The sequence below is a fragment of the Terasakiella pusilla DSM 6293 genome, assembly GCF_000688235.1.
Lineage (GTDB): Bacteria > Pseudomonadota > Alphaproteobacteria > Rhodospirillales > Terasakiellaceae > Terasakiella > Terasakiella pusilla.
The window spans coordinates 1-115,343 of record NZ_JHYO01000009.1; the positions used below are offsets into that span (position 1 = coordinate 1).

A 115,343-nucleotide genomic window follows, 5' to 3' on the forward strand; every position below is an offset into this window, starting at 1 on the left:
AGGGTGAGGCACACGTTTAACAGGAATGATGGACCAAAAAAACAAACGGGCCATCAAAACTCAATAGGGAGGCATAATGCCAAAAGTTCATTCTATTCGCATGGCGACGGTTTTAATGGCGGGGGGCGTATCCCTCGCAGCAATGCAGCAGGCACAGGCGGCGGGCTTTCAGTTGAAGGAACAAAGCGCGCAAAGTCAGGGCAATGCGTTTGCCGGGGCAACCGCGACAGCGTCAGGCCTTAGCACCATCTACTTTAACCCAGCCGGAATGACCCGTCTGAAACATTCAGGCATGGATACAAACATCAGTTATATCGTCCCGTCTTCGACACTGTCATTGGAGAATTCCTCCAATCCGACATCTGGTCTGGGGACGCCTTTGGGAAATGGCAATGGCGGGGATGCGGGGGGCGGCGTGTTCGTCCCGGCATTTTACGGCATGTACAGTTATGATGAAGACTTAAAGTTTGGTCTGTCCATCAACACGCCCTTTGGTCTGGCAACCGAATATGATGCAGGCTGGGCAGGACGTTATCATGGTCTGAAAAGTGAGATCCAGAGCATCAACGTGACGCCAAGTGTGGCTTATCGTATCAATCGCAATCTGTCCATCGGTGCGGGCATCTCGATGCAGTATGTGGAAGCCGAACTGACAAAAGCGGTGACGGATGTTGGTTCTGCCAATATTGCGAACGATGGGAAATCAAGTCTGCAAGGCGATGATATCGGTTTCGGTGGGCGCATTGGTTTGCTCTATGAATTTAATGATGCAACTCGTGTGGGCGCGTCCTATCAATCGCGCGTTCGTCACAACCTGAAGGGTGAGGTGGAGTATACCGGTTTATCCGTAAACACTATCGGTGCCCTAAATGCTGCTGGCAAGCAGTCGGTGACACATGATGCCTCAGCAAAGCTGGTGACGCCTGATATTTTCTCCATCGGTGTCAGCCATGATTTGAACGAAAAATGGACAGTCTTGGGGGAAGCCTCGCGCACACAATGGTCCACGTTTAAACACCTGCAAGTGTTGGACAATAATGGTGTTGAAGACGAGAATATCTATCAAAACTATCAAGCCTCCCATTTTGTGGCGTTGGGGGCGACCTACCGTCACGACAAACACAATACCTTCCGCTTCGGGATGGCCTTTGATGAAGGCGCGGTCGAAACAGAACACCGCACTGTGCGCATCCCTGATGCAGACCGCTATTGGTTGTCGGTTGGGTATGGCTATACGGCAGATAATTTTGATGTAAACATTGGCTACAGTTATATCAAAGCTGCGGATGCCAGCCTGTATGAATCGAATACGGGGACCGATGGGATGATTTCAGGAACGTATGACTCTGACGTCAATATCCTGGCTGTGAATGCGACTTGGAAATTCTAAATCAGGGACCATGTAGAGAGGATGGGCCGTTAAAAGCTGTATCCTCTCTCGCTTCGCATTTTTTTTACTATCAAAGTAACCTATAGGTCATTATAATGACCAAAAAGATAAACAGGAGGCTCGTCTGATGGATAAAACCGTCGTCGATTACTTTGACAACGCGGTCAAGCGTTTCCCTGAGCGTCCATGCGTGGATTTTCTGGATAAGAAATACACGTATGGCGAAATTAGCGTACTTGTTGACCGTGCCGCCAAGGGATTTCAACAGCTCGGTGTCAAACCGGGCGTGAAAGTAGGCTTATGTCTACCCAATACACCGTACTTTGTTGTGTGTTACTATGCACTACTTAAAATTGGTGCGACTGTTGTAAACTATAATCCGCTGTATGCCGAACGTGAGCTGATCTATCAGATCAATGACTCTCAGACGGAAATTATGGTGACGCTGGATTTGAAGCAGATTTATCCCAAGGTGGAAGCTTGTCTGGATGAGACTTGTTTACAGCGCATCGTCGTTTGTTCCATGTCCGAGATTTTGCCGGGGGTTAAAAGTGTTCTGTTTAACGTGCTCAAGCGTTCGGAGCTGATCGAGTTTAAGAAAGATCCGGCGCATCTCTCTTTCACCCGACTGACCAACACGGACGGTAACTATAAACCCGTGATGATCAAGCGGGAAGATTTGGCGATCCTGCAATATACCGGGGGCACAACGGGCCGTCCGAAAGGGGCGATGCTGACCCACGGCAATATTGCGTCCAACACCCGCCAATTGCGCCACGGCATGCCGCCTGTCAATGAAGGGTATGAGAGCATGATGGCGGTTTTACCGTTTTTCCATGTGTTTGCCATGACCGTGGTGATGAACGTTGGTGTCTCTATCGGGGCGGAATTGGTTTTGTTGCCGCGCTTTGATTTACAGCAATTGCTCAAAACCGCGCAGAAAAAACGGGTTAGCCTATTTCCCGGCGTGCCGACCATCTATACGGCGATCAATGGGGCGAGCAACATTTCCCAAATCGATCTGTCGTCCATGAAGTTTTGTATTTCCGGCGGCGCCCCCTTGCCTGTGGAAGTAAAGCATGAGTTTGAACGGTTGACCGAATGCGTGCTGGTGGAAGGCTACGGTCTGACGGAATCGTCCCCTGTGGCGACCGTGAACCCGCATGACGGGGTCATTAAGGCCGGGTCGATCGGTTTGCCCTTGGAGGATACCAAGGTCTTGATCTGTGATCCTGAAAATCCGCGCATTGAAATGCCCCAAGGCGAAAAGGGCGAGATTGTCATTGAAGGCCCGCAGGTGATGGCAGGCTATTGGCAGCGACCGGAAGCAACTGAAGAAACCATCGTCAACGGGCGACTGCGTACCGGGGATATCGGTTACAAGGATGAAGAAGGCTATATCTTCCTTGTGGACCGGATCAAGGATCTGATCCTGTGCTCAGGCTATAACGTCTATCCGCGCAATATTGAAGAAGCCCTTTATCTGCATGAAGGGGTGGCGGAATGTATTGTCATCGGCGTGGAAGATGCCTATCGCGGTCAAGCGCCAAAAGCGTTTGTCAAACTGGCGCAAGGCTATCAACGTTTGACGGAAAACGATCTGAAACTCTTTTTGAAAGACAAGGTCTCGCGCATCGAAATGCCAAGAGATATTGAGATCCGCGAGGAATTGCCCAAGACAATGGTGGGGAAATTGTCCAAGAAAGAATTGGTGGAAGAAGAACAGCTAAAGGCCGCTGAAAAGAAGGCCGTTGGGTAAGGGGGAGAGAAAGGAAAAATTATAATAATTAGAAACTTTGCCTTGCAAGTGACGTATAGGTAATTTAGATTACTAACTATACAGATCAACTAGGGATGTCATATGTCACAGGAATTCTACACGGTGCCGGAATTGGCCAAAGAATTGGGGATCACACCCCGCGCCATTCGGTTCTATGAAACTAAAGAATTGCTCAAGCCGCAACGTGCTGGAAGTACCCGTGTCTATACCCGCAAGGACCGTGCCCGTCTGATCTTGATTTTACGGGGCAAGCGATTGGGGTTTTCACTGGCGGAGATCCGCGAGTTTCTTGACCTCTATCAGACCCGAACGGATCAGGTCGAACAAATTCAAATGCTGGCAGGCAAAGTAAGATACCGTATCGATGATCTGGAAGAACAACGTCTTGAACTTGAGAAAGTTTTGATCGAACTGAAAGATATCGAGCAGGAATGTTTTGACGCCCTTGCGCAAAAAGGTGTCAAAACCGCATAAACGAACACTGAGGCTTTACGAAAAACGGCCATGTCCAATGGCCATTTTTTAAAACACAAATGTTACGTATAGGTAACTTGAAATACGGAGACGTTAGTATGAAGAACGTAGTGATTGCGGGATACACCCGTTCCCCTTTCCATTTTGCCAATAAAGGGGCTTTGACGAAAGTAAGACCTGATGACTTGGCGGCAACCGTCATACGTGGCTTGATTGAAAAGACGGGCGTTAAAGGCGAAGATATCGAAGATCTGATCTGTGGCTGTTCTTTCCCGGAAGGGGAGCAGGGCTTTAACATTGGTCGTTTGCTGGTGTTTATGAGTGGCCTGCCAAACTCCGTTGGCGGTGGCACCATTAACCGCTGGTGTGGCTCCAGCATGAACGCCATTCACATGGCAGCAGGCTCGATCACGATGGGGGCAGGGGAAGCCTTTATTTGTGCGGGTGTGGAAAGCATGACGCGTGTGCCGATCATGGGCTTTAACCCGTTGCCAAACCCGCAGCTTTATAAAGAAAATGCAAATGCGTTTATGGGCATGGGCGATACGGCAGAAGTTGTCGCCCAACGCTATGAGATTTCGCGCGCTGAACAAGAAGAATTTGCCGTGAAGTCCCATGCGAAAGCAGCCGCTGCCCAAGCTGATGGTCGCTTTAAGGACGAGATTATCGCAATCAACGGCGTGGACCAGGATGGTTGTATCCGCGCGGGCACCACTGTTGAAGATTTGGCCGGCCTAAAGCCCGCATTTGATGCAAACGGCAGCGTAACCGCGGGCACCAGTTCGCCCCTGACAGATGGCGCATCGGCTGTGCTTGTATGTTCAGAAGATTATGCGAACGCAAACGGTATTGAGCCGCTGGCGCGGATTAAATCGGTTGCGATTTCCGGCTGTGATCCAGAGATCATGGGCATGGGGCCTGTCGGTTCTACCCGCAAAGCGCTGGAACGCGCTGGCCTCACCATTGATGATATTGATGTGATTGAGATTAATGAGGCGTTTGCGTCCCAATCCATCGCGTGTTTGAACGAACTGGGCATTGATCCGGCGAAGGTCAACCTTGATGGTGGTGCCATCGCCCTGGGCCACCCGTTGGGTGCAACCGGCGCGCGGATCGTGGGGAAAGTTGCCTCTGTCCTAAAACGTGAAGGTGGCAAATACGGTTTGGCAACACAATGTATCGGTGGCGGTCAGGGTATCGCAACGATTGTGGAGGCGATCTAATGACAACAATCAACAAAGTATGTGTCATCGGCGCAGGTGTGATGGGCGCAGGCATTGCCGCGCACGCCGCCAACGCCGGACACGATGTGCTCTTACTGGATATTGTGCCGGACGGGGCGGATAACCGTAATGTGATTGCCGAGACAGCCATTCAAAAGCTGATCAAATCCAATCCGGCGGCCCTGACCCATAAACGAAATGCAAAACGCATCACACCGGGCAATATAGAAGATCATCTGGACGCCATAGCCGAGTGCGACTGGATTGTCGAAGCGGTCATTGAACGTTTGGACATCAAACAAGACCTTTATAAAAAGCTCGATGGCGTGCGCAAAAGCGGCTCTATTGTGTCATCCAACACCTCGACCATTCCGTTGGATAAGTTGGTGGAAGGTCTGTCGGATAGCTTTGCTCAAGATTTTTGTATCACGCACTTTTTCAACCCGCCGCGCTACATGCGCTTGCTGGAGATCGTGAAGGGGGAGAAAACCCGCCAAAGCGCCATTGATACGGTGGCTGACTTTGCTGATCGTAAGCTCGGTAAATCAGTTGTGCATTGTAAAGATCGTCCGGGCTTTATTGCAAACCGTCTGGGAGTGTACTGGATCCATATGTCTCTGTTGGAAGCCATGGATCAAGGGTTGTCGATCGAGGAAGCTGACTCCATCATCGGCAAGCCGTGTGGTATCCCGAAAACCGGTGTGTTTGGTTTGATGGACTTGGTTGGTCTGGATTTGATGCCGCATGTGGTCACCAGCATGGTGAGCTTATTGCCCTCTGACGATCCTTTTGTCAAAGCCAAGCGTGACCTGCCGATGATCGATAAGATGATCGCGGATGGCTACACAGGCCGCAAAGGTAAAGGCGGCTTTTACCGCATCAACCGTGACGGTGGCGGCAAGGTCAAGGAAGGGGTCGACCTGCAAACGGGGGAATACCGCCCGACGGTTAAATCTCGTCTGTCTTCTGCGCGCACCTCGGTACGTGACTTGCAAAAACTACTGACCCATAAAGATAAGGGTGGCACGTATGCCTGGCGGGTTTTGGCCCAGACCTTATGCTATGCGGCGATGTTGGTCGGGGAAGCGGTAGACGATATTGCCTCCATCGATGAAGCCATGCGCCTTGGTTATAACTGGAAATTTGGCCCATTTGAACTGATCGACAAAATGGGTGTAGACTGGTTTATCGCCAAGCTGGAAGAAGATGGCATGGATGTCCCGGCTATGTTGAAAACGGCGGCAGGCAAAAGCTTCTATCGTGTTGAAGGGGGCAAGCTGCAATATCTGGCGGCCAGTGGGGACTATACAGATTTGGTCCGCCCAGACGGTGTGATCATGCTGTCGGATATCAAGCTGCACAGTACGCCTGTCTTAAAAAATGGTGCAGCGTCCCTGTGGGATATCGGTGATGGTGTGGCTTGCTTTGAATTTACCACCAAGATGAATTCCTTGGATGGTGACGTCATGGCGATGCTGAACAAATCCATCCGCGAAGTGCGCAAAAACTTTAAAGCGATGGTGGTTTACAACGAAGGCAGCAATTTCTCGGTTGGTGCGAACCTTGGTCTGGCAATCTTTGCCGCCAATATCGCGGCGTGGGGGGAGATTGAAAATCTGGTGGAAACCGGACAGGATACCTATACAGCCCTAAAATATGCGCCGTTCCCAGTGGTGTCTGCCCCCAGTGGCATGGCGTTGGGGGGCGGATGTGAAATCCTGCTTCATTCCGATGCGGTACAGGCCCATGTGGAAACCTATACGGGGTTGGTGGAAGTTGGCGTTGGATTGGTCCCTGCATGGGGCGGCTGCAAAGAAATGTTGCACCGTTGGTCCACAAACCCGAAACATCCACGTGGCACCATGCCCGGTGCAGGTAAAGCGTTTGAGCTGATCTCAACCGCCGCTGTCGCTAAATCGGCGGAAGAGGCAAAAGCCAACCTGATCCTGCGCGAAACCGATGGCATTACCATGAACCGCTATCGCTTGCTGACAGATGCCAAAGCCAAAGCCTTGTCGTTGGTTGAGGGGTACGAAGCACCGGAAAAACCAACTTTCCGTCTGCCCGGCGAAAGTGCCCGCGTGGCCTTTGAAATGGCTGTCGATGGTTTTGTGCGTCAAGGTAAAGCAACCAAACATGACCGCGTGGTCTCCATGGCAGTGGCAGATATTTTAACCGGCGGGGAAGAAGGTGATCCCACCGTTGAAATGACTGAGGCCGACATCCTTGAGCTGGAACGTGAAAGCTTCATGAAAATGGCGCGTCACCCAGACTCACAAGATCGTGTCGAACATATGCTGCTAACTGGTAAACCGTTGAGGAATTAAGAAAATGGCGACTTATAAAGCACCCATTCGTGACATGCAGTTTGTGATGTACGAACTGATGAACGCCGATAAGCTCAGCGACATGCCGGGCTTTGAAGAGGCAACCCGCGACCTGATTGATCCGGTTATGGAGGAAGCCAGCAAAATTACACAAGATGTCCTGTTCCCGCTCAACCGCAGTGGTGATGAGGAAGAATGCCAGTGGGTTGACGGTAAAGTCACCACCCCGTCTGGTTTCAAGGAAGCTTACAAGCTGTTTCGTGAAGGTGGCTGGACGGCAATTTCCTGTGATCCGAATTATGGCGGCATGGGCATGCCCAAGACTGTCAATACGATGATCGAGGAAATGATCTGTTCGGCAAACCTGTCCTTCGGCATGTATCCGGGCCTGTCTTACGGCGCTTACACTGCCATGCACGGCTTTGCCAGTGACGAGCTGAAAGACACCTATTTGCCCAAACTGGTGGACGGCACATGGTCCGGCACCATGTGTTTGACCGAACCTCATTGCGGCACGGACTTGGGGCTTTGTCGCACCAAGGCGGACCCGCAAGATGATGGTTCCTACCTTGTGACGGGGACAAAAATCTTTATCTCGGCGGGGGAACATGACCTGACCGACAATATCATCCATTTGGTTCTTGCTCGTACCCCCGATGCCCCCAAAGGCATTAGAGGCATCAGCTTGTTTGTGGTCCCGAAATATCTGCCCGATGCGGAAGGGGAAGCAGGGGAATTTAACAACGTTTCCTGCGGGTCCATTGAACATAAGATGGGGATCAAGGCCTCTGCCACTTGCGTGATGAACTTTGATAACGCCAAAGGCTGGTTGGTCGGCACGTTGAATAAAGGCATGCAAGGCATGTTTGCCATGATGAACCAGGAACGTTTGGCAGTGGGCGTGCAAGGTCTTGGCCTTGCCGAAGCGTCCTATCAGGGCGCGGTTGAATATGCCAAGGAACGGTTGCAAGGTCGTTCAATCTCGGGGGTGAAACATCCTGATAAAGCAGCGGACCCGATCATTGTTCACCCGGACGTGCGCCGCATGTTGATGACCCAACGGGCTTACATTGAAGGCTGCCGCGCCCTTGGTGGCTGGGTTGCTGAAGAGTTGGATATCTCGCGCAAGCACCCGGATGAAAAACGCCGTGGGGAAGCCGACGAGTTTGTCCAGTTGATGACACCGATCGTCAAAGCGTTGTTCACTGATCTGGGCTTTGAATGTGCAAACCACGGCATGCAAGTCTTTGGTGGGCATGGCTTTATCCGTGAACATGGCATGGAACAATATGTGCGTGATTGCCGGATCGCCCAGATTTATGAAGGCACAAACGGTATTCAGGCACTGGACTTGATCGGTCGTAAAATGCCGGATAAAGCGGGCCGCTTGTTACGTCGTTTTTTCCATCCGGTGCAGGCTTATATTGAACAGAATGTGATGGATGATGAGTTGGGCGAATTTGTCCAGCCCCTTGCCAAAGCCTTTGGACGGTTGCAGCAGGTCACGGGCTACCTCGCCCAAGTGGGCATGAGCAAACCGGAAGAAGCCGCAGCAGGGGCAACCGAATATCTGCGCCTGTTTGGTCTGGTCGGTTTGGCTTACATGTGGTGTCGCAGTGTCGAGATCGCGAAAGATAATCTTGAGGGAAGCGAAGCGGACTTCTACAAAGCAAAAATGACAACAGCGCGTTTCTATATGCAAAAGCTGTTGCCGCAAGCCAGTTCATTGGCAACATCCATCATGGCGGGTGGATCGTCTATGATGGAACTGGATGAAGACCTTTTCTAAGCGATAGGAGACTGAGGCTGTCATGAATATTCATTTGCGTATGTTAAAAGTATTCGTGGCAGCCTTCCTGCGCCAAAAGAAAAGTGAAAATCTGTTAAAGCCCTTTGTGATGACCATGCGGGTCTGGCCTATGGACCTTGATTTCAACCTGCATAAAAACAATGGGCGCTATCTCACCACCATGGACATTGGGCGCATGGATTTGGCCTTTCGGGCCGGATTGCACAAGCCCATGTTTAAATACAAATGGATGCCGTTACTGGGCAGTTCGACCATTCGGTATTTCAAGTCCCTGCGCCCGTTTCAAAAATTTAATCTGGAAACCCGCATTGTGGGATGGGATGACAAATGGGTCTTTATGGAACAGAAATTTATTTCTAAAGGGCATTTGTATGCGGTCGGGACGGTCAAAGTCCTCTTTCGGGGGAAAGAGGGGAATATCCCGACGGATAAACTGCTGAAATATGCAGGTATTGACGATCAAAGCCCCGACATCCCCGACTGGGTGCTGCAATGGCACCATGCGGATCGAAAGTTGGGCGAAACTTATATAAAATATTAAATTCAGTGAGGATTATTGTGGGAACGTTGAAGAATAAGACCCTGTTTATCTCTGGGGCCAGCCGTGGCATTGGTTTAGCTATTGCCAAGCGGGCGGCCCAAGACGGTGCGAACATTGTGATTGCGGCAAAAACGGCAGAAGCGCACCCGAAATTGCCGGGCACCATTTATTCAGCCGCAAAAGAGATTGAGGCGCTGGGAGGTCAAGCCTTGCCGCTGGTGGTGGATATTCGCGAAGAAGATCAGGTCGCCGAAGCGGTTGAGAAAACGGTGGAACGGTTTGGTGGCATTGATATCTGCATCAACAATGCCTCTGCCATCAGCTTAACAGGTACGTTGGAAACCACCATGAAGCGCTATGATTTGATGAACCAAGTCAACGCACGTGGCACCTTTGTTGTGTCTCAAGCTTGCCTCCCGCACCTGTTGAAAGCGGAAAACCCCCATATCCTTAACCTGTCTCCCCCGTTGGATTTAAACCCCAAATGGTTTGCCGGACACACGGCCTATACGATTGCGAAATACGGCATGAGCATGTGTGTCTTGGGTATGTCCGCGGAATTTGCCGATCAGGGTGTGGGTGTGAATGCCCTTTGGCCCAAAACCGTGGTCTATACCGCAGCACTTGCCATGTTAGGCGATGCGGTGCAGCCGGATTATTGCCGTAAACCCGAGATCGTGGCGGACAGCGCTTATTATATCCTGACCCGTAAAGCGTCTGAATGCACAGGCAACTTCTTCATTGATGAAGAGGTGCTGGCGGAAGAAGGCATCACCGATCTGGACCAATATGCGGTTAAGCCGGGTAATCCGTTGTTGCCTGACCTGTTTTTATAAGGGGGCAGGGATGTCATTTAAAACACTGAGCTATCAGGTGGAAGGCGGGGTGGCAGAGATTATGCTGACCCGCCCGGAAGAAGCCAATACACTAAACGCCCAAATGGTGCTTGATCTAAAGGCTGTGGTTGAGAAAATCGAACAGGATGACAGCGTGCGCGCGATTTTATTGTGTGCCGCGCCGGGTCCGTTTTTTTGTGCGGGCGGGGATTTGGTCTCCTTTGCGAAAGCCGGTGATCAACTGCCTGACTTTGCCAGACACATGCTGGTGGATTTTCATCCCACCATGCAAAAACTCTTTTGCATGAACGCGCCGTTGATTACGGCTGTAAACGGGGCCGTTGCGGGGATTGGTTGTTCATTCGTGATGGGGTCTAGCCTCAGTTTGTTTGCCGAGGACGCGAACTTTACTATGGCCTATACGGGCGCGGGCCTCAGTCCCGATGGTGGGGCAACTTACTTCTTACCCCGTATCGTGGGCTTGCGTGCTGCTGAAGAATTGATCCTGACCAATCGCACCTTGTCAGCCCAAGAAGCGGTGGAATGGGGCATCGCCAATCAAATGGTCCCCGCCGATCAATTGTTGGCAGCCGCACGCGCAACCGCGCACAAAATTGCAAACGGTCCGACGCGCGCATTTGGCAATGTGCGCCAGTTGCTCCTGAATAGTCTAAGCAGCGATCTTGCCACCCAATTGGATCGCGAAGCCGAGTCCTTTGCCGAGATGGCAGGCACACAGGACTGTAGAGAGGGCATCACCGCCTTTTTGCAAAAACGAAAATCAGATTTTATCGGTCGATAATCAAAGATATCCCCTGTTGTAAAGGGGAGAACAGCTCCTTTTGACCGCTGCCTTATCGTGCGAGGTGGCGGTTCTTTTTTGTGGGAGGTGGTCCATTACTCTTAGTTATGTCCTTGTTCATCGTATGAATTTGTGTTATGATGAAGCTGTTGTTTTAATCGCGATAACTTGCAGACCGATCTGGGTCTGAAGCGGTGTAAATCCATTAAAACAGAAAGATAAGAACATGACAAAACTCGCTCCCTCCGAACTCGCAATGGTTCCGTTCGTCAGTGTTGAGAACATGATGCAGATCATCAAGAACATTGGTCTGGAAAAATTGTTGGGTGAACTCGCCGACTATGTTGAAGAAGATTTTAAGCGCTGGGAAAAATTTGACAAAACCCCGCGTGTTGCCGCGCACTCCGAAGAAGGCGTGATCGAACTGATGCCGACATCTGATGGCGACACCTACGGCTTTAAATATGTAAACGGTCACCCGAAAAACCAGGCTGAAGGTTTCCAGACCGTGACGGCTTTTGGTGTATTGTCCAATGTGTCGAACGGTTATCCGGTCCTGTTGACGGAAATGACGATCCTGACCGCGCTGCGTACAGCGGCGACATCGGCAGTTGTTGCCAAATACCTTGCCCCGAAAAATGCAAAATCCATGTGTTTGATCGGTAATGGTGCACAATGTGAGTTTCAGGCCTTCGCCTTTAAACAGGTGTGCGGCATCGAAGAATTTAAACTGTACGACATTGACCCGAAGGCGACGGAAAAAGCGGTTAAAAACCTGACGGCTGTTGGTTTGAACGTTAAAGCCTGCAAATCCGCGGAAGAAGCGATTGAAGGCGTGGACATCATCACGACTTGTACGGCTGACAAAAAATACGCAACCATCCTGAGCGACAATATGGTCGGCAGTGGCGTGCATATCAACGCGATTGGCGGCGATTGCCCGGGCAAGACCGAACTGCATAAAGACATCCTGCTGCGTTCTGACATTTTTGTGGAATATCCGCCGCAAACATGCATCGAAGGCGAAATCCAGCAATTGGATGACGACCATCCGGTCACAGAGATGTGGGAAGTGATGCTGGGTCAGAAAGAAGGCCGTAAAGATGATCGCCAGATCACGCTGTTTGATGGCGTTGGTTTTGCGACTGAAGATTTCTCCGCCCTGCGTTACATCAAGGATCAACTGGAACGGACAGGCGCATATGTCGAGCTGGATCTGCTGGCAGACCCGGACGATACACGCGATCTGTTTGGTATGGTTCAGCGCGGGATTGCAGACTAACATGAAACGGCTTCAGAAAAATTCGGTTCAGGCGCCGTCTTCCATTATCATGATCCGTCCGCATAAGTTTAAGGTGAACCCTGAAACATCTGTGGACAATGCGTTTCAGGCGAAGGTTTTGCCGGATGCGGATTATTCCAAGCAGGCCTTTGACGAAATCTCCATGGCGGCTGTAAAGCTGGAAGATCATGGGGTGACCGTCCATTTGTTTGATGATCCGCTGGAGCTGACGCCGGATTCCGTCTTTCCCAACAACTGGTTTTCCACCCACAAGGGCGGTCACGTGGCGATCTACCCCATGAAGGCGGAAAACCGTCGTCTGGAACGTCGCCAAGACATTCTGGAAATGTTGAAGAAAGAGTATCGTGTTCAGGACATGATCGATTATTCAGGTCTGGAACAGGATAAACTGTTTTTGGAAGGCACCGGCGCAATGGTGTTTGATCATATAGACCGGGTGGCCTATGCCGCCCAGTCTGATCGCACCAACCCGATTATTCTGGAGCGTTTCTGCACGCACTTTAACTATGAACCTATGGCGTTTTCCGCCAAGGATAGCAATGGCGTTGCGATTTATCACACCAACGTTTTGATGTGTATCGCAACCGACTATGCGCTGGTTGGCCTAAGCATGATCGAAGATGATGCCCGTCGTGCCGAAGTGGTGGAACGATTGGAAGAGTCCGGTCGCACGGTGATTGAGCTATCAGAAGAACAGATTACCAAATATGCCGGAAACGCCATTGAGCTTTACGGGTCTAACTATCGTATCCTCGCCTTGTCACAAACCGCGTTTGATGCTTTAACAGACGCACAAAAATCACTCATGTCGGAGAGTACAAAACTGGTTCCCCTCAATATTCCGACGATCGAAATGGCGGGCGGGTCCGTGCGATGCACAATCGCGGGCATCCATCTGTCAAAACGTGGTTAAGGGGAAGGGATGCTTCAATGAACATTTTTTTGAATAACAAATACGCCAAGCACAATGCCCAAGGGGAAATTCACCATGGCGAGATCGTGCCTGCCTTTGAAAATCCGTCACGGCTGAACAACATCATCGCCTGCTTTAAAGAAAATGGCGTGGAAGAATTTTTGCAGCCGACAGATCACGGGATAGAACCGATCCGCAAAATTCACCCCGACCATTATGTCACTTTTTTGCAGACAATCTGGGATGAATGGGCCGCCGGTGGCAACACCAAGGATATCGTGCCTTACGTCTGGCCTGTGCCGGGCCTTAATCGCATGCACCACGACGACTTGCCCGCAAAGGTGGGGAACTATGCATTCAGCAGTGATAGTTCCATTACCGCAGGCACGTGGGAAGCGGCTTATGAAGGGGTGCAGACGGTCTTAAGTGCACTTGATTTTGTCGATAATGGCAATCGCATGGCCTTTGCCCTGACGCGCCCGCCGGGCCACCATGCCCACGCGGCGGCCTATGGGGGCTATTGCTTCCTCAACAACGGGGCAATCGCGGCGCAATATGCGTTGGATAAAGGGTATAAGAAAGTCTGCATTCTGGATGTGGATTATCACCACGGCAATGGGGCGCAGGATATTTTTTACGAACGTTCTGACGTCTTGACCGTGTCTCTGCATGGGCATCCGGCGACCAACTTCCCGTTCTATCTCGGTTATGACCATGAAAAGGGCGAAGGGGATGGCAAAGGCTTTAACCTGAACCTTGGTCTGGCCGATGGCTCCACCTTTGCGGATTGGGAAAAAGCGTTTGTGACGGCGGCTGAAAAGGTCAAACAGGTCGGCGCTGACTTTATGATCGTGCCGTTGGGCGTGGATACTTACGAAGGTGATCCGATCTCCAAATTTAAGCTGAAGTCGGAAGACTTTTTACAGATGGGTCGCCTGCTGGCAGAGCTGGGCCTGCCCACAGTCTTCCAGATGGAAGGCGGCTATGACGTCGGCCCCATCGGGCAGAATGTCTACAACGTCTTGCAAGGATTTGAAGACGCTACGAAATAAGAAAAAAGCCCCGGAGAAGATGACCTTTTCCGGGGCTTTTTTTATGTCTACTCACAAACCAGTCGTGGGTTGCGTTGTCCCCAGTCGGTGTAGAGATCGGCGAGGATGGTGCCGGATTGTTCCTGGATCATGTCGCCCGTAATGGCCTCATGACCTTGCGGACCGAAGAGGACGGCTTCATCGCCTTCGCTGACATCCTCCAGACCGGTGATATCTGCAACCACCGTGTTCATGGAGATTTTGCCCAGCAACGGGACTTTATGACCTTGGATCAGGACAAAGCCTTTGCCAGAAAACTCCCGTCCATAGCCGTTGGAATACCCGATAGAGACATTGGCGAGAAGACTGTCACGCTCCAGTCGTTGAGCGCGATCATAGCCAATGGTGCTGCCTTGCGGGTAAGTTGTGATATTGGTGACGCGCGCCTTTAAGCTGATGGTCGGGCAGAAGTCCCGATCCGGCAGGGCAACCCCATACATAATGGCACCACAACGCATCATGTCGGTTTTGGTGTCGAACCCGGACAGTAAGGTCAGGGTGCTGCCGCCGTGGATCAGGATATCGTCACGGTTTAAATCACTATTGGTAAAGACCCAATCAAGGTCTTGATGGAAGCGCGAAATGCTGTCTTCCAGCTCATCCGGTTCGTTGGTGGGGAAGTGGGTGCAGATGCCGACAATCTGATCGCGACACAGGCGCAGGATTTCCAGACAATCGTCTTTTGCGCTTTGACTTGCCAGTTCCAGACCATCGCGCGACATGCCGCCGGCATTTAAGGACAGGTGCAGTTTAATCGGTTGTCCAAGTTGGGCTTGCAGGTCATGAATGGCCCGTGCCGCCTTTAAGGTGCTGACCTGTTCTTGCACGTCATCGTCGCGGGCATTTTCAATTTCTTGCAAGGTGGCGGTACGCAGACGCATCAGCGTGCCTGCGAAGCCCGCTTGACGTATCGAGCGTGCTTCACCGTTGGAGGTGATGCCCACATGGGTGATCCCGTGACGTAGCAGGATTGGCACGACATTTTCGATCCCATGACCATAGGCATCAGCCTTGAGAACCGCGCAGAAAGAAGTGCCTTTTGGAAGCAAGCCAAGGGCGTGCAGAAGGTTCTTGTCAATCTGGGCCGGATAGATTTCACACCATGAAGAATTAAGCGGGATGTGTTGCATTTTCAGGACCTTAAAGGGAATATTTAGATAGGCGTCAGGGAAAGGTAATTGGGGGGAGGCGCTGGACTGAAGGAAAGGGAGGCTCCTTCCTTGCAGTCCAACGCTTTCAGGGGTTAGCCGAAGATGGCATTCGGCAGCCACAGGGCGATCTGTGGCAAGAAGGTGGTCAGGATCAACGTCGGCTTAAGCATGATGTTGACCGGTGTTTCTGTCACACGTGCCCCAAGGTACAACAGCGGGGCTGTTGGTGGCGTAATGTTTGCCATACCCAGATTGACACCCAAGACAGCGGCAAAATGGATCGGGTCCATACCAACGCTTTGTACGATGGGTAAAAGCAAAGGCGCTGACAGCAGCAGACCGGAGATATCATCCATCAGCATCCCGATCAGGATCATCACCAGATTAACCATCAACAAAATAACAATCGGGTTATCGGAGACGGAATAGATCAGCTCTTTTGCCATTGACGGAATATCTTCAAAGATCAGGAACTGACTAACGATCAGCACCATCACGACCATCAACATGACAACGCCAATGGTTGCCCCAGCGTCCCGCAATGTTGGGAAGAAGTTTTCACGGTTCAGGCCTTTATAGACATAAAACCCGATGGGAATGGCATAGATGACGGCAACGCCCGCGGCTTCTGTCGGGGTCATGATCCCGCCGTAGATCCCGCCCAGGATAATGACGGGCATCATCAGGGCTGGCATGGCTTTTAAGCCACGTTGTTTAAGGGCAACGCTGAAATCTTCATCCTTTGAATTGACCTTGAGGTCCGTTACCTTGCGCAACAGGAAGAAGTTGACGCAACACAGAAGGACGATCAGGATCAGGCCCGGTACAACGGTTGCGAGGAAACACTTTAAGACGGATTGTTGTGTTGTCCAGGCATAGAGAATTTGCGAAGAACTGGGCGGGATCAGCAGGCCAAGGGGGCTTGCGCTTACGATGAGGGCAGCGGATAAGCCGTCAGGATAGTTGGCCTTGCGTAAATGCGGCATCATGATGGACCCGATACAGGTCAATGTCGCCGCTGCGGAGCCGGAAATTGCCCCGAAAATACCGCTGGCAACAACAGCCGCAGCACTGAGTCCACCACGAATGTGACCGACCAAGAGTTCCGCCAGTGAGACCAAGGGCGCAGCAATACGCCCGCGTTCCATGATTGACCCGGCAAGGATAAACAGCGGGATGGCAAGCAGGACGAGTGAGCTGACTTTCCAGTGTCCGGTAGGCATAAAGCCGCTGACATCGTGACCACCGAAAAAGGCGATGAACATCAACACAGCGCCAAAAGCCAAGGGAACGCTGACGCCAATGATCAACAAGACGCAGATGAGAATAAGGCTCCCGATGATAATCATGTGTCTTGTCCCTCAATTGATTTTTGGGCGCGGGGGCCGTTTTTAATCAGCACAATTAAATGAAGCAGGCTGTAGAAGGACATAAAGCCAAAGCCAAAAAGCATGGCAAGGCGCGGGACAAAGAAAGGAATGCCGAGCGCGATTGTTGTGCGCCAACGCGGGTAGCTTGCAATTTCGTCCACCAACATGAGGACGGACCAATAGGTCAGGGCAAGGGCGACAACCAGTTCAATGGTCCCAACGAGGCCAGTGCGTAACCACGCCCATTTGGGGTCCTTGATAACGTAGGACAACAGATCGGCATTCACGTGGGTTTTATCGTGGGTTCCAATGGCAGCGCCGATAAAATACATCCAGAAACAGATGATCAGCAGCCATTCTTCGTAGGCAAACAGGTCTTCGTTAAAACCGTATCGGAAAATAACAACAAGAAAAAATGTGCCTGCCATGATCAGACAGCCGATCGCCAACAGCCATTCTTTGGCGCGCACCATCTGGTCAATCAGGCGCCCGAAAAGGGGCGGCAGGTTTTGAGTAAGATCAGTCATAAAAAGGGTCCATTCAAAAAAGAAATGGCGGGTAAACCGGGTTTACCCGCGCATTATGTTTTGAACGCTTATTGATCGTTCATCAGTTGATCAAGGACGTCCTGACCAACGATTTCGGCAATTTGCGGCCAGACATCGGAACGAACTTTTTTAGAGATGCCTGCCAGTTCTGCATCAGACAGTTTGACGACCTCATAGCCTTTTTCGACCAGCTTATCCACATACTGGGCTTCGTTGTTGCGGCCCCAGGCTGCGTAATCTTTTGCCGCTTTGTCAAAGGCTGCCTGTACGACTTCTTTCTGTTTGTCGTTCAGTTTATCCCATGTCCGTTTGGACCCGTAGTACGTGGTGTTTTCAACAATCACGTTGTAGGGGATGAAGGCTTTACCCACATCAGAGGTGGCAAAAGTGCTGTAGGCCAGTTGCGCTGTACAACAGATCGCGCCATCAACCACACCGGACTGGATGGCGGGGAAGACTTCACCCCAGTTCATGGTTGTGCCTTTAAAGCCCATGGTTTCAACAGTCGCTTTGATGACTTGCGAGCTCCAGACACGGATGTTCATGTCTTTGTCACCGATGGCTTTTGCGTTGGCGGGCACGCCCTTGGCGACCACACCAACAAAACCTTCAGGGGCGTTGGACAGCAGCTTAAGACCCAGTGCATCCAACCGTTCGGAGAAGATTTTGTTGAAGGCAGAGTCTTTGTTCAGATAGACGTTTTCTGCTTCATCCCATGTGCTGACCAGATAGGGCAGGGAGTTAATTTCCAGAACCGGGTCATTGTGGGCGTAAATGACGGAGTGAACCAGATCGACGTTGCCGCGCGCAGCCGCTTCGAACAGTTCTTCCCCAGAACCAAGCTGACCGGCCGGGAAGATTTTGACCTTAAGACCAGCGTCTGCTGTTTCAATGTCGCTCTTGATTTGATCAAGAAGTTTGTTGCCGAAATGTTCAACCGGCACAACGCCAGCAAGTTTCAGGGTCATGTCTGCAGAAGCTGCGGTGACGAAGTTGACACTTAACGCCGCGGCAACGGCAAATTTGGAAAGATGTTTCAAAAGAATTCTCCACTGTTTCGTATATTGATTTTGCTGGTCGGGAGAAAAAAACAGCCTCTCGCAAGAGCCATCGCTTTATTGGTTTCTCCCAAGATCAGCATTTAACCTTTGGTATGAGAAACATTAAAACAAGGGTGGACCCATTACACAAATTCATATAATTAATATTTATATAAATTTGAGTAATGCACCATGAATCGAACTGAATTAGAGCGTTTTTGTCGAAATCTTGATTGGAATTTACTTTATACCTATCTGGTCGTTTGCGAAGAACGCGGTATCACTAAGGCCGCAAAACGTCTTTTGGTAACACAGCCAGCGATTACCAACGCTTTAAAAAGGCTGGAAACCCAGTTTGACTGTCAACTACTGGACCGTAATGAGCGAGAATTCACGCTGACCAATGCAGGCAATCTTTTATTTGAAGAATGTTTGGAACTGCACAGTGGCGTCACGCGCATGACGGAAGTTCTAAAAGGCGTGCGCGAAGAGGTAACGGGCCATGTCTCGGTGGCTACCGCGTCCCATGCAGAAAGCCCGATCATCGATAAGGCATTGGTCGAATTTCATCGTAAGTACCCCAAGGCAACATTGTCGATGAATGTGGTGACCAGTGGGGATGGGGTGACGTTGGTAAAACGTAAGTCGGCGTCGTGCAGTCTATCGATCGTCAATAATCCGCAGCCGGGCTTGAATTATGATGTGCTCTATCGTGAAAAGTTCGGGCTTTATTGTGGGAAGGATACGCCTTTATTTGGGCGCGATGATGTCACACCGGAAGAAATTTGGGCGCAACCCTATGTCACTTTTCCCACAGATGAGGTGACCGGGGAGATGAGCCGTTTTGCGGAAGCACGCAAACAGTTTGGGTATGGCAAAAACCCCATCGGGCGATCCTATCATGTGGAAGAATTACGCCGGATGATCGAGATTGGTGTCGGCATCGGTCCTATCCCCAAGCATGTGGGGCAACGATTTGTGGATGAAGGCCGATTGTGGGAGTTGAAATGCTTTGATGTTTCGCCTGTGTTTGAGATCGTGCTGGTGACCAATCCACGGACGCGAACCAATAAGGCGGAAAAAGCGTTTATCCGTATTTTGAAACATGCCATCAAAGATATCCCGATTGAAGAACGCACGTATTTTTAACAAAAAGAAAGCCCCTGACGTGCGCGCAGGGGCTTTCTTTTTTTGTTTAGGGGCGTGATGCCTTTTACATTTGTTCTGCGCGGATACGCAGTTCACTGAGGAAGTTTTCGACCTCTTGTTCCAATGCCGCACTCTCGCTGACCAATTCGTCTGCAGCAGATGTAACGGTGCCTGTCGAGGTCAGGGTTGCCCGTGCATTGTTGGACACTTCGGTAATATGTTGAGCAACCGTGCCAGTCCCTTCAGAGGCCTGATTAACGTTGCGGGCAATTTCGCGGATGGCGGCGTGTTGTTCTTCAACGGCTGCTGCAACAGCGGTGGAATTTTCTTCAACGCGACTGATGGTACCGCTGATGGCGTTGACCGCTGTCAGGGCCGCTTCACTTTCCACCTGCACAGATTTAATCTGGCTGCTGATTTCAGCGGTTGCCTGTGCCGTCTGGTTTGCAAGGTTGCGCACTTCGCTTGCGACGACGGCAAAGCCTTTACCGGCTTCACCGGCACGTGCGGCTTCGATGGTGGCGTTTAGGGCCAGTAGATTTGTCTGTTCTGTGATCGCGTCAATCAGGTTAACCACATCACCGATTTTATCAATGGCTTTAGCAAGGCCAGACACTTTGTCATTGGTTTCAGACGCTTGCAGGGCTGCGCGGCTGGCAACTTCGGAAGAACTGTTAACCTGTGCCGAAATTTCATCGGAGGAGGCAGTGAGTTCTTCTGTGGCGGCGGCAACCGTTTCGACGTTTGCAGACGTTTGTTCTGTTGCTGCGGCAACATCGTTGGAACGTTGTGAGCTTTCGTCCGCAATTCGGTTCATGTCAGAGGCGGCGTTATGCAGGTTGCTGATGGAGCCTGTAATCGCGTTGACAAGTTTTTTAACGCGATCTTCCAGATTATCTGCAAGGTCGAGTGTTTCTTTGCGGCGTTTTTCGCTGGCTTCACGCTCCAGACGTTCTTGACTTGCGCGCAGTTCCTCATTTTCTTTCACTTGTTCGCGGAAGGTGAGGACGGACTTGGCCATGTCGCCGAGTTCATCTTTTCGCTCGGAGCCCGTAACTTCAATGGTGTAATCGCCAGCAGAGATCTTTTGCATAACCCCTTGTAGAGCGGTCAGTGCCTTGGAAATATCTTTGCTGATTATGGTGCCGAGAATAAGCGCAACCACGATGGCAAGTACGGTGATGATGATGACCTGTGTCGCAATGTCCCAAAAGGTGGTTTCGATGTCATCCACATAAAGGCCGGTTCCAATGGCATCCCCCCACGGCAAAAGGGCGGAATAGGTGAACTTTTCATACTGCTTGTCGCCGCCGCCGGGTTTGGTCCATTTATAACTGGCGAAGCCGTCATTTTCACCTTTGGCAGCCGCAAGGAAGTCGCGGATCATGTATGTGCCGTCAGCATCCTGCGTGTTGTAGTGGTTGGAACCAAGGGCCCCGGGCTTTGCCCCGTTTAAAACGGTGACTGCTTTGTCGTTAAAACCGATCAGATATCCGGAACCATCGGCAAAGCGAAAGGAGGTCATCGTTCTATAATAATCTAATTTGGCGGCCCCCAATGACATCTCACCGTTATCGACGCGTTGCTGGTAGTCTTGTGCAATAGAGATCGCAGCGGCAACGGTTTCTTGAATAAGAATTTTACGATCCTCAAATAATGTGGTGCGAACCGTAGAAAGACCAATAAAGCCAACAAGTAATAGTGACAGCAACATCAATCCCAGCATCAAAGAGACTTTATATTGCATTCTCAAATTCTTAATCAAAACTATACCTTTCTTAGTTTTCATTGCATTTCATTTAAGTTGTATAAAATTTTATGTAAATTTATTGCTCTTTGGTTATACAGCTTAAGATTTTCAAAACCCTTACGGGATTAAAAAATGAAAGGCGAGTTTTTTAATTGATCAGGGTGACTTTTTTTAATTCTGAGTAGTTCCTTTAGAGAAATTCTAATTCTTTAGTATGTAGAATCATGATTTATATGTATGACCTTATTCTTTTTTTGAATGATTGGTCGGGGTAAGGTTTAGTGCTTAAGGGAATATACGCAGTAACCCGTATGGATTCGGCCTATGTATACAAATGAATGTGAACTTGTGAGTTTTCTGAGGGGGCGCGTTCGTGTCGAATTCTTAAATTATTGAATTTGTGTGAATTTTTCGGCTTGCTTGACTAATCTCAAGGTGCAATACTTTTGTAAAAGAACAGTCATAAAAGCAGCATTTAGAGGGCCTATCCTTATCTGCTGACTTTTACACAAATGAACCAAGATGATTTAACTTGTGTCAAAGAATGTCAAAACAGGCTGAATTAAGGATAGTGAAAACAATGTTCAAATTTAAGAATACCTTCTCGGGTGCGCTGGTGGCGGGCGCGGTTTTAGCAACCGGTGTGTCCGGTGCAAGTGCGGAAACGTTGCGTCTTTTGACATGGGGTGGCTATGCACCTGACGATGTCATCGAATTGTTCGAAAAAGAGACGGGCATCGAAGTTGAAGTCACTGTATCAAATAATGAAGACATGATTTCCAAGTTACGTGCAACGGGTGGATCTGGATTTGATTTAGCGCAACCAAGTCAGGACCGGATCGCAGGCGCACAGTATGAATATGAAATTTATAAACCGCTGGATCTTTCAAAGGTTGATTCTTCTCAGTTTATCTCTTCTATGCTGGAAGGGACGAAAAAGAATACATCAGTAGACGGTAAAGTTTATGGCTTGCCGCACATCTGGGGCAGCAGTGGACTTGTAATTGACAAGAGTAAAGCAGGTGACGTTAAAGATTACACGGACCTGTGTAATGAAGCGGTTTCCGGCAAGGTGTCTTACCGTCTGAAGCGCCCGACTTTGATTGGTTTTGCTTTCTCTATGGGGTTGGACCCTTATGAAGCCTATGGTGACCTTGCTGCTTATCAAAAGATTCTGGATGCAGTAGAGGAAAAATTGATTTCTTGTAAATCGAATGTCAAAGCCTATTGGACTGGAAGTGATGCACTAATCAATTTGGTCCGGTCTGGTGAAGTGACGGCAGCTATGGCCTGGGATAAAGGTGGCTGGAAGCTTAATGAAGAAATGCCGGATGTAACATTTGTCGCGCCGACATCTGGGGCACTGGGGTGGATCGACACATTTGCCCTGCCGCGTAAAACAAAAGCGGAAGACGCAGCTTACAAGTGGATCAACTTTGTGATGCAGCCGAAAATCGCTGCAATGATCACAGCATCTGCGGGTAACTTTACAGCGTCTAAAGGGGCTGATGAGTTTGCTGAAGCGGATTTGAAAGCCCGTTTCCAAGACAGTTTCCCGCCGGAAGCTATCGACAACATCAAATGGTACCCGCCGGTACCGGCTGGTATTGAAGATTTGGAAGGTAAGGTGCTGGACCGTGTGAAGGCTGCTTCCTCCAATTAACTTTGATGAGAAAGAGGTTATCTGTCCGACAGGGTGGATAGCCTCTTTTTCTTTATATTTTTCTTTATTTTCATTCATTTATTTAAGTTGTGCCATGACTGATACCCCCACACCTGCCATTGATCTTGAATGCGTAAACCTGACCAAAACGTTCGGTAAGTTTTGTGCGGTTGATAATATTTCCTTCTCCATTCCGGCGGGGTCGTTTTTCTCGATTCTCGGTCCGTCCGGCTGCGGTAAAACCACATTGTTGCGCATGCTCGCGGGCTTTTTGGAACCCACATCCGGGGAGTTGACGATCAAGGGGCGGTCCATGCTGGGGGTGCCGCCGAACAAACGCCCGGTGAATATGGTGTTTCAGCATCTAGCTTTGTTCCCCATGATGACCGTAGCGGAAAATATCGCCTATGGTCTGGAATGTCAGGGTGTGGATAAGAGCGAGATTGCGCCGAAGGTTAAGGCCGTGCTGGAACGTGTAGGTCTGCCGGATTCAGGTAATAAACGGCCCGATCAACTATCCGGTGGTCAAAAACAGCGGATCGCCATTGCGCGTTGTCTGGTGCTGGAACCTGATGTTTTGTTGTTGGATGAACCGCTGGGCGCGCTGGATTTAAAACTGCGCGAACATATGAAGGTCGAGCTTAAACATCTGCAAAACCAGTTCAATACCACCTTTATCTATATTACCCACGATCAGTCCGAAGCCTTGGTCATGTCCGATCAAGTGGCGGTGATGAATGCAGGCAAATTTGAACAGGTCGGCACCCCGCAAGAACTGTACTATACGCCGCAAACAGATTTTGTTGCGTCCTTCGTTGGGGAAAATAATCGCTGGCGCGCTAACGTTGCCAATGCCCATCAAGGGCGCCTTGATCTGGTGCTGGATAGCGGCATCAGTTTCCAAGGGATTGCTGCAAATGATGCACAGTTTAAAACGGGAGATGGGGTAGACGTGTTCGTTCGCCCCGAAGCCATTATGTTGTCCAAGACACCAATGCAGACAGGGGAGTTTGACAATATTCTGGAAGGCGAAGTGGATTGCCTGTTGTTTGACGGCGCAAAAAGCCGCGTGTTGGTCAAAGACCCGAGCAGTGATCATGAACTGAATGTCACCTTGCCACAAACCGGTGAGTTTAATGATCTTCAGGAAGGCCAGCCGATTTATCTCGGTTGGAAATTTGATCAGGCGAAATGTTTTGCCGCCCGCGATGGGCAAGCGGGGGCGTAATCGACGATGACACAGCAAAGCCCCTTTAGACTGGGATTGATCCTGTTGATGGCGCCGTTATTGATCTGGCTGCTGTCGCTGATTATTATCCCGCACATTGATATGTTTATCCTGTCCTTGCAGGAAAAAGTCGCCCCGCGCGTCTATGAAACCGGCTTTTCCAACTACGCGGAATTTTTTACTGAACCTTTATATTGGAACACCTTCGCCCGTACGGCCTTGATGTCCATTTTGGCAACGGCCTTGACCTTGCTGATCGGTTTTCCGGTGTCGTATTACATCGCAAAAATGGTCCGTGGGCGTGTGCGTATGGTGCTGTTTTTGCTCTGTATGATCCCGTTTTGGGTGAGCGAGCTGGTACGGACTTTCGGCTGGATGATCCTGTTGCGTGAGACGGGCGTGATTAGCAGTTTCCTGCAATATATCGGTTTGACCGATGGGCCGATCGAGTTTTTGTATAACGATGTCTCTATCATGGTGGGCTTGGTCTATACCTCCATGCTGTTTATGGTCGTGCCATTGGTGACGACGCTGGATAGTCTGGATAACAGCCTTGTGGAAGCTGGGTATGATCTGGGCGGCAGTGGCTTTCGGGTCTTGCGTAAGATCGTGATCCCGCATGCGATGCCGGGGATCGTGTCGGGTTGTATCGTGGTCTTTATGTTGTCGCTGGGCAACTATCTGACGCCTGTGTTGTTGGGCGGTAAGGACAGTCTGTGGTTTACCGAACAGATTTATACGCAGTTCATCACACGCTTTAACTGGGAACAGGGCTCCGCCTTTGGCTTTTTGCTCTTGATCCTGTCGTCCTTGATCGTCTGGGCGGGCTTGAAAATTAGCCGTCAGACCTTGTCGAACACAATGGGGTAATGACATTATGATACCTACAATTCCCCAAAGTCGGGCCTTTAAAACGATCTATGCCGGATATGTGACACTGTTTTTCATCTATCTGGCGGCACCCTTGGTGGTCGTATCTGTCTTTGCCTTTAACGACTCTTTGTTTCCGTCCCTGCCGTGGAATGGTTTTACGCTGGACTGGTTTATCGGTGATGGTCAGGGCGAGACGTATAAAGGCCTGTTCCACGAAGATGGCATTCTGGAAAGTATCGGCGTTTCGTTATTCGTGGCCTTGATGGTAACGATCCTGTGTGTCTTTGTCGGCACCTGTAATGCCTTTTTGTTTGAGCGTGAAAACTTCCCGTTTAAAAATGCGCTTTACGTGTTGATGCTGTTGCCGTTGGTGGTGCCGGGGATCATCTTGGGCATTTCCATCCTCGTCTTCTCCAACACGGTTGCCAATGGGGTGGAAGACCTGTTGGGCTGGGATTTGGAATTTCTGCGCCCCGGCCTGTTGCTGGTGGTGCTTGGTCAATTCTCCTTCATCACGACGATTGCAACGCTGGTGATTTCGGCACGTCTGCGTAAATTTGATCGCACCTTGGAAGAGGCGGCGATGAATTTGGGTGCAAGTAAATGGCGTGCGGTACGTACGATCACGTTGCCTTATCTGCGTCCTGCCATGATTGGGGCGGGTCTGATCGCCTTTTTGATGTCCTTTGAAAACTTTAACACCACGTTGATGCTGGTGGGTTCAGACTCCCCATTGACCATCACCATGTTTGATCGCCTGCGCGAAGGCTCCACGCCCGTCTTGAATGCGGTTTCCCTGTTCTTGATGCTGGTGTCCTGCGGCTTGGCGTTGATCAACATTATGTTACAGCGAGAAAAACATGATTGAGTCTAAAACAATCGCCCATCGCTTTGGGGCAGCTTTGGGGCCGGAAAATACCGCCGCCACCCTTAAACTCGCCGTTGAACTGGGGGTGCGTTGGGTTGAGTTTGATGCCTCCCTGTTAAAAGACGGCACGGTCATTGTCTTTCATGATGAGGAGTTTGATCGCTGCACCGATAAAACAGGTCTGTTGAAGGACGCCACATGGGACGATGTCAGCCAGATGGATGGTGGCAGCTGGTTCTCCCCCGATTTTAAGGGGGAGCCGATCCTTGAGTTGGGCGCGGCCTTGCGCTTACTGGATGAAGTGGGCATGAACATTAACCTTGAGATCAAGGTCAATGGCGCGGAACATGTCGAGCTGACAGAGCGCGTCCATCAAATCGTTGCTGAAAACTGGTCGGGCAAAAACAAGTTGCTCTATTCCAGCTTTAGTCACGAGGCCTTGGTGCATTTGCGCAAAATAGATCAGACGGCACAGATCGGGCATTTGTTTGAAGATCTACCGAGCGATTGGCAGGCCCAAGCCGAAGCGGTTAAGGCCATCACAATTCACGCGGATGTGGACGAACTGAGCCGCAACGATATTATGTCGGTGAAGGCTGCGGGCTATCCGCTATATCTCTATACGGTCAACGATGTGGCTCAAGGTCTAGGTTTGCTGGACCAAGGCGTGGATGCGGTGTTCACCGATTGCCCCGATGCGTTTAAAGATACGTCCTCTCCTGCAGGGGCGTTGCTTTAATGGTCTTGATGAAGTGATCGATTAAGGCTTTCTCTGCCGGATTTTTATTGCCTTTCAGTTTGTGGACAAAATGCACGTCCACTTCTGGCAGGTTTTTGTAAGGCGGTAATTGCCAGAGAAGGCCTGCCTCAACATCCTTGCGGGCAATGTGGATGGGCAGGGGACCAATGCCGAAGCCGGTAATGATCATGCGCCGGACTTCCTGCAAACTGGATGAGACACCGCGCAAATGCGGGGAAAGCCGTGCCTTGACCCGCAGTTCGCGCACGCTGCGCAAGACGTCTTGCTGATGATCTGTCTGGAAAGAGACGCTCGGCTCGCCTTCCAATTCCTGAAGTTTGATAGTGTTGCGTTGGAAAAAACGGTGGTCCGGCCCGCAATAAAGCGCGAAGGTTTCCCGGAACATGGGATGATAGTCCAAGCGACTGTCTTTTTGATCGACCAGACAAATCCCGAAGGAAAATTTCTTTTGCAGCAGGTTTTTTAAGACCTCCTTACTTTCCATAATCGAGATGGAAAGGGTGATCTTGGGGTGCTCGCGCGAAAAGGCGGCGAGAGTGTGATCAAAAAAGTCTGCAATCACATGGCTTGCCATGGCAATGGAAATATGGCCCGTCAGTTCGTTACCGGTATTTTCGATGAGTTCCGGCAACAAAGAGATAGCGCGGAAAACCTCGGCACATTCCTGATAGAGCAATTCGCCTTGTTGGGTCACTTTAAATGAACCGGGCGTGCGTTCGATGAGGCGCAAGTCCATACGGGTTTCAAGGCGTCGAAGCGCATTGCTGACGGTGGGTTGTTTCAGCCCCAGATGGTCGGCGGCGTTTGTGATCCCCTGTTGTTCAACGATAACCATGAAGGTACGAAGAAGATTCCAGTCCAACTCCCAAGGGAAGCGCTTGTTTAAAGCTTTCATCATTCACCAAATCTATAATGAATATTCTTATTATATATTTGACTAATGAGAGGGCGGGTGCAAGTTTTATGTCACAAAATATTCTTATTTTAAAAATCTGGGAGAGACTGATTTCTTCCGGAGTAATCAGTGAGGTCAATAATGTTTAAGAAAATCCTGTCTGCTTTTGTTGTCGCTGCGACGGCTGTTGGTGTCACTCTCCCGGCACAAGCGGGCGATCTGGCGCGCATCAAAGAAGAAGGCGTGATGAAGATTGCCATGAGTGGTGCTTACCCTCCGTTTAACTTTGTGAACGAACAAAACGAAGTTGTCGGCTTCGACCCGGCTTTGGGCATCGAGATCGGCAAACGTCTGGGCGTTAAGGTTGAAGTCGTGACCACAGCATGGGACGGGATCATCGGGGGCTTGTTGACCAACAAATATGACGCGATTGTTGGCTCCATGAGCATCACGGAAGACCGTGCCAAAGTTGTTGATTTTGTCGGTCCCTACTACAGCAGCCGCCGCGCTGTGTTCACCAAACCTGACTCAGATCTAAAAAGTGCGAGTCAGCTGAAAGATGCGAAGCTTGCCGTCACTTTGGGGGAAACGCACGAAAAATGGGCGTTGGATCGTGGTTATGAGATCCGCACCTACAAAGGCCTGCCGGAACTGCTTCTGGAACTGGAAAATGGTCGTGTTGACGGTCTGGTAAATGATTACATTGCAGCACACCTCGCCATTAAAGCCAAAGGCTACAACTTTGTTGTGCTGGAAGATCTGGAAGTTGAGCCGTCCGGTCACGGGATCGCCATCCGTAAGGGCAATGAAGACCTGCGCGATGCGATGCAAGCGGCCCTCGAAGAGATCATGAAAGACGGCACGTATATGGAAATTGCCAACAAATGGATCGGTTTTGATATTCGCTAAGTAAAGAACCCCACTTGCCCATCGGGGGGACCCGGTGGGCCTTTTTTAACCAGCGAATGAAAGTGATCTTGGTCTTATGGATGTAGATCTTATCCTCAAGGTATATCCGCATTTTATCAAAGCGGCATGGGTGACGGTGGAATTATCCGTTTTGACCATTCTGCTGGGGTTGGTGTGTGGTGCCTTGGCAGCGGCGGCCCGTCTGTCACGGTTTGCGATTTTACGGTTTATCGGCGCGGCCTATGTGAGTGTCCTGCGCGGTGTGCCGGCCCTGATTTTTTTGTTTCTTTTATATTTTGGCGGCCCGCAGATCGGGATTCAACTGAGCGCCTTTGAAGCCGGTGTTATCGGCTTGGGTGTCAATATCGGTGCCTATATGGCGGAAACCATGCGCGGTGCGATTATTTCGGTGGATAAAGGTCAGGCGGAAGCCGCGCGCACTTTGGGCCTGTCCCGGTTTCAGGCTTTTCGCAAAGTGATCTTGCCTCAGGCCATGCGTTTGATGATCCGTCCTTTGGGCGTCAATATCAACGCGCAGATCAAAGGCACGGCGCTTGTCGCGGCGATCTCGGTGGTGGAGCTAACCTACACGGCGCAGCGCTACATCGGATCCACCTACAAACCGTTTGAGATGTTTTTGCTGGCGGGCGCTTTATATCTGTTCATCATCACGTTGACAGGCAAGGGGATTGCCTACCTTGATCGAAAGGTACGCTTGCCATGATGAAGTTTTTTGATTTTATGCCAACCACGGGGAGCGTACGTCATGGGTCTTGATTTTTCTGTTGTGCCCGATTACCTCGACGTGATCTTTCTCGGGGCGCTCTGGACCATTGCAATTACAGTATGTGCCGGTCTGTTGAGCTTCTTTGGCGGTATCTTTTTTGCGGTCATCGCCCTTTATGGCAATGCTGCGGTTCGTCTGCCCTTTCGGTTTTTTGAATGGCTGTTTATGGGCACGCCGTTGTTGCTGCAACTGTTCCTGATTTATTTTGGTTTGGTGCAAATCGGTATTGATTTACCTGCCTTTGTTGCCGGGGCTATCGGTCTGGGTCTGCATTTTGCGGTCTATAATTCCGAACTGATCCAGACGGCGATTGTGTCGGTTGATAAGGGCCAGATGGAAGCGGCGCGTACGCTGGGTCTGTCACGTGGACAGGCGCTGCGCAAAGTGGTGATCCCGCAAGCTGTGAGGGATGTGATCCCACCGATTGGCAACAATATGATCGCGCTTTTGAAAGATTCCGCACTGGTATCCGTGATCGGGGTGGGGGAATTGACGCTGTCTTCCCAGCTTGCCATCGGACGCACGTACCGCCCGTTTGAATTTTATGCTGTTGCCGCAGCTTTCTATTATCTGATCAACGTGGTTATGGAAGCGGTTTTACGCCGTCTTGAGCGCAAAACCGCCCTGTCACGTTAAGCTTTAAGGACCCAACATGGCTAATTCTGAAAAATTTGTGGAAATCCGGCACGCGCGGAAATCCTATGGAAGCCTTGAAGTGCTCAAGGATATTTCCCTGTCGGTGGACCGTGGCGAGATCGTCGCCATCATCGGCCCGTCCGGTTCGGGCAAATCAACATTGCTGCGGGCGATCAATGATCTTGACTCACTCAGCGGCGGGGAAGTCTGGCTGGACGGTGTGCAGATCAACAAGACCTTGGGGCATCGAGAGTATGAAAAACACATCAATGCCATGCGCCAGCAGGTCGGCATGGTGTTTCAGCACTTCAATTTGTTTCCCCATATGAGCGTGCGTGACAATGTCACCATGGCGCCAAAATTGCTCAAGGGCATTTCGGACAAGGAAGCCGAAGCATTGGCGATCGAACAGTTAAACCACGTTGGGATGCTGGAACGGATTGATTATTATCCCTCTCAACTATCCGGTGGGCAAAAACAACGTGTCGCCATTGCGCGTGCCTTGGCGATGAAGCCCAAGGTCATGCTGTTTGATGAAGCAACCTCCGCCCTTGACCCAGAACTGGTTGAAGAAGTGAACCAGGTTATGAAAATGTTGGCGGAAGAACATATGACCATGGTGATCGTCACGCATGAAATGGATTTCGCAGCCTCCGTCTGTGATCGTGTGATCTTTATGGATGGCGGTGTCGTCGTCGAAGAAGGCGCGCCGGAACAGGTTTTCCGCAATCCAAAAGAAGAACGTACCCGCGCCTTTTTGCGCAAGCATCTTAGTGTCCATGGGAAAGGATAAAACCATGAGCCAAACGTCAAACCTGTTTTATCAATCCGGCACCACCCGTCCGTTTTTGGACCGTGGCGAAGGAATTTACCTGATCGACAAAAGCGGCAAACGCTATCTGGATGGCTGTAGTGGGGCGATGGTGTCCAACATCGGGCATTCCAATCCCACTGTGCTGGCCGCGATGCGTGAACAAATGGACAAAGCGACCTTCGGTTATCGCTTGCACTTTCAAACAGAAGCATCGGAACAACTGGCAAGCCTGACCGCCTCGTTAATGCCGGAAGGTCTGGACCGGGTGTTCTTTGTCTCCGGCGGGTCTGAAGCGGTGGAAAGCTGCATCAAGCTGGCGCGTCAGTATGCCATCGTAAACGGGCAGGAAAGTCGCTGGAAAGTGATTTCGCGCCATCCCTCCTATCATGGCTGTACCCTAGGGGCGTTGGCCTTGACGGGCTATGATCCGCTTGCCAAACCCTTTGCGCCCATGATGCAGGAGATGCCGAAGATTGCCGCACCGACCTGTTATCTGGATCGTGACGATCTGTCGGATCAGGAGCGTGGCTTAAAATACGCCAACCTGTTGCGTGATGAAATCATCGCCCAAGGGCCGGATACGGTGCTTGCGTTTATTATGGAACCTGTGGGCGGGGCCGCAACCGGGGCTTTGGTCGCGCCGGATAGTTATTACAAACGCATCCGCGAGATCTGCGACGAGTTTGGCATCCTGTTGATTTATGATGAGGTCATGACGGGCGCAGGCCGGACAGGCAAGTTTTTGGCCTGTGAACACTGGGGTATTAAACCGGATATCATCTCCCTGTCCAAAGGGTTTGCGGCGGGCTATGCGCCGTTGGGGGCGATGGTCGCGGATCGCAAAATTGTAGATGCGGTCTTAGGCAATGGCGGCTTTTTGCACGGCTTCACCTACGCAGGCAATCCATTGGCCTGTGCAACCGGTCTTGCGGTTGTCACAGAGCTATTGGAGAAAGATATCATCAGCAATGGCGCACGGATGGGGGATTTGATAAAGACCCGTCTTGAAAGCCTGATGGATCGCTTCCCATTTATCGGGGATGTGCGCGGCAAAGGGTTGTTGCTGGCCTTTGAACTGGTGAGTGATCGTGAGACTATGGAGCCGCTGGACCCCAGCTTTAACGCCTTCACCCGTTTGGTCGATCTGGCTTATGAGCGCGAATTGATCACCTATTCGCGCCGCACCCGTGGCGGCACCAAGGGCGATCACTTTATGGTCTGCCCGCCCTTGATTATTACCGAGCCGCAAGTGGATGAACTGATGAACAAGATGTCAGACAGCCTTGAGGCCTTGGCGCGTGAATTTGATCTGCCGGTAGAAAGGGCAGCCTAATGATTATCAAACAATCCGATGTGCGCGAGGCAATCGCGCGCATCCCAGACGGCGCGACCGTTTGCGTCGGCGGGTTCGGTGTGCCCGGAACACCGTTTTATCTGTTGCAGGAACTGGTGCGTCACGGTGCAAAAGACCTGACCATTGTGAAAAATGATGCCAACGAAAGGGGCATGGGCGTGGATCATCTGTTGAAGAACGGACAGGTGAAAAAACTGATCGTGACTCACATCGGCCTAAATGCAAACGCCATCCGCATGATGAATGAAGCCGAGATTGAGGTGGAGTTTAACCCCCAAGGTATTTTGGCGGAAAAACTGCGTGCAGCCGGGGCTGGCCTGCAAGGGATTTTGACCGATGTGGGCATCGATACCACCTTGGCAGAAGGCAAAACCATCATCACTTATGACGGTCGCCAATGTATCGTGGAGCCGCCGATCAAAGCAGATTTTGCCCTGATCCATGCGGCGATTGCGGACCAGACGGGCAATGTACGCTACAGCGCCACGGCGCAAAACTTTAACCCCCTGATGGCGATGGCGGCTGATTGCGTCATCTGTGAAGCCGAACAGGTGGTTGAAGCCGGTCGTCTGGACGCCGACCTGATCCATACCCCATCCCCCTTTGTCGATCATGTGGTGGAAATTGCCGAATTGTCGGAGGAATACAATGTCATTAGACGCTAAAACCCGCATGCTCCATCGTGCGGCCCATGAATTGAAGGACGGCATGTTCATCAATCTAGGGATTGGTTTGCCGACACAGCTGGTCAATTACGTGGATGAAGGGGCCAATGTGTGCCTGCATTCCGAAAACGGTATGTCCGGTGTGGGGCCGCTTGTGCCCTATGAGAAAGCGGATCGTAACCTGATCGATGCGGGCGGGGGCTATGTGTCACGCCTTGCCGGATCAGCCTTTTTTGACAGTGCTTTGTCCTTTGCGATGGTGCGTCGCGGGCGATTGGACCTGACGGTGTTAGGTGCCTTTGAAGTGGCCATGAACGGAGACCTTGCCAACTGGATGATCCCCGGCAAGTTCACGCCCGGTATTGGCGGCGCAATTGAATTGGCGCAGAAGACCCCGCGCGTGGTCATTTTAACGACCCATCAGGATAAAAAGGGACAGTCCAAAATCGTGCGCGAATGTTCCCTGCCACTGACGGCGAAAAAATGCGTCAACCGCATCTATACGGATATGGCGGTGATGGATGTCCTTGAGGATGGCTTGATCCTGAAAGAGATCGCGGACGGCTTGAGTATTGAGGATGTGGTCAAAGCCACGGCCGCGCCGTTGCAAATCGCCGATACCATTGTGCATTTTTAGATAAAGTAGAACGATTATGGCAAAGACAGAACAGATCATGGCGGCGATTGACGCCCGCTTTGATGACCAAATTGAGTTTTTGGACAAGCTCACCCGCTTTCCCTCCACCCGCGGGCAGGAAGAAGGCGCGCAGAAATTTTTAGCAGCCGAGTTGGAACAGCGCGGCTATCAAACGGACCTGTGGGAAGTGAAGGTCGAGGATATCGCGCATCTGCCCGGATTTTCGCCTGTGATTGGCAATTATGACAACGCCCTAAACGTGGTCGGCACCCATAAAAGCAAACAGAATAAGGGTAAATCCCTGATCCTGAACGGACATATTGATGTGGTGCCGGTTGGCCCCTTGGATATGTGGGATGTGGCGCCGTTTGATCCGTTTTGTAAAGACGGCTGGATGTACGGGCGCGGCGTTGGGGACATGAAGGCGGGCATCGTTGCCAACCTGTTTGCGCTGGATGCGTTGCGTGCCTGCGGTGTCCAGCCATCCGCAGATGTGCATTTTCAGTCGGTGGTTGAGGAAGAATGTACCGGCAACGGCGCACTGGCCTGTTTGCAACGTGGCTACACCGCAGATGCCGCCCTGATCCCGGAACCCTTTAGTGAAAAACTGATCAGCGCGCAAATCGGCGTGATCTGGTTTCAGGTCCATTTAAAAGGGATACCCGTGCATGTGTTGGAAGCGGGCAACGGGTCCAACGCGATTGAAGCATCCTATCCGGTGATTGCCGCCTTGAAAGAACTGGAGAAAGAATGGAACGCGCCTGAATGTCGTAACCCGCACTATCATAGCTGCGATCACCCCTTAAACCTGAACATTGGCAAGATTGAAGGCGGTGATTGGGCCTCTAGCGTGCCTTCGTGGTGTTGTCTGGATGTGCGCATGGCGATCTTCCCCGGTCAGGACTTAAAGGAAGCGCAAAAACGCATTGAAGATTGTATCGCCAAAGCGGCTCGACAAGATGCCTTCTTGACGAAAAATCCGCCCACAGTGGTCTATCACGGCTTTTTGGCAGAAGGCTACGCGTTGGCGGATCATAAAAAGGACGAAGCAATCCAAGCCATTGGTGCTCTTGAAACGGCCCATCAGACTGTGACGGGTAAAGGGCTGGAGCAATTTGCGGTGACAGCAACGACAGATGCGCGCTTCTTCGGGCTTTATGCCGATATTCCGGCGCTAGTCTATGGCCCGCATGCCGAAGCCATCCATGGCTTTAACGAACGGGTGGAGCTGGAGTCCGTGAAACGCGTCACCAAATCCATCGCGCTGTTTATCGCCAATTGGTGCGACCTCGAACCCTTGGAAGGAGCATCTTCATGAGCAAAGCTGTTATCGTATCCACAGCACGTACCCCCATCGGCAAAGCCTATCGCGGTGCTTTTAACAACCTTGCCGGCCCCTCGCTTGCTGCCCATGCCATGAAAGCGGCAGTGGAACGTGCAAAGATTGATCCGGCCCAGATTGAAGATGTGATCATGGGCTGTGCCTTGACCCAAGGCTCAACGGGGGTGAACGTGGCGCGCCATGCGGCACTTGCGGCAGGGTTTGGCGTTGGGGTGGCGGGCGCAACGGTGGATCGCCAATGTGCCTCCGGTCTGTCAGCCATTGCCATGGCGTCAACACAAGTGGCGTGTGGGGATGCGGATGTGGTACTGGCTGGCGGGATGGATAGCATCAGTCTGGTCCAGAACGAACATTTTGATATGTATCGCTACAAAGACCCGGCGGTGGAAAGAGACATGCCATCCTATTATGACAGTATGTTGGAAACGGCCCAAACGGTTGCGCGTGCATATAACGTGAGCCGTGATGAACAGGACATCTATGCCTTGTTAAGCCAACAACGAACGGCAAATGCGCAAGCTGCGGGCCTGTTTGCGAAGGAGATTATCCCCGTCACTGCCACAAAAATGAATGTGGATCGTGAAACGGGCGAAACATCTTATGAAGAGGTCGTGTTATCCGCTGATGAATGTAATCGCCCGCAAACCACCCTTGAACAACTGGGGAGCCTGAAACCGGTGATGGGGGAGGGAACCAGCATCACCGCAGGCAATGCCAGTCAGCTCTCAGATGGTGCTAGTGCTATGGTGGTGATGGACGCAAAAGTCGCAGAACAGCAAGGCCTGTCGCCCTTGGGGGCGATGATCGGCATGGTGAGTTGTGGCTGCGAGCCGGGGGAAATGGGGATCGGTCCGGTCTATGCCATTCCCAAGCTTTTGAAACGTCACGGTTTAAGTATGGATGACATTGGCTTGTGGGAGATCAACGAGGCCTTTGCCTCCCAGCTTGTTTATTGCCGCGACCATCTGAACATCCCACACGATCGTTTGAATGTGAACGGCGGGGCAATCTCCATCGGGCACCCTTATGGGATGACGGGGGCGCGCATGGCGGGGCATGTCTTGTTGGAAGGCAAGCGCCGGGGTGTCAAATATGGCGTCGTCAGCATGTGTGTTGGTGGCGGTCAGGGATCGGCTGGATTGTTTGAAATCTACTAAAAGAAAGACCCATGAAACTTGAGGACATCGTTTTCGGTGCCCTTTTTTTTGTGCCGAATCTATGTATGTAAAGGACGAGGCGAGGATGTTTTTAAACTCATGATAGATTTACATCTTGAACGCTAAGATCAAAAGATAAAGAAAAACCGCCGTTTCTTGGTAGAAAGCGCAATATTGATAATGATTATCATTAAATATTGACATGCTAATCTATTATTGATAATCACTCGCAATAAGTTGAGTCTATATGGACTTTCACACAGATGGAATACCGAAAAGGAAGCAACGTAATGAACGATGGCAAGCGTGAGGTCACCCTTTCAAATAATAAGATTGAAAGCCGTGAACTATTCTTGGAAATGCGAGAGCTCACAATCGTTCATAACAACGAAGAATATAAACTTCGTATCACTGGAAACAGTAAGCTTATTTTGACGAAATAACGGTCAGTAGCCAGCCACCCAAAGCGCCTCCCTTTAAAAATTCGCGCATATAGGCAGCAAGCCACAACCAGCAACCACACAATAAAGGATCAGTTATGCAGAAAAAACTGCAACTGGCGTTTGGTGCTGCCTTGTTGTCTACAACATGTCTTACCAATGCCTCTGCGCAAGAAGCGCAAACTCTTAAGGTGAATTCCTCATTGGATGAGGTAACGGTTTACGCAACCCGTTCCGAAGCCAACGTTTTTGATGTTCCGGCTATGGTGTCCACGGTCAATACAGAAGCAGCAGGCGTTGCTACATCCGGCACGATCTCTCAGGTGTTGGATCAGGTGCCGGGTGTTACCGTCGTGGGCGGCCCGCGTCGTGCTGCACAAATTGTGACGATCCGCGGGTTTGATAGCGATGCTATTTTGACCATGGTCGATGATCGTCGTCAAAACTTTGAATCGGGCCACGACGGGCGTATTTTTATTGATCCTGCGTTGTTGAAGTCGGTTGAAGTGGTTAAGGGCGGGGCGTCCGCGATTTATGGCGGTGGTGCCGTTGGTGGTGTTGTCGCGTTTAAGACCAAAGATGCCGCTGATTTGCTGGAACCGGGTGAAAAAATGGGGGCGTTGACCTCCCTTGGCTATCGCAGTGCAACGGGTGAGTTTAGTGCCACACAAGCAGCCTATGGCCGCACGGAAAATCTCGATCTGTTGGCAAGCTTGAACTACCGCAAGGCCGGTGACGTACAGATGGGCGCGGCCGTCCATAGTATTGGCAGCAATGATCTGCCCGCACGTGATCGTTTGAAATCGGGTCTGGTTAAAGCCGGGCTGACATTCGGTGATTATCATACTGTAAGTGCCAACATTCATCGTCTGGACCAAGATAGTGAAGAACCGTCCACGAACAGTGGGGTGACAACATCGTCTAACGCGACTGTCGATAAAGAAATTGATGACCTGCAACTGGGGCTGAAATACGCCTATGATAATCCAGACAACAATTGGCTGAAGCCAAGTGTGCATGTCTATCGGAACCGCAGCGAAGTTTTTGAAACAGATTTGACGGGCAGTCGTGCAGGCCGCGAGAAGATGCGCCGCATGACCACAGTTGGTTTTACCGCTGACAACCAGTCTATCTTGTCTGTATCTGATGCACATAGCCACACTTTATCGTACGGTGTGGAATATTATACCGACAAACAAGACGGTGAAAGTAACAGTACGGCCTTTGGTGGGGTGCCGAATGCAGAAGGTCAGGCTTATGGTGTCTATCTGCAGGATCAAATTGATGTGAATACAGGCGCGGGTGAGTTGTCTATCATTCCTGCGCTGCGTTATGACAAATATAAAAGTGATGATGAAGACGGCAATTCTTTGAATGAAGGGGCTGCTTCGCCAAAACTGTCTTTGAGCTATAAGCCGGTTGAACAACTGATGCTGTTCGGGAGCTGGTCCAAGGCATTTCGTGCACCAAACCTGACGGAAGTTTATGCCGATGGTCAGCACTGGTTTGGCAACAACTTCCAAGCAAACCCGGATTTGAAGCCGGAAACCGTGACAACCATTGAAGTGGGGGCGGGCGTTGATTTTAAGGAACTGTTGAGTAGCAATGACCGTCTGCAAGTCAAAGGAAGCATGTTTAGAGCCCGTGGCGAAGATTTTATTGATCAGGAAATCACGGCGACAACCACAAAATACATCAACATTGACAAGGCCGAGCTGAAAGGTTGGGAGTTGGAAGCCAAGTACGGTTTTGCCCCGTTTACTGCCAGTGCGGGCCTGAGCTATGTGCGTGCGCGCAACAAGGTGACGGATAAATATCTGGAAGCTAGCGAGCCGCTGACCCTGACCACGGGTCTGAGCTATGATGTGGCCTCGATCGATAGTACCTTTGGTTGGAACGCGAAATTTTCTGACCAGAACCATGAAACGGCAACAGCAAGCCTGCGCAAAGATGGCTATGCGGTTCATGACATCTATTATCGCTACCAGCCGACCAACAATCTGATTGTTGATCTGGGGATCGATAACGTCTTTGACGAAGCCTATAAAGCCAGCACAACCCTTTATGAAGAAGGGCGCAGCTTTGTCGGCAAGGTTACCTATAAATGGTAGCCGCAACCGTCATAGGTGAGGATAAAGCTGTCAGGTGGCTCGGCTACCTGACGGCTTCGTCCTGTCTGGTGTTTGCGCTGGCAACCTATATCGAATTGGCAAAACCACAGCCTGTCTTGTCTGTGCCTCAGGTCTTGAAGGTCAGTCTAAAAACCTTGGCAGCCCCTAAACAGGTGGTCGAGGTTGCTGCCGCTCCGGTCGCACCGGTGCAACCCGTACAGCCCAAAACCCCGCCTGTGGTCAGCCAAAAGCAAGCGGTGAAAAAGGTTGCACCAATCCAAAAACACGAACCTGTAAAACCGGCTCCTGTTGTTGCGAAGGTGCAGCCGAAGTTGGTTGAAAAAGTGGTGCCCCCTGCAAAACCAACCCCGCCTAAACCCGTTTTAAAAACCGACCCTAAGCCACAGCCCGTGGTGAAAAAGACGCCAGCCCCCAAGACAGTTTCACCTGTTGAAACAACGACTAATAATAAGGGTAAAGACAAGGCAACGGTTATTCAAAACGCAAGCTATCGCAAGCAAGTGCCGCCAGTCTATCCGCGTCGCGCGTTTGATTTGGGTCAGCAAGGTGTTGTGATGTTGCATGCCGAGGTCATGCCCAATGGCAAGCCCAAGACATTAAAGGTTTTTAAGTCCTCAGGTCATCGCCTGTTGGATAAAGCGGCCCTGTCTGCCGTCAAGAAATGGGAATTTGAGACAGACCCAACACAAGTGACATGGGTTAGTGTCCCGGTCCGTTTCGTCATCAACTAATTTTTTGAACAAGGAAACTTCACATGAATGCACAAGAAATTTTGGATAAAATGGCAGCCATCAAAGCTGATAATCCTAAAATGTACGCTCGTAATCTCGCACAGGAAATCGGTGTTTCTGAAGGAGAGCTGGTCGCCGCCCAAGTCGGTGACAAAATCATCCGCTTGAAGCCGGAGATGGAAGAGATCCTGCAAAGCCTGGAACCACTCGGTCGCCTGATGGCCCTGACCCGCAATGAGTCTTGTGTGATTGAACGCAAGGGCGTTTACAAAGGCGGGCGTTTTTACAAGCATGGCAAAATGTCCATGGGCCTGTTTGTGGATCAAAAAGGCATCGATCTGCGCTTGATCATGATGCATTGGAAATTTGCGTTTGCTGTCGAAGATGCTGCGAAAGGAAACTTCAGCCTGCAATTCTTCAACCAAGCGGGGGAAGCACTACACAAAATCTATCTGACAGATACGTCTGACAAAGCGGCCTATGAGGCCTTGGTTGAGACGTTTAAAGCCGAAGATCAATGTCCCGGTATCGCGGTCGAGCCGATGGGTGATGAGCCTGCCACCAAGGAAGATGGCGATGTCAACTGGCAAGGCCTGCGCGATCATTGGGAAAACCTAAAAGACGTGCACGACTTTCACCCCATGCTGCGTAAATACAAAGTCAGCCGCGAGCAGGCTTTTCGCAAAATTGGCGAAGACTTCGCCTATGCGGTTGAAAATGACTCTGCACGCCGTGTGCTGGAGCTGGCAAAAGAAAAACAGTGCGAGATTATGTCCTTTGTCGGCAACAAGGGCTGCATTGAGATCAACACCAGTATCCCTGACAAATTGATGGAGCGCGGCCCGTGGTTTAACGTGCTGGACCCGGACTTTAACCTGCACCTGAACGAAGACATGATCGCGCGCAGTTGGGTGACCAAAAAACCGACCAAAGACGGGATCGTCACGTCTTTGGAAGTTGTGGATCAAGACGGCAATATCATCATCACTTTCTACGGTCAGCGTCTGGAAGGTCAGCCGGAATTGCCGAAATGGCGCGAGATTGTTGAGGCGCTGACAAAGAAAGAAATGGTCAATGCTGCCGAGTAACCTTGAGCTACCTGCGTGGTTTGACTTGCTTGGTCTGATGGGAGGGCCGCTGGTGTTATGTGCACTGGCGGTCGTCGCCATCGCGCTGGAACGTTTTGTCTTTTACATCAAGTTGAGTGTCAGATGGTCATCCTATTATGACAATGTTGCACGTCATATCGAACGATTGAAAGACCACCCCAAAGACTTGCGTGATGAAGTTGCAAGCCAGATCGTGCAGGAAATTCGTAAAAGCTTTTTCTCCGGCATTAATCTGTTGCGCACCATTTCGGTGATTAGTCCCTTGTTGGGGCTGTTGGGGACGATCCTTGGGATCATTACGGCGTTTAAGGTGATTGCGATGCAGACCGGTCCAGTGTCCCCGAACATGATCGCGGACGGATTGTGGGAGGCCATGCTGACGACGGCGGTGGGGCTGGTGATTGCCTTACCTGCCATTATGACAGCGTATATTTTTAGGTATCTGGCAGATGCCAAGCTGCACAAAATCTGCCTGAAGCTGAACCGTCTGTCTATGTCCTATGAGCTGGAAAAATATAAGGACATCTGATGATCAAGCTGGATGAAACCGACGATACTGTGTTGAGCGACATTGCACCGGACTTAACGCCCATGCTGGATATTCTGTTTATCCTGCTGGTGTTTTTTATTTTGACGGCGGGTGCGGTGTTTCAATCATTGGAACTGACCCTGCCGGAAAATGTCAGCGAGGAATTGGAGCTGGCACATGAGCCGAAACACATCATGCTTGAAATCCGCCCGCAGAATTATGCGCTGGACGGGGAAGAATTTTTGACCCTTGAAGACCTGAAAGATCGGGTCAGCAAGGCTGTACGGGCCAAACCCGATTACGAATTGATCGTGGCAGGCGATAAACAGGCGTCGATTGAACGGTTGTTAAACGTTCTCACGTACCTGCAATCCCAAGGGATCGATGCCGCCAATATACTGATGCAAAAGGATATGTCGAAATGAGACTGCCGCTTTTTTTATTGCTTACTTTCATTTTTGTGGCCCCTGTTTCGGCAGATGAGGCAAACCGGATCGTCTCCATTGACGGGGCGAATACGGAAATTCTGTATGCTTTGGGCATGGGGGATAAAATCGTCGGCACGGATACCACCAGCACCTATCCAGAAGAAGCGACAAAGACCGAGAAAGTCGGCTATATGCGTGCTTTATCTGTGGAAGGGGTGTTGTCCTTAAAACCCGATATGGTGATTTTAAGTGACGAAGCCGGGCCACCACCCGTGTTGGCGCAGCTTAAACAGGTGGGCGTGAAACTGGTTTCGGTGAAAGCAGGGCGCACCATCGAAGATATCCGTAAAAATGTGATCCAGATTGCAAGCGAAGTTAACGCAGACGCCGCAGGTGTTGAGCTGGTCAAACGCATTGATGCGGACCTGATTGCGCTAAATACGGCCATTCGCGCACATGCAACCGTCCCGCGTTTGATGTTTATCCTGCAACATGGCGGCGGTGCGCCGATGGTGGCTGGCACAAAGACCGCCGCAGACAGTATCATCAAACTGGCGGGTGCTGAAAATGTGGTGGCAGATTATGAAGGCTATAAACCACTTACACCCGAAGCGGCTGTTAAAATGCAGCCGGATTATATTCTGGTGACAAATATGGGGCTGGATCAGGCGGGGGGATTGGATGCCTTTGCCGATATCCCCGGTGTCAACCTGACCGACGCAGCGAAAGAAAAACGCATCATCGCCATGGACTCTTTGTACCTGTTAGGGTTTGGTCCGCGCACCGCTGAGGCGGCCTTGAAATTGCGACAGCAGTTTGGCGCAGGCCAGTCATGAAAGAGGCCGTCATGTCCAACCGATTTATACAACAGGTGTTGAAGACCCAGACGAACGTTTTGTTTTTGATGGGATTGGTCTGTTCTGGCCTGATTGCGGTCAGTGTCGGGGCGATTGAAATTCCGGTCTTTGGCATTCTGGCAAATAGTCTCGATCAGATGCAGGAAACCGTCCTGACGCAAATCCGTTTACCGCGGGTGTTGTTGGCAGGGCTGGTCGGGGCTGGCCTTGCCGTTTCGGGTGCGGCCATGCAAGGCCTGTTTCGCAATCCACTGGCAGACCCCGGTTTGATCGGGGTCTCTAGCGGGGCCGCTTTGGCGGTTGCGGTTTTGATCGTGTTGGGCGGTAAATTTGCAGGCACTTTGGGATTGTACGGGATGAGTGTCGCTGCGTTTTCCGGTGGGTTAGTGGCGTCCTTGTTGATCTTTCGGATTGCCGCAACATCGGGGACATTTTCTGTCACCTATCTGTTGCTGGCGGGGATCGCGATCAATGCGTTGTCCGGTGCGGCGACGGGGTTTTTGACCTACCTCAGTGATGATCAGCAATTGCGCACCTTTACCTTTTGGACCATGGGCAGTCTGGGCGGGGCGCTTTGGCCATCGGTGATTGTGGCGGCCAGTATTATCCTGCCGACCATCTTTATCCTGATGCGCTATGCCCGCAGCCTGAACGTTTTGATGTTAGGTGAAGATGAGGCCAAGCATCTGGGGGTCAAGACCAAGGATTTAAAGCGTGTTGTGGTGATTTGCGCAGCCCTGTGTGTGGGGGCGAGTGTCGCGGTTAGCGGCATGATCGGCTTTATCGGCTTGTTGGTGCCGCATCTGATCCGCTTGATGATCTCGTCTGATCATCGCCAGCTTATCCCGTTGGCAGCAGTGCTGGGGGCGGTTTTGTTGATTTTGGCTGATACGTTGGCCCGTGTGGTTGTCGCCCCTTCTGAGATGCCGGTGGGCGTGTTGACCAGCATGATCGGCGGGCCGTTCTTCCTGTGGCTTTTGGTGAGACAGTTTTCAAATAGGTTTGGCATATGATTGAAGCACAGCATATTTCCTACAGTGTGGGGGAAAAGCACATCCTGCAGGACGTCAACCTGCGCCTGTCCCATGGCGAGATGTTGGCGATTTTGGGACCGAACGGGGCGGGCAAGTCCACCTTGTTAAAGGTTTTGACGGGAACGTTGACGCCGGATCAGGGGCGCGTGCAGATTGATGGGCAGGGGATTGACGAGTATTCCATCCTGCAATTGTCAAAAAAGCGCGCGGTCTTGTCGCAATCCGCCCAGATCACCTTTCCCTTTATCGCGCGTGAGATTGTGATGATGGGACGATCGCCCCATTTGGTGGATCGCGAAAGTCATGATGATCACCGCATTGTGGATGAGATTTTATATCGCTTGGATGCGGTTGATCTCTCAACCCGTATGTTTTCCACCCTATCGGGCGGGGAGCAACAGCGTATCCAGTTTGCCCGTGTGCTGGCCCAAATCTGGGATCAGCAGGGCGCCTATCTGTTTTTGGATGAACCGACGTCTGCGCTTGATCTCAAGCAGCAGCTTAACATTGTAGAGTTGGCACGCGAGCTTTCGCATGAGCGGGGCTATGCCGTTTGCATGATCGTCCATGACTTGAATCTTGCCAGACATTACGCCGATCATGTGATGTTTTTGAAAAACGGTCGCGCGGTTGCTTTTGGCACGCCCGAAGGTGTTTTACAAACCCGATCGATTGCGGATACATTTGATATCCCCGATGCCTACGCCATGAAGTTTGCCTATACGTGAGGAAAATATAATGAAAAAAGAACTCCCCCTTGTCCAGTCATCCGACGAAGTGGGCTTTGAGGCCCGCAAGGTGTTGCGCAACTGTGTGTCTGGCGTGATCGGCACTGTAGATCGCAACGAAGGTTATGCCTATACCTCTTTTGGCTCCATCGGCATTACATGGCGGGGGGAGCCGATCTTTCTCTGGTCCGATTTGTCGGATCATACCCAAAATGCCAAACAGGACCCGCGTGTGTCCTTGCTATGTGAACAGGCCTCCCATCGCAGCAACCCGCAAGCCGGTGCGCGGGTGACCTTGGTCGGAACCGTGCGTCCTTGCGACGATGACGTTTTAAAAGCGCAATATTTTGCCAAACATCCCAGTGCGCAAATGTATGCGGGGTTTGATGATTTTAATTTTTATGCCTTTACGCTGGAAAAGGCGCATTCCGTCGGGGGATTTGGCAAGGCGGTCTGGGTGGAGCGCGATCATTTTTTATGTGCGCCGGACAGTGCAGACTTGTTTGCCAAGGAACAGGATCAGCTGTTGGCAGGGTACGAGGCACTGGCAAGCCGATTGGCAGGTGCGCCAGAGGCGGAGCTCAGCCGGATTGACCCGGATGGGCTCGATCTGCGCTTAAAAGGGCGGAACCTGCGGCTCGATTTTAGCAAGGAAGTGGCAAGCCTTGACGAGGCAAGGGCGGAAATAGAACTCTTGTTGAGCAAAGTCTAGACCAAAAAAGAAGCCCTTTTCCGATTGCTGGAAAAGGGCCTCATTTTTTTAGGTGTAGTCTTGAAGGATGGCCTTCATCTCATCGGTGAGGGGGACGCTTTTGTTTGTTTCCAGGCTGGCGTAGACCAGCACGCTGTCTGCGGTGGAAAAACAGTCTGTCTCCGTAAAGAACCCTTGCTGCAAGACGATCGAGCTGTTGCCGATCTTTTTAACGCGGGTGCCGATGTTGATGTCGTTGGGATAATCCACCGGACGCAGGTAGGTAATGTTGATATTTGCCAGCATCCAGTTGAGCTTGGCCCCAAAATTATGACCGAGTGTTTGTACGAAAAAGTCTGCCCGTCCACTTTCACAATAGACCGCTGTTGCGATATTGTTCAAATGGTTCAACGCATCCAGATCGGCAAAACGGAACGTGTCCTTTGTCCAGTATTTGAAGCTGGCGCGGTCCGTCAGATCAATTTCATCACTCATGATTAGGCTCCAAGGGCTTTGTGCGTGTCAAGGAAGGCGCGGCGCAGATCGCGTTTGGCTTGTGCGTGCGCGGTCATGTCGATTTGGCTGAGCATGCCAGCCAGTTTCGCCGCTTCTTCCATCAAGGTGCCTTCTGCAACGACTTTGTCCAGATAGCCTGCGTTTACCGCCTCTTTCGGGCTATAAAGGACACTGCAGGCAAGGGCAGGGATTTGATGGGGCAGGGCGAGGCGATCGCGCACAAGGTCGATACCATAGGCAGGCATGGTGACGCCGATGGCGATTTCGTTCAGGCCCAGCTTGGCGTTGGTGTCTTCAGCGATGCGGTAATCACAAGACAGTAGCAAAATCGCGCCATAAGCAAGGGCGTGACCTGTACTGGCGAGCAAAACTGGCGTTGCCCAGTTCAGCAGGCGATAGGACAGGGCAAAGCCTTCTTTCATCAAGCGGTCTTTGCCTTCACCACCAGCTTTCATGGTGTCCAGATCAAAACCTGCACAGAATTTGCCGTCGCGCCCCGTAAGGACCAGCACAAGACCGTCTTTTTCGGCTTCGTCCAGTGCGTCATTGACTTGCTTGATCATCTCAAAGGAAAAGGCGTTGGCTTTGCCGTCGTCCAATGTAATCAGGCCAAAGTTTTCCTGACGGGTGTAGGTTGCGATTTTTGTCATCTTTGGAATACCTTATAAATAATTCTTGGATCTTTCTTGTTGGGATGAAACGGCCTGACAATATTCCTGATGCAGGTTCTGGATCAGTTGGCTGACAGGTGGGGTATCCGTGATGGAGCCGACCCCTTGCCCCGCAGACCAGATATGCTTCCAGGCGCCTTGTGCTTTTTCCTTTTCATCCACTTGCAGTTCTGCGCCGAAATCGATCTCGGTTTTTTCTGGTGTTTTGCTTAGATCAATCCCCGCCTGCGTCAAACTTGGTAGCAGGAAGTTGGCATTCACGCCAGAAATTTTAGCCGTGTAAACAATATCTTCGGCCTTTGCATTAAGGATCATCTCTTTATATTCAGCAGCAGCGGCGGCTTCTTTTGTCGCAATAAAGCGCGTGCCCATGTAGGCAAGGTCCGCGCCCATCATTTGGGCGGTTGCGATCTCATGACCTTTGGAGAGACATCCCGCCAGCAAAATGGTTTTATCAAAGAAGCTGCGGATTTCGGCAATCAGGGCAAAGGGGCTTAGGGTGCCCGCATGGCCGCCCGCGCCTGCGGTGACGCAGATCAGCCCATCGACCCCGGCAGCAGCGGCTTTCTTGGCAAACTTCAGGTTAATCACATCATGAAAGACCAGACCGCCATAGCTGTGAACGTCATCAACCAAGCTTGCCACCGCGCCAAGGGACGTGATGATCAGCGGGACTTCGTGTTTGACACAAACCGCAAGGTCCGGCGCAAGTCGTGGGTTACTGCGATGGGAAATCAAATTAACGCCAAAGGGGGCAGCCGTCTCACCCGTTTCGTTTTCATAGTCCGCCAAGGCTTGCTTGATCTGGATGACCCAGTCTTCAAACCCTTCTGTGGTGCGCACGTTTAGGGCGGGGAAGGTGCCGACAACGCCGGACTTGCAGGTTTCAATGACCAGATCGGGACCGGAAACCAAAAACATCGGCGCGGCAACGCAAGGGAGCTTTAATTTGCCTTCAAATTGTTGAGGGATAGACATGAGAACTCCTGTCGTAAAAGCGGGAGTGTCCGTAAAACAGAGCACTCCCGTTTATTTTTAGTTTTTAAGAGGTTTGCCGGTTTTTAACATATGTTGCATCCGGGCGATGGCTTGGGGTTGACCGCACAAGGAGAGAACGTTTTTCAGCTCCCGCGCCAGTAGGTCATCTTCCCATCCGTCATGGTCAGACGCAAGCATGGTGTCAAAGGTCGTGCGTTCTAATGTTGCTTGATAACCTTCCTCGCTAAAGGCCGGGTCTTGCGGTTTTGGCAAGGCGGGTAGGGTGGTGGGTTTAAACGGATTTTTGCGCAATTCCAGTGCGCGTTTTTTCGCATCCATCAGCAAACGATCGCGGTTCATGGTGATGCCGTCTGTGGGGCGCAGGTAGCACAGTTCTTGGGCGTGCAGCGCGGAGCCTGACACCATGGCCCCTTGGATCACTTTATAAGTATGGGCAATGGCATTGTCTTTGCCCAAAGCTTCCATACTGCGGATCAGCAATTCTTTGGTGCCACCCCATGCCGGGATGATGCCGACGTTATTTTCCACAAGGCCGATATAAAGCTCACTATGAGCTTGGACTGCATGGCAATGGAGCAAAATTTCCACCCCGCCGCCAAAGGCACGGCCCGCAGGTGCCCCGACGATGGGGACGGAGGCGTTTTTAAGGCGCATAAAGACTTGCTGACCATAGGCGATATAATCTTCCACAAAGGCGCGATCTTCGACCTTTTCAATCAGGTCGGCAAGGTTGGCCCCTGCCGCAAAGACCGGACCCTCGTTATAAAGGACGATGGCTTTGCCTGCTTGTTCGGCCTGTTTGACGGTGGCATCAATATCTTGCAACATATCTTTGGGCAGGGTGTTCATTTTGGTGCGGAATTCAAGGCACCAGACATCATCGCCCAAATCCCAGATGTTGAGGTTATCGGTTTTGCTAACAAGGGCGTTGGCGCGCTGTAAGTCCGCAAGAGTCATCACGCCGTCGGCCTGCGCAACCGTTTCGTACTCCCCATTCGCATTCAGGCATTTTTCAACGCCATTTTCGGTAATGTAAAGCGCGCGACCATCTGCCTTTTTTAAGAAGTCGGAAACGGGCAAGCCGTCTGCTTCAAGGCGGGCAACAAAGGTGTCTGTACCGATCAGGTCGATCATCTCAAACGGACCAAAGGCCCAGTTGTAGCCCAGCTTCATGGCTTTATCGACAGAGGTAATATCGCCTGCCACATCAGGCACCAAGGTTGTGGCGTAGCTTAAGACTTGGGACAGGACTTTCCATCCATAGACCCCACCTTTATCGGTGCTGTTGATCAGGTCTTTTAACTGACCTTTTTTAAGCTGGGTGCTGGCAAGGGTGGATTTTTCAAAGGGTTTATAATCCAATGTGTCCAGCTGGATGGTTTCTTTGAAGCGTTTGCCGTCATCGGTCTTGGTGACGCGGTAGAAGCCTTGATAGACGCGACCTTTTCGTCCGTGATAGCCTTTTTCCACCATCTCGATCACTTCGGGCATGACGTCTTGGTAGGGTTTAAAAGCGTCTGTTTCCGGCAGGTTGCTGGCAAGGCTGGCGGTCACGTCCGGCATCAGGTTGATCCCGCACAAATCCCACAGACCAAAAATGCCTGTGCTGGGATAGCCACAGGGGCCGGACATGATCGCATCTGCATCTTCAATGCTCAGGGCGTTGCGTTGGGCTTCATAGACAGCCGCCTGCATCCAGAAGACCCCCAGACGGTTGGCGATAAAGCCGGGGCGATCCGCGCAATGAATGACGGTTTTGCCCATATGCACATCATTAAATTCTGCCACACGATCCACGGCGGATTGCTGTGTGTCCTCGCCCTTGACGATTTCCAGCAAGCGCATGTGGCGCGGGGGATTGAAATAGTGCGTGACGATAAAGTCTTTGCGCAGACGTTCCGGCATGCCGCCCATCAGGTTTTTAAGCGGAATGGTCGAGGTGTTGGACGAAACGATTGAGCCATCCTTGCGCACAGCTTCGATGCGTTTAAACAGGTCTTGTTTAATGTCCAGACGTTCTACGATGACTTCGACAATCCAGTCGCAATCGTTTAACAGGTCCATATGGTCTTCGGTGTTGCCGACGCTGAGGCGATTTGCGGCTTCTGTGCCCATAAAACCGCCATTGGCACCGGCTTTTAAAAACCGTTCGCGCGCCCCTTTGGCAATGGCATCGCGGTCTTCAACCCCATCGGGGACGATATCCAGCAAGACGACGTCGGCCCCACCGTTTGCTGCCTGTGCGGCGATGCCGGCGCCCATGACGCCTGCACCGATCACACCGACTTTTTGAATGGAATGTGCCATTAAAGTTTCTCCACGATCATTGCGATACCCTGACCGCCACCGATGCACATGGTCATCAGGCCGTAACGCCCATTGATGCGTTCCAGTTCATAAAGGGTTTTTAGGGTGATGATGGACCCGGTTGCGCCCACCGGATGGCCCAAGCTGATGCCGCTGCCATTCGGGTTTACTTTTGCCGGATCAAACCCAAGGTCTTTGGAGACTGCCATGGCTTGCGCGGCAAAGGCTTCGTTGGACTCAATCACATCCATGTCATCCAGTTTCAGGCCGGCACGTTCCAGTGCCACAGGGACGGCACCAATGGGGCCAAGGCCCATGACTTCCGGCGCGACACCGCAGAAGCCGTAAGACACGATGCGTGCGCGTGGGTTCAGGCCGCGTTTTTCGGCTTCTTGTGCGGTTGTCATGACCATGGCACAGGCCGCATCGTTGATGCCGGAGGCATTGCCCGCCGTCACCACGCCGTCTTTTTTAAAGGCGGGGCGCAATTTTGCCATGCCGTCAAGGCTGGCGTCATGGCGCACATGTTCATCTTCTTCAAAGATAAAGGATTTGCGGCCCTGTTTGACTTCAACCGGGGTGATCTGGCTTTTGAAATAGCCTTCCTTAATCGCGTGAGCAGCGCGTTGGTGGCTCATGACCGCATATTCGTCCAGTTGTTCGCGGGTCAGGCCATAACGTTCAGCAACACGTTCGGCGGTCATGCCCATGTGACCGCTATCAAACGGGTCAGCCAGAATGCCTGTGGTCATATCGACCATGCGACCATCGCCCATACGTTGCCCGAAACGTGCATTTTCCAGATAATAAATACCACGGCTCATGACTTCTGCACCACCGGCAAGGGCGAGCTTGCAATCGCCAAGCGCCAGCATTTGTGCCGCAGAGATCAAAGACTGGATGGAAGACCCGCACAGACGGTTGAGGTGAAAGGCAACCGAACTTTGCTTCATGCCCACATTTAGGGAAATCTCTCGCGAGAGATAGGCATCGGCTGTGCCGGTGGAAATGATATGACCGAAGACGGCGTGCTCAATCTCTTCAGCATTGACGCCGGACTTTTCAATGGCGGCTTTGGATGCGTGTGTGCCCAGCTCGGCAGGGGTGCAGGTGCTTAAGCTGCCACCAAAAGTGCCGACGGCGGTACGGGCGCCATCCAGAATTACGATATCGGAAATATTGGACATTGGTGTCTCCACATTCTTTATTTGTTTACTTAAAATTGATCATCGCTTAAGCCCCAGACGGCATCGACGCCATTCATGACTATGCTAAGGTTTGCTTCTGCTTGGGGCAGAATGTGCGTAATGTAAAAATCTGCGCAGGCGATTTTGGCGGTCAGGAACGGCTTGTTCGCATCGGCTGCTGTCAGTTCTTGTTGGGCAATGGCGGCGCTTTTGACCATCAGGTACGCGCCGATGGTGTAGCCCCAGATATCCAGATAGGCGACGGCGGTGCTGGCGATCTGTGCCGGATTGGCAGCCGCGCGCTTTTTCAACAGATCAAGGGCGGTTGCGCAATATCCCAGCGACTTGAGCACCTTTTCCTTATTGACCTGTAACGCGGGGTCACTGATGGCTTTGACTTCACCTTCCCACTTGGACAGCAGACGCCGTGCGGTCGCACCTTCATCGCGCAAGGTTTTCCGAAACGCAAAGTCATTGGCTTGAATGGCCGTTGTGCCTTCATAAATGGTGGTGATGCGGGCGTCGCGGTAGTATTGCGCTGCGCCAGTTTCTTCAATAAAGCCAAGGCCACCGTGAATTTGTACGCCCAAGGACGTCATTTCCTGACCACGTTCCGTACACCATGCTTTGATGATGGGGGTGAGGAATTCTGCTTCGCCCTGATAATCTTTTTGGCGGGTCTCATTACTTTCAAGGTGTGCAAGGTCCAGCAAGGCGCCGCCCAGATAGGTCAATGCGCGCATGGCTTGGGTTTGGCTTTTCATGTGCATCAACAGGCGGCGCACATCGGGGTGTTTGATGATGGTGTCGCCCGGTTTGCCGTTAAAGGGGACGCCTTGCACGCGATCTTTGGCATACGCAAGGGCATGTTGATACGCCCGTTCGGAGAGGGAAACCCCTTGCATGCCGACTTCAAAGCGTGCGCGGTTCATCATCACGAACATATATTCCAGCCCGCGGTTTTCTTCCCCGACCAGATAGCCGATGGCCCCGTCGTTATCGCCATAGGCCATGACGCAGGTCGGGCTGGCGTGGATACCCATTTTATGTTCCAGCGAGACGGCGCGCAGATCGTTGGGCTGACCCAAGCTGCCATCCTCATTTACCAGAATTTTCGGCACGATAAATAGGGAGATACCGCGCACACCTTCCGGTGCATCGGGGGTACGGGCGAGCACCAGATGGACGATATTGTCCGCCATATCGTGATCGCCATAGGAGATAAAGATTTTAGAGCCGGAGATGAGATAGTGATCCCCGTTCGGTACAGCCTTTGTGCGCACAGCCGCCAAATCTGATCCTGCCTGTGGTTCGGTCAGGTTCATGGTGCCTGTCCATTCTCCGCTGAACATTTTGGGCAGGTAGAGATCTTTTAAGCCTTGGGAGGCATGGTTTTCAATGGCATTGCCGCCGCCTTGGTTCAACAACGGCCAGAGGGAGAACGCGAGGTTGGCGCTTTGGAACATTTCAGACACCGTACCCGCAATGGTTTCGGGGAAGCCCTGACCGCCAAATTCTTCTGAACAGCCAAGCCCGATCCAGCCCCCCTCGGTCACCGCCTTATAGGCTTCTTTCCAACCATCCGGGGTGATGACTTTACCGTCTTCGATGCGTGATCCTTGGGTATCGCCAACCATGTTCAGCGGGGCGAGGACATTTTTGGACAGTTTGGCGGCTTCTTCTAAAACCGCGTCCAGAACATCCCAATCCAGATTATCGTTGGCGGATTTTTCCTGAATTTTTGCAAAGTCTACCAGATGCTTGACGACAAATTTAATGTCGTCAAGCGGTGCGTTATACTCACTCATTGTACGTTCCTTGCTGTGTGCGGGCCGAGGGTCAGGCGTACATGGCCTCAATCTCGGTCGTGTATTTGTCGGTGATGCTGCTGCGTTTGATCTTCATGGTCGCGGTCACTTCCCCGTCATCATGATCCAGTTCTTTGGTCAGGATGTGGAACTTGCGGATATTGGCAACCGAGGCCATTTTTGCGTTCCCCTCATTGATCGCTTGCTGGATCAGCTCACGGATGGCGGGGTTTTCCGCCAGATTTTTGAAGTTGGTGTAAGGGATCTGCTGGGTTTCTGCCCATTGGCCCACGGTTTCCGCATCAATCTGAATGAGGGCAGAGACAAACTTGCGTTGTTCCCCGATGACAATACATTCTTTGATGTAGGGGCTTGCCTTCATGGTGTTTTCAATCTCTGTCGGGCTAAGGTTTTTACCGCCCGCAGTGATCATGATGTCTTTTAGGCGATCCACGATCTTGATTTGATTGTCCTTGATCTCGACCACGTCCCCCGTATGCAACCAGCCATCGACGATGGTTTTTTCGGTCGCTTCGGCGTTTTTATAGTAACCGGAAAAGACAAGGTCGGACTTGATCAACAATTCGCCGGTTGCCGGATCGGTCTTGGCTTCTGCGCCGTGGACCACTTCGCCCACCGTGCCAAGGACAAGATTATCCATGCGCTGGGCGGTGACCATGCCTGTGGTTTCCGTTTGTCCATAAACTTCCACCAAGGGCAGGCCGATGGTGCGGAAGAAGTTGAGGATAAACGGCGAGACAGGGGCCGCACCGCTGAGCACGATATGGGATTTGCGCAAGCCTACAAAATTTTGCAACGCGCGGAAGAACAGCCAGTAACAAATCTGGAACTTGATCTTATCGGACAGGCTGCGTTTTTCAGGGGGCGTGAGGCTGAACGGTTCGCACCATTTTAAGGCTTTTTCATATAGTGAATAGCGCAAGCCGCCCGCTTCGACCATTTTAATATGGATGGTGGCTTGTAGCTTTTCCCAAATCCGTGGCACGCCGAGGAAAAAGTCGGGGGCAACTTCGCGCACGTCTTCTTGGACAGTACGGATGGATTCCCCGAAGTTGACCTGATAGGCCCCGTAAAGTGCGCCATAAACGGTCAAGAGCTGTTCTGCAACGTGGCACAAGGGCAGATAAGATAGATAGGTCTGTCCGGGTTTGACATTCAGGCTGCGCACCACGGCTTCGCCTTGGGCGCGCATGTTTTTATAGGACAGCATGGCCCCTTTGGGACGACCTGTGGAGCCAGATGTGTAAACCATCAGGCCAATGTCATCCAAGGTTTGCTTGGCAAGATCGGCTTCCAGGGTGCCCGCGTGGGCCGCCATCAGTTCGGCCCCTTTTGCCAACACATCATCAAACAGGACGACTTTGTCGGCAGGGTAGGCGCGAAACCCTTTTTTCTCCATCACGATGATCTTGTGGATTTTGGGCAGGTGATCCCAGCTATCCAGAATTTTATCGGTTTGTTCCTGATCCTCACAGACCACGGCTTCAGCGTCCGCATGTTCCAGAACATAGGATACTTCTTCAGCGGGGCTGGTCGGGTAGACACCGACGGAGATTGCGCCCAGAATGTTGGCCCCCATTTGTGCGGTGACCCATTCCCAGCGGTTTTCCGACAGGATACCCAGATGGCCTTTTTTGGTTACGCCCAGTTCGCGCAGGCCCAAGGCAAAGCAGCAGCTGCGATAATAGTAATCGCGCCATGTAATCGGCTGCCAGATGCCATGGTCTTTTTGACGCAAAGCCACCCCGTTCGGGTTGGTGTCAGCATGGCTTTTCAACATCTGTGGGACGGTTAATTCGGGAATTGTCATCATCGCATTCATCTTAATACTGTTTCCGTTCTTGCTTTAAGAAAGCCAACGCTTACGGCGCTTGTAGTGTTTTACATCGCGGAAGGATTTGTTTTCTTCTTCCCCATGTCCGCCCATACCAAGGTAAAATTCCTGCACATCGGCATCATTGGTCAGCACGTCGGTCGGCCCGTCGAGCACGATCTTGCCGGTTTCCATGATGTAGCCGTAATCGGAGACGGCAAAGGCCATGGCGGCATTTTGTTCGACCAGCAACATGGAGGTGCCCTGTTCGTTATTGATGCGGGCAATGATGCTGAAAATCTCTTCGGTGAAAAGCGGGGACAGACCCAAGGAAGGTTCATCCAGCAAAATGATTTTCGGGTTGGCAATCAGGGCGCGCCCGATCGCGAGCATTTGTTGTTCCCCACCGGACAGATAGCCGGCAAGACCGTCGCGGCGTTCGTACAGCCGCGGGAAATATTCATAGACCAGCTCGAAACGTTTTTTGGCTTCGATCAGATCGTCGGCGTAGGTGGCGGCCGTGAGGTTTTCTTCAACTGTCAGGTCTTCAAAGACGCGGCGGCCTTCCATGACATGAAACAGGCCACGGCGTACCAGTTCGTGTGGTTTGTCGCCTTTGACGGATTGCCCGTCAAACAGGATTTCCCCTGAATTCAGCTCGCCTTTTTCCAGCTCCAGCAAGCGGGAGATGGCTTTGAGTGTGGTTGATTTCCCAGCCCCGTTGGAACCGAGGAGGGCGACAATCGCCCCCCTTGGCACGGACAGGGACAAGCCGCGCAATACCTGAATGGTGTTGTTATACACAACTTCGATATTACGAATGTCCAGAATTGGATCTGCGCTTGTCATTTAGTCTCTCCTTAGTCCAGACGGATCCAGTCAGATGACGGAACCATTTGTTTTTTGGACAGGTCATATTGGTAAACGCGACCGATCGGCACAGAGTTGCCTTTTACAGTGACCGGAATACCCATCAAGCCACCTGTATCGAAGTCTTTAATGGCTTCCAGACCTTCGTGCAGGTTCGGGCCGTTCAGTTCTTTACCGGCTTTGATGACGTTACGGGCTGCTTCTGCCATCATGATGGTGCTGAAGAAACCTTGCATGTAGGCGTTGCTCTGGTACGTGTCGCGCATGGAGCGAATTTTCTCCAGCATCGGTGCGTTTTCAGCTTCGGTGTAGTAGTAGTTGTAAGGCATCACACCCATAAAGCCGTCTGCGATCTCGCCCATTTTACCAACCATCTGGTTATCCATGGACCAGAATGTCCCCATGAACTTTGTGTCCAGCCCCATAGAACGGGCTTGACCGATAAATTCAGGGATCGGGGAGAGAACATAGCCATGGAAGATCACGTAATCAGGACGCGCACGACGCATTTTCAACACTTCAGTTGAGACATCCACACCACCCGGTGCGGTGGAGATCACCAGGTTCAGATCAAGGCCCAGCTCTTTGGCTGTAGCTTTTGCGCCTTCAACCGGATCGCGGCCAAATTCTGTTTCAGAATGCACCAGCCCCACTTTCGCGCCCGGCTTTTCGTTGGCGATGTGCTTCATCAAGATGCCGACCATATCCACATAGGTTGGCCCCGGGATGAAGATGTTCGGGTATTTTTCAGGGTCGTTGAGTTCTGATGCGAAAGATGCACCCGTCATCAACGTCTTGCCGGAGCGATCCAGTTCTGGGGAGATTGTCTTCGAAAAGGCGGTGGAGTCCCCGTAATAGAGGTTCACATCATGCTGGCTGGTGATTTTGTTGTAAGCCGCAACGGATGCATCCACTTTGTAGGCTGTATCTTCGGGAACGTAGACCAGTTTGTGACCTTCGATCCCACCGGCATCGTTGATGATCTTAACCGAGTCTGTGATCCCAGCGTGGATGCCGACACCGGCGAAGGCAAAGACGCCTGTCAACGGAATGGACCCACCCAGTACGATATCCTTTTTATCGGATGCCTGTGCGGCACCGGTGATCAGACCGGCTGCCAGAAGTGCCCCTGTGGCACGTTTTGCTACCTTTAGAATTGACATTTGATACTCCCTGTCAGGTTGCTTTTTAAATGATAGTTTTTGACATTTTTTGGTCTTGTTGATCTCAGGTCTTAAACGGCCAGAGATGGAAGAACCGTCTGATATTGCGCCATATTTCGGCTAATCCATCAGGTTCGAAAATAAGGAAGATGATAATCAGTCCGCCAAAGACGATGATCCGCACCGGCGACATAACCGCGACCGCATCCGGCCAGATGGGGGAGAGAACGCCGACCATCATTTTCAGCACTTCCGGCACCATAGTCATAAAGACCGCGCCCAAAACACTGCCAAGGATGGAACCCATCCCGCCAACGATAATGGCGGCAAGGAAGAAGATCGACATGGTCAGCGGGAAGCTTTCCGGTGTGACAACGCGGAAGAAGTATGCCCACAAGCCACCTGCAACCCCTGCGTAGAAGGAAGAGATCGCAAAGCTTAACAGCTTGTAGCGCAGCAGGCGGATGCCCAAAACTTCTGCGGAGATATCGCGATCACGGATGGCGATAAAGGCGCGTCCAATGCGGGTGCGAAACAGGTTTGCCGCCCCAAACAGCATGATCACAGTGATCGGCATGATGATCCAGTAGACTTGATCCGGTTGGATAAATTCAAAGCCGAACAAGGATGCCGGTGGCATGGAAAGACCGGAGACACCACCTGTGACCGATGTCCAGTTGGCAAAGACAAAGTGCAGGATGACGGATGCCGCAATGGTGGCAATGGCAAGATAAAGCCCTTTGACGCGCAGACTTGGCAGGCCAACGACAATCCCGATCACAGCAGCCAAGCCACCCGCAACCAATAGGTTGAGCAGGAATGGCGTGCCGAGCTTAATTTCCATCAGGGCAACGGTGTATGCGCCGACGCCCATAAAGGCGGCCTGACCCAGACTCACCAATCCGGTAAAGCCTGTCAGAATGTTCAGTCCCGCTGTGGAGACAATGTTGATCAGGACAAGGCAGACCAGATAGCTGGCATATTGTCCGGTGAAGAACGGCAGCAGAAGCAATCCTGCGAGAAGGGCAAACATCCAGCCCCGCTGCACTTTCGTGTCGAATAACGCCGCATCGGCGATATAACTTTCTTTTACTGTACCAATACGCATCTACTTATAACCGTTCAATTTCATGTGTACCGAAAAGCCCATACGGACGGATGACAAGGACAACGACCAGCAACATAAAGGTCGCGAGCATCTTAAATTCCCCCCCCAGATAAGCCCCGGCGTAAGTTTCAATCAGGCCGACCAGAATACCGGCGATGAGGGCCCCCAGCAGACTGTCCAGACCGCCCACAATGACGACCACAAGGACGGACAGGCCATAGACACCCATGTCAGGTGAAATCCCACCGATGGAACCGACCAGAATACCCGCACCAGCTGCGATCATGGAGGTCAGCACCCAAACGGAGGAAAAGACTTTGGGAACGTTGATCCCCATGGAATAGGCTGCGGCCTGATCGCCAGCCGTTGCCCGCAAGGCAACCCCACCGCGCCATGTTCTGAAGATGATCAGGAACAGGCCGACAACGATAGCGGCGATCAAGAAGGCATAGCCAACTTTGGGCGAGAGATAGGCATCAAGGATAAAGATCGGGTCTTTCGGCATAAATTCGATGAGACGCTGCGGGTTTGCCCCCCAGATGATCTCAACAACCCCAATGAGGACACTGCCAAGGCCAATGGTGATCATAAAGATGGAGATCGCGCTTTCGCCCAACATGGGACGAATGATCGCACGCTCCACCACACCGCCGACAAGGCCCGTGACAAGGATTGCCAAGATGATGCTGGCCCAGATCGGCAAGGCCAGACCGGCACTAAATCCCATAAAGACGTAGGCACCGAGCATCAGGATTTCGCCAATCGCCATGTTGACCACACGGGTGGCTTTGTAAATCAGGACGAGGGCAAGACCTGTCAGAGCGTATAAACCGCCACTGCCCAGACCCGCCAGACCGATTTCGGAGAAGAACAACCAATCCATAACCGTTATTTCCCCTCTTTGAATTTTTTACGCAAAGCGGCAACATCGCCGGACCCAAGATAAGCGGAGATCACATCGGGATGGCTTTGCACCTCATGGGGCAGGCCTTCGGTGATAACCTGACCGAAGTTGATACAGACCACATGATCGGATAGGTCCATGACCAGCCCCATATCGTGTTCCACCATTAAAACGGTCACGCCCCATTCTTCCTTCACATCGAGAATGAAGCGGGCCATATCTTCCGTTTCTTCACGGTTCATGCCTGCGACAGGTTCGTCCAGCAGAAGGATTTTTGGCTTCATGGCAAGGGCGCGGGCGAGTTCGACGCGTTTTTGCAAACCATAGGACAAGGCCGCGACGGACTGATTACGGATGTGATCAATCTCTAGAAAGTCGATGATCTTTTCTTCAACTTCCTTGCGCAGCTCGGCTTCTTCGCGGCGGGCGCGACCAAAATATAACAGGGCGTCCAGCGGATTTGTCTTCATATGGGCGTGACGGCCAAGCTTGATATTGTCCAGCACGGTCATCCCTTTAAACAGAGCGATGTTCTGGAAGGTACGGGCCATCCCCAACTCGGCACGATCCGGTGCCGGAACATTGTTCATCGTTTGCCCGAGGAATTTTACCGTTCCTTCATTGGGCGTATAAAAGCCGGAGATTGAGTTGAAAAGCGATGTCTTCCCCGCACCGTTCGGCCCGATTACCGAAGTAATGGAGCCTTCTTTCACACTAAAAGAAACATGGGACAGGGCTTTCACCCCGCCAAAGGCCAAGGAGAGGCCTTGGACACCCAATATTTCCCGACCTTCGGTGTGAAGGGTGGGGGAGACTTCCTGTTCTGATACTTGCGACATTTGCATTTTTGTATTCCAGATCGTTCCCTGTTTATTTTTCCATCCAGTATTTTGGATTTACTGGTGCGTCAAAATTGACACCGGCGCCTTCCAGACCTTTTTCAAAGTCCAGAATGTGCTTTTTCATCCAGTGAAAGGCTTTGTCCCTATCCTTGTTTTCCAGTGCGGACACGAGAATGGAATGGGCTTCCAGCAGGCGTTTGGCCCCGATTTCGGTGTTCTCGAAAATCTGCTGGGTAGAGGCGTAGATGAGTTGTCCGACTGGTTCGTAGGACATGATCATCACGTTATTGTTGGTGGCATGGGCCAGCATGGTATGAAATTCCATATCCAGCCGCGCCAGTATTTCCGGTGCGTCCAGATTGGCTTCGGTTTCAGCAAGGTTCTGATGCAGTTTTTCCAGCAGCTTTTCGGACCCGCGTTGCAAAGCGCTGTCGATGGAAGCCATCTCCACATAGCACAGATGTTCCACCAGTTCTCGGTAGGTCACGCGCTGCATAATGAGTGAACGGCTGATATGTTCATTGATAAAGCTGCTTTTGGGCTGACCCACACTGAGGCGACGCCCCTTTTCACGGGTCAGCAATCCCATATGTTCCAGAACCCGCACACCTTCGCGGATTGAATTACGGCTTAGGCCGAACTGTTCTTCCAGTTCTGCCTCTGTGCCGATCTGATCTCCAAGCGAGAGTTCCCCGCTTAAAATCTTAATTTCAATCGCTTCAATCACCTGATTATACGCAGGTTGAACTGATAACTTTTGAAACATACTCAGTCCTCCCTGTTTTTTTATCGGTTTTAAGTATGTTTGGTTCGTCCATTTGTCGGACAATTGGACTTTACGATAAAATGTTCGGCTGACAAGCGTTTTTTTGAACAAGTTTATGTGCAGCGCAGCGATGCCGCTGATTGCTTCGGGTTTTGAAATTATGAATTTGGAAAAGAGGACTAAACGGTTCGGTCCAATTGTCGGACAATTGAGCGATTCTATGCAAACTTTGAATGACATTTGCAAAAACCCTAACTATATTGCGACAAAGGGCCGCGCATTACCTGCTATAAAGGTCCAATGACAACCTCTAGGTTACCTATGAAACAGAACATATTTGAGAAGATCGAAATCCTACCGGCTTACCGTCAAGTTGCGGACGCAATCGAAGCGCAGATTATGAAGGGCGAGATTAAACCGGAAGAACCGATCGGGACCGAAGCCGACCTCGTCGCCCAGTTTGGGGTTAATCGATCGACGGTGCGCGAAGGAATACGACTTCTGGAACAAAGCGGGATGTTGCGTCGGGGGGAAAAGCGTCGCTTGTATGTGTCCTTGCCGGGGTATGATAAATTGGCAACCCGGATCAGCCGCTCACTTGTTCTGCATAAAGTCACATTTAGAGAACTGGTGGAAACGCTGGAAATTCTGGAACCTAACACCATTGCCATGGCGGCGAAAAATATCACCAACGAGCAGCTCGACCGGATGGCAAAGAATATCGAGCAAACAGAAGAATTGCTTGAGGATCGTGATATGTTGTCGAAACTGGATATGGAATACCATTCCCTGATCGCAGAAGCGGCGGACAATAAAGTCTTCCTGCTTGCGCGCGAGCCTGCGGGCCTGCTGATCTATCCGGCGACACAATATATCTTTGAAGCGGTGCCGGAAGCACCGTCGCGTCTGTTGGATGCCCATAAAAAAATGTTCGAAGCCTTAAAGACCAAGGATGTGGAACAGGCCCGCACATGGATGGATAAGCATGTGCGTGACTTCGTCAAAGGTCTGTTGAGAACGGGGGCAAACTTGGATGGTCCGATCGCAAAACCCCATCTGGATCATCTGCTCAGCCTAGATACCTACCTTTAAAAAGGGGTGCGCCGCCGACCAATGTTTGGGGAAACATCAATGGACGGCGCGGGGGGAACCGATAAATCGGGTAGGGAGTATGTCCCTTATTTCATGAGTTCCGGTAGCCACTGGGTGATCTGCGGGAACATGATCAAGATCGCGACCAACAGTAGTGAACATCCAATGTATGGAATAGCTGATTTATAAATCACCGACATGGATGTGTTGGGCGAGACGCCTTTCATCACGAACAGCAACAATCCCAAAGGTGGCGTGCTGAAGCTGATTTCCAGTGCCAGCAGAACGATGATCCCAAACCAGACCTGATCAAAGCCAAGTGTCGCCGCCAACGGGAAGAAGAACGGCACGGTCAGCATCATGATGGAAATCTGTTCCATGAACGTACCCAGCAGCAACAGCACACCAAACATGGCCAGCAAGGTCATCAAGGGGGCAAGTTCGAAGCTGGTTGCCCAATGGATCAACCCGCTGGACGCCCCAGAGAAGGCCAACAGTTGGCTGAATGTGGCAGAGCCAAAGACGATGATGTAGGCCATCAAAGTCACTTTCAGGGCACCGACAACGGACTCTTTCAAGGCTGTCCAGTTCATACGGCGGTAGATCAGGGCGAGAATGATCACGCCCAACGCCCCAAAAGCAGCAGATTCAGACGGGGTTGCAAGGCCTGTCAGCATCATCGTTACCAGAACGACCATAATACTGATCATCGGGATGATGTTGACGAACAACAGACGCATCTTTTCCTTAAACGGGACATAATCTACATCATAGGCAGGGGCTGCGTCTGGATCGACTTTGGTTTGTAGCCAGACCGTAAACATATACATGCCTGCCAAGATGAAGCCCGGTACGATCCCGGCAATCAACAGGCTGCCGATGTCGATCTTCGCCAATGTTGCCAAAAGAACGGCAAGCGCAGATGGCGGGATAATGATCGCCAGACCACCTGTGCCCAAGATCGGGCCGATGGACATATGTTTTTTGTACCCGCGTTTTTCCATTTCCGGCACCAAGAGGGAACCGAGAAGGGCGGTTGAGCCCATGGAAGATCCGCTGAGTGTGGAAAAGGCGGTGCCACCGAGGACGGTCACATAGGACAGACGACCCGGAATACGACCCATCAACCGGTCGATGGCGTTGAACATTTGCATGCCAAGCCCTGTTCTAAAGAACAGCTCACCCATCAACAGAAAGAGGGGGATCGGCACAAGGCTGAATTTGGATAAAGCCCCAAAGCCGTTGTCCAGCAATTGTGTAATACCGGCTTCACCGCCCATAAAGACCCAGGCACCGATAATGTTTGCGCCCAGAAAACCGAAGGCGATCGGGGTGCCGATTGCCATAAATAAGAGAACAAGGCCTAACAGAAAGCTAAGCGCCCAATACCATTCCATCATTCGTTAATCCCTGCTTCACCGCTATGAATAATATCTTTACCGAAAATAAAGCGGCTGAATTCGATTGCCATTGCGGTGAAACTGATTGGGAACACCACGGTCAGGACCCACTTGGGAACGAAGAAAGCGCGCACGTCATAGTCTTGACGTTCGATATTTACCATCATCAGGTCCAGACCTTTCCAGGCGAGAACGATACAGATGAGTGTGGCAAGAATCGCCACGGTACGGCTGACTATTTGTAAAAGGAGAGGGGACAGCAACGAGGTAAGAAGTTCAATATGAACCTGACCCTTCATACGGATCAGCCACGGCGTGCCCAAAAGCGTTAAATAATAAATCGAGTATTCCGTTGACAGGAAAAACCATGCTGACGGTTGAAATCCGATATTGCGGATGAGAACCGAAACAACAATTGCGACCATGAGCCAAACCAGCATCAAAGCGGCAATCAGCGCCATGAGGTTGATTAAACCGTCATAGCTACATTTTATATATCGAAAGAAAGTGTTCACTGTTTTTCCCGCTGTTTTATCCTAAAAGAGGTTTGAGGTATTGCACTCAAACCTCTTTATTAGGAAAGGAACTTTTTGAAACTTACAAGGGGTGACCCTTATTTATTGAATTTTTCAATAAGCGCATTGTAATGCGTCAGCTTCGTCGGGTGTTTTTCCATTTGTTCACGCATGCGGGCCCAAGTTGCTTCTTTGGCAGCTTTTTCAAACTCTGCATCACCATTACCCGGCAGGGACACGAATGTCATGCCATTGGCTTTCAGTTCAGCAGCTTGTTCTTCAGCCAGTTTCGCAAACTCGTTAGAGCTTTCGATTTCGTGCTGGATCGCTGTATCTTGCAAGACTTTTTTCGCAGCGTCGCTCAACTCGTTCCAAGCATCAAGGTTAACGATGACGCCCATGTCAGTTGAGAAGAAGTCAGGACCGACGCGGTATTTCAGGAACTTGTCCCAACCAAGGTCTTTCAGGCCGATTTGTGTCCAGCCTGTTGCGTTGGCAACAGAACGTTCCAGGGCAGAATAAACGTCAGTTGTCGGCAGGTTGATCGGCTGTGCTTTCAGGTAGTCTTTAAAGAAAGCATCATAAACCGGGTTGCTGCGCAGACGCATGTTCGTCACGTCGATTTTACCGTCTGTGAATTTCGGCTCGTTGACAGTGTAGAGGTTGTAGCTCACACCGCTGTCAAACCAACCGAGGTAGTAAACGCCCATTTTTTCTTGGTGGATCTGGTTCAACAGGTCCAGACCGCCGTTTTTACGGGCATATTCAGCATTGGCGTTGGAGGCAACAAGCGCATCACGTTCCGGGACTGTACCAGCATAGAAGCTAGCTGCAGTGTAGGCCATATCGACAACACCATTACGAACCGCTTCTGGTTGTTGGGCAAGGCCGATTGCTTCCGGTCCGCCACGTACGACGATTTCAACAACGCCTTTACCATTTTCGTTTACCTTGTCCACGAAGGACAGGAAGCTTTTGGTGTAAATCAAAGACGAAGGGAATGCGTGGACGGCTGTTACTCTGTCGACCGCCAAAGCCGCTTGTGAGGAGAAAGTCCCCACGGCGATGGCAAGACCTGCCGCAATACGAGTTAGTTTTTTCACGATTTATCTCCTGCTAAATTAAATGTCGGCTTTGTTATCAGGCCGACGTTTTAAAACTGGAAAGCCAATTAAAACGACTGAAATATCCCTCTTGGAAGCTTTGAATATGCTTGGCTTCCTGAAGGGTTAAGTCGATATCATCCCAGCCGTTCAATAGTTTCTTTTTCCAGACGGGTCGTATGTCAAAAGAAACGCTCACTTCACCTATCGACACAGTTTGTTCTGCTAAATCGACAGACATTTCCCTCACCTTCCCGTTCAGGGCCGCAAACAGGCGGTCGCAATCGTCTTCGCTGACGATGGCAGGAACCAGCCCGTTATTGACTGAATTGGAGGAAAAAATATCGCCAAAACTTGGGGCAACGACGCAGCGGATGCCATAGTCCACAAGGGCATAGACAGCCGCTTCACGCGAGGAACCCGCCCCGAAGTTTCGACGAGAGACAATCGTTTTGCAGCTCTGGTCCGTATCCGTGTTCAGCACAAAGTCTGAAATCGGATCGCCCTTTGCATCAAAACGAAGGTCGTAAAGTAAAAAGTTATCGTACCCCACACTGCGCGGCTCTTTCATAAAGCGCGCGGGGATCAGTTGGTCCGTATCTACGTTTGCAAGATCAAGCGGGCAGGCCGGGGCTTTGATTTTGGTAAAGGCTTCCATCACAGCTCTCCCGTTGTGTTGAAGTTGCGAATATCACTGAGTTTGCCGTTTACAGCCGCCCAAGCGACCATGGCAGGGGACATCAGATGGGTGCGTGACCCCGGCCCCTGACGGCCTTTAAAGTTCCGGTTGGAGGTCGAGGCACAGCGCTCGCCGGGTGCGACGATATCCCCATTCATGCCAACGCACATGGAACAGCCCGATTCAACCCACTCCAATCCAGCGTCGGTAAAAATTTTGTCCAGACCTTCGGCTTCGGCTTGTTTTTTAACGTCGGTGGAGCCGGGGGACACAATGCCGGGCACTTTGCTTTTTTGTCCTTTTAAGACAACAGCAGCGGCGCGCAGGTCTTCAATGCGGGAATTTGTGCAAGACCCGATGAAGATGCGATCAATGGCAATCTCTTCCAAAGCTTGCCCTGCTGTTAGCCCCATGTAGGCAAGGCTATCAGCGATTTGGCGGCCTTTACCTTGGTCTGTTTGGGTCTTCGGGTCGGGACAATGGGCCGTGATGGGCAAACCTTCTTCCGGGGAGACACCCCATGTGACCGTTGGGGCAATTTCGCCCGCGTCAATGACGATCTCTCGATCAAAGCTTGCGCCGTCATCAGTTTTAAGGCCTTGCCAGTACGCGCACGCTGCTGCCCAGGCTTCCCCTTTCGGGCTGCGTGGTTTGTCTTTTAGGAAGGCGATGGTTTTATCATCCGGTGCGATCATGCCGATGCGCCCGCCTGCCTCAATGGACAGGTTGCATAAAGTCATGCGTGCTTCGACGGATAGATTTTCGACGGCTTCGCCGGCATATTCAATGGCACAACCGCGTGCGGCATCTGCCCCATACTGAGAAATCCAGTGCAGTGCCATGTCTTTGGCCGTGACCCCGTGGGCCAGCTTGCCGTTAAAGGTAATGCGGATTTGTTTCGGTTTGGTTTGCCAAATGGTTTGCGTGGCAAGTACGTGCGCCACTTCAGAGGCACCGATGCCAAAGGCGATGGCGCCCATGGCCCCATGTGTAGCCGTGTGGCTATCACCGCAGACCATAATCAAGCCGGGTTGCGTCAGGCCCAGTTCCGGACCGACCACATGGACGATCCCTTGGTTGGGGCTTTCCAGACCAACCAGTTCAATGCCGTGCTTGGTCGTATTATTTTCCAGCGTTTTGATGACAGAGGCGATTTTGTCAGCAACACTATCTAATGTGCGGGCATGGGTCGGGACATAATGGTCCGCGATGCCTAATGTCTTTTGTGGGTAAGGGATCGTCAGTCCGCGCCCGTCAATTTGGGAGAAAGCATGAAACGAGCCTTCATGGACGAAATGCTGATCGACCCAAAGCAAACTTTGACCTGTCTCATCACGTTTAATCTCGTGAGCCTGCCAAACTTTATCGAACAAGGTTTGGGGGGTAGTCATTTGCAATCAACTCCACAATACATTCAAATGTTATATTGATGATACATTTAAATGTATTTCTTTAGCAAGCTGATTTATCAAAAAAATGTAACGTTTAAATAATCTCGGTTGTCCAACGGCGGGAATCCCCGTCACCTGTACGGTTTAGGTCGATGCGCAGTTGGTATTTGTCAGGGCGATAGTAAGCGTCGAGATATTCAACGCCGACCCCGTTCACGTCATAAACGACGCGATTGAGGTAGATAAGGGGGGAGCCAACCGGGACTTCAAGCGATTCTGCAATCTCCTGTGTCGCAAGGACGGCGGAAATATGTTGTTTGGCGCTATCGATCTTGATGCCGCCTTTTTCCAGCAGGCGGAACAGTGGTGTGGTGGCGAGATCAGCCTCATTATAATTGTCCGCGATAGATTCCGGGACATGTGTAATAAGATAAGAGAACGGAATACCATCAAGAAGACGGATACGCACGGAGCGCTGAACCCTTTGTTCTTCGCCAAGTTTTAGTTCTTCGCGCACAGCGCGCGATGGCATTTGATAGGCGAATTCCAGCAGGCGCACCTGAGAGTCGCGGCCCATACGCTCAAGGGAGGGGAAAAGGTCTGCAATACTCGCATGCATGACCGAACTTTTGACCACCGAGTCGTTTACGACTGTCCCAAGGCCCGGTTTGCGGTCCACAAGTCCGTCATCGGCAAGGGCTTTGATGGCGGCACGCACGGTCACGCGCGATACGCCATAAGTCTCGGCAAGCTTCAGTTCCCCCGGCAATTTGCAGCCCGCACGGTAGCGGCTGCTGACAATTTCATCCTTTAGGAGAAGGTAGAGCTGGTGATGTTTTGTACCTGTCTTGGAGTCACCGAGTGCTTTTAAGTGCGCCATGCTGTTAGCTTCCTTGCAGAATGAGACTGCCTTGAACATTAAAAAATAGAAATCCAATACAAATAAATGTATTGCCAAAGATACATTTCAATGTATCATAAAATAATGGAGCATTACATTTAAAAAAACAACTGCCTAATCCTGCTCGGATGTAAATAAGTCAGTGTTGATAAACTGGAGGCAAATCGGATGACCCAAAACGTAACTGTCGAGGATATGGGGCCGCAAAAGGCGCTGGTGCTCGATTTTTTAAAAACCATGGAAGCACGTGACCTTGAAAAGGCACGGACCATGATTTCATCCGATTTTGTAATGGAATTTCCTGGCAGCGGCAAAATGACCCGTTTTGAAGACCTGATTGCCTGGGCGAAAGACCGTTACCAGTTTGTCACCAAGACCATTGAAGATGTATCGACAGCGGCTAAAGAAGACGGCGGTGTCGTGGTCTATTGCCACGGTATGCTGGCAGGGCGTTGGAAGAATGATGTGCTTTTCGAGAATGTTCGCTTTATCGACCGTTTCGTTGTTCGTGACGGTTTGATCGTTCAACAGGATGTCTGGAACGATCTGGCACTCCACACACCAGATAATAATAAATAGGTATAGTATAGATGGTTACTTCTACAGTGAAACTTAAAGACAAGCTGCACGCAAAAGAGATTGTGGTGGCCCCCGGTGTCTATGATGCGCTTGGTGCGTCACTGGCGCAAAGTGCAGGGTTCGACACCGTTTATCTGTCTGGTGCCAGCCTTGCCTACACAAAACTGGGTCAGCCGGATATCGGCTTGCTGAGCTTTACAGAAATTGCGGACAGCCTATGGCGTATCCGTGACCGGACCGACCTGTCCATCGTGGCGGATTGTGATACCGGTTTTGGCAATGCCCTAAACGCCATGCGTTGCGTTAAGATGTTGGAACGCGCAGGCGCAAACGCTATCCAGCTGGAAGATCAGACCTACCCGAAACGTTGTGGTCACTTGGCAGGTAAAAACCTGATCCCGTTGAACGAGATGGTTGGTAAATTGAAAGCCGCCCTTGATGCCCGTCAAAGCGAAGATACATTGATTGTGGCGCGCACGGATGCTTTGGGCGTGATCGGCACTGACGAAGCTATTGAACGTGCCTTGGCCTTTAAAGAGTGCGGCGCGGATATGGTATTTGTTGAAGGGATTCGTAGTGATGACGATATCCAGAAAATCATGACAGCCCTGAACGGTGAAATTCCGATTATGGCGAATATGGTTGAAGGGGGTGATACACCGCTTAAAAATGCTGAAATTCTGCAAGAGCTGGGTTTCTCGCTGGTGATTTTCCCCGGTGCATTGGTGCGCGCGGTGACGGCTATGGCCTCTGAATTTTTCGCGACCCTTAAAAAGGACGGCACAACGGATAACTTCCGTGATCGTATGCTGAACTTCACACAGTTGAACGAATTCCTCGGCACCGCAGAGATGTTGGCGATGGGACAAAAATACGAAGGAGACAAGTAAATGATTACCAGCGATAAAACAGCCAGAGAAATTTTTGAAGATGTGATGGCAAACCCGCAGCGTGTGCCGTTTGGGTTTGGTGAAAAAGCGGTTCTTGTCAATGTTGACCCGCAAAAAGCCTACACACGCACGGACCTGTTTAAAACAGCTTACGAAACCGACCCGAAGCAGCTTGATTACACCAACGAGCTGGCAGAGCGTTTCCGGGAGTTGAACTGGCCGGTTGTCTGGACCCATGTTGCCTTTTTGGATAGCGCGGAAGATGCCGGCGTTTGGGGCACACGCACAGACACGCCTGATTCTTTGCAAAACATCAAGTATGGTTCCGAACGCAGCGAATTTGATGATCGCTTGAACATCGATAAATCCCGCGACGTGATTTACACCAAACGTATGCCGTCTGCTTTCTTTGAAACACCGCTGCAATCCCTGTTGGTCTGGCATAAGGTTGATACGGTCATCATCACGGGTGGTTCTACATCCGGCTGTATCCGTGCAACGGCAGTAGACAGCCTGTCCCGCGGTTATCGCACCATTGTCCCGATGGAATGTGTGTCTGATAAGCATGAAAGCTATCACTTTGCCAACCTGACGGACCTGCATCTTAAATATGCGGACGTTATGGAAGTTGCCGATGTGAAAGGCTGGCTTGACGGTAAAATCGACGGTTCAAAATAAAGATAAGACGGGGGTGATGCGATTGAAGCAGTCGCCCGTGGAGGAAAGATGAAAGAAGACCTGAATTTCTTCGACTACTGGGCCTATGAAGATCGCCCGAAAATCGAATGGCCCAATGGCGCGAAAGTCGCTTTCTGGGTGGCACCGAATATCGAGTTCTATGAGCTTGATCCCCCGCAAAATCCACAACGTAAACCGTGGCCACAGCCCCATCCGGCGCTGGCAGGCTATGGTATTCGTGATTATGGTAACCGCGTTGGCCATATGCGCCAGATGAAATTGCTGGAAAAATATGGCATCCGCGGTTCCATCTCTCTGTCCGTTGCTTTGTGTGAGCATCACCCGGAAATTATCGAACTGTGTAAAGAACGCGACTGGGAATTTTTCAGCCACGGGATTTACAACACACGCTATTCCTATGGGATGGATGAAGCCCAGGAACATGCGATGATCCTTGATAGTATCGAGACGATCTATAAGCACACGGGGCAAAAGTGCGCAGGCTACCTTGCTCCGGCCCTGTCCCACACGGAACATACATTGGACTTGTTTGCCGAAGTCGGGAGCGAGTTGTTCGGTGATGACGCTGGTATCTATACGTGCGATCTGTTCCATGACGATCAACCGACCCCGGTGCGGGTCAGAAATGGCAAACGCTTTATCTCCATGCCGTATTCCTTAGAAATGAACGACACCATCGTTTATGCGGTTAATAAAGTTGAGCCACGTCAGTATGGCACCATGCTGAAACGCCACTTTGATCGCCTGTATCAGGAAGGCGCGCAATCGGGCACGGTCATGTGTATTCCGACCCACAACTATCAGGTCAGCTGCCCGCATCGCATGAAAGCGTTTGAGGAAGCTTTGGAGTATATCACCGGACATCCTGACGTCTGGGTCGCCACAGGGCGTGAGATCGCGCAATATTATCTCGACAACTATTATGATGCAGCGCTGGCAGATATCGCGCGCAAACAGGAGGCATAGATCATGGCTCTGGACAAAAGTTATCTGGAATATCCGAAACGCGCCTATGGTCACGATCATGACTTTTATGAGTGGTCCATGCTGACGGATCGCCCAAAAGTCATATGGCCGGAAGGTAAAAAGCTGGCGGTGTGGATCAACACCACGCTGGAATTCTATCCGCTGAACCAACGCAACATTCCGTTTAAAACACCGAATGGAATGACCATGCCGTACCCTGATTTACGTCATTTTTCTTTGCGTGAATATGGCAATCGTGTTGGTATCTTCCGTCTGTTGGAAGCGTATAAAAAGTTTGGCATCACCTCGACCTTTGCGATCAACACTCATCTCGCGGAAAAGAACCCGTATCTGTTGAACCGTTTGCTCAAGGAAGAGGGCGAGATCCTCTGCCATGGTTGGAACATGGATCACCTGCATTATGGTGGGCAGGATCTGGAAGAAGAACGTGCGCTGGTGAAAAAATCCGTTGATCGCTTGCGGGAATTGTCCGGTCAGCCTGTGCGTGGTTGGTTAAGCCCTGCTAAAAACCAGAGCGAAAACACCATGATGTTGCTGGCGGAAAATGGCATTGACTATTGTTGTGACTGGATCAACGACGATATGCCTTATGAGTTTAAGACACCAGCGTCAAATCTGCACGTCATGCCGCTGTCAACCGAGATTGAAGATCAGTTTGTCTTGGGCAACAACCTTCATTCGGAAGATAGCTGGGCACAGCAGGTCATCGATGCCTTTGATTATCTGTTAGCTGAAGCCAACGAGCAAGGCGGGCGCCTGTTTGCGCTTAACCTGCATCCGTGGCTGGTCGGTCAGCCGCACCGTATTGGCTGTGTGGAAAAAGTGCTGGCCCATATCGCTGCCTCTGATGACATCTGGCAAGCCAATACCGGTGACATTCTGGATAGCTTTAAAGGGCAATCCTGATCCATGAATACGATTGAGTATGTGAAAGAAGGCGAGGGAGACTTCGCCTTCGACATGCCCTTAGTCATTATCGGTGGTGGGGCGTGTGGTCTGGTTGCGGCGTTGGCGGCGGCAGATCAGGGCGTTGAGTGTGTGGTGTTGGAACGTGATCCGTTCCCGCGCGGCAGTACCTTTATGTCGTCGGGTTTTATCCCTGCATCCAATACCCGATATCAACAGGCATGCGGCGTGGACGACACGCCCGCGATTATGGCCTCGGATATTATGGGGAAAAACCATCATGAGGCTGACCCCGCTATTGTTGATGCCTTAAGTCAGCACTCCGGCCCTGTGATCGAATGGTTGGCGGATCAGCACAACATCCCCTTTGAACTGGTGGAAGGGTTTTTGTACCCCGGACATACGCGCATGAGGATGCACTGCACGCCCCGGCGCACCGGGGAAGAATTGATGGCCTGTTTGATACAAGCCGTTGAAAATGCCGAAATCCCGCTGATTTGCGATGCGCAGGTGGAAACCCTATGCGTGGGTGAGGAAGATCGCATCAAAGGTGTTGTCTATACGCGCCCTGACGGACAGGTCGAACGCATCGGCTGTGAGGCTTTGCTGTTGGCCTGTAATGGTTTTGGCGGCAACCCTGAACTGGTGGAACGCTTTATCCCAGCTATGAAGGGCGGTCTTTATTACGGTCATGAAGGCAATCAGGGGGATGCGTTGTTGTGGGGCGAAAAACTGAAAGCTGCCACACAGGATTTGGGTGCGTATCAAGGCCACGGGTCGCTCGCGACACCGCATCAGATTTTGATCAGCTGGGCGGTGATGATGCAAGGCGGCATTCAGGTCAACCAGCTTGGGGAACGTTTCTCCAACGAAAATAACGGTTATTCTGAACAGGCGGCAAATGTGCTGCGTCAACCGGATGGTATTGCCTACAACCTGTTTGATGAGCGTATCCATCAAGAGCTGCTGAAGTTTGAAGATTACCGTAATGCCTTTGAAACGGGCGCGGTCAAGACGTTTGAGACTTTGGCAGACCTTGCAAAAGGGGTGGATATGCCCGTGGACGCCTTGCAAGCGACTTTTGCGGATATGGAAAAATGCCGAAGGGGGGAGCAAGTGGATGCCTTTGGGCGTCAGTTTGACACCAAGCTTGACCTTAACGCACCCTATTATCTGATCAAGGTCACGGGGGCGTTGTTCCATACCCAAGGTGGTCTGGACGTGGATGTACAGGCGCGGGTTAAAAAGCAGGACGGCTCCGTGTTTAGCAACCTGTTTGCCGCAGGGGGTGCCGCCCGCGGTGTCTCCGGTTCCAACGACAGTGGGTATCTGTCGGGCAACGGCTTGCTCAGCGCTGTGGTGATGGGGCAAATCGCCGGATCAAGTGCGGCAAAGCTGGTGACGGCCTAACCCTAAAAAAGCCCTTTTCCGGTGATGGAAAAGGGCTTTTCTTTTAGGCTTTCTGGATCACTGCAGAAGCGTTGAGACCGCCAAAGGCAAAGGAGTTGCTCAGGGCAATATTGATCTTTGCGGGTTGTGCGGTGTTTGCGATCACGTTGACCGGACACTCTGGGTCTGCTTGGGTGAAGTTGACGGTTGGCGGCATGGTTTCTCGCAAGATACCACCGATCGTCGCCAGCATTTCAAAGGCGCCAGAAGCTCCAAGGGCATGGCCTAGTTGGGATTTGGTGGAGGAAAGCGGGGTGGCGTCATTCTGCTTGCCTAAGAGCTTGCAGACAGCTTCACTTTCCGTTTGGTCGTTGGCTTTGGTGCCTGTACCGTGGGCGTTGATGTAATCAATGTCTGAGGGGCTTAGGTCGGCAATTCGAAGCGCATTGTTCATGGCGCCATACATACCTTGCGCATCGGGTGCCACAAGGTTGCCTGCATCACTGCTCATACCCACACCCAAAACTTTTGCCAAAGGTTTGGCTTTGCGTGCTAGGGCGTGATCCAGTCTTTCCAAGACGATGACACCTGCGCCTTCGCCCATACTTAACCCTTTGCGGTCGATGGAGAAGGGGCGGCAAGTGTCGGGAGAGACAGCGTGAAGCGCTTCCCAAGCTTTAAGGTTGCCATGGGCGAAGTTTGCGTCGGTCCCGCAGCAAATAACCACGTCGGCAGCCCCTTCTTTTAAGAGAGAAAGGGCGCTGTTAAGGGCGTGGTTGAAACTGGCACATGCGCTGGTCACACCAAAAACGGGACCACGTGCATTTGCAGCTTTGGCAATGTGGCTGGCCGGTCCGCTGCCCATGACCATCGGGACGGTCATCGGGGACACTTTGCGTGAGCCTTTCAGATATAGGCGGCTATATTGTGTTTCCAGTGTGGAGATCCCGCCGCAGGCAGATCCGGTGACAACGCCCAAGCGGCTGCGGTCCATCCCGTCGTCTGCATCTTCATCAAGCGATAGGCCGGCTTCCTTCAGTGCATCAAGTGCTCCGTGGACGGCAAACTGCGAGAAAGGGTCCATCATGCGACACTCACGTGGGTTGATGGATTGATTTGGGTCGAAATCTCGTACAGGCGCGCCTGTCTTGAAAAGCAACTGATCGTTTAAATCTTCGATGCTTGCGATGGCGCAGGCTGCACCAAAAATCTTTTCTTCGAATGCGCTGATGTTGTGCCCGAAAGCAGAAACGACACCACGGCCTGTGATGACAATGTCATGCTGAGGGGGAGTAGACGGTTGGACCATTCTTAACCTACTTGCTGGATTTTAGGATCTGCTTGAATGCGCAAGATGAGATCGATTACATTATTGAGCGTACTGATATTTTCTTCTCCATTGATATCGATATCAATTTCAAGTTCGTCTTCAAATTCGACAATGACATTCAACAGGTCCAGTGAGTCCAGACCGACTTCAGAAAATGTTTTGTCGAGCGAAGACTCATCAAGCGTTACGCCCGGCACCCATTCTTTGCTGAACAGAAACTCTGTCACTTCTTCGCGAGTCATTTGTTTAGTCATGTTGCATCAATTCCTTATAGTTTGGTAGCGCAGTCGCCCTGTCGGGTAACTTATGTTGGGTATTTTTCAGTTTTTTTACAATTTCATGACAGTGTCGTTGAGTTGTGACGTTACTATCGTAAAAGCTGAAGAGTGGGTGTGATAAATGTCACAGGATGAACAATGTTTTAAGACTACCATGAGGCGATTAAAGATCTATTATTGAGTTTAATTATTTTTATAAGTATAAATTAAAATTGTATAGGTTTAATTTTTGTAATACTGCTTTGCATTGATTATAAGTCTTATGTGTGTTTTCTAAAAAAATAACAACTTGATATATTGTAATGAGTTATAGCAGCTTGTCTCTCCAGATTGCCAGGACGCCTGCCGATTTGGAAGCTATTCAACGTTTGAGATTTGACGTTTTTTTCACGGAATTTGGTGCGGTTGTCACATCTGATATGCACGCATTAGGGCTAGACAGTGATCGGTTCGATCCTCATTGCCAGCACCTCATGGTTGTGGACGAGAGTGCTGGCAACAAAGTTGTTGCCACGACTCGTTTGATGTTGTCGGATCAGTGTCCAACGGATCTAGGGTACATCGCACAGGCCGAATTTGATATCGCGCTTTTACAGCAGTTTGATACAGGCTGTATGGAAGTCGGGCGGTCCTGTGTGCACAAGGACTATCGTGACGGGAATGCGATCCAGCTTATCTGGCAGGGCATTACAAAATTCATTCTTGATTACGATATCAAGTTTTTGTTCGGCTGCGCGAGTTTCCATGAAACAGAGCCGATGAATATATCCAACGAATTGGCCTATTTGCATCATAATCACCTCTTTGAGGGAGGACAGGGTGCGAGGTCTTTGGAATATATATCCATGAATTTACTGCCACCTGAAAAGGTGGAACCAAAAGCTGCAATGGCAAACCTGCCGCCATTGATTAAAGCGTATTTGCAGATTGGCGGGAAAATAGCTGACGGGGTTGCCCTAGATCCCGAATTTAAAACACTGGATATTTTGATCATGGTGGAGGTGGCGAAAGTGCCCGCCTCTTATCAGAAGTACTTTAGAAAAATGGCTGGTCGGATCAGCCTCTAGCTCAACGGGTGGGAGTAATTAAACATGTTTAAACAGGCGTTTATTGGTGCCTTAAGCCTTGTTATGGCGTTGTCTGCTGAGACAGCGGTGCAGGCACAAGAATTAACGGGCCGTCAGATCATGGACGAGTCGTCAAACCGACACGATTTGCCACGTGAGTTTGAAGAACTGGACATGACTTTGGCAGAAAACGGCAATGTCTTTGAAGAACGCCAGTTGCGTCGCTTCTCCTTAGAAGGGGACGGCGGTTTGTTTAAATATCTTACGGTCTTTGATGAGCCTGCCGGTGTAAAAGGCGTTGCACTGTTGAGCTGGCAAAACAAAGGGCGTTCTGATGATCAGTGGACCTACCTGCCGGCGGTTAGCCGCAAGCTGAAGCGTACGGCCGGGTCTTCCAAACGGAAGCCTTTCTTGGGGACCGACTTTACCTATGAAGATATGACCTCAGATGATCGCGACGATTTTAGCTACGAACGTCTGGCGGATTCAGAAGTGGATGGCGAAGCGACCTTCGTTGTGAAAGCTGTGCCGATCGGTGAAGATGTGAAAAAAGAAACCGGTTATGCGTGGCGGATTTTTAATCTGTCCAAAGAAACTTATTTCATCGTTCAGGTCGATTTCTTCGACCGTCGGGAAAAACATTCCAAAGTTCAGCGAAACTTTGACCCGGTTGTGGTGACAGAACAAGCAATGCGTCCAAAACGGACGTTGATGACGACATTGGATAAAAATACAAGTACGGAAATGATCGTTAAAGCTCGTAGTCTGGAAGAAGAAATGGTGGACGAAAAAATGTTCCAGCACCGTTGGATTACCACCGGCAAGTATATGCGCTAAGCCTTTTTCTTCTTTTATAAAAACAACCACGACTTTTGAAGGGTCGGTGAATGGATATTTATCGAATTTTTGGACCTATCCTTAGGCATCCACTGCTCTGCCTTATGGGATTGTTGATTGTAACAACGGCGTTTGCCGTTGGTGTGCCGCGTATGACCGTGGACACAAGTATTCAAAGCCTGATCAGCAATAACGATCCACATCGTGAAACCTACATCGACTTTATCGAGTTATTTGGGTCAGATCGTACAACCATCCTGCTTGTGGAAGATAAAGATCTTTGGACGACAGAAAAGCTGCAGGAGTTTGAAAACTTTCATTATGATCTGGGGGATATGGCGGACACGCTTAAAGTGGAAAGCCTGATTACCGCCAGTGATGTGCATGATGAAGGGGGTGATATTGCCTCCGGTGCCTTGCTTGACCCAATCCCGGAGACGCCTGAAGAAGTCCAGCAGGCCCGCGACTACGCTTTGAAGAACCCGTTCTTTAAGGGACAGTATATTGCACCGGATGGGCGTGGGCTTGTTGTTGTGTTGACCACGCCGTCCTATATTTTAGGGACGGTGGATGATATCGGCATCAACGATGAAGTCGAAAATATCGTCAAAGACTATCGCGAGAAATTTGATCGCATCACCGTAATTGGCGGGGCGCGTTTGAACTCTGAAACAACAGACGTTCTCATTGCGGAAATGCCGCCGATGTTCGGCTTCTTGATTGTTATGCTTATTTGTGGACTTTGGATTAGTACCAAGCGTCCGCAAGCCTTTATTCTGCCTATTATTACGGCGGTTTTATCGACTGTGGTGACTTTCGGTTTCCTTGGCTGGACAGGTATTCCGTTGAATATGCTGGGCAGCTTGGCACCCGTGATCCTGCTGGCGCTCGGCTCGACCGAAGATATGCACTTCTTCGCTTCCTACATGGAAGGTTTGCGTAAAGCCCATGGGGAGAAATCGGACCTGTCGCGCCGTGACTATATCAATGCTGCGCGTCGCTATATGATTAAGCATGTGGGGTTGCCAACGGTCTTGACCGCCGGGACATCCGCGTTAGGCTTTGCGGTCAGTGCGATCAGTGATGTGCCTGCGATCCGTGATTTTGGCATCATGGCGAGTTTTGCAATCTTTGCAAACGGTGTGATTACCATTTTGCTCGCGCCGTCCTTTTATCACTATTTTGGGGATAGCAAGCATCAGAAAAATCGTCGTCCGCACAAATACCTGCGCCTTGTGTCTTATAAAATGGCACGCGCATTTGACCGTATTTACAAGCGCCCGATTTTGTTTGTCGGACCGTTTGCGGTTGTCTGCGCCCTGGGGATTGGCGCGGCGACACAGGTTGAAGTGTCCAACAATCCGTTAGATGCGTTGACCGACAGCCATCCGTTTATCCAAGATTATCGTTTTAGTGAAGATCGCTTGGGGGGACTTGAAGGCCTCGCCGTCCTGATCGACAGCCAACGCGATCAGCATGTGCGTGACCCTGAAGCGCTGCGTATTATGTTTGAGATCAGCAAGGAAATTGATAAGTTGCCCGGCGTGACCATGGCAACCTCGCTTGCGGGGCAGTTGGCGCATATCAACCATGTGTGGGGCAACCCGGAAACCATCCCGCCGGAGACAGCGGATCAGGTGGATCAATTCCTCATGATGTTGCAGCGTAGTGATATTGAAAGCTATGTCACAAGGGATTTCCGTTACGCTACCATTAAAGTGAAGCATACGATTAGTGACACCAAAGAACTGCTGGCCCTCATTGGTCAAATTCAGGCGATTCTTGATGAAAAGTTGCCGCCTTGGTTGGTCGGGGATGTAACCGGGGAGTCCCCGCTGGCGGCTTATACGGCTACAAGCCTGATTTCGTCACAGATGTTTAGTCTGTTGTTCCTTGTCGGCTCTATTTACGTTGTGATGTCGATGATCTTCTCGTCCTTGAAAGCGGGGCTGGGCGCGACGTTGCCAAATATTTGCGTGCCAATCCTGACGCTGGGCTTGATGGGCGCGATTGGTCTGCCGATGAATCCGCCTTTGATTATCGTGATTGTGGTCTCAATCGGGATTGCGGTGGATGATACTATTCATATGTTGAGCAGCTATAAGGAAAGCTGCCGTCATATTGCGAACCCCCGTTTTGCGGCCCGCCACACCATTCGTTCCGAAGCGGCGGCGGTATTGACCACCACCTTTGCGTTGGCCCTTGCGTTCTATTCTCAGACAGTCTCAAGCCTTTACTATACCCAAGTGTTTGGTCTGTTGATGGGGACAGCCTTGTTGATGGCATTGGTGATTGACCTGTTTGTCACGCCTTTGTTGATGACCCGCTTGAACTTTGTGGGCATCTTTGATTTGGTGATCCAACGTATCCCTAAAAAAATGCTGAATTCGTTCCCGTTGTTTAAGGACATGGGGCAGCGTCAGGTTCGTGATTTGATCCTGAGTTCGGTGCAGCGCTATGCTGACCCGGGCGAACGGATTATCGTTGCGGGCAAGAGTGACAAAAGCATGATGCTGTTGCTGGAAGGTAAGGCCGGTGTCTATATCAAGACGGATACGGGCGAAGAAAAACGCATTTCTGAAATGGTGGAAGGCGATACGGTTGGGGAAATGTCGCTGTTGGCAGGGACACCACGTTCTGCTAGCGTGATTGCCGAAGAAAAATGCTGGCTGGTTGAAGTCGATCAGGACATCCTGAAACGGATGCAACTGACTAACCCCTTCCTGTCCAGTCGTGTCTATCACAATATTGGCCGTATTTTGTCCGATCGTCTGTTGCAAGCAAACGAGAGAAAAAAATGAAGCAAAGATTGAAGGCGGGTGTTTGCACCGTTTTTGGCGTGTTGAGCCTTGGCCTCTGTAGCGGGGCGCAAGCGGAAGGGCTGGATATCACTCATTCGGTGAAGGCCATCACAACCGCTTTTTCGCAGGAAGCGAAAGAGGGACAGCGCAACAATAACTTTGAAGCCTCGTTTTTGTATTCTGCAAAAACCAAGATGTATCTGAATGATCAGCTCAGTATGGTTGCGTCCGGCTATGCCCATGTGGGAACACCTTCTCACCTGTCGGGTGTGCTGGTCGGCCCGCATGAAGGTAAGGCGCGTTCGCCTTTTGTGGATTTGATCGAACTGGGCCTGCAATGGGATGGGGACAACTCCACGATTAAAGTCGGTAAGTGGAAGCAGAATTACGAATTTGCCGAACGAATGACTTTGCTCAATCGTTTTAATCTCGGGGATTACACGTTTCCGCTGAATAATGTGAGTACAGGGAACTGGTTGCTCCAGTGGCAGCGCTTTTTTGACAGCGGGAACCTGAATGTCACGGTGATGCCTTATCATCCATCGACCGGCCAGCCGCCGGAAAATACCCGCTGGAGCGGTGTCAACGGCAGTGGCGTAATTGAAGCGGATAAAGTCGCCGGGTTTGGGTTTGGCGGCGGTGGTGGTGGCAATGTCACAAGCGAGGGGAACACCATTTTCACGGATAAGCCCGATGTGTCGCTGATCTGGGAGGGGACTACGGATAGGTTTGACTACCTCCTTGGTGCCTCGCGCGCGCAGTCTTTATATTCAGTCTCCAAGTATGATGTTGATGCTCGCGTAAGCCAGACGGAATATCCCTATGCCAGCAACCTGTTTGGCGGTATTTCGTGGCCGCTGGACAGCAAGCGTTTTTATATGGAAGCGCTTTATCAAGACACGGATGACGGACGTGATGATGACTTTGTGCGGGTTACAACCGGTATGTCGTTTAATATGTTCAATCAGGCTGAAAAGCTGGGTCTTGCCGACTTTAACTTTTTTGTCGAGTTTTTGGCAGATCGGACAGTGAACCGTCAAAGCAATGACAACTATCGTATCCCCAGTTTTAATAGTCGAGCTTTCCAGAATGCGTTGTTTGTGGGGGCAACTGCCAAAATTAATGACGACTGGAGTTTTTCACAGGATATTGCCCGTGGCTTTAGTAAGCGTGATAGTATGCTATCCAGTAAGCTTGAATATTCGTTTGATGACTCAACGCGGCTTTCCATGCGCTATACCCGTTTTGACGGGATTGACGGCATGAGCCTGTTTGGCAACTGGAAGCAGAACGATAACTTAACATTGATGTTCACCAAGGATTTCTAGGACGTGTTTAAACCCGAAAACCCGGCACCACCCCCCGGTCCCTTAAGTATGGGGCAACATGTCAAAGCAGGGCTGAAATTCTCCCTGCTTTTGATTTGGCTCTTGATCTGGATCGGTCCTTTCTTGTTGTTGGAAGCCTTGAAGATCCGTGCAAGCACATGGATTGTGCAGTTTTGGCATAAGGGCGCGCGAAAAATATCGGGTATCCGCGTGATCCAGCATGGGGAGTTGAGTAAAGGGGAGCCACTTTTGTTGCTCTCTAACCATACGTCCTATCTGGATATCCCGGTCCTGAATTCCTTAGCACGCGTTAATTTTGTCGCGAAGTCCGAGGTGAAGGGCTGGCCGGGGATCGGCTTTTTGGCAAAATGTTGTCAGACGATTTTTGTTGAACGTCGTGCCATCAAATCACGAGAGCAGATCCAGCATTTACGCGATCGTATCTTACCGGATAAAAGATTGGTCTTATTTGGGGAAGGCACAAGCACGGACGGCAGTGTGATTTTGCCGTTTAAATCTTCCTTGATGGAATTTGTCTTTGATGAAGAGATTGCGGCAAAATGCCGTGTGCAGGCCGTGACGGTGATAGCTGTTGAAGCAGAAAAAGGCGAGAAAGGTTATCTGCCGGAGCGGGTGATTTATCCGTGGTTCGATGATACCCCACTGGTTGCCCATTTTTGGCGCTTTTTTGCAGGGTCAGGGGCGGATGTGCATGTGTGTTTCCATCCAGATCGCGCGGTGAGCGAGTTCACCAACCGTAAAGAGTTGACCCAGTGGGCGCATGCTTATGTGGATGCAGGGCATGAATGGCTGGTCGGGGAAGGGGAGTTTAAACCCTAACCCCGAACCAAAATAAACAGTCTTTTTAGACTTTCTCAGCGCGGGCGTGTGCCCATTTTTCTTTGATATCGTACCATTTGGCGCCACCGATCAGCTTGCTGAGGGACTGGTCGACCACTTTCAATTTAAAGATACTGTTGAGACCCGCTGCGCGTTGTGCCCAAGTTTCGGGCAGGGCGCGCAAGGTCAGGCTGATCCCTGCGGTGCTATATTCGATAAAGTGCCACCAGCAGCTTGGAATAAAGATCGTGTCACCGGGTTCCAGAATTGCCTCATACCCCTGAAGTTCCTTAAGCTTGGGGTAGCGGTTAAGGTCAGGGTTTCTAAAATCAATATTGCACGAGACGGTCAGCGGATGCTGATAGAGTTTACGGCTATCTTCGCGCGGGTACAGGACAACGCGTTTCGTTCCTGTCATTTGCGTCAAAAATACGTGGCTGTGGTCAAGGTCATAATGAATGTCCACATGGGCATCCTGCCCACCGACAAACAAAAACGGGTGTTTCTTCAGGAACTGCACCCCCAGATCGGGGTAGGAGAAGTCGTCGCGGAGTTCCGGCATCTCTTTAAAGATATTGAACAGGAACATGCGCAGCGGCGTTGGACCTTGTGCGATTAGGTCCAGATATTCCCCAAAAGGCATACGCTGACTGCTGGAGAGATAGTCCTGATCACTGCCAGCGAATGCTTCGCTATAAAGGGGAACCTCTACCTGCCCGCAGCCTTTTTTCAAATAGTCATAATCCCATTTTTCAAGCGCAGGCCAGTCTTTGGCAAAGCTACGCATCACAACGGGTTTCACGGGTTTAAGATAATCGTTGCGGAAGTCGGTTCGGGACAGGTCATCATAGCGGTCAACATCCACATAAGATAATTCATGCGTCATGGCTTACTTTCTCGATCTCTTAAACTGTGTTGCGAATAAAAAGCGGTTTATGACAGTTTTGCGTCATAAACCGCTGGGTAAAATACTGTTGAAACGTGGGGAATGCAACTTTAGTTTTTATCTTATTGAGGTGAAAAAGCTTATTTAAACCACGGGTTTAAAGGAGGGTAGGAGGGGGGAGGAACCCATCTTGAGAGGGGAGGGAGGAGACGGGCTAAAACATATTGATTTTTCAAATGATAAGCACCTTTTGGGAACAGTTTTAAATTTTAGCTCTTTGGCGGATTTTACAAAGCCGATCCCAAAAAAAAACGTCTCTCAACTTTTGAGGTTTTATCCAGCGCGGGAGTTCAATTGACCTGCACTGAAATTTGTGACGCCAATCGCTCGTAATCCCCCTTGAATGGCAGTCACGGCTTTGCGCATGATGGTATGGTCAAAATGCCCGATACAGCCGATGCGAAAGCTTTCCACTTCGGTCATTTTGCCCGGATAGATCAGGAAGCCACGTTCTTTGACCGCTTGATAAAACGCTTTGAATTCATAAGCATCCTCATCGGGGGCGAGAAAAGTGACGATGATGGGGGACAGGTCTTCATCGGGCAGCAGGGTCTGAAAACCAGCGGCGCGCATTTCTGCGACCAAGGTGTCTTTGTTTAAGGTGTAGCGGGCGAGCCGGGCTTTCGCACCGCCTTCTGCTTCATATTCATCGAGTGCCTGAATGAAAGCCGAGATCACATGGGTTGGGGGCGTAAAGCGCCATTGGCCGGTTTTTTCCATATATTCCCACTGATCCACGAGGTCGAGGCTCAGGGACGGGCAATTACCTTTGCTGGCTTTTAGCGCATCGGTTTTAACAACCACAAAGCCCGCACCCGGCACCCCTTCCAGACATTTGTTGGCAGATGCGATGATCGCGTCGTAAGGGACTTTAACGGGATCAAGTTGGAGCACACCAAAGGCACTCATGGCATCAATGATCAGGCGGCGATTGTGTGCCTTGACGGTCTGGGCGATCTCTTCGGTTTTATTCATGATCCCGATGGAGGTTTCGCACTGGACGATGGCGACATGGGTAATGTTTGGATCGTTGTGCAACATTTCATCCACCTGTTCTGCGCTGGCAGCCTGTGTCTCTGGGGTGGCGAGGGTGTCATAGGCAATGCCTGCGCAGGTACAGATTTTGACGATCCGTTCCCCATATGCGCCATTGACCAGAACAAGCAATTTCCCCGTACGCCCGACCAAGGTTGAGATCGCAGCTTCCACAGCAAAGGTTCCGCTGCCTTGTAAGGGCACACAAGTATAGCTGTCATCCACGCCTGCGGCTTTACAGACACCTGCGCGCATTTGCCGGGTCAGGGCTTGGAAGTCTTCATCCCACGACCCCCAATCGGTCAGCATGGCTTCTTTGACACGCATGGATGTCGTCAGCGGACCGGGGGTGAGAAGGTAATGTTCGGGGCGGTTTGTCATGTTGGCACCATTGCTTAAAAATCAGTCTGATCATGGTGGAAGGCGTCTAATTATAAGTCAACGCGGATAAAATCTGATTTTACATAGATATCATCTATGGGTTTATGGCCTACCGGGGCTTTTAGATAATCCTATGAATAACAACGCGTTATGGAGTGTCATAAAGAGTTCACGTGCTTTCGGGGCGTGGGCGCAGTAGGACAAAAGGCCCGAAATGGCTTCAAAAGAGTCACAGAAGTTTTAGCTGAATTCCACGAGACTGTAACGAAAGAAGGATTAGCTATCCCTAGAACGTTTGGCGAGGGTCGATGCCCGAAGGGAAGCGTTATGAAGTTCATCTTAACTGATCACAAATTGGGTATTTCAATGTTGCGTAAATCATTTAAATCCGTTTTTACAGCCGCGGCTGTGACTGCACTGTCTTTCGGCTTCACAATGGGCATGGCTGAAGCGAAAGATAAACTGACTGTTTATACGGCTGTCGAACCGGAAGAACTGGCTGGCTTTAAAGCTGCTTTTGAAAAAGAAAACCCGGATGTCAACATCCAGTGGGTCCGCGATTCAACCGGCATTATCACAGCCAAATTGCTGGCGGAAAAAGAAAATCCGAAGGCGGACATCATCTGGGGTCTGGCAGCAACCAGCCTGTTGGTGATGGACAATCAAGGTATGTTGCAAGGTTACGCACCGAAGGGCCTCGATAAGCTCGACAAAAAAATGTACGACACCAAAAACGCACAGCCGCATTGGGTGGGACAGCGCGCATGGATCGCCTCTATCTGTGTGAATACACGTGAAGCAGAAGCGAAAAATCTGCCGATGCCGTCCACGTGGGAAGATTTGACCAAGCCTGTTTATAAAGGCCATGTGGTTATGCCGAACCCGAACTCGTCCGGTACAGGTTTCCTTGACGTGTCTTCCTGGATGCAGATGTGGGGCGAGGAAAAAGCATGGAACTTCATGGATGGCCTGCATCAGAACATCGCTGTTTACACGCACTCTGGTTCCAAGCCGTGTAAAATGGCAGGTAGCGGCGAGTATCCGATCGGTATTTCCTTTGCGTATAAAGGCGCGCAGTTGAAAAACAAAGGTGCCCCTGTTGAAACCGTAGCCCCGACTGCGGGCGTGGGCTGGGATCTGGAATCTTTCGCCATCGTTAAAGGCACAAAAAACCTGGCAGCGGCACAAAAGCTGGCTGATTGGTCTGTCACACGTCAAGCCAACGAAATGTACAACGAAGCTTATGCGGTTGTGGCGATGCCGGGTGTTGCCAAAGAAGTTGAGAACTTCCCGGCAGGGATTGCGGACGCGATGATCGACAACGATTTCTCATGGGCTGCGGACAACCGGATGCGCATCTTGAAAGAGTGGCAGAAACGCTACGATGAAAAATCTCAGCCTAAAGGCTAATTCTCCCAAATTCACCACTTCACACCAGCAAGTCCGATGGGCTTGCTGGTGGCTTTTTATCCAAGACCTTTGGAGACATGACTCATGCACAAGGCACATAGAGAACCAACAGATCACTTTCCGCAACCGGACTATCTTCGCATTGAGAATGTGACGAAGATGTATGATGACTTTGCAGCGTTGGATGATGTTTCCCTGACTATTGAACGCGGTGAGTTTATCTGTTTTCTCGGTCCCAGTGGCTGCGGCAAGACGACTTTGTTGCGCATTATCGCAGGCCTTGAAGAACAGACGCAGGGGCTGATCATTCAAAATGGCGAAGATGTGTCAAACCAGCCGCCGAATATGCGTGATTTCGGGATCGTCTTTCAGTCTTACGCGCTGTTTCCCAACCTGAGTGTGGAAAAGAATATTGCCTATGGGCTGGAAAACCTGCCCCGTGTGCAGCGCCCGTCGCGCAAAGCCATGATGGCCCGCGTTACGGAACTGATTGAAACAGTGGGTTTGCAGGATCACACAAAAAAATATCCCGCCCAGCTTTCTGGGGGGCAGCAACAGCGTGTGGCTTTGGCGCGCGCCTTGGCGTGTGAGCCGGGCTTGTTGTTGTTGGATGAACCTTTAAGCGCGCTGGATGCGAAAGTGCGTCAGCATTTGCGAACCGAAATTCATAAGCTGCAACGCACGTTAGGGGTGACAACCATTATGGTGACCCATGATCAGGAAGAAGCCTTGGCAATGGCAGATCGCATCGTGGTCATGAGCAATGGCAAGATTGAACAAATCGGCACCCCAACCGAGATTTATCAACGTCCGGCAACGCCGTTTGTCGCAGAATTTGTTGGTAACATTAACCTGATTGATGCGGTGAAGGATCAGGATGGGGCACTTGGTTTGGATCAGATCAGCTATACGGGTGCACAAACCAAAGTCTGTTTGCGCCCCGAAGATATTATTTGTCGCCCTAAATCGCAGGCCGCGCCGGATATGTTTGAAGCCTATATTCAGGATGTGGAATTTTTAGGTGCCTTTTATCGCACGCATTTGTCTGTGCCGGGGATTGGGGCAAAAACCATCATGGCAGATATCGGTTGTCACGAATTTGTGAAGCTGGAGGCTAGTCTTGGCGATAAAATCTACGTGCGCCTGTTGCCAGAAAGATTGCGTACTTTTGACGCTGAAAAAGAAAAGGTCGAGGTATCCGCATAATGACAAGCGCTGTTCTTCGCCCCGCTGCCCCTCTTAGAAAGGCGGTGCAGAAAACCGGACCTGATGTCTGGATTATGCGCGCGATGTTGTATTTCGCGGCAGGCTTTCTGTTGCTTTTTGTTTTAATGCCACTTTGGGCGATGTTGAGCAAATCCTTCACCGATGGGGATGGTCTTTACATTGGGCTGGCGAACTATTTTGATTATTTCGCAACACCGGCTTTGTCCAATTCCATCTATAATTCCATCACCATTTCATTGCTGGTGACGGTGATTGTGGTGCCGATGGCGTTTTTATATGCTTATGGGCTGACCCGGACCTGCATGCGCTTTAAGGGGATTTATAAGGCTTTGGCGATGGCCCCCTTACTGGCACCGTCGCTTTTGCCTGCCATTTCTCTTGTGTACCTGTTTGGTAATCAGGGGATCTTTAAGGACGTGTTGATGGGGGAGAGTATTTACGGCCCCATCGGGATTGTCTTGGGGATGTGCTTTTATGTCTTCCCCCATGCGCTACTGATCTTGTTGACTGCCCTGTCTACGTCGGATGCTCGATTATATGAAGCCGCGCAGGCGTTGGGCGCAAAACCAACAAAGATGTTTTTATCCGTGACCTTGCCCGGTGTGCGCTATGGGTTAATCAGTGCCGTGTTTGTGGTGTTTACGCTGGTGATTACCGACTTTGGGGTGCCTAAGGTCATCGGTGGGCAATATAACGTGCTGGCGACCGATATCTATAAACAGGTAGTCGGCCAACAGAACTTTAATATGGGCGCGGTCGTCGGCATGATTTTGTTGGTGCCAGCCTGTCTTGCCTTTTTTGCTGATCAGATGGCGCAACGCCGCCAAGTCAGCCAACTGTCGTCGCGCGCAGTGCCCTATCAGCCGAAGATAGAGAGGGGACGTGACCGTTTGTTCTTGATCTATTGCAGCTTTGTTAGCCTGTTTATTCTGATGATTGTCGGGATTGCGGCCTGGGCGTCTTTAATCAAGTTTTGGCCCTATGACTTTACGTTGGTCCTTAAAAACTATGACTTTAATGCGATTGAACCAAATGGGTGGCAATCCTACACCAACAGTCTGGAATTTGCGGCCTTAACGGCCTTGTTTGGGTCCCTTTTTATCTTCACAACCGCGTATCTGGTGGAAAAAGGGCGCAAGCATAATTGGTTGCGCAATGGCTTGCATGCTTTGGCGATGGTGCCGCTGGCCGTGCCGGGCATGGTCTTGGGTTTGTCCTATATCTTTTTCTTTAATGCACCGGACAATCCGTTGAACTTTTTGTACTCCACCATGGCCATTTTGGTACTGAGTACGGTTGCGCATTTTTACACGGTTAGTCATTTAACCGCGATCACGGCCCTTAAACAAATTGATCCAGAGATCGAGGCCGTGTCCCAATCTTTGAAAGTACCGTTTTATAAGACCTTCTTTAAAGTGACTCTGCCGGTTTGTTTGCCAACGGTGTTGGATATTGCGATCTATTTGTTTGTGAACGCGATGACAACGGTATCGGCTGTGGTGTTTCTGTATGCACCGGACACGAAACTTGCGTCCATTGCAGTGTTGAATATGGATGATGTGGGTGATACCGCACCGGCAGCGGCGATGGCGATGATGATCTTTATGACGGCGCTGGCTGTCAGGTTGCTTTACAGCTTTATGACCCGCAAAATGTTGCGTCGAACGCAGGCGTGGCGGTTTAAATAACCAAGTTGAAAAAATGCCCCGTTTTGTTGCAGACGGGGCATTTTTTTATTTGGCGTGAATTTTCGAGAATTCTTTGGCGAGGTCCATAAAGGCCCGCACGACTCTGAGGCGCGCGCGTTCTTTCAGGCAGACCACATATTCTGTAACGTCCATTTTCACGTTATTAAACGGGATGGTGACGACGCGGGTATCAACGCCTGTTTCATTTTCCAGCACAATGCCGATGCCGATGCCATTGGCCACCGCTTCACGCACGGCTTCGCGTGATGAAATCTCCATGACCACATTTGGGGTGATAGACATACGGTCCATGGCCTCGTTAAAGACCCGGCGGGTGAGGGATCCTTTATGACGCAGGACCAAGGGCTGATTCTCCAACTCATAGACCGAGATATGCTTGCGTTTCGCCCATTCGTGGTTTTTGTGGACGAAGCAGACGAGGTTCATGCGCAATAAAGGCTGGGCAATCAGGCGGGGGTCACCTTTTACATTGCCCAAAACCGCCACATCTGTCTTGAAATCGTAAAGATCGTTCAGCGCCTCTTCCGCATTGCCGACGGACAGGGAAAGGCCAATATTTTCATAGCGTTCGCGAAAATGTCCGATGAGGGGCAGGGCAGAATGGGGGCTGTCGCCGCCCACAACCAGATGCCCGTTTTCAAGGGCGCGTGCCCCTTCCAACAGGTCTTCTGCATCATCTTGCAAGCCAAACAGGCGGCTGGTGATGATGTGTAATTCTTCCCCCAGGCTGGTCAGGTGGACGTTGCGGCCTTTGCGTTCAAACAGGCGTACGCCGTAGGTTTCTTCTAGCAAACGGACTTGTGCGGAGACGGTGGGTTGGGTGACATTCATGTGGCGAGACGCTTTGGTAAAGCTGCCTTCTGTGGCGACATAATGAAAAGATTTCAGTTGGGGGGAGGTTTATAGCCATGCTCTATATCTATGTGTGGATTCTGTGATTTGACTTATAGGTTAGGCAATGTTTCTTTCCCCCTCAAACGACAGTTTTTTGACAATGGAAGAAACAGTATGACTTTTACCTATCAGCGTTCGTATCGTGGCCCCCTTAAAGCAGCCGTCCTTGATTGGGCGGGGACGGTTATGGATCATGGGTGTCGCGCCCCGGCGGCTGTGTTTCAGGCGGTGTTTGAAGCCCGCGGGATCACGGTTAGCGAAGCACAGGCCCGCGAACCCATGGGGCGGCCCAAGTGGGACCACATTTATGCTGTCGGCACCAATCCAGACGTCAACGCCCTGTGGAAAGCCAAGTTCGGCAAGGACTTTGAGGCAACGGATGCAGATGAGGTCTATAAAGACTTTGTGCCGCATCAGATCAGCATTATCGCAGACTATTGCGATATGATCCCCGGCACCGTCGATGCGGTCCACGCGTTGCGCGCCATGGGCATGAAGATCGGGTCCTGCACAGGCTACACACCGGATATTATGGAAGCGTGTCGCAAAGCTGCCAAAACGGCAGGCTATGTGCCGGATGCCATCTTTTGCGCAGGCGACACCCCTAAGGGGCGACCCGGGCCGGCTTTGTTGTTGGCAAATATGATTGAACTGGATGTTTATCCGCCGCAAGCGGTGGTCAAGATCGGGGATACGGTTGCGGATGTGGAAGAAGGCTTAAATGCCGGGGCGTGGACAATTGCAGTGGCGGCGCGTGGCAACGAGGTTGGTCTTAGTCGAGAAGCGTTCGAGGCTATGGAGGCAACACAACGCCAAGCCCTGATTGATACAGCATCTGAAAAGTTATCCAAGGCAGGCGCGCACTATGTGGTCGATAGTATCGCAGATGTACCTGCTGTGGTTGAGGAGATTAACGCACGGCTTTCATATGGGGGTCACCCGTAGTGCTTTAACGTTGAAAAACGAGGGAATATCCCCATCTCCTTAAAAAACTGTGATAATTAGTGATGTAGATTACAGTTAAATTTTACATATGGCGTTATTGAACACACAATCTTTTCTTGTCCCTACGGTCCATGTGGGGTTTCAGGCGCAAAAAATAATGATGGAGATACTCCCGGTGTTTATTCGAGCATCCTTAAAATATGCCGGTATCGCGGCATTGGCTCTGATGGTCGCTTCGTGCGGTTCAGAAAGCGATACACAACAATCAGCCCAGGCCCAACAAAAACGGGCAACACCTGTCGATACGACCGTTTTGAAAATGGAAACGATTGAACTGATTGAAGAGATGCCGGGTCGTACCGTAGCTTTTCGTGAGGTTGATGTCCGACCGCAGGTAAACGGCATTATCCAGAAACGCCTGTTTGAAGAAGGTGCCTTGGTTGAAAAAGGCCAACCCCTTTATCAAATTGATGCGGCGGTCTATCAAGCAGCGCTGGACGCGGCAAAGGCAGAATTGGCGCGTGAGCAAGCGAACCTGAATTATGCGGCGAAAACGCGCGATCGTTACAAAAAGCTGATCAAGACTCAAGCGTCCAGCCAGCAGAAATATGATAACGCCGTTGCCGATTTTGCGCAGGCTTCTGCGGCGGTTGCTGCTGCTAAAGCCCAGGTGGATCAGGCTGAAATCAACATGAATTACACCACGGTCATCGCCAAAATTTCAGGCAAGATCGGCGCGTCTGAATTTAACGAAGGTTCTTTGGTGACATCCAGTCAGACCCAAACACTGACCACCGTGACCCAGCTTGATCCCATCTATGTGGATGTGACCCAAGCCGGTGGGCGTCTGATCAAGATTAAACAGGCGCTGGACTCCGGTCGCTTGCAGGGGTCTGACGATGGCAGCATCGAAGTGTCCTTGATCATGGATGCCACAGGCGAAAAGTATAAGCATGAAGGCGTGGTCAAATTTTCTGATGTGACGGTGAATGAAACAACCGGGTCTGTGCGTTTGCGCGCCATGTTCCCGAACCCGGATCATGATCTGTTGCCGGGTATGTTTGTGCGTGGTCTGGTGAAGCAGGGCACATTGGCACAAGCCATTGCCGTTCCGCAGAAAGCAACCATGCGCCGTCCTGACGGCTCGGCTTTTGTGTATGTGGTTGAAGACGGCAAAGCCGTTGCTAAATCCGTCACGATTGAACAGTCTCAAGGCAACAACTGGATTGTGACCGAAGGTCTTAAGGATGGGGCAGAACTGATCGTAGATGGTCTGCAACGTATCGGACCGGGCAGCGATGTTGCTCCACAACCACTGCAAACAGCAGAAGCTGAGAAGTAAAAGGACGCAGTATGGCTAAGTTTTTTATCGACCGTCCGGTCTTTGCATGGGGTGTGTCCATCGTCATTATGTTGGCGGGTGGCTTATCAATTCTGCAATTACCTGTCGAACAGTATCCCTCCATTGCCCCACCCGCGGTGACTATTCAGGCGACCTATCCCGGTGCCTCTGCAAAAACGGTTGAAAATACTGTTACGCAGGTCATCGAAGAAACCATGAACGGGCTGGATCATTTACGCTACATTTCATCAAACAGTCAGTCGAACGGCTCTGTTGAGATTAAATTGACGTTTGAACCAGAAGCCGATGCAGATATTGCGCAAGTTCAGGTGCAGAACAAGATGCAGTCAGCCCTGTCCCTGTTGCCAAATGAAGTGCAGCAGCAAGGGGTTGTGGTTTCTAAATCCAGTGGGTCTTTCTTGATGGTTGTCGGCTTTGTGTCCAAAGACGGCAGCTTGGATCAAAAAGATATTTCTGACTTTATCTACACGACAGTTCGTGATCCGCTTGCGCGGACAAACGGTGTGGGCAACGTCCGTGTGTTTGGTGCCAAGCACGCTATGCGGATCTGGCTCGATCCTCACAAACTCATCAGTTATAACCTGACTGTTGCGGATGTGACGTCGGCGATTACCGCACAGAATACCGAAATTACCGCCGGTCAGATTGGTGGTGCACCGTCCCTGCCGGGGCAACAGATTAACGCGACAATTACGGCGCAAAGTAAACTGCAAACCGAAGAAGAGTTCGCCAACATTCTGTTGCGTGTAAATACTGATGGTTCCCAAGTCCGCTTGGGCGATATCTCGCGCATTGAAATCGGGGCGGAAAGCTATAGCGTTGTTGCCCGTTATAACGGGAATGAAGCTTCCGGTGTGGGGATTAACCTTGCAACGGGTGCCAACGCGTTGGATACAGCCGATGCGGTCCGTGCGCGTTTGGCAGATTTGCAGGCTGTTTTCCCTAAAGGGTTGGAAGTTGTCTACCCCTACGATACAACACCGTTTGTTAAAGTCTCGATCAAGGAAGTGATTAAGACACTCTTTGAAGCGATCGTTCTGGTGTTCCTCGTGATGTTCCTGTTTTTGCAGAACTGGCGCGCGACCCTTATTCCGACGATTGCGGTTCCGGTTGTTTTGCTGGGGACGTTCGGGATTTTGTCCCTGTTCGGCTATTCCATCAACACCCTGACCATGTTCGGGATGGTGTTGGCGATTGGTCTGTTGGTTGATGATGCTATCGTTGTTGTGGAGAACGTGGAACGGGTCATGCATGAGGATAAATTATCCCCACGTGATGCCACCCGTAAATCCATGGAACAGATCACGGGTGCCTTGGTGGGTATCGCGCTTGTGCTGTCTGCGGTCTTTGTGCCGATGGCCTTCTTTGCGGGTTCTACCGGGTCGATTTATCGTCAATTCTCTATTACCATCGTGTCATCCATGGCGTTGTCTGTGGTGGTTGCGATTGTTCTGACACCGGCTTTGTGTGCGACCATGCTGAAGCCGACCACAAAGGATCCCCATAGTAAAAGCGGGTTCTTTGGTTGGTTTAACCGTGGTTTTGATAAGACAAACAACTTTTACCAAAAAAGTGTGAGCTATGTAACGCGCCGTCGCGTGCGTTTCCTTGGTCTGTATGTGGCCTTGGTTGCTGTGTTGGCGCTGTTGTTTGTCCGTTTGCCGGGGTCTTTCCTGCCGGAAGAAGATCAGGGGATTTTGTTCTCCATGGTTCAGCTTCCCGCCGGGGCGTCCCAAGAACGGACCGTTGAAGTCTTGAAAAAGATCGAACATCACTTCCTTGAAGGCGAGAAAGAAAACGTCAACGGCCTGTTTACGGTTGCGGGCTTCTCCTTCGCCGGGAGTGGGCAAAACGCGGGTATCGCCTTCATCAACTTGAAAGACTGGTCGGAGCGGGAACGCCCAGATCAATCGGTCAAAGCGGTGATTGGTCGGGCCTATGGTGCCTTCTCTCAAATCAAAGAAGCCATGATCTTCGCCTTCGCACCGCCTGCGATTATCGAATTGGGTCAGGCCAACGGGTTTGACTTGCAATTGGTGGATCGCACAGGCGTTGGTCATGATGCCTTGGTTGCCGCGCGTAACCAACTGTTGGGCATGGCAGCACAAGACCCGCGTGTGGTCGGCGTGCGTCCAAACGGCCTGAACGATATGCCGCAGTTTGACATTCATATTGATCAGGAAAAGGCGGCCGCCCTTGGCGTCAACCTGTCTGAGATCAACCGGACGTTGGCAACAGCGTGGGGGTCAAGCTACGTGAACGACTTTATCGAAAAAGGTCGCACGAAGAAGGTTTACGTACAGGCAGATGCGCCGTTCCGTATGATGCCGGAAGACTTGAACTATTGGTATGTGCGCAACAATCAGGGTGAAATGGTGCCGATTTCGGCCTTCACATCAACGAAATGGAGCTTCGGTTCACCCCGTCTGGAACGCTTTAACAGTTTATCCTCTGTCAACATTCAGGGCCAAGCGGCACCGGGTGTTGCGTCTGGTGATGCGATGCTGGCGATGGAAGAACTGGTGTCTCAGTTGCCGGGCGGGATCGGTCTGGAATGGCAGGGCGTTTCTTACGAAGAACGTGAAGCCGGGGAACAGGGGCCGATGTTGTACCTGTTGTCCATGATTGTGATCTTCCTGTGTTTGGCGGCGCTTTATGAAAGCTGGACCATTCCGGTCTCGGTCATGATGGTTGTACCGCTTGGCGTCTTGGGGGCTGTCATTGCCGTCATGCTGCGCGGGCTGCCTAGTGACGTTTACTTCCAGGTGGCGATCTTGACGACCATCGGTCTGTCGGCCAAAAACGCGATTTTGATCGTTGAATTTGCCCGTGACCTTTATGATCAAGGCATGGATATGGTCGATGCGACCGTCGAAGCCGCCCGTCAACGTCTGCGTCCGATTGTGATGACGTCTATGGCCTTTACCCTTGGGGTTTTGCCATTGGCCGTCAGTAGTGGCGCTGGTGCTGCTGCCCGTGTGGCGGTGGGGACTGGTGTGATGGGCGGGATGATTGCCGCGACTGTGTTGGCGATCTTCTTCGTACCGTTGTTCTTTGTTCTGATCGTGGGCTTGTTTAAACGCAAGAAACCCGCTGCGGAATAAGACAAAGCCTTAAACTAAAAAAAGCCGAAGCATTCAGTTGCTTCGGCCTCTTTTTTGTCTAATTTGCTATCAGTGAACGTGTTAGTGATCAATTAGTGGCGATGCTTTTTAATAATTAATCCAATTAGATATAAGTTTAGAAAGGTAATTTGGACCTTTCTCGTAAATGCTATGAAGTTTTTTTAATAAGTCTGAAGTGGTGTTTACTCGTTCAACAGGTTTCCATATTTTATCAGAGGTGGTAATTTTTACTGTACGTGAGTTGGAAAACTCAAATTTAAGGTTACTGATTTGATCGTATATTAGGTGTAATTTTTTGTATTCAACCTCTAGGCGTTCTGACGCATCTTTGGGGTTGTTAAGTGTTATAATGTCGTTTTGTAAAGACAATAATTGATCTACTTTTTTTTGTAGTGATGCAATTTTTTGCCATCTATTGTCAGTTTCGGACTTAGGGTATTTGAGAATAAAGTTTTGAATATATTCTGCTTTTTCTTTACTTTTTTGTCTTTGAGATGTTAGGACTGAGATCATAGGTAGGGCGTCATCGACTGGAACTTGATATTTTCCCGAGATACCTATTGCGGCTTTCTTAATTTTTTGAAGTTTGGCGCGTAATTCGTTCTCGTATTCAAAGTTTTTGTTTATTAGTTCCGAAACCTCGGTGATATAAAAATCGGGAGACAGTAAATGGCGATCTACGTTATCCACCAAATCTCTGATTTGTGAGAGCCATTGTATGAAGTGATCGGAAGTGAACCTAGCGGGGAATGGGGTTACTATGGTTTTGTCAATTCCTTTTATTAGTGTTATCATGCAGGGAAGTTCTTTTTGGCTGACGCCGTATAAGTCAATAAAGTCTGGTACTAGCCTAGCACTACTGTTTGCAATAAAGCTGGCTATTTCTTCTTTTCGATAATTATCTTTTCTTTTCGACAATTGAGCATCAATTCTTGATAGATAATCTCGTACTGGAACGGCTTTATTGGATATTTTCTTGTATTCTGCGGCAATGAAGTTTTGTTGATTCCGACAAGTAAAAGAAGATTGGGCTGAAATATTATTTCCACAAAGTAAAAAGCCAATGAGATTGCCAATTATACTATCAATTTCAATGCAGTTGTCTATTAAAGAAGATAGAATGGATATCTCTTGTTTGGCGGCCCCTAAAAAAATACATAAAGCCACCTCAGGCGTTTTTTCAGAAACAAACCAATTGTGTACATCTTGAGCACTTCCTTCTTTAAAAATCATATAATTAGCCTTCGTGAAACGCTGTGAAATATTGAGAATGTTTTATTCCATAGCATATTGCGTTTCTATTTTAAATTATTTAATAGGCTTCTTTTATAGCTATAGGGTGTTTTTGTAAATACATTGTCAAGGAGTAGTGAAATGAGTGAGTAGCTTTATTTTATGTGTTAGCGTTGCGAGAGTTTAAAAATGCTAAAGGACAGAACAGCACAGGCCAATATGGTATAGGCCATGGGCATCGCCGTCCCGTCATTGAGCAGGGAGACAGTAAAGCCTGCGACACTGCCCAACCCAAATTGAAACAGGCCAAAGAGGGAGGAAGCTGTGCCCGCAAACTGCCCAAAGGGTTCGAGTGTACCTGAAATCCCGTTTGCCGCCATGGGGCTGAGGCAGCCGACAAAGAAAAACAGCGGGACCGCTAGCCCCCAGACGCCCCCAAATCCAAAGGTGACGTTGAGGAGGAGAATACTTGCACTAAGGATCAAGACCCAGATGATAAATGTCATCAGACGGGGCAGGGGGTATTTGTGGGCGACGCGTCGATTAAGTGCGGAAAAACCCGCCATGGACACGATGTTGGCGGCAAAAAACAAAGCATAGCCGCTGGGGCTGACGCCAAAAATAGTCATGTAAATGAAAGGTGTCGCGCTGATATAGGCAAACATCCCTGCAAACCCAAGGCTGGCGCTGAGTGTATAGCCCATGGCCTTGCGGTGGGTAAGGACTTGTTTAAAGGCACTAAATAGAAAGCTGGGATTTAGTGTCACGCGTTTGTCCGGTGACAGGGTTTCGGGCACAAAGACCAAGATCAGCACCGACCACAAACAGGCATAGGCGCTTAAGGTCCAAAAGATTGCGCGCCAGTCCCAGATGTCCAATACCAAAGCCCCGATCAAGGGCGCTGCCATCGGTGCGGCCGTGAGTACGAGCATAAGGAGAGAGAGGGCTTTGGTCAGGTCTGGCCCCTGATAGACATCCCGGATCACCGCCCGTCCCAGCACGGACCCGGAGGCACCGGCCAAGCCTTGGATCAGGCGATAGGTGGTCAGGTCGCTGATGTCGCCACTAAGGGCACAAAAGATGCTGACAAAGCCATAGAGGGTCAGTCCCAGCAAGATGACCCTGCGTCGCCCCAGACTATCGGATAGGGGGCCGTAAATCATTTGACCGATGGCAAACCCTAACAGAAAGGTTGCCATGGTCTGTTGCACAGCACTTTCCGCCACGCCAAGGTCACTGGCGATGGCGGGAAAGGCCGGCAGGTACATATCGAGGGACAAGGCCGCATTCCCCGTCATAACTGCAAGGATTGGGATTGCAAGAAAACTAAGACGGGGGGATGCGGACATAGTCTGTACCTTTATGCGTTATTAAGTTTGGACCACATTTCCTGGTCGCGCTCATCTGTCCAGATTTGCGGGCGTTCCATACCGCCAGCTTCATCATAGGCACGCGAGACATCAAACGGCATACAGTGTTCGTAGATCACCCAGTCGCCATATTTCGGGTCCATGCGTTCTTTACACAGATCAAACGCTTCTTTCAGGTCTTTGCCTGCTTCACGCGCTTCTTTTGCACTTTCATATAAATCGGTGATGAAGGTCTGTGTTTCCGCCATTGCTGTTTCGCACAGCTCCGGCGTATCCAACGCATCGCCGCGACCCGGGACCAGCTTTTGCGGTTTCAGGGTGCGCAGGGCATCCAATGTGGCAGGCCAGTCACGTAAGTGGGCATCACCGGTGTAAGGCGTAGCCCCAAATTCCACCAGATCACCGGCGTAAAGGATTTTTTGTTCCGGCAGCCATGCGACGGTGTCGCCTTGGGTGTGACCGCGACCCGGTGACCAGATTTCAACCGGACAGTTGCCCAGATCGATGGTGATCTTGCCATCAAACACGATGGACGGCCAGGTCAGACCGGGAATGGTTTCTGCCCCTTGGAACAAGCGCGGGAAGCGACCTAGCTCGCTGTCATAGTCAAACTGACCGCGCTCTACGATCATTTCATATGTGGCGCGTGAGGCAATGATGTTTTCCGCCTCATAGGCAGCCGCCCCTAGTACACGCACGGCGTGATAGTGGCTCATCAGGATGTATTTGATCGGCTTGTCGGTGATCTCGCGGATACGTTTGATAACGTCTTGCGCCATGAACGGGGTCGCTTGAGTATCAATTACCATTACGCCGTCATCGCCGATGATAACGCCTGTGTTTGGATCGCCCTCAGCGGTGTAGGCATAGGCGCCTTCCCCGAGTTTTGCAAAAGTGATGTTCTTGTCGCCGAGATCGCCTGTGGAGGCAAAGGTCTTGGTCATGTTGGTTGTGCTCCCGTGGTAGAGAATTTTTATAAAAGGATTAAGATTGCGGTGTGTATTGAACGACTTTCTGGTCAATCGCCCCAAAGATGGACTGTCCGTTTTCGTCATTCATTTCAATGCGGATGGTGTCACCAAACTTCATGAAGGATGTTTTTGGTGCGCCGGACTCGATGGTTTCGATCATGCGGATTTCGGCGATACAGGAATAGCCAACGCCGCCTTCAGAAATCGGTTTGCCCGGACCATCGTCCATTTTGTTAGAGATCGTGCCGGACCCAATGATCGCACCAGCCCCTAATGGGCGTGTCTTTGCCGCATGGGCCACGATGGTCGGGAAGTCAAACGTCATATCCACCGCACAATGAGCCTTGCCGAAAGCTTGCCCGTTCAGGGTTGCAAGCAAAGGCAGGTGCACCATGCCGTCTTTCCAGTTGTCGCCCAATTCATCCGGTGTAATGGCAACTGGTGAAAACGCGCTGGACGGTTTGGACTGGAAGAAGCCAAAGCCTTTCGCCAGTTCCGCCGGGATCAGACCGCGCAAAGACACATCATTGACCAACATGATCAGTTTAATATGGTCAGCCGCTTTTTCCGGTGTGACCGCCATCGGGGTATCATCGGTGATGACGGCGACTTCAGCTTCAAAATCAATGCCGTAGTCTTCGCTTGCCAGTTCAATATCTGCGCGTGGGCCGATAAAGCTGTCAGACCCGCCTTGATACATCAAGGGGTCGCTCCAGAAGCTCTCAGGCAGTTCCGCATTGCGTGCTTTGCGCACCAGCTCAACATGGTTGACGTAGGCAGAGCCATCTGCCCATTGATAGGCGCGCGGTAGCGGGGATTCACAGGTGGCTTCGTCAAACGGCAGGGCGTTGTCGATTTTACCCGCGCTCAAATCGTCATAGACGGCTTGTAGTTTAGGGGCGACTGCGTCCCAATTGTCGATCGCGCCTTGCAAGGTGTCGGCAATCGGGCTTGCCGCAACGCAAGTGGTAAGATCCCGTGAAACGATGACCAGTTGACCGTCGCGGGTGTTGTTTTTAAGTGTCGCAAGTTTCATTGTTACTTTGGCCTTTGCTTAGCTGAATTCTTTTTCGTGCATCCATTTGGCATGCTCGGGCGCGCGTTTTGTTTCGGCCCATTCGTTCAGCATGTCCCATTTAACTTCGTCCAGACGTTTGGACATATCGGCTGTGCCTGTGTTGGCAGCAAGTTCCAGACGGTGCCCGTTGGGATCGAAGAAATAGATGGATTTAAAGATGGTGTGGTCGGTCGGGCCGATGACTTCGATGCCGTCGGCTTCCAGCTTGGCTTTCGCTGCGAACAGGTCATCCATAGATCCGACCTGAAGGGCAAGGTGCTGGCACCATGTGGGGGTGTTTTCATCGCGGCCCATTTCCGGGGAATTTGGCAATTCAAAGAACGCCAGAATGTTGCCCGCGCCCGCATCTAAAAAGACATGCATATAAGGGTCGGGTGCTTTTGTGGAAGGGACTTCGTTTTCTGCAATGGCAAGGACAAAGTCCATATCCAGATACTTGCCGTACCATTCCACGGTTTCTTTGGCATCCTTGCATCGGTAGGCCACGTGGTGAATTTTTTGGATCGTCATTTTCAACTCATTTCGCAAAAGTGGGTATTTACGAAAACCAGACTGTGTGCAGATGATTCCCGTAGTCTGCAACTGTGCGCCTCTTTATAATAGTTACACTTGAAACTAAATCAAGTGAAAAATGAACTCTGTAAATTCAAAAAAATATTCATTTATTTTCAAATGATTATGTCAAAATAAATTCCCAATCTTAAAAAAGTCCTTGCCATTAGTTTCAGATGAAATTAATTTGATTTCAAATGAAACAGCATATAAGTTTCAGCTAAACTATGATCTAGAAAATTGGATTTCGTGCGCAAAATGATTTCCATCGAAATAACAGGTTTTTCTCAAAAATAGAGGTTTTACATGAGACGCCTTTTTGTTGCTGCTATGGCTGCCGCCGCTTTCTGTGGTGTGACAACCGCACAGGCCGAAGTGATTACATTGAAGCTTAGCCACTTCCTGCCGTCCTCCCACCCGTCACAAAAAGATTTTATCGAACCTTGGGTCGCGGAGTTGGAAAAACGCACCAATGGTAAAGTAAAGGTCGAGATTTATCCGGCGGGCTCTGCTTTTGGTCACGTCGCAAAGCAGTTTGATCAAGTGCGTGCTGGCGTCGTTGATATCGCCCACGGTCTAACAGGCTTCCCCCGTGGCCGTTTGCCGCGCACGCTGGTGACGGACTTGCCGTTTTTGGTAAAGACATCCGATGCGGCGTCTAAAACCTTGTGGGATCTGTACCCGACATATCTCGCACCAGAATATAAAGGCATGAAGATGCTGGCCATGCATGCCCATAACGGCGGCCTGATCCACACCCGTGATAAGAAGGTCGAGAAAATTGAAGATTTGAAAGGCCTGCGTCTGCGTACGCCCAGTCTTGCGATCTCTAACATGTTGAAATATCTGGGCGCGACACCGGTTGGTCTGCCGCCAACCCAAGTTTATGAAAACCTGCAAAAAGGTGTGATTGACGGCAACGTCTTTCCGTACGAAGCGGTAAATAGCTTCAAACTTTATGAAGTGTTAGGGTATCACTTGGATGCCAAGGCCTACACGACCTCTTTCTATTTTGCGATGAACGAGAAAAAATACAATTCCTTGCCAGAAGACGTGCGCAAGGTGATTGACGAAATCTCCGGTCAGACGCTGGTGAATAAGTTTGGCGCATGGTGGACCAAGTGGGACCAGCCGGGCATTCAGGCGATCAAAGATAAAGGCAACACGGTGACTGTACTGACAGACGCCCAGCGTGATGAATGGCGTGCACACCTTCAGCCGATGATCGACGCTTATCTGGATGACATGGAAAAACAGGGCGTTCCTAACGCGCGTGAAATTTACGCCAAAGCCCAAGAACTTGTCGCCAAGTACGAGAAGTAATCTTCTCTCTCGCATTTGGGGCGGACGGCACTTTTGTTGGTCTCCGCCCCAAAGCAAAAGGTTTATCTGAAATGATTAGTCTGTTTAACAACATCCTTTTCAGGACGACCCAGTATATTGCCTACGTCGGGATTTTGTTTTTATTTGCCGCCGTTGCGATTACCACCGCCGATGTGGTTTTGCGCAAACTGGACGGGCAGGGCATCTATGGTGCGATTGACCTGATCCAATTGACGGTCTTGTCTGCGGCCTATCTGTCGATCCCTTACACATTCATGAACCGTGCCCATGTTGCCGTGTCCATGATTACAGACAAAATGTCACGACGGGCACAGGCGGCAACGCAAGTGTTGGCGATGATGCTGGCCTGTCTGTTTATGTTTGCGATTGCCTATTACGGCTACGCCCGTGCGATGGAACAAGCTGAATATGGTGATGTGTCCATGATCTTTGGACTGCCCATGATCTATTACTGGGTTCCGCTGATTGTGGGTGCGTTTTTATCGACTGTTGTGACGCTTCATATCGCGGTTGAAAGCCTGTACGTCGTCTTCTCCGGCCATAGCGGTCACTACTACATCGAGGAATAATATGTCTGCTGGTGTTATTGGCATTATCGCCTTTGTTGCCCTGTTTGGCTTGATGGCATTGCGGGTGCCGATTGCGATTGCTATGGGGATGGTCGGGGCCGTGGGCGGCTGGGCCATCAATGGATTTGAAAGTGCGGCCTTTATCATGGGCTCGGTGCCCTTTGAATCGGTCTTTCCGTATTCGCTGTCGGTGATCCCGTTGTTTATTTTGATGGGTGTCTTTGCGGCGCGCGCGGGTTTATCACGGGCCTTGTTTGATGCGGTCCATGCCTTTATCGGGCATTATCGCGGCGGTTTGGCCATGGCATCCGTTGGGGCCTGTGCGGCTTTTGGCGCGATCTGCGGCTCTTCGCTTGCAACGGCGGCGACCATGTGCCGTGTTGCCATGCCGGAAATGCGCCGTCGCAATTATGATGACGGTCTGGCCAGCGCGACCATTGCGGCTGGCGGCACGCTGGGGGTCTTGATCCCGCCCAGTGTGATTATGGTGATTTACGCCTTGCTGACTGAACAGTCCATCGGGCGCATGTTTGCCGCCTCTCTCATACCGGGGATTTTGGCGACTGTCCTTTATATGTTGGCGATCCGCATCAGAACACAGATTAAGCCGGAACTTGGCCCGGCGGACGAAAAAGTGGACTGGTCAGGCCGTATCCGCGCGATGATGAACGTCTGGTCGGTTGTCCTGTTGTTTGGGGTTGTGATCGGCGGGATTTATCTCGGTTGGTTTTCCCCAACAGAAGCGGCAGCGATTGGGGCGGCGGGGGCTTTTTTCCTTGCCTTGGCGCGCAAACAGTTGAGCCCCAGAGTTATTCTGGACTGTATGGGGGAAACCGCGACCACCAGCGGCATGATCTTTATGATCCTGATCGGTACGGCTGTCTTTAACTATTTTGTGGAAACAACCGGCCTGCCGCAAGCCTTGGTGCAGTCGGTTGGGGAACTGGGCTGGAACCCTTATGTGATTTTGGTTCTGCTTGTTGTCTTCTACATCATCTTGGGCTGCTTTATGGACGCCTTGTCCATGATCCTGCTGACCTTGCCGTTTGTCTATCCGATGATTACCGCCCTTGGATTTGATCCCATCTGGTTTGGGGTGATCATGGTGTCGGTTGTGGAAGTGGGCTTGATCACACCGCCTGTGGGGATGAACCTGTTTGTCATCATGGCAAGCACGCCGGGATTGCGTCTACAGACCATCAGCCGAGGTGTTGTTGCCTTTTTGCTGGCGGATGTGATGCGTTTGGCGCTGTTGATCCTGTTCCCCGCTTTGTCGCTTTGGCTGCCCACTTTGATGATGGATTGATCCCATGGACCCTATCGTTTGGAAAGAGGAATATAACATCGGTATTCCCCAGATCGACAAGCAGCATCGCAAGCTCGTCAGTCTGATTAATCACCTGTCAGAAGCCGAGATGAACGGCGGCATGGTGTCTTACGTGTTTGATGATCTGGATCTTTATGTGAAGGAACATTTCCGCGCGGAAGAAGAATTGCTGCGGGCGTTTGAATATCCTGATTTCGACGCACATAAACAGGAACATCGCACCTTTGAAGGCTGGCTTTCTGCCGTGCGGCAATCCTTTAACCTTGGTGGATCGTCGGCTCATTTGATTGCGCAAAGCATGAATGCCTATCTGCGCAACTGGCTGATCAACCATATTCTGGAATCCGATATGGCCTACCGCGATACGTTAACCGTTTCAAAAAAGAAAGAATGAAAAGAGTAAGCGCATGAAATTATATACCTATTGGCGATCGTCTGCGGCCTATCGCGTGCGGATCGGCCTGAACCTGAAGGGGATGGCCTATGAGGATGTTTACGTTCATCTGGTGAAAGATGGCGGCGAGCAGTTGAAAGAGGCCTATCGCGCCATCAACCCGCAAGCCCTCATTCCGGCGCTGGAGCTGGATGACGGGCAATGTCTGACACAGTCCCTAGCGATCCTTGAATATCTAGATGAAATTGAGACTAAGGCTGCCTTTTTACCAGAGGATGCGCTGGATCGTGCCCATGTGCGCAGCCTTGCCTTGTCGATTGCCTGTGATATCCACCCGGTCAATAACTTGCGGGTCTTAAAATATTTGTCGGGTACCTTGAAGGTTAGTGAGGAGGAGAAAACAGAATGGTATCGTCACTGGGTTAAAACTGGGCTAGAGGCTTTGGAAGCAACCTTGGCGCAAAGCGATAAAACCGGGCGTTTTTGTTTTGGTGACCAACCGGGGCTGGCGGATATCTGCCTTGTGCCGCAGGTCTACAATGCCAAACGTTTTAATGTTGATTTAACGCCATATCCGAATATCATCCGTATCGAAGAAAATTGCCAATCTTTGAGCGTGTTTGCTAAAGCTGCCCCAGAGATGCAAGGCGATGCAGTTTAATAGTTAGCGAAACGGATAGAAAGCCATGATGTTGAACGGAAAAACGGCCCTTGTTACCGGGTCGACCAGCGGGATCGGTTTGGGCATTGCACATGCGTTTGCCAAAGCGGGATGCAATGTGGTCTTAAATGGCCTTGGCAATGCTGATGATATTGCCGCATTGGTTGACCAGTTTAATCAGGACTATGACGCCAAGACCGTTTTTCTGGGTGCTGATTTAATGAATGTCAGCGAGATTGAAAATCTGATGGCAGACGCAGCGGCAGAATTTGGGGGTGTTGATATTTTGGTCAATAACGCCGGTATCCAGCATGTGGCCCCGATGGAAGACTTTGCGCCCGAAAAGTGGGATCAGGTAATCGCCTTGAACCTAAGTGCCTGTTTCCACACCACCCGCTTAGCTTTGCCGTATATGAAAGAGAAAAACTGGGGCCGCATTATCAATGTGGCATCAGCTCATGGTTTAGTTGCTTCGGTCAACAAGGCGGCTTATGTGGCGGCAAAACACGGTGTCTTGGGTATGACGAAAGTCTGCGCGCTGGAAACAGCCGAGACGGGCATCACGGCAAACAGCATTTGTCCCGGTTGGGTGCGCACCGAACTGGTGGAAAGACAAATCGAAAAGCGCGCCGCTGAAAGTGGCCGCACAGTGGAAGAAGAAGCCCGCGACCTGTTGACTGAAAAACAACCGTCTAAAGAATTTGTGACACCTGCCCAGTTAGGCGAAGCGGCACTCTTTTTAGCAAGTGATGCAGCAAGCCAGATGACAGGCACGTCCCTGTCTATGGATGGCGGCTGGACAGCACAGTAATCAGGCTCCGTTTAAGGCAAAAAGGCACAGGGCGTATCCTTCATGGGTCATGAAGCGATGGCGCCCTTCTTTTTGTGCGGGGGACTGGATATGGCGTTGAATGGTTGCACAGTTGGTAAAATCGAGTCCACAGCCCTTAGCCTTGCCGTAGGCTTCTAAGAGCGTCCAAAAATGGTAGGCGGCTTGCTGGTCGCCACAAAAAGCAGGGTAGATATTGTGGATCAGGGCACTCAGATTCCGATCCGGCGAGATTCTCTCAATATCAATACCGATGGGACCCGTATCGCAGATGACAGCGCAGGCCCTATCGGCACTATGAGAGACGGAGGCATAGAATTTTTGGTTCGCCCCATAAAGGACGGGGCCGTTTTCCATACAGATATCGATTTCTTTTAAGGACGTCTGATGGGCTGAGAGCATGCGAAGCAAGCAGCGCGCGGCAAGGGAGGCTTGCTGGCGGGGGGCGGACTTGTATTTTGTGACATAGGCAAAATCCGGCTCACTACACCATAAGTTGATTAATTTTTCTGTGTTGGAATTGTAGGGATTTATTTGTGCACATCTAATCATCTGATTTGATTAGCATGAGATAAAATATAAGGAAAGGATGTTCAACTCGGTCTTGACCGATGCATCCTAAACAGGTTTATTGCAAACGATTTTATTTTTATTGGGGAATAGATTAGATGACAAAATTTTTCACACGTGGCCTGTTTACAGTTTTCGCTTGTTTGCTGTTAAGCGGCTGTTTTGGTCGTGTTCAGCCTCTCTATAATGTCGTAAGCAAACCAATCCCGACAGCGTCTCAAGCGCTGAGCATGAAAGAGATTGGCAATGTGATCGAACTGGCAGCCATGGGCCGCGATTGGTTGATCAATAAAAAACAAGAAGGTGTGTATGAACTGACACAAACGAAAAAGACACACGTTGCGGTCGTTCAGGTCAATTATGATCAGAAGACATTTTCGATCAAATACAAAGACAGCTCCAATTTGTTTTACAACGGCGCAAACATTCACCGCAACTATAACCGTTGGGTGCAGTACCTAGAACGCGATATCCAAATGGGGCTGCAAAAAGCCGCTATGAACCGCTAAGGTCAATGACGCTTTTATTTTCTGTTCGGGACTGGGCCGCGTGGGGGCCCGGTCTTGAAACATTACAAGCTTGGGAAGAATCGGATAACTTGTTTGAAGACCTGAGGGCAGAGGACTTAGCGCCCCCGGTCAAGGACTTACCGATGATGTTGCGTCGCCGCCTCAGTCGTATGGGACGCATGATGATGCGGGTTTCCCATGATGTGGATCCGCAGGATCAGGCGGCGGTTGTGTTTTCATCACGCTATGGTGAAAGTGCACAGACAGTGACGTTGCTTCAATCCCTGTCGCTGAGCGAGCCATTGTCACCCGCTAATTTTAGCATGTCGGTCCATAACGGGCTGGCGGGTCTGTTGTCGATTGCAACGAAAAACACAAAACCCCATACAGCAATTTCCGCTGGGAAAGGGAGCTTTTGTGCCGGGTTATTGGAGGCTTGCGCGCTCTTATCCTCGGGGCAGGAAGGCCGAGTGCTCTTGGTTCATTGTGATGAACCGCTATCGGATTTTTATGAGGGATTTACTGATCCGTCTGTCAAACCGTTTGCACTTGCCTTGGTGTTAGAGGCAAAGGGCAAAGAGGCTTTATCGCTTTCTGTGACTTCAGGGCAAGGGCAGGGCCCTTCTTGCGAAGATGCGGCCCTTGGCTTTATTGAGCATGTCTTGAAGGCGCATAAAGCGTGGTCATGGTGTGATGGGCGCACCAGTTGGAACATAAACTATGTTAAATAAATTAAATTATTTTCAGCGCTTGATCTTTACGGGGTTGGCGTTTGCAACATTCAGTCTGGGGGGGCTGATGTTGAGCCTGACGGCGTTTCCGGCAATTGCCATCTTTTCAAAAGATGAAGACACCCGGATCAATCGCACACGATGGCTGATCCACAGATGTTTTGGCGCGTTTGTCTTTATGTTACGCATCACAGGCATTTTAAATTCAGAAGTTTATGATCGTGAACGTTTAAAAACAGGCAAGGGGCGTCTGGTCGTTGCCAATCATCCGACCTTGCTGGATGTGGTCTTTTTGATCTCTATGATGCCGAAGGCCCAATGTATCGTGAAGCACGAGCTATGGGACAGTAAGTATCTGGGCGGTGTGGTGCGTGCAGCGGGCTATATCCGTAATGATGGTGACCCTGAAAATTTGCTGAAACAATGTCAAAAAGCCATCGCACAGGGCCATGATATCGTGGTCTTCCCCGAAGGGACGCGCACTGTACCTGGTAAAGACCTAAAGTTTCAGCGCGGGTTTGCCAATATTGCCGCCCTTGTGCCCTGCGATATTCAGCCTGTGACAATTTCGTGCATTCCGCCCAGCCTTGCCAAGGGGCAGAAATGGTACGAGATCCCACCAAGCAAAATGGAATTCCGGTTTTGGGTTGAGGAAGAACTGGACATTGAGAAATATATAGGCCATCAACCACGATCAAAAGTCGTGCGCCAAATCACACGCGAACTTGAACAACACTATAGCGGAAAAGTCTCCCATGGATGAATTGGAACTGGAAATCAAAATACTTATTGTCGATGCTCTGGGGCTGGAAGATATTGAGCCGGAAGAGATCGACAGCAATGAACGCCTGTTCGTTGAGGGGCTGGGGCTAGACTCGATTGACGCCTTGGAACTGGGGATGGAAATCCAGAAGAAGTACGGTGTTAAAATCAATTCCGAGACAGAAAATGTGAAAGAACATTTTGCCTCTGTCGCCAATCTTGCCAAATTTATTTCTAGCGCGAAGGGAGCCTGAGATCATGCTGACGCGTGACGAAATTTCCGCCAAATTGAGCGAATATCTTCAAGACCTGTTTGAAGTGCCTGAAGAAGATATTACACCGGATGCCAAACTGTTTGAAGACCTTGATCTGGACAGCATTGATGCGGTGGATCTGGTCGTCAAACTACAGGATTTGACGGGCAAGAAAATCCCGCCGGAAGAATTTAAAACCGTGCGTACCGTCGATGATATCGTGGAGCGTGTCCACCAGCTTGTTTCTGAATAGGCTGTCATGGAATCGGCGCCGAAATTTAAACCGCTGATGATTGTTGTTGCCGTTGTCGGCGTGGCTTATCCATTTGCGGTTTATTTCGGTTTGCAGCTGTTTTCACCTTTGGTCATTGCCTTGGCCCTGATCAGTTTTTTGATCGTGCGTATTCTGTCGTCCTGGCGGGAAAAAAAGCAGGTGCGCGAGCTGGTGGCCTTAAGCCTGACGCTGAGCTGTGTCGTTCTGTTGTCTTTTGTTGATCAGCTTCTGGCAATCAAATCCTATCCGGTGGCGCTGAGCCTGAGCCTTGCGTCCCTTTTCACCTATTCTTTGTTAAACCCACCAAGCATGATTGAACGGTTCGCCCGTATGGTGGAACCAAATCTGAATGAACAGGGCGTGCGCTATACACGCAAAGTGACGATGGTGTGGATCGGGTTTTTCATCTGCAATGCGGTTGTGTCTTTTGGCACGGCTGTCTATGGGGATTTGGAAGTCTGGACCTTTTATAACGGGTTTTTGTCGTATGTATGTGTTGGTGGCCTAATGGGGGTAGAATTTATCGTGCGCCAGTTTGTTAAAAAACATCATCGTGGTGATCAAGCATGATCAAACTCTCTAACCTTCTCCAGCAGGAACGCGATTTTCAGGTAACACCGCAGAAGAGTTTTAGCGACCTTAAAGGCGATGTGGCGGCCACCCTCCGTGCGATCACGGCGGATCGGGTCGTTTTGTTTGAGAAAAGCGGCTATCGGTTTCTGGTCGGGTTGTTGGCGGCTCTGCATAAAGGCGTGCATCTGTCTTTGCCGCCCAACGATGCGCCAAAAACCTTGGAAAAAATCGAGGGTGCGCGCCTTCAGGTGAAAACAGGGGGCGACATTGAAACCACTTTTACGCCCCTAAACCCCCATGAAAGGGTGATTGATTTCTTCACCTCCGGTTCCACGGGGGAGGCAAAGTCGATCCGCAAAAAACTGATCCAGATCGAAAATGAAATCGAGGTTCTGGAAGCAACATGGGGAGAGGGCTTAAAGGATAAACTTGCCTTGGCTACTGTTTCCCATCAGCATATTTATGGCATGTTGTTTAAGGTGCTGTGGCCTGTATGTGCGGGCCGCCCATTTTATGATGAGACATTTGAATATTGGGAAAATCTGGTGGGGCAATTGTCAGAGGATACATTGGTTGTTTCTTCACCTGCCCATTTGTCGCGCTATCCTGAACTTGATGTCAAAGCGGCGCCGTCCATGGTCTTTTCCTCCGGTGGGCCGTTGAGCTTGGACGCCGCAGGTCAATCGCGTGACATCCTAGGCTTTACGCCGATGGAAGTATTTGGCAGTACAGAAACAGGCGGGATCGCCTATCGCCAACAGACAGGGCCAGAGGTGCCGTGGCAACCGTTTGAAGCGGTTGAGACGCGTCAAGATGCGATGGGTGTCCTGTCCATACGTTCGCCCTATCTGGATCAGGAGGGATGGTATGAGACATCGGATCGGGTCGAGTTTGTCAAAGACCGCAGCTTTGTGATGCGCGGACGCGTCGACCGGATCGTGAAAGTGGAAGGCAAACGCGTCTCCCTGCCAGAGGTCGAGGCGGTGTTGTCAGCACTGGACGATGTTGCGGAAGCCTGCGCCCTGATTACGAATGATGAGCGAAAATCTTTGTCGGCTGTGGTGGTCTTAAGTGAGCAAGGGCAGGGGAAACTGTCGGAGATTGGGGAGTTTCGTCTTGGTCGTGACCTGCGCCAGCAGATGAAACCCTATCTGGAACAAGCCGCGCTACCACGACGCTGGCGGTTTGTCTCAAAGATACCTGTAAACTCACAAGGGAAGCGCCTGTTAGCAGATTTGCTGGCGCTCTATGAGGCATCATGAGCCATTGGGAAGAAAGCAAGATTTTACCGGATGTGACGGCCGTGCGCGAAAGCGAGGGCGTGGTTGAAATTGACCTCGTGTGTCCGGCCGATTTGATGCAGTTTCAGGGGCATTTCCCAGAGCAGAAGATTATGCCCGGCGTGGGGCAATTGGATTGGGTCGCGCACTTTTCTGACAAACACTTTAGCCACGGTTTATCTGTGGTCGAAGTCAGTCAGCTTAAGTACCGTGACTTGATGTTGCCGGATGTCGCGGTGACCTTAAAAATGAGTTTTGAGGAGGCTAAACAGCGCGTGCGTTTTAGCTATGAAGGTGAAGACAAGGTCTATTCCTCCGGTATCGTGAAGTTGGGGACGTTTGATGTATAAACCCTGCGCCGTTGTTCCGACCCATAATCATTATCTTGTCATCGAAAAGGTGGTTGCGGGTTTGCGTGCTCAAAACCTGCCTGTCTTTATCGTCGATGATGGCAGTCCTGAGCCTGCACGCGGGGCCATTCAGGGCTTGCATGATCCTGACAATCAGGTGTTTGTCACCCGTTTACATATCAATCAAGGCAAGGGTGTTGCGGTCTTGACCGGTTTTAGACTGGCTGAGGAAGCGGGCTATACCCACGCTGTACAGGTGGATGCGGACGGGCAGCATGATGAAAGCGCTTTGCCCGTCTTGTTGGGACTGTCAGCCGATCATCCAGAAGCCTTGATCTCTGGTCAGCCGATCTATGATGACACGATCCCGAAATCACGAAAGATCGCGCGTTGGCTGACCCATGTGTGGGTGTGGGTGGAAACCCTTTCTTTGCAGATCAAGGATAGTATGTGCGGCTATCGGGTCTATCCCTTGCGTGAAAGTCTGGCCGTTGCGGATGAAGAAACCGTGGGCACACGTATGGACTTTGATACTGAAATCATGGTTCGCCTGTTTTGGCGCGGCACCCCAACGATCATGACGCCGGTTAAGGTGACTTATCCTGAAAATAACACGTCAAACTTTGATGTGGTCGGCGACAATATCCGTATCACCAAAATGCATACGCGTTTGGTGTGTAATATGTTGTTGCGCTTGCCTTCGGTATTGAAGAACCGCCCAGCACAGCCGAAAATCGCGTCCAAATGGGCAACGATTGATGAACGCGGCATGGCGTGGGGGTTGAACTTTTTGGCAAAGACCTATCAGTTACTGGGCTATCGGGCGTGCTGGTGGGTGATGCAACCGGTGTTGCTGTACTTCTTTGCGACAGGTCACGTACAACGTCAGGCCTCAAGACGATATTGGCAGAAAATTTACCGCCAGACCGGACAAGGTGGGGAGCCAAGCTTGTGGCGTTTATGGACGCATACGCGATCTTTTGGGCGTATGGCACTGGATAAATTTTCGGCATGGATGGGTAATGTGGGGCTGGAGGATTTGATTATCCCCAACGAAGCAATCATCGATCACATGATTGAAGAGAAAAAAGGCGCCCTGATCTTTGCCTCACATCTGGGGAATGTGGAGATTTGTCGCGCCCTGTCAAAACGGCGCAGTAACGTAAAGATCACGGTCTTTGCCCATACCAAACATGCCGTTAAGTTTAATGAACTGTTGTCAGCCTACAACCCTGATGCCTTGATGGATGTGGTGCAGGTGGATGACATGGGGCCAGCAACGGCTGTGGATTTGCAGGAACGGGTGGAACGCGGCGAATGGGTTATTATTGCGGCGGATCGCACCCCTGTTGAGGGGGAGAAACGCTTGTCCGATATCGTGTTTTTGGGCCAGAAAGCCCTGTTTTCTGAAGGGCCGGTGATTTTGGCGTCCCTATTGAAATGCCCTGTCTATTCCATGCTCTGTATGAAGGAAGGCGATAAATACAGGGTGTTGTTTGAGAAAATATCCGACCAGATAAAGTTACCCCGCAAAAACCGAAAAGAGGCTATCGCACAGGAAATTACAGCCTATGCGACGATACTGGAACGCACCTGCCTAGATTACCCGGACCAGTGGTACAACTTTTTTGACTTTTGGGCGGAAGACCAATAAAACCATTCGGCGAATTGATTTTTGAAAGATGAAGATGCTGCATTTACCCGCTATTTCCTTTGGTGAAAAACCGTTAACGATTGAAGATATCCACGCGCTGGCCTTGGGCCGCGCCCAAGCCGCTGTGTCTGATGATCCGGCCTTCGTCGCCAAGATTTCTGCCGGCGCGGATTTCTTGAGCGGAGTGTTGGAAAAAACGGGCGTGCTCTATGGGATCACCACCGGATATGGCGATAGTTGCACGCGCGGGGTGCCGGAAGAACTGGTGCACGAACTGCCGATCCACCTGTCGCGCTTTCATGGTGTTGGCCTTGGCAAGCTTTTCAGTGTGGAACAATCTCGTGCGGTTGTAGCTGTGCGTCTCGCGTCTTTAACCAAAGGCATGTCTGGCGTTAGCATGGATTTGATGCGTCAGTTGGAACTGCTGCTGGAACATGATATCGCCCCCGTCATCCCCGAAGAAGGATCGGTCGGTGCCAGTGGTGATTTGACGCCCTTGTCCTACGTCGCCGCTGTCCTGATTGGGGAGCGCGACGTGTTTTATAAGGGCGAGCGTCGCGCGACCAAGGATGTTTATGACGAATTGCAGATCAAACCGTTGGTGATGCGCCCGAAAGAAGCTTTGGCGATCATGAATGGGACTGCCGTAATGACGGCGTTGGCGGTCTTTGCCTTTAAACGGGCGGAATATCTGGCGCGCCTGTGTTCACGGCTGACCACGCTGACCTCTATCGGTTTGTTGGGCAACCCGGAACATTTTGACGAAGTCTTGTTTGCAGCCAAACCCCATCCCGGCCAATTTGAAATCGCAAAACGTATCCGTGAAGATTTGGATGGTGGCGTGAGTGACGCGCCGTTGCATCGCTTGCAGGATCGTTATTCTGTTAGATGTGCGCCGCACGTGATTGGCGTGTTGCAGGATATGCTGCCAACTTTCCGTCAGATCATTGAAACAGAGATCAATAGCGCAAATGACAATCCCATCATTGATGCGGAAAATGAGCGTGTCTTGCACGGCGGGCATTTTTATGGCGGGCACATCGGCTTTGTGATGGATAGCCTTAAAAACCTTGTCGCCAACTTGGCTGACTTGGTGGATCGTCAGATGGCAAGTCTGGTGGATGTGAAGTTTAACAATGGTTTGCCGTCCAACTTATCCGGTGCAGAAGGCGAGCGCGCCCCGATTAACCATGGGCTGAAAGCGTTGCAAATAGGCGTGTCGGCCTGGACGGCGGAAGCTTTGAAAAACACCATGCCCGCCAGCGTCTTTTCCCGATCTACGGAATGTCATAATCAGGATAAAGTCAGCATGGGCACGATTGCCGCGCGTGATTGTATCCGTGTGCTGGAACTGACCGAACAAGCGGTCGTCGGGCATATGTTGGCCTGTTGTCAGGCGATCCGTTTGCGCGCCCGCCAAGGTGACTTGAGCTATGATCGCCTAAGTCCGGCTGTGCGCGAATTTCAAGAACAGATGGAAAAGGATATTCCGTTTGTGGATGAAGATAAGCCGCTGGAAGGTGTGTTAAAAACATTGCTGGAGCGCATCGCTCAACAACATTGGTCCTTGTACGAGTAAGCTCATGATTTCCGCAACCGTTCAAATACAAGCGCAGTTTTACCATCTCGACCCGATGGAGGTTGTCTGGCACGGCAATTATGTGCGCTTTTTCGAACAGGCGCGTTGTGCCTTACTGGATAAGCTGGATTACAATTACCCGCAGATGCGCGACAGCGGCTATGCGTGGCCCATCGTGGATATGCGAGTCAAGTTTGTGCGCCCGGTGCGTTTTGCCCAAGTTATCGATGTATGCGCAACGCTGGTGGAATATGAAAACCGTCTCAAGATCAATTATTTGGTGAGCGATGCCAAGACGGGGGAGAAAATCACCAAAGGCTTTACCATTCAGGTCGCCGTGGATTTGGAGACACAGGAAATGGAATATGAAAGCCCCAAAATTCTGTTTGAGAAGGTGAAGGTGGCAACATGCGCCTCTTAACTTTATTGACCCTGCTGTTTTTATCCGTGTCTGTACAGGCGCAGGAACGACCGACCCAATTGCAGGACGGTGAGACGTTGCGCGGGGACTTTACCCAGCTGCGTTACCTGAACGGTTTTAACCACGCGATTAAATCGTCTGGGGTCTTTGAGTTTACAGAGGAAACGGGCCTTGATTGGCAAACCCAAACACCGTTTGCAACCCGCTTGATCGTGTCTGAAAAAGGCATGGTGCAATATGTGGATGGGGTTGAAACCCTGAAGGTTACCCCTGATAAGTTCCCCGCCCTAAGCACACTCCATGAGGTGCTGACCTTGTCCATGACGGGCGCGTGGGATCAGTTGGAAGCAAAATATCAAGCCAGCCTTGAAGCAATCGAGGGGGGCTGGCAATTGACATTTAAGCCGGATGGGGAGGCCCCGTTTGAAGCCGTCACCCTGACGGGGGCAGAGTATCTGGATCAGTTGGTCATCCGAAAACCCGAAGGGGATCGCGACGAAATTACCTTTAGCAATCAACATGTGACCAAGGCCCGCCCATGAAAAAAGCGGGGGCGTTGATCTGGGGGGCAGGTCTTCTGGTGTGTTTAGCTGTCATTCTGTTTCGGTTTCAGGGGGGCTTCCCTGTTGAGACGAACTTTTTGGCGTTGCTGCCCGATGAAGAACAAAGCCCGTGGATGGAACAAGCCAACGCGCGCATCAATGACGAAGTCGTCAACCGCATGGTCATTTTGCTGCGGGGGGAGGATTTTGACAGCCTCAAGACTGTCGCAGAAGACCTGAGCGAGCGCCTAAAGTCTGTGGCAAGCGTGCAGGATTTTGAAGATCAATATACCCAACTGGCAGAAAAGCTGTTTGACTATCGCGCGGCCTTGCTTAGTCCACAGGAACGACAGTGGTTGCAGGACGGACGGGCGGATAAAGTCAGTCAACGTGCCCTTGCGCAGATCATGTCCCCGCTGGGTTTTACCAATGCAGATATGATCCGTAACGACCCGTACCTGTTGTTCCCTGCTTATCTAAATGATCGTTTGACCAACCAATCCGCTACCAAAATGAAAGATGGCTGGCTAATGGTCGGGGAAGATCATTTGTTGCTGGTCTATCAACTGAAGGGAAGCCCGTTCAGCCGCGAGGTGCAGGAAAATATCAAAGGGGTTTTAGACGGATTTGTCGCACCAAATGGGGTGACGCTTTATAAAACCGGTGCGGTTTTTTATGCCCAGCAAGGTATAGAGCAGGGGATGGAAGAAGCCAGCCTGATAGGCGGCCTTTCTCTGATCGGGATTATTCTGCTTAATCTATTGGTCTTTCGCAGTGTGCAGCCGTTGCTGTTGAGCTTGCTTGCGATCACAAGCGGGGTTGTGGTTGGCGCAGGGGTCTGTCTGATCTTCTTTGAAAAACTGCATATGATGGCTTTTGTTTTCGGGGCCGGATTGATCGGGATTTCTGTGGATTATACCTTCCATTATTGCTGTGCCTCCACAGGACAAGATGGTGCAACAAACCGCATGAAGATCAATGAGATTATCCGGCCTTTAAGCTTTGGGGTGATCAGTTCTTCGTTGGGTTTTTTGATCTTGGCGATGACGCCTTTTCCCGGTCTTCGTCAAATCGCGATCTTTGCCTGTAGCGGTCTAATTGCGGCTTATCTGTGTGTGATCTGTATCTATCCGTTGATTGATCGAGGCACAGGCCTAAAGTCGGTTTGGGGCTGGGCGACGCTTGATCGCAACTGGTCTTTCATCATCGGTGGCTGTGCGGTCTTGCTGGCCTTGGCCGGGGCGGCTAAGTTTCATGTGGATGATGATGTTAGACGTTTGCAACATCTGCCTGCTGATCTAAGCGCAGAGGAATCTTATATCCGCAAGGTCACGCAGTTAGACAACAATACCCGCTTTTTAGTGGTGCGCGGGCAGTCGGTGGATGACGTCTTGGGGATGCAGGAGAAGCTGATCCCACTTTTGGATAAAGCACAGCATGAAGGGCATCTGTCTGGCTATCAATCCGTTGCCCAGTTTGTCCCGTCGCGCACCCGTCAGCTGGAAAATCATCGGCTTGTTTCAGACAATCTATTGGGGCCGACCTTGATGCAGCATTTGCAGACCTTGGGGCTTTCACCGGATGTGCAACCTTATCCACTAGATAAGCTGTTGAAACCTGCGGGTATTCTGGATGAATTACAATTGTCCGCCACCGTGCATCTGATGCGTCTGGACGGTGTGCAGTTGAGCTTGAATGTTGCAGACCTGCTGGCTGGTTTTGACGGGGT

Annotated in this window: 109 protein-coding genes and 1 pseudogene (1 of these 110 running past the window's edge); 74 read left to right on the top strand and 36 right to left on the bottom strand. The window is 50.9% G+C overall.

What is annotated here, in order from left to right:
- The first annotated feature begins 76 nt into the window (after positions 1–76).
- The 12 genes from Q397_RS0107455 (at position 77) to Q397_RS0107510 (ending at position 14,451) form a co-directional block, all read left to right on the top strand.
- Complete coding sequence (locus tag Q397_RS0107455) at positions 77–1,390, top strand: OmpP1/FadL family transporter (RefSeq protein WP_028878879.1); 1,314 nt, start codon at positions 77–79, stop codon at positions 1,388–1,390.
- Between the two features lie 127 nt (positions 1,391–1,517).
- The gene (locus Q397_RS21545; RefSeq protein WP_038013076.1) at positions 1,518–3,149 is read left to right on the top strand and encodes a long-chain-fatty-acid--CoA ligase; all 1,632 of its coding nucleotides are present in this window, start codon (positions 1,518–1,520) and stop codon (positions 3,147–3,149) included.
- Positions 3,150–3,251: 102 nt separating this feature from the next.
- Positions 3,252–3,644 (top strand): MerR family transcriptional regulator, encoded by a 393-nt coding sequence (locus Q397_RS0107465; protein ID WP_028878880.1) that lies wholly within the window; start codon positions 3,252–3,254, stop codon positions 3,642–3,644.
- Between the two features lie 98 nt (positions 3,645–3,742).
- Entirely contained in the window at positions 3,743–4,867 is a 1,125-nt protein-coding gene (locus Q397_RS0107470) for a thiolase family protein (RefSeq protein ID WP_028878881.1), read from the top strand.
- The gene (locus Q397_RS0107475) at positions 4,867–7,194 is read left to right on the top strand and encodes a 3-hydroxyacyl-CoA dehydrogenase/enoyl-CoA hydratase family protein (protein WP_028878882.1); all 2,328 of its coding nucleotides are present in this window, start codon (positions 4,867–4,869) and stop codon (positions 7,192–7,194) included. Before Q397_RS0107470 ends, Q397_RS0107475 begins: the two co-directional genes overlap by 1 nt.
- A gap of 4 nt (positions 7,195–7,198) precedes the next feature.
- On the top strand, positions 7,199–8,983 hold the full coding sequence (locus Q397_RS0107480; protein WP_028878883.1) for an acyl-CoA dehydrogenase C-terminal domain-containing protein: 1,785 nt from the start codon (positions 7,199–7,201) through the stop codon (positions 8,981–8,983).
- A gap of 22 nt (positions 8,984–9,005) precedes the next feature.
- Complete coding sequence (locus Q397_RS0107485) at positions 9,006–9,545, top strand: thioesterase family protein (RefSeq protein WP_028878884.1); 540 nt, start codon at positions 9,006–9,008, stop codon at positions 9,543–9,545.
- Between the two features lie 17 nt (positions 9,546–9,562).
- The gene (locus Q397_RS0107490) at positions 9,563–10,381 is read left to right on the top strand and encodes an SDR family oxidoreductase (RefSeq protein WP_028878885.1); all 819 of its coding nucleotides are present in this window, start codon (positions 9,563–9,565) and stop codon (positions 10,379–10,381) included.
- A 10-nt stretch (positions 10,382–10,391) separates the two neighbouring features.
- Positions 10,392–11,183 carry an enoyl-CoA hydratase/isomerase family protein gene (locus Q397_RS0107495; protein WP_028878886.1) on the top strand — a complete coding sequence of 264 codons (792 nt, stop codon included), beginning with the start codon at positions 10,392–10,394 and terminating at the stop codon, positions 11,181–11,183.
- Positions 11,184–11,409: 226 nt separating this feature from the next.
- Positions 11,410–12,465, top strand: coding sequence for an ornithine cyclodeaminase (locus Q397_RS0107500; RefSeq protein WP_028878887.1), 1,056 nt, complete (start codon positions 11,410–11,412; stop codon positions 12,463–12,465).
- 1 nt (position 12,466) lies between these two features.
- Complete coding sequence (gene ctlX, locus Q397_RS0107505; protein WP_028878888.1) at positions 12,467–13,399, top strand: citrulline utilization hydrolase CtlX; 933 nt, start codon at positions 12,467–12,469, stop codon at positions 13,397–13,399.
- 17 nt (positions 13,400–13,416) lie between these two features.
- Entirely contained in the window at positions 13,417–14,451 is a 1,035-nt protein-coding gene (locus Q397_RS0107510) for a histone deacetylase family protein (protein ID WP_028878889.1), read from the top strand.
- A gap of 47 nt (positions 14,452–14,498) precedes the next feature.
- On the opposite strand, the gene alr is transcribed toward Q397_RS0107510, so the two are convergent.
- From alr to dctP (Q397_RS0107530), 4 genes are all read right to left on the bottom strand, one after another.
- A complete protein-coding gene (gene alr, locus Q397_RS0107515) occupies positions 14,499–15,620 on the bottom strand; it encodes an alanine racemase (RefSeq protein ID WP_028878890.1) in 1,122 nt (373 codons plus the stop codon).
- 113 nt (positions 15,621–15,733) lie between these two features.
- Positions 15,734–16,990, bottom strand: a complete 1,257-nt coding sequence (locus tag Q397_RS0107520; protein WP_028878891.1) for a TRAP transporter large permease — start codon at positions 16,988–16,990, stop codon at positions 15,734–15,736.
- Complete coding sequence (locus Q397_RS0107525; RefSeq protein ID WP_028878892.1) at positions 16,987–17,538, bottom strand: TRAP transporter small permease; 552 nt, start codon at positions 17,536–17,538, stop codon at positions 16,987–16,989. Before Q397_RS0107525 ends, Q397_RS0107520 begins: the two co-directional genes overlap by 4 nt.
- Positions 17,539–17,606: 68 nt before the next feature.
- Positions 17,607–18,599, bottom strand: a complete 993-nt coding sequence (gene dctP, locus Q397_RS0107530) for a TRAP transporter substrate-binding protein DctP (RefSeq protein WP_028878893.1) — start codon at positions 18,597–18,599, stop codon at positions 17,607–17,609.
- A 192-nt stretch (positions 18,600–18,791) separates the two neighbouring features.
- Here dctP (Q397_RS0107530) and Q397_RS0107535 point away from each other — a divergent pair, with 192 nt between their 5' ends.
- A complete protein-coding gene (locus Q397_RS0107535) occupies positions 18,792–19,748 on the top strand; it encodes a LysR family transcriptional regulator (protein WP_028878894.1) in 957 nt (318 codons plus the stop codon).
- 64 nt (positions 19,749–19,812) lie between these two features.
- Here the strand turns inward: Q397_RS0107535 and Q397_RS0107540 are convergent.
- A pseudogene (locus tag Q397_RS0107540) lies at positions 19,813–21,399 on the bottom strand (methyl-accepting chemotaxis protein); the annotation flags it as partial.
- A gap of 679 nt (positions 21,400–22,078) precedes the next feature.
- Between Q397_RS0107540 and Q397_RS0107545 the strand changes: the two are divergent.
- The 5 genes from Q397_RS0107545 to Q397_RS21550 all read left to right on the top strand — a co-directional run bounded on the left by Q397_RS0107545 (position 22,079) and on the right by Q397_RS21550 (position 26,869).
- Entirely contained in the window at positions 22,079–23,161 is a 1,083-nt protein-coding gene (locus tag Q397_RS0107545; RefSeq protein ID WP_038013085.1) for an extracellular solute-binding protein, read from the top strand.
- Between the two features lie 94 nt (positions 23,162–23,255).
- Positions 23,256–24,389, top strand: a complete 1,134-nt coding sequence (locus Q397_RS0107550) for an ABC transporter ATP-binding protein (protein WP_038013087.1) — start codon at positions 23,256–23,258, stop codon at positions 24,387–24,389.
- 6 nt (positions 24,390–24,395) lie between these two features.
- Entirely contained in the window at positions 24,396–25,259 is an 864-nt protein-coding gene (locus Q397_RS0107555; RefSeq protein ID WP_028878898.1) for an ABC transporter permease, read from the top strand.
- A 7-nt stretch (positions 25,260–25,266) separates the two neighbouring features.
- Complete coding sequence (locus Q397_RS0107560) at positions 25,267–26,130, top strand: ABC transporter permease (RefSeq protein WP_028878899.1); 864 nt, start codon at positions 25,267–25,269, stop codon at positions 26,128–26,130.
- Positions 26,123–26,869 carry a glycerophosphodiester phosphodiesterase family protein gene (locus Q397_RS21550; RefSeq protein ID WP_051609807.1) on the top strand — a complete coding sequence of 249 codons (747 nt, stop codon included), beginning with the start codon at positions 26,123–26,125 and terminating at the stop codon, positions 26,867–26,869. The genes Q397_RS0107560 and Q397_RS21550 overlap by 8 nt, the downstream gene beginning before the upstream one ends.
- Here the strand turns inward: Q397_RS21550 and Q397_RS0107570 are convergent.
- The gene (locus Q397_RS0107570) at positions 26,832–27,788 is read right to left on the bottom strand and encodes a LysR family transcriptional regulator (protein WP_028878900.1); all 957 of its coding nucleotides are present in this window, start codon (positions 27,786–27,788) and stop codon (positions 26,832–26,834) included. The genes Q397_RS21550 and Q397_RS0107570 overlap by 38 nt on opposite strands.
- Before the next feature lie 138 nt (positions 27,789–27,926).
- Here Q397_RS0107570 and Q397_RS0107575 point away from each other — a divergent pair, with 138 nt between their 5' ends.
- From Q397_RS0107575 to Q397_RS23985, 19 genes are all read left to right on the top strand, one after another.
- The gene (locus Q397_RS0107575) at positions 27,927–28,694 is read left to right on the top strand and encodes a transporter substrate-binding domain-containing protein (protein ID WP_028878901.1); all 768 of its coding nucleotides are present in this window, start codon (positions 27,927–27,929) and stop codon (positions 28,692–28,694) included.
- 76 nt (positions 28,695–28,770) lie between these two features.
- A complete protein-coding gene (locus Q397_RS0107580; protein WP_028878902.1) occupies positions 28,771–29,418 on the top strand; it encodes an amino acid ABC transporter permease in 648 nt (215 codons plus the stop codon).
- A 42-nt stretch (positions 29,419–29,460) separates the two neighbouring features.
- Entirely contained in the window at positions 29,461–30,117 is a 657-nt protein-coding gene (locus tag Q397_RS0107585; protein WP_028878903.1) for an amino acid ABC transporter permease, read from the top strand.
- 16 nt (positions 30,118–30,133) lie between these two features.
- The gene (locus Q397_RS0107590; protein ID WP_028878904.1) at positions 30,134–30,910 is read left to right on the top strand and encodes an amino acid ABC transporter ATP-binding protein; all 777 of its coding nucleotides are present in this window, start codon (positions 30,134–30,136) and stop codon (positions 30,908–30,910) included.
- 4 nt (positions 30,911–30,914) lie between these two features.
- Entirely contained in the window at positions 30,915–32,264 is a 1,350-nt protein-coding gene (locus tag Q397_RS0107595; RefSeq protein WP_028878905.1) for an aminotransferase family protein, read from the top strand.
- A complete protein-coding gene (locus Q397_RS0107600; RefSeq protein ID WP_028878906.1) occupies positions 32,264–32,950 on the top strand; it encodes a CoA transferase subunit A in 687 nt (228 codons plus the stop codon). Before Q397_RS0107595 ends, Q397_RS0107600 begins: the two co-directional genes overlap by 1 nt.
- Complete coding sequence (locus Q397_RS0107605; RefSeq protein WP_028878907.1) at positions 32,934–33,587, top strand: 3-oxoacid CoA-transferase subunit B; 654 nt, start codon at positions 32,934–32,936, stop codon at positions 33,585–33,587. Before Q397_RS0107600 ends, Q397_RS0107605 begins: the two co-directional genes overlap by 17 nt.
- 16 nt (positions 33,588–33,603) lie before the next feature.
- Entirely contained in the window at positions 33,604–34,905 is a 1,302-nt protein-coding gene (locus tag Q397_RS0107610; RefSeq protein ID WP_028878908.1) for an ArgE/DapE family deacylase, read from the top strand.
- Positions 34,902–36,086 carry an acetyl-CoA C-acyltransferase gene (locus tag Q397_RS0107615; RefSeq protein ID WP_028878909.1) on the top strand — a complete coding sequence of 395 codons (1,185 nt, stop codon included), beginning with the start codon at positions 34,902–34,904 and terminating at the stop codon, positions 36,084–36,086. The genes Q397_RS0107610 and Q397_RS0107615 overlap by 4 nt, the downstream gene beginning before the upstream one ends.
- A 290-nt stretch (positions 36,087–36,376) precedes the next feature.
- Entirely contained in the window at positions 36,377–36,529 is a 153-nt protein-coding gene (hemP, locus tag Q397_RS23975) for a hemin uptake protein HemP (protein ID WP_205618805.1), read from the top strand.
- A 95-nt stretch (positions 36,530–36,624) separates the two neighbouring features.
- Positions 36,625–38,637: a TonB-dependent hemoglobin/transferrin/lactoferrin family receptor gene (locus Q397_RS0107625; RefSeq protein WP_028878910.1), complete on the top strand. Its 2,013-nt coding sequence runs from the start codon at positions 36,625–36,627 to the stop codon at positions 38,635–38,637.
- Positions 38,631–39,389, top strand: coding sequence for an energy transducer TonB (locus Q397_RS23980; RefSeq protein ID WP_051609809.1), 759 nt, complete (start codon positions 38,631–38,633; stop codon positions 39,387–39,389). Before Q397_RS0107625 ends, Q397_RS23980 begins: the two co-directional genes overlap by 7 nt.
- Before the next feature lie 23 nt (positions 39,390–39,412).
- Positions 39,413–40,477 (top strand): hemin-degrading factor, encoded by a 1,065-nt coding sequence (locus tag Q397_RS21560; protein ID WP_038013090.1) that lies wholly within the window; start codon positions 39,413–39,415, stop codon positions 40,475–40,477.
- Complete coding sequence (locus Q397_RS0107640; RefSeq protein ID WP_051609810.1) at positions 40,464–41,027, top strand: MotA/TolQ/ExbB proton channel family protein; 564 nt, start codon at positions 40,464–40,466, stop codon at positions 41,025–41,027. The genes Q397_RS21560 and Q397_RS0107640 overlap by 14 nt, the downstream gene beginning before the upstream one ends.
- Positions 41,027–41,452 carry an ExbD/TolR family protein gene (locus Q397_RS0107645; RefSeq protein WP_028878912.1) on the top strand — a complete coding sequence of 142 codons (426 nt, stop codon included), beginning with the start codon at positions 41,027–41,029 and terminating at the stop codon, positions 41,450–41,452. The genes Q397_RS0107640 and Q397_RS0107645 overlap by 1 nt, the downstream gene beginning before the upstream one ends.
- Positions 41,449–42,291 (top strand): heme/hemin ABC transporter substrate-binding protein, encoded by an 843-nt coding sequence (locus Q397_RS0107650; protein WP_028878913.1) that lies wholly within the window; start codon positions 41,449–41,451, stop codon positions 42,289–42,291. The genes Q397_RS0107645 and Q397_RS0107650 overlap by 4 nt, the downstream gene beginning before the upstream one ends.
- An 11-nt stretch (positions 42,292–42,302) precedes the next feature.
- Positions 42,303–43,325 (top strand): FecCD family ABC transporter permease, encoded by a 1,023-nt coding sequence (locus tag Q397_RS0107655; protein WP_028878914.1) that lies wholly within the window; start codon positions 42,303–42,305, stop codon positions 43,323–43,325.
- On the top strand, positions 43,322–44,074 hold the full coding sequence (locus Q397_RS21565; RefSeq protein ID WP_051609811.1) for a heme ABC transporter ATP-binding protein: 753 nt from the start codon (positions 43,322–43,324) through the stop codon (positions 44,072–44,074). The genes Q397_RS0107655 and Q397_RS21565 overlap by 4 nt, the downstream gene beginning before the upstream one ends.
- A gap of 10 nt (positions 44,075–44,084) precedes the next feature.
- Positions 44,085–44,786, top strand: a complete 702-nt coding sequence (locus tag Q397_RS23985) for a HugZ family pyridoxamine 5'-phosphate oxidase (RefSeq protein WP_051609812.1) — start codon at positions 44,085–44,087, stop codon at positions 44,784–44,786.
- A 48-nt stretch (positions 44,787–44,834) separates the two neighbouring features.
- Here the strand turns inward: Q397_RS23985 and Q397_RS23990 are convergent, their stop codons facing one another.
- The 13 genes from Q397_RS23990 to Q397_RS0107730 all read right to left on the bottom strand — a co-directional run bounded on the left by Q397_RS23990 (position 44,835) and on the right by Q397_RS0107730 (position 59,740).
- Positions 44,835–45,260 (bottom strand): acyl-CoA thioesterase, encoded by a 426-nt coding sequence (locus Q397_RS23990; protein WP_051609813.1) that lies wholly within the window; start codon positions 45,258–45,260, stop codon positions 44,835–44,837.
- Positions 45,261–45,262: 2 nt separating this feature from the next.
- Positions 45,263–45,931, bottom strand: a complete 669-nt coding sequence (locus tag Q397_RS0107675; RefSeq protein WP_028878915.1) for a crotonase/enoyl-CoA hydratase family protein — start codon at positions 45,929–45,931, stop codon at positions 45,263–45,265.
- 12 nt (positions 45,932–45,943) lie between these two features.
- Complete coding sequence (locus tag Q397_RS0107680) at positions 45,944–46,930, bottom strand: NAD(P)H-dependent flavin oxidoreductase (RefSeq protein ID WP_028878916.1); 987 nt, start codon at positions 46,928–46,930, stop codon at positions 45,944–45,946.
- A 57-nt stretch (positions 46,931–46,987) separates the two neighbouring features.
- The gene (locus Q397_RS0107685; protein ID WP_028878917.1) at positions 46,988–49,258 is read right to left on the bottom strand and encodes a 3-hydroxyacyl-CoA dehydrogenase/enoyl-CoA hydratase family protein; all 2,271 of its coding nucleotides are present in this window, start codon (positions 49,256–49,258) and stop codon (positions 46,988–46,990) included.
- Complete coding sequence (gene bktB, locus Q397_RS0107690) at positions 49,258–50,445, bottom strand: beta-ketothiolase BktB (protein ID WP_028878918.1); 1,188 nt, start codon at positions 50,443–50,445, stop codon at positions 49,258–49,260. The genes Q397_RS0107685 and bktB overlap by 1 nt, the downstream gene beginning before the upstream one ends.
- Before the next feature lie 29 nt (positions 50,446–50,474).
- Positions 50,475–52,253, bottom strand: a complete 1,779-nt coding sequence (locus tag Q397_RS0107695; RefSeq protein WP_028878919.1) for an acyl-CoA dehydrogenase family protein — start codon at positions 52,251–52,253, stop codon at positions 50,475–50,477.
- 31 nt (positions 52,254–52,284) lie between these two features.
- Positions 52,285–54,087 carry an AMP-dependent synthetase/ligase gene (locus Q397_RS0107700; RefSeq protein WP_038013094.1) on the bottom strand — a complete coding sequence of 601 codons (1,803 nt, stop codon included), beginning with the start codon at positions 54,085–54,087 and terminating at the stop codon, positions 52,285–52,287.
- Between the two features lie 33 nt (positions 54,088–54,120).
- A complete protein-coding gene (locus tag Q397_RS0107705) occupies positions 54,121–54,936 on the bottom strand; it encodes an ABC transporter ATP-binding protein (RefSeq protein WP_028878921.1) in 816 nt (271 codons plus the stop codon).
- Between the two features lie 11 nt (positions 54,937–54,947).
- Positions 54,948–56,120 (bottom strand): ABC transporter substrate-binding protein, encoded by a 1,173-nt coding sequence (locus tag Q397_RS0107710; RefSeq protein ID WP_028878922.1) that lies wholly within the window; start codon positions 56,118–56,120, stop codon positions 54,948–54,950.
- 64 nt (positions 56,121–56,184) lie between these two features.
- Positions 56,185–57,228 (bottom strand): branched-chain amino acid ABC transporter permease, encoded by a 1,044-nt coding sequence (locus tag Q397_RS0107715; RefSeq protein WP_028878923.1) that lies wholly within the window; start codon positions 57,226–57,228, stop codon positions 56,185–56,187.
- 4 nt (positions 57,229–57,232) lie between these two features.
- The gene (locus Q397_RS0107720) at positions 57,233–58,111 is read right to left on the bottom strand and encodes a branched-chain amino acid ABC transporter permease (protein ID WP_028878924.1); all 879 of its coding nucleotides are present in this window, start codon (positions 58,109–58,111) and stop codon (positions 57,233–57,235) included.
- Between the two features lie 5 nt (positions 58,112–58,116).
- A complete protein-coding gene (locus Q397_RS0107725; RefSeq protein ID WP_084148979.1) occupies positions 58,117–58,977 on the bottom strand; it encodes an ATP-binding cassette domain-containing protein in 861 nt (286 codons plus the stop codon).
- A gap of 25 nt (positions 58,978–59,002) precedes the next feature.
- Positions 59,003–59,740, bottom strand: coding sequence for a FadR/GntR family transcriptional regulator (locus tag Q397_RS0107730; protein WP_038013096.1), 738 nt, complete (start codon positions 59,738–59,740; stop codon positions 59,003–59,005).
- 321 nt (positions 59,741–60,061) lie between these two features.
- Between Q397_RS0107730 and Q397_RS0107735 the strand changes: the two genes are divergently transcribed.
- A complete protein-coding gene (locus Q397_RS0107735; protein WP_028878927.1) occupies positions 60,062–60,832 on the top strand; it encodes a FadR/GntR family transcriptional regulator in 771 nt (256 codons plus the stop codon).
- Between the two features lie 86 nt (positions 60,833–60,918).
- Here Q397_RS0107735 and Q397_RS0107740 read toward each other — a convergent pair whose 3' ends face one another.
- From Q397_RS0107740 to Q397_RS0107765, 6 genes are all read right to left on the bottom strand, one after another.
- Positions 60,919–62,232, bottom strand: coding sequence for a TRAP transporter large permease (locus Q397_RS0107740; protein ID WP_205618806.1), 1,314 nt, complete (start codon positions 62,230–62,232; stop codon positions 60,919–60,921).
- Positions 62,229–62,747, bottom strand: coding sequence for a TRAP transporter small permease (locus Q397_RS0107745; RefSeq protein ID WP_028878929.1), 519 nt, complete (start codon positions 62,745–62,747; stop codon positions 62,229–62,231). Before Q397_RS0107745 ends, Q397_RS0107740 begins: the two co-directional genes overlap by 4 nt.
- Before the next feature lie 98 nt (positions 62,748–62,845).
- Positions 62,846–63,850, bottom strand: a complete 1,005-nt coding sequence (dctP, locus tag Q397_RS0107750) for a TRAP transporter substrate-binding protein DctP (RefSeq protein ID WP_028878930.1) — start codon at positions 63,848–63,850, stop codon at positions 62,846–62,848.
- A gap of 37 nt (positions 63,851–63,887) precedes the next feature.
- Positions 63,888–64,508: a 3-isopropylmalate dehydratase small subunit gene (gene leuD / locus Q397_RS0107755; protein ID WP_028878931.1), complete on the bottom strand. Its 621-nt coding sequence runs from the start codon at positions 64,506–64,508 to the stop codon at positions 63,888–63,890.
- Positions 64,508–65,920, bottom strand: a complete 1,413-nt coding sequence (gene leuC, locus Q397_RS0107760) for a 3-isopropylmalate dehydratase large subunit (protein ID WP_028878932.1) — start codon at positions 65,918–65,920, stop codon at positions 64,508–64,510. The genes leuD and leuC overlap by 1 nt, the downstream gene beginning before the upstream one ends.
- Positions 65,921–66,014: 94 nt before the next feature.
- Positions 66,015–66,800: a GntR family transcriptional regulator gene (locus tag Q397_RS0107765; RefSeq protein WP_028878933.1), complete on the bottom strand. Its 786-nt coding sequence runs from the start codon at positions 66,798–66,800 to the stop codon at positions 66,015–66,017.
- 189 nt (positions 66,801–66,989) lie between these two features.
- Here Q397_RS0107765 and Q397_RS21580 point away from each other — a divergent pair, with 189 nt between their 5' ends.
- The 6 genes from Q397_RS21580 to Q397_RS0107795 are packed head-to-tail and all read left to right on the top strand — an operon-like array spanning position 66,990 to position 72,292.
- On the top strand, positions 66,990–67,400 hold the full coding sequence (locus Q397_RS21580) for a nuclear transport factor 2 family protein (RefSeq protein WP_051609815.1): 411 nt from the start codon (positions 66,990–66,992) through the stop codon (positions 67,398–67,400).
- A gap of 11 nt (positions 67,401–67,411) precedes the next feature.
- Positions 67,412–68,290, top strand: coding sequence for an isocitrate lyase/PEP mutase family protein (locus tag Q397_RS0107775; protein WP_038013098.1), 879 nt, complete (start codon positions 67,412–67,414; stop codon positions 68,288–68,290).
- Complete coding sequence (locus tag Q397_RS0107780) at positions 68,291–68,968, top strand: isochorismatase family protein (RefSeq protein WP_028878935.1); 678 nt, start codon at positions 68,291–68,293, stop codon at positions 68,966–68,968.
- Positions 68,969–69,016: 48 nt separating this feature from the next.
- Positions 69,017–69,955 carry a polysaccharide deacetylase family protein gene (locus Q397_RS0107785; RefSeq protein ID WP_028878936.1) on the top strand — a complete coding sequence of 313 codons (939 nt, stop codon included), beginning with the start codon at positions 69,017–69,019 and terminating at the stop codon, positions 69,953–69,955.
- Between the two features lie 3 nt (positions 69,956–69,958).
- Positions 69,959–70,882, top strand: a complete 924-nt coding sequence (locus Q397_RS0107790; protein ID WP_028878937.1) for a polysaccharide deacetylase family protein — start codon at positions 69,959–69,961, stop codon at positions 70,880–70,882.
- A gap of 3 nt (positions 70,883–70,885) precedes the next feature.
- Entirely contained in the window at positions 70,886–72,292 is a 1,407-nt protein-coding gene (locus Q397_RS0107795) for an FAD-dependent oxidoreductase (protein WP_028878938.1), read from the top strand.
- 43 nt (positions 72,293–72,335) lie between these two features.
- Here the strand turns inward: Q397_RS0107795 and Q397_RS0107800 are convergent, their stop codons facing one another.
- Together Q397_RS0107800 and Q397_RS0107805 are read right to left on the bottom strand one after the other, a co-directional pair.
- Positions 72,336–73,580, bottom strand: a complete 1,245-nt coding sequence (locus Q397_RS0107800) for a beta-ketoacyl-[acyl-carrier-protein] synthase family protein (RefSeq protein WP_028878939.1) — start codon at positions 73,578–73,580, stop codon at positions 72,336–72,338.
- 2 nt (positions 73,581–73,582) lie between these two features.
- On the bottom strand, positions 73,583–73,855 hold the full coding sequence (locus tag Q397_RS0107805; protein ID WP_028878940.1) for a phosphopantetheine-binding protein: 273 nt from the start codon (positions 73,853–73,855) through the stop codon (positions 73,583–73,585).
- A gap of 326 nt (positions 73,856–74,181) precedes the next feature.
- Between Q397_RS0107805 and Q397_RS21585 the strand changes: the two genes are divergently transcribed.
- From Q397_RS21585 to Q397_RS23995, 5 genes are all read left to right on the top strand, one after another.
- Complete coding sequence (locus tag Q397_RS21585) at positions 74,182–74,946, top strand: GNAT family N-acetyltransferase (RefSeq protein WP_051609816.1); 765 nt, start codon at positions 74,182–74,184, stop codon at positions 74,944–74,946.
- 24 nt (positions 74,947–74,970) lie between these two features.
- Positions 74,971–75,783 (top strand): outer membrane lipoprotein-sorting protein, encoded by an 813-nt coding sequence (locus Q397_RS0107815; RefSeq protein WP_051609817.1) that lies wholly within the window; start codon positions 74,971–74,973, stop codon positions 75,781–75,783.
- A gap of 104 nt (positions 75,784–75,887) precedes the next feature.
- The gene (locus Q397_RS0107820) at positions 75,888–78,584 is read left to right on the top strand and encodes an MMPL family transporter (RefSeq protein ID WP_028878942.1); all 2,697 of its coding nucleotides are present in this window, start codon (positions 75,888–75,890) and stop codon (positions 78,582–78,584) included.
- On the top strand, positions 78,581–79,912 hold the full coding sequence (locus tag Q397_RS0107825) for a hypothetical protein (RefSeq protein WP_028878943.1): 1,332 nt from the start codon (positions 78,581–78,583) through the stop codon (positions 79,910–79,912). Before Q397_RS0107820 ends, Q397_RS0107825 begins: the two co-directional genes overlap by 4 nt.
- A 3-nt stretch (positions 79,913–79,915) precedes the next feature.
- Positions 79,916–80,752 (top strand): lysophospholipid acyltransferase family protein, encoded by an 837-nt coding sequence (locus Q397_RS23995; protein ID WP_156950657.1) that lies wholly within the window; start codon positions 79,916–79,918, stop codon positions 80,750–80,752.
- A 25-nt stretch (positions 80,753–80,777) separates the two neighbouring features.
- Here the strand turns inward: Q397_RS23995 and Q397_RS0107835 are convergent, their stop codons facing one another.
- Together Q397_RS0107835 and Q397_RS0107845 are read right to left on the bottom strand one after the other, a co-directional pair.
- Positions 80,778–81,638 (bottom strand): cupin-like domain-containing protein, encoded by an 861-nt coding sequence (locus Q397_RS0107835; RefSeq protein ID WP_028878944.1) that lies wholly within the window; start codon positions 81,636–81,638, stop codon positions 80,778–80,780.
- 333 nt (positions 81,639–81,971) lie between these two features.
- Complete coding sequence (locus Q397_RS0107845; protein ID WP_028878945.1) at positions 81,972–83,114, bottom strand: 2-aminoethylphosphonate--pyruvate transaminase; 1,143 nt, start codon at positions 83,112–83,114, stop codon at positions 81,972–81,974.
- A 327-nt stretch (positions 83,115–83,441) separates the two neighbouring features.
- Between Q397_RS0107845 and Q397_RS0107850 the strand changes: the two genes are divergently transcribed.
- From Q397_RS0107850 to Q397_RS0107860, 3 genes are all read left to right on the top strand, one after another.
- Complete coding sequence (locus tag Q397_RS0107850; RefSeq protein ID WP_240475042.1) at positions 83,442–84,524, top strand: putative 2-aminoethylphosphonate ABC transporter substrate-binding protein; 1,083 nt, start codon at positions 83,442–83,444, stop codon at positions 84,522–84,524.
- 84 nt (positions 84,525–84,608) lie between these two features.
- On the top strand, positions 84,609–85,730 hold the full coding sequence (locus Q397_RS0107855; RefSeq protein WP_051609819.1) for a putative 2-aminoethylphosphonate ABC transporter ATP-binding protein: 1,122 nt from the start codon (positions 84,609–84,611) through the stop codon (positions 85,728–85,730).
- A complete protein-coding gene (locus Q397_RS0107860) occupies positions 85,730–87,439 on the top strand; it encodes a putative 2-aminoethylphosphonate ABC transporter permease subunit (protein ID WP_028878948.1) in 1,710 nt (569 codons plus the stop codon). The genes Q397_RS0107855 and Q397_RS0107860 overlap by 1 nt, the downstream gene beginning before the upstream one ends.
- A gap of 45 nt (positions 87,440–87,484) precedes the next feature.
- Here Q397_RS0107860 and Q397_RS0107865 read toward each other — a convergent pair whose 3' ends face one another.
- Positions 87,485–88,348 (bottom strand): LysR substrate-binding domain-containing protein, encoded by an 864-nt coding sequence (locus tag Q397_RS0107865; protein WP_028878949.1) that lies wholly within the window; start codon positions 88,346–88,348, stop codon positions 87,485–87,487.
- Positions 88,349–88,468: 120 nt separating this feature from the next.
- Here Q397_RS0107865 and phnX point away from each other — a divergent pair, with 120 nt between their 5' ends.
- The 3 genes from phnX (at position 88,469) to Q397_RS0107880 (ending at position 93,766) form a co-directional block, all read left to right on the top strand.
- Positions 88,469–89,299 carry a phosphonoacetaldehyde hydrolase gene (phnX, locus tag Q397_RS0107870; protein ID WP_028878950.1) on the top strand — a complete coding sequence of 277 codons (831 nt, stop codon included), beginning with the start codon at positions 88,469–88,471 and terminating at the stop codon, positions 89,297–89,299.
- A 157-nt stretch (positions 89,300–89,456) separates the two neighbouring features.
- Entirely contained in the window at positions 89,457–90,641 is a 1,185-nt protein-coding gene (locus tag Q397_RS0107875; RefSeq protein ID WP_240475043.1) for an efflux RND transporter periplasmic adaptor subunit, read from the top strand.
- A gap of 11 nt (positions 90,642–90,652) precedes the next feature.
- Positions 90,653–93,766: an efflux RND transporter permease subunit gene (locus Q397_RS0107880; protein ID WP_028878952.1), complete on the top strand. Its 3,114-nt coding sequence runs from the start codon at positions 90,653–90,655 to the stop codon at positions 93,764–93,766.
- 108 nt (positions 93,767–93,874) lie between these two features.
- Here the strand turns inward: Q397_RS0107880 and Q397_RS0107885 are convergent, their stop codons facing one another.
- The 5 genes from Q397_RS0107885 to Q397_RS0107905 all read right to left on the bottom strand — a co-directional run bounded on the left by Q397_RS0107885 (position 93,875) and on the right by Q397_RS0107905 (position 98,949).
- Complete coding sequence (locus Q397_RS0107885) at positions 93,875–95,020, bottom strand: hypothetical protein (protein ID WP_028878953.1); 1,146 nt, start codon at positions 95,018–95,020, stop codon at positions 93,875–93,877.
- 167 nt (positions 95,021–95,187) lie between these two features.
- Positions 95,188–96,369, bottom strand: coding sequence for a Bcr/CflA family multidrug efflux MFS transporter (locus tag Q397_RS0107890; protein WP_051609820.1), 1,182 nt, complete (start codon positions 96,367–96,369; stop codon positions 95,188–95,190).
- Between the two features lie 11 nt (positions 96,370–96,380).
- Entirely contained in the window at positions 96,381–97,334 is a 954-nt protein-coding gene (locus tag Q397_RS0107895; RefSeq protein ID WP_028878955.1) for an MBL fold metallo-hydrolase, read from the bottom strand.
- Positions 97,335–97,374: 40 nt separating this feature from the next.
- Positions 97,375–98,397: a fumarylacetoacetate hydrolase family protein gene (locus Q397_RS0107900; protein ID WP_028878956.1), complete on the bottom strand. Its 1,023-nt coding sequence runs from the start codon at positions 98,395–98,397 to the stop codon at positions 97,375–97,377.
- A gap of 18 nt (positions 98,398–98,415) precedes the next feature.
- A complete protein-coding gene (locus Q397_RS0107905) occupies positions 98,416–98,949 on the bottom strand; it encodes a VOC family protein (RefSeq protein ID WP_028878957.1) in 534 nt (177 codons plus the stop codon).
- Positions 98,950–99,297: 348 nt separating this feature from the next.
- Between Q397_RS0107905 and Q397_RS0107910 the strand changes: the two genes are divergently transcribed.
- The 6 genes from Q397_RS0107910 (at position 99,298) to Q397_RS0107935 (ending at position 104,097) form a co-directional block, all read left to right on the top strand.
- Positions 99,298–100,314, top strand: a complete 1,017-nt coding sequence (locus tag Q397_RS0107910) for a TRAP transporter substrate-binding protein (protein WP_028878958.1) — start codon at positions 99,298–99,300, stop codon at positions 100,312–100,314.
- Positions 100,315–100,385: 71 nt separating this feature from the next.
- Complete coding sequence (locus tag Q397_RS0107915) at positions 100,386–100,904, top strand: TRAP transporter small permease (RefSeq protein ID WP_028878959.1); 519 nt, start codon at positions 100,386–100,388, stop codon at positions 100,902–100,904.
- 1 nt (position 100,905) lies between these two features.
- Positions 100,906–102,210 carry a TRAP transporter large permease gene (locus tag Q397_RS0107920; RefSeq protein WP_028878960.1) on the top strand — a complete coding sequence of 435 codons (1,305 nt, stop codon included), beginning with the start codon at positions 100,906–100,908 and terminating at the stop codon, positions 102,208–102,210.
- A 4-nt stretch (positions 102,211–102,214) separates the two neighbouring features.
- Entirely contained in the window at positions 102,215–102,625 is a 411-nt protein-coding gene (locus Q397_RS0107925) for a bacteriohemerythrin (RefSeq protein ID WP_028878961.1), read from the top strand.
- A 13-nt stretch (positions 102,626–102,638) separates the two neighbouring features.
- Positions 102,639–103,286 (top strand): maleylacetoacetate isomerase, encoded by a 648-nt coding sequence (gene maiA, locus Q397_RS0107930; protein WP_028878962.1) that lies wholly within the window; start codon positions 102,639–102,641, stop codon positions 103,284–103,286.
- A 28-nt stretch (positions 103,287–103,314) separates the two neighbouring features.
- On the top strand, positions 103,315–104,097 hold the full coding sequence (locus tag Q397_RS0107935; RefSeq protein WP_028878963.1) for a 3-hydroxybutyrate dehydrogenase: 783 nt from the start codon (positions 103,315–103,317) through the stop codon (positions 104,095–104,097).
- Here Q397_RS0107935 and Q397_RS24000 read toward each other — a convergent pair whose 3' ends face one another.
- Positions 104,098–104,667, bottom strand: coding sequence for a 4'-phosphopantetheinyl transferase family protein (locus tag Q397_RS24000; RefSeq protein WP_051609821.1), 570 nt, complete (start codon positions 104,665–104,667; stop codon positions 104,098–104,100).
- Positions 104,668–104,783: 116 nt separating this feature from the next.
- Here Q397_RS24000 and Q397_RS0107945 point away from each other — a divergent pair, with 116 nt between their 5' ends.
- The 13 genes in view from Q397_RS0107945 to Q397_RS0108005 are tightly spaced (at most 34 nt apart) and all read left to right on the top strand, a layout consistent with a single transcriptional unit that may run on beyond the window.
- Entirely contained in the window at positions 104,784–105,194 is a 411-nt protein-coding gene (locus Q397_RS0107945; RefSeq protein ID WP_038013103.1) for a hypothetical protein, read from the top strand.
- Positions 105,195–105,199: 5 nt separating this feature from the next.
- Entirely contained in the window at positions 105,200–105,925 is a 726-nt protein-coding gene (locus Q397_RS21600; protein ID WP_051609822.1) for a beta-ketoacyl synthase chain length factor, read from the top strand.
- On the top strand, positions 105,915–106,688 hold the full coding sequence (locus Q397_RS0107955) for a lysophospholipid acyltransferase family protein (protein ID WP_028878965.1): 774 nt from the start codon (positions 105,915–105,917) through the stop codon (positions 106,686–106,688). Before Q397_RS21600 ends, Q397_RS0107955 begins: the two co-directional genes overlap by 11 nt.
- Complete coding sequence (locus tag Q397_RS0107960; RefSeq protein WP_028878966.1) at positions 106,681–106,941, top strand: phosphopantetheine-binding protein; 261 nt, start codon at positions 106,681–106,683, stop codon at positions 106,939–106,941. Before Q397_RS0107955 ends, Q397_RS0107960 begins: the two co-directional genes overlap by 8 nt.
- A gap of 4 nt (positions 106,942–106,945) precedes the next feature.
- Positions 106,946–107,194, top strand: coding sequence for an acyl carrier protein (locus Q397_RS0107965; protein ID WP_028878967.1), 249 nt, complete (start codon positions 106,946–106,948; stop codon positions 107,192–107,194).
- Positions 107,195–107,200: 6 nt separating this feature from the next.
- Entirely contained in the window at positions 107,201–107,785 is a 585-nt protein-coding gene (locus Q397_RS0107970; RefSeq protein ID WP_051609823.1) for a COG4648 family protein, read from the top strand.
- Positions 107,782–109,050, top strand: a complete 1,269-nt coding sequence (locus Q397_RS21605) for an AMP-binding enzyme (protein WP_051609824.1) — start codon at positions 107,782–107,784, stop codon at positions 109,048–109,050. Before Q397_RS0107970 ends, Q397_RS21605 begins: the two co-directional genes overlap by 4 nt.
- On the top strand, positions 109,047–109,418 hold the full coding sequence (locus tag Q397_RS0107980) for an ApeI family dehydratase (RefSeq protein WP_051609825.1): 372 nt from the start codon (positions 109,047–109,049) through the stop codon (positions 109,416–109,418). Before Q397_RS21605 ends, Q397_RS0107980 begins: the two co-directional genes overlap by 4 nt.
- On the top strand, positions 109,411–111,072 hold the full coding sequence (locus tag Q397_RS0107985) for a glycosyltransferase family 2 protein (protein ID WP_028878970.1): 1,662 nt from the start codon (positions 109,411–109,413) through the stop codon (positions 111,070–111,072). Before Q397_RS0107980 ends, Q397_RS0107985 begins: the two co-directional genes overlap by 8 nt.
- A 34-nt stretch (positions 111,073–111,106) precedes the next feature.
- The gene (locus tag Q397_RS0107990; RefSeq protein ID WP_205618808.1) at positions 111,107–112,651 is read left to right on the top strand and encodes an HAL/PAL/TAL family ammonia-lyase; all 1,545 of its coding nucleotides are present in this window, start codon (positions 111,107–111,109) and stop codon (positions 112,649–112,651) included.
- A 4-nt stretch (positions 112,652–112,655) separates the two neighbouring features.
- A complete protein-coding gene (locus tag Q397_RS0107995; protein WP_028878972.1) occupies positions 112,656–113,072 on the top strand; it encodes an acyl-CoA thioesterase in 417 nt (138 codons plus the stop codon).
- A complete protein-coding gene (locus Q397_RS0108000; protein WP_028878973.1) occupies positions 113,060–113,614 on the top strand; it encodes an outer membrane lipoprotein carrier protein LolA in 555 nt (184 codons plus the stop codon). The genes Q397_RS0107995 and Q397_RS0108000 overlap by 13 nt, the downstream gene beginning before the upstream one ends.
- Positions 113,611–115,343: the 5' portion of an MMPL family transporter gene (locus Q397_RS0108005; protein ID WP_028878974.1), read on the top strand. 475 nt of this gene lie beyond the right edge of the window; only the first 1,733 of its 2,208 coding nucleotides appear in the window; the start codon lies at positions 113,611–113,613; its stop codon lies off the right edge, out of view. The genes Q397_RS0108000 and Q397_RS0108005 overlap by 4 nt, the downstream gene beginning before the upstream one ends.

What these genes read in the sequence shown, in the direction of transcription:
- Q397_RS0107730 (WP_038013096.1), bottom strand. Translation starts at nt 59,740, where the DNA reads ATGTTTCAAAAGTTATCAGTTCAACCTGCGTATAATCAGGTGATTGAA.
- Q397_RS0107790 (WP_028878937.1), top strand. Translation starts at nt 69,959, where the DNA reads ATGGCTCTGGACAAAAGTTATCTGGAATATCCGAAACGCGCCTATGGT.
- Q397_RS0107600 (WP_028878906.1), top strand. Translation starts at nt 32,264, where the DNA reads ATGATTATCAAACAATCCGATGTGCGCGAGGCAATCGCGCGCATCCCA.
- Q397_RS0107710 (WP_028878922.1), bottom strand. Translation starts at nt 56,120, where the DNA reads ATGTCAATTCTAAAGGTAGCAAAACGTGCCACAGGGGCACTTCTGGCA.
- Q397_RS0107775 (WP_038013098.1), top strand. Translation starts at nt 67,412, where the DNA reads ATGGTTACTTCTACAGTGAAACTTAAAGACAAGCTGCACGCAAAAGAG.
- Q397_RS0107625 (WP_028878910.1), top strand. Translation starts at nt 36,625, where the DNA reads ATGCAGAAAAAACTGCAACTGGCGTTTGGTGCTGCCTTGTTGTCTACA.
- Q397_RS0107905 (WP_028878957.1), bottom strand. Translation starts at nt 98,949, where the DNA reads ATGACGATCCAAAAAATTCACCACGTGGCCTACCGATGCAAGGATGCC.
- Q397_RS0107570 (WP_028878900.1), bottom strand. Translation starts at nt 27,788, where the DNA reads ATGATGAAAGCTTTAAACAAGCGCTTCCCTTGGGAGTTGGACTGGAAT.
- Q397_RS0107910 (WP_028878958.1), top strand. Translation starts at nt 99,298, where the DNA reads ATGAGACGCCTTTTTGTTGCTGCTATGGCTGCCGCCGCTTTCTGTGGT.
- Q397_RS21560 (WP_038013090.1), top strand. Translation starts at nt 39,413, where the DNA reads ATGAATGCACAAGAAATTTTGGATAAAATGGCAGCCATCAAAGCTGAT.
- phnX (WP_028878950.1), top strand. Translation starts at nt 88,469, where the DNA reads ATGACTTTTACCTATCAGCGTTCGTATCGTGGCCCCCTTAAAGCAGCC.
- Q397_RS0107585 (WP_028878903.1), top strand. Translation starts at nt 29,461, where the DNA reads ATGGGTCTTGATTTTTCTGTTGTGCCCGATTACCTCGACGTGATCTTT.
- Q397_RS0107555 (WP_028878898.1), top strand. Translation starts at nt 24,396, where the DNA reads ATGACACAGCAAAGCCCCTTTAGACTGGGATTGATCCTGTTGATGGCG.
- leuD (WP_028878931.1), bottom strand. Translation starts at nt 64,508, where the DNA reads ATGGAAGCCTTTACCAAAATCAAAGCCCCGGCCTGCCCGCTTGATCTT.
- Q397_RS0107945 (WP_038013103.1), top strand. Translation starts at nt 104,784, where the DNA reads ATGACAAAATTTTTCACACGTGGCCTGTTTACAGTTTTCGCTTGTTTG.
- Q397_RS0107885 (WP_028878953.1), bottom strand. Translation starts at nt 95,020, where the DNA reads ATGATTTTTAAAGAAGGAAGTGCTCAAGATGTACACAATTGGTTTGTT.
- alr (WP_028878890.1), bottom strand. Translation starts at nt 15,620, where the DNA reads ATGCAACACATCCCGCTTAATTCTTCATGGTGTGAAATCTATCCGGCC.
- Q397_RS0107980 (WP_051609825.1), top strand. Translation starts at nt 109,047, where the DNA reads ATGAGCCATTGGGAAGAAAGCAAGATTTTACCGGATGTGACGGCCGTG.
- Q397_RS0107835 (WP_028878944.1), bottom strand. Translation starts at nt 81,638, where the DNA reads ATGACGCATGAATTATCTTATGTGGATGTTGACCGCTATGATGACCTG.
- Q397_RS0107675 (WP_028878915.1), bottom strand. Translation starts at nt 45,931, where the DNA reads ATGACAAAAATCGCAACCTACACCCGTCAGGAAAACTTTGGCCTGATT.
- Q397_RS0107545 (WP_038013085.1), top strand. Translation starts at nt 22,079, where the DNA reads ATGTTCAAATTTAAGAATACCTTCTCGGGTGCGCTGGTGGCGGGCGCG.
- Q397_RS0107480 (WP_028878883.1), top strand. Translation starts at nt 7,199, where the DNA reads ATGGCGACTTATAAAGCACCCATTCGTGACATGCAGTTTGTGATGTAC.
- Q397_RS0107850 (WP_240475042.1), top strand. Translation starts at nt 83,442, where the DNA reads ATGAAGTTCATCTTAACTGATCACAAATTGGGTATTTCAATGTTGCGT.
- Q397_RS0107985 (WP_028878970.1), top strand. Translation starts at nt 109,411, where the DNA reads ATGTATAAACCCTGCGCCGTTGTTCCGACCCATAATCATTATCTTGTC.
- Q397_RS0107455 (WP_028878879.1), top strand. Translation starts at nt 77, where the DNA reads ATGCCAAAAGTTCATTCTATTCGCATGGCGACGGTTTTAATGGCGGGG.
- Q397_RS21605 (WP_051609824.1), top strand. Translation starts at nt 107,782, where the DNA reads ATGATCAAACTCTCTAACCTTCTCCAGCAGGAACGCGATTTTCAGGTA.
- Q397_RS0107860 (WP_028878948.1), top strand. Translation starts at nt 85,730, where the DNA reads ATGACAAGCGCTGTTCTTCGCCCCGCTGCCCCTCTTAGAAAGGCGGTG.
- Q397_RS23980 (WP_051609809.1), top strand. Translation starts at nt 38,631, where the DNA reads ATGGTAGCCGCAACCGTCATAGGTGAGGATAAAGCTGTCAGGTGGCTC.
- Q397_RS0107575 (WP_028878901.1), top strand. Translation starts at nt 27,927, where the DNA reads ATGTTTAAGAAAATCCTGTCTGCTTTTGTTGTCGCTGCGACGGCTGTT.
- Q397_RS0107475 (WP_028878882.1), top strand. Translation starts at nt 4,867, where the DNA reads ATGACAACAATCAACAAAGTATGTGTCATCGGCGCAGGTGTGATGGGC.
- Q397_RS0107535 (WP_028878894.1), top strand. Translation starts at nt 18,792, where the DNA reads ATGAATCGAACTGAATTAGAGCGTTTTTGTCGAAATCTTGATTGGAAT.
- Q397_RS0107590 (WP_028878904.1), top strand. Translation starts at nt 30,134, where the DNA reads ATGGCTAATTCTGAAAAATTTGTGGAAATCCGGCACGCGCGGAAATCC.
- Q397_RS0107890 (WP_051609820.1), bottom strand. Translation starts at nt 96,369, where the DNA reads ATGTCCGCATCCCCCCGTCTTAGTTTTCTTGCAATCCCAATCCTTGCA.
- Q397_RS0107990 (WP_205618808.1), top strand. Translation starts at nt 111,107, where the DNA reads ATGCTGCATTTACCCGCTATTTCCTTTGGTGAAAAACCGTTAACGATT.
- maiA (WP_028878962.1), top strand. Translation starts at nt 102,639, where the DNA reads ATGAAATTATATACCTATTGGCGATCGTCTGCGGCCTATCGCGTGCGG.
- Q397_RS0107720 (WP_028878924.1), bottom strand. Translation starts at nt 58,111, where the DNA reads ATGGATTGGTTGTTCTTCTCCGAAATCGGTCTGGCGGGTCTGGGCAGT.
- Q397_RS0107465 (WP_028878880.1), top strand. Translation starts at nt 3,252, where the DNA reads ATGTCACAGGAATTCTACACGGTGCCGGAATTGGCCAAAGAATTGGGG.
- Q397_RS0107880 (WP_028878952.1), top strand. Translation starts at nt 90,653, where the DNA reads ATGGCTAAGTTTTTTATCGACCGTCCGGTCTTTGCATGGGGTGTGTCC.
- Q397_RS0107795 (WP_028878938.1), top strand. Translation starts at nt 70,886, where the DNA reads ATGAATACGATTGAGTATGTGAAAGAAGGCGAGGGAGACTTCGCCTTC.
- Q397_RS0107935 (WP_028878963.1), top strand. Translation starts at nt 103,315, where the DNA reads ATGTTGAACGGAAAAACGGCCCTTGTTACCGGGTCGACCAGCGGGATC.
- Q397_RS0107645 (WP_028878912.1), top strand. Translation starts at nt 41,027, where the DNA reads ATGATCAAGCTGGATGAAACCGACGATACTGTGTTGAGCGACATTGCA.
- Q397_RS0107470 (WP_028878881.1), top strand. Translation starts at nt 3,743, where the DNA reads ATGAAGAACGTAGTGATTGCGGGATACACCCGTTCCCCTTTCCATTTT.
- ctlX (WP_028878888.1), top strand. Translation starts at nt 12,467, where the DNA reads ATGAAACGGCTTCAGAAAAATTCGGTTCAGGCGCCGTCTTCCATTATC.
- Q397_RS0107955 (WP_028878965.1), top strand. Translation starts at nt 105,915, where the DNA reads ATGTTAAATAAATTAAATTATTTTCAGCGCTTGATCTTTACGGGGTTG.
- Q397_RS0107845 (WP_028878945.1), bottom strand. Translation starts at nt 83,114, where the DNA reads ATGACAAACCGCCCCGAACATTACCTTCTCACCCCCGGTCCGCTGACG.
- hemP (WP_205618805.1), top strand. Translation starts at nt 36,377, where the DNA reads ATGAACGATGGCAAGCGTGAGGTCACCCTTTCAAATAATAAGATTGAA.
- Q397_RS0107650 (WP_028878913.1), top strand. Translation starts at nt 41,449, where the DNA reads ATGAGACTGCCGCTTTTTTTATTGCTTACTTTCATTTTTGTGGCCCCT.
- Q397_RS0107615 (WP_028878909.1), top strand. Translation starts at nt 34,902, where the DNA reads ATGAGCAAAGCTGTTATCGTATCCACAGCACGTACCCCCATCGGCAAA.
- Q397_RS0107925 (WP_028878961.1), top strand. Translation starts at nt 102,215, where the DNA reads ATGGACCCTATCGTTTGGAAAGAGGAATATAACATCGGTATTCCCCAG.
- Q397_RS0107725 (WP_084148979.1), bottom strand. Translation starts at nt 58,977, where the DNA reads ATGCAAATGTCGCAAGTATCAGAACAGGAAGTCTCCCCCACCCTTCAC.
- Q397_RS0107580 (WP_028878902.1), top strand. Translation starts at nt 28,771, where the DNA reads ATGGATGTAGATCTTATCCTCAAGGTATATCCGCATTTTATCAAAGCG.
- Q397_RS0107820 (WP_028878942.1), top strand. Translation starts at nt 75,888, where the DNA reads ATGGGATTGTTGATTGTAACAACGGCGTTTGCCGTTGGTGTGCCGCGT.
- Q397_RS0107500 (WP_028878887.1), top strand. Translation starts at nt 11,410, where the DNA reads ATGACAAAACTCGCTCCCTCCGAACTCGCAATGGTTCCGTTCGTCAGT.
- Q397_RS0107595 (WP_028878905.1), top strand. Translation starts at nt 30,915, where the DNA reads ATGAGCCAAACGTCAAACCTGTTTTATCAATCCGGCACCACCCGTCCG.
- Q397_RS0107640 (WP_051609810.1), top strand. Translation starts at nt 40,464, where the DNA reads ATGCTGCCGAGTAACCTTGAGCTACCTGCGTGGTTTGACTTGCTTGGT.
- Q397_RS0107700 (WP_038013094.1), bottom strand. Translation starts at nt 54,087, where the DNA reads ATGATGACAATTCCCGAATTAACCGTCCCACAGATGTTGAAAAGCCAT.
- Q397_RS0107550 (WP_038013087.1), top strand. Translation starts at nt 23,256, where the DNA reads ATGACTGATACCCCCACACCTGCCATTGATCTTGAATGCGTAAACCTG.
- Q397_RS0107705 (WP_028878921.1), bottom strand. Translation starts at nt 54,936, where the DNA reads ATGACAAGCGCAGATCCAATTCTGGACATTCGTAATATCGAAGTTGTG.
- Q397_RS0107610 (WP_028878908.1), top strand. Translation starts at nt 33,604, where the DNA reads ATGGCAAAGACAGAACAGATCATGGCGGCGATTGACGCCCGCTTTGAT.
- Q397_RS0107605 (WP_028878907.1), top strand. Translation starts at nt 32,934, where the DNA reads ATGTCATTAGACGCTAAAACCCGCATGCTCCATCGTGCGGCCCATGAA.
- Q397_RS0107695 (WP_028878919.1), bottom strand. Translation starts at nt 52,253, where the DNA reads ATGAGTGAGTATAACGCACCGCTTGACGACATTAAATTTGTCGTCAAG.
- Q397_RS0107895 (WP_028878955.1), bottom strand. Translation starts at nt 97,334, where the DNA reads ATGACCAAGACCTTTGCCTCCACAGGCGATCTCGGCGACAAGAACATC.
- Q397_RS0107965 (WP_028878967.1), top strand. Translation starts at nt 106,946, where the DNA reads ATGCTGACGCGTGACGAAATTTCCGCCAAATTGAGCGAATATCTTCAA.
- Q397_RS21600 (WP_051609822.1), top strand. Translation starts at nt 105,200, where the DNA reads ATGACGCTTTTATTTTCTGTTCGGGACTGGGCCGCGTGGGGGCCCGGT.
- Q397_RS0107785 (WP_028878936.1), top strand. Translation starts at nt 69,017, where the DNA reads ATGAAAGAAGACCTGAATTTCTTCGACTACTGGGCCTATGAAGATCGC.
- Q397_RS0107735 (WP_028878927.1), top strand. Translation starts at nt 60,062, where the DNA reads ATGAAACAGAACATATTTGAGAAGATCGAAATCCTACCGGCTTACCGT.
- Q397_RS21545 (WP_038013076.1), top strand. Translation starts at nt 1,518, where the DNA reads ATGGATAAAACCGTCGTCGATTACTTTGACAACGCGGTCAAGCGTTTC.
- Q397_RS0107800 (WP_028878939.1), bottom strand. Translation starts at nt 73,580, where the DNA reads ATGGTCCAACCGTCTACTCCCCCTCAGCATGACATTGTCATCACAGGC.
- Q397_RS21585 (WP_051609816.1), top strand. Translation starts at nt 74,182, where the DNA reads ATGAGTTATAGCAGCTTGTCTCTCCAGATTGCCAGGACGCCTGCCGAT.
- Q397_RS0107525 (WP_028878892.1), bottom strand. Translation starts at nt 17,538, where the DNA reads ATGACTGATCTTACTCAAAACCTGCCGCCCCTTTTCGGGCGCCTGATT.
- leuC (WP_028878932.1), bottom strand. Translation starts at nt 65,920, where the DNA reads ATGACTACCCCCCAAACCTTGTTCGATAAAGTTTGGCAGGCTCACGAG.
- Q397_RS0107510 (WP_028878889.1), top strand. Translation starts at nt 13,417, where the DNA reads ATGAACATTTTTTTGAATAACAAATACGCCAAGCACAATGCCCAAGGG.
- Q397_RS0107875 (WP_240475043.1), top strand. Translation starts at nt 89,457, where the DNA reads ATGATGGAGATACTCCCGGTGTTTATTCGAGCATCCTTAAAATATGCC.
- Q397_RS0107825 (WP_028878943.1), top strand. Translation starts at nt 78,581, where the DNA reads ATGAAGCAAAGATTGAAGGCGGGTGTTTGCACCGTTTTTGGCGTGTTG.
- Q397_RS0107485 (WP_028878884.1), top strand. Translation starts at nt 9,006, where the DNA reads ATGAATATTCATTTGCGTATGTTAAAAGTATTCGTGGCAGCCTTCCTG.
- Q397_RS0107970 (WP_051609823.1), top strand. Translation starts at nt 107,201, where the DNA reads ATGGAATCGGCGCCGAAATTTAAACCGCTGATGATTGTTGTTGCCGTT.
- Q397_RS21565 (WP_051609811.1), top strand. Translation starts at nt 43,322, where the DNA reads ATGATTGAAGCACAGCATATTTCCTACAGTGTGGGGGAAAAGCACATC.
- Q397_RS21580 (WP_051609815.1), top strand. Translation starts at nt 66,990, where the DNA reads ATGACCCAAAACGTAACTGTCGAGGATATGGGGCCGCAAAAGGCGCTG.
- Q397_RS0107655 (WP_028878914.1), top strand. Translation starts at nt 42,303, where the DNA reads ATGTCCAACCGATTTATACAACAGGTGTTGAAGACCCAGACGAACGTT.
- Q397_RS0107915 (WP_028878959.1), top strand. Translation starts at nt 100,386, where the DNA reads ATGATTAGTCTGTTTAACAACATCCTTTTCAGGACGACCCAGTATATT.
- Q397_RS0107680 (WP_028878916.1), bottom strand. Translation starts at nt 46,930, where the DNA reads ATGTCTATCCCTCAACAATTTGAAGGCAAATTAAAGCTCCCTTGCGTT.
- Q397_RS0107920 (WP_028878960.1), top strand. Translation starts at nt 100,906, where the DNA reads ATGTCTGCTGGTGTTATTGGCATTATCGCCTTTGTTGCCCTGTTTGGC.
- Q397_RS0107805 (WP_028878940.1), bottom strand. Translation starts at nt 73,855, where the DNA reads ATGACTAAACAAATGACTCGCGAAGAAGTGACAGAGTTTCTGTTCAGC.
- Q397_RS23985 (WP_051609812.1), top strand. Translation starts at nt 44,085, where the DNA reads ATGAAAAAAGAACTCCCCCTTGTCCAGTCATCCGACGAAGTGGGCTTT.
- bktB (WP_028878918.1), bottom strand. Translation starts at nt 50,445, where the DNA reads ATGTCCAATATTTCCGATATCGTAATTCTGGATGGCGCCCGTACCGCC.
- Q397_RS24000 (WP_051609821.1), bottom strand. Translation starts at nt 104,667, where the DNA reads ATGATTAGATGTGCACAAATAAATCCCTACAATTCCAACACAGAAAAA.
- Q397_RS0107780 (WP_028878935.1), top strand. Translation starts at nt 68,291, where the DNA reads ATGATTACCAGCGATAAAACAGCCAGAGAAATTTTTGAAGATGTGATG.
- Q397_RS21550 (WP_051609807.1), top strand. Translation starts at nt 26,123, where the DNA reads ATGATTGAGTCTAAAACAATCGCCCATCGCTTTGGGGCAGCTTTGGGG.
- Q397_RS0107520 (WP_028878891.1), bottom strand. Translation starts at nt 16,990, where the DNA reads ATGATTATCATCGGGAGCCTTATTCTCATCTGCGTCTTGTTGATCATT.
- Q397_RS23990 (WP_051609813.1), bottom strand. Translation starts at nt 45,260, where the DNA reads ATGAGTGATGAAATTGATCTGACGGACCGCGCCAGCTTCAAATACTGG.
- Q397_RS0107685 (WP_028878917.1), bottom strand. Translation starts at nt 49,258, where the DNA reads ATGGCACATTCCATTCAAAAAGTCGGTGTGATCGGTGCAGGCGTCATG.
- Q397_RS0107900 (WP_028878956.1), bottom strand. Translation starts at nt 98,397, where the DNA reads ATGAAACTTGCGACACTTAAAAACAACACCCGCGACGGTCAACTGGTC.
- Q397_RS0107495 (WP_028878886.1), top strand. Translation starts at nt 10,392, where the DNA reads ATGTCATTTAAAACACTGAGCTATCAGGTGGAAGGCGGGGTGGCAGAG.
- Q397_RS0107995 (WP_028878972.1), top strand. Translation starts at nt 112,656, where the DNA reads ATGATTTCCGCAACCGTTCAAATACAAGCGCAGTTTTACCATCTCGAC.
- Q397_RS0107560 (WP_028878899.1), top strand. Translation starts at nt 25,267, where the DNA reads ATGATACCTACAATTCCCCAAAGTCGGGCCTTTAAAACGATCTATGCC.
- Q397_RS0107815 (WP_051609817.1), top strand. Translation starts at nt 74,971, where the DNA reads ATGTTTAAACAGGCGTTTATTGGTGCCTTAAGCCTTGTTATGGCGTTG.
- Q397_RS0107765 (WP_028878933.1), bottom strand. Translation starts at nt 66,800, where the DNA reads ATGGCGCACTTAAAAGCACTCGGTGACTCCAAGACAGGTACAAAACAT.
- Q397_RS0107715 (WP_028878923.1), bottom strand. Translation starts at nt 57,228, where the DNA reads ATGCGTATTGGTACAGTAAAAGAAAGTTATATCGCCGATGCGGCGTTA.
- Q397_RS0107740 (WP_205618806.1), bottom strand. Translation starts at nt 62,232, where the DNA reads ATGATGGAATGGTATTGGGCGCTTAGCTTTCTGTTAGGCCTTGTTCTC.
- Q397_RS0108000 (WP_028878973.1), top strand. Translation starts at nt 113,060, where the DNA reads ATGCGCCTCTTAACTTTATTGACCCTGCTGTTTTTATCCGTGTCTGTA.
- Q397_RS0107855 (WP_051609819.1), top strand. Translation starts at nt 84,609, where the DNA reads ATGCACAAGGCACATAGAGAACCAACAGATCACTTTCCGCAACCGGAC.
- Q397_RS0107960 (WP_028878966.1), top strand. Translation starts at nt 106,681, where the DNA reads ATGGATGAATTGGAACTGGAAATCAAAATACTTATTGTCGATGCTCTG.